This window comes from Kitasatospora sp. NPDC001225 (assembly GCF_053597855.1).
This window is the reverse complement of the sequence record NZ_JBSFJC010000016.1, coordinates 1-92,091: the sequence shown is the minus strand read 5'-3', so window position 1 is coordinate 92,091 and position 92,091 is coordinate 1. Positions and strand designations below refer to the sequence as shown.

The window sequence follows — 92,091 nt, the reverse complement described above, 5'->3', positions numbered from 1 at the left end:
CACCCTCTCTCTAACCCCTCTTCCCCCCCCCCCCCCTCCGCGCACCTCGCCGCCCGGGGGGCGCCCGCCGGCCGGGGGGGGGGGGGGCCCGGGGGGGGGGGGGGGCCCCCCCCCCCCCCCGGCCGGGGGCAGGACGCCTGGCGGGAGTTCGGCGCCCGGCTGCGGCACTGGCGGCGCCGGGCGGGCCTCACCCAGGCGCAGCTCGGCGCCGGGATCGGCTACGACCACACCGCGGTCAGCAAGATCGAGCACGGCGCCCGCCGGGTCACCCCCAGGGTCGCCGACCGGATCGACGACCTCCTCGGCGCCGCAGGGGAGTTGAGCGCCGCCTGTCAGCGCGCCGAGAACGCCGAACTGTGCGACCCGGACGCCATCTCGCCCGCCCTGCTTCGGCCCCCGCTGCCGGGCGGCGCGCCGGCCGGCCCGCCCGCCCCGACCCCGGCGTCCGCTCCACCGCGACTGCCGGACTACGGGCTGCTCTGCCCGCTGCACGGCGCCGAGGGCTGCGCCGTCCCCGAGCCCGGGGAACTCGCGGCCCTGCACGCCGAGTTCTGCTCCGCCGAGGCGCTCGCCGACCCGGCCGCCGCCCGCCCGCTGGACGCCGTCACCGCACACGCCCTGACCGGGCTGCTCGCAGCCCGCCTGCGCTCCGGCGAGACCGGCGACCGCCCGGTCCTGGTCGCCGCCGTCGAGCGCACCCTGCGCGCGGTGCTCGCCAGGCTCGCCACCGCCCCCGCCGGGCAGCGCGGCCCGCTGGTCCGGCTGGCCGCCGAGCACGCCCACGCGGCCGGCGCGCTGCGGATGCAGGACGGCCGCAACGCCACCGCGATGGCCTGCTACGACCGCGCCCTCACCTGGGCCGGGCTGGCCGCGGACCGGGCCACCCAGGTCGGCACGCTCAGCGACATGAGCATCCTGGCCCGGCTGGACGGCGACCCGGTCGCCGCCCTCGGCTACGCCCGCGAGATCGAACGGGCCGCCCCGGACCGGCACTGGGCCGGTGCGATGGGCCGGATCAGCCGGGCCCGGGCGCACGCGCTCACCGGCGACGTGCGGGCGACCGTCCGGCAGATCGACCTGGCCCGGTCGCACCTGGACCACATCGGCGCGGAGGACGAGGTCGACGTGCCCTGGCTCTCCATCGCCTCGATGCGGATGCGGGTCGAGTCCGCCGCGGCCGCCGCGCTGCGCGACCTCGCCGCCGCCACCGACGACCCCCGGCTGGCCCGCCGGGCGCTGGACGCCACCGAGACCGCCCTCGGCCTGCTCGGCCCGGACCAACTGCCCTCCAGCCGTCTGCTCTTCATCGTCCGCGCGGCCGACTGCCACGTCTGCGCGCACGACCCGGCCACGGCCGTCGACCTGCTCGGCCCCGCCCTGGAGGCGACCGGCGCGACCGCGCTGCCCGCGCTGGTCGAGTACGAGCTGCGCGGTCTGCGCGACCGTCTCGCGGCGCACGCGCCCCGTGCCGCACACCGATGGGCGGAGCCGGCCCGCTCCTGACCCGGGGGCGCTCCTGGAGTCGCGGCGCCGGCCGTGGGATATGGCCGGATCGATAGCCGCGCGCGGCGGCGCAGAAGGGGCGCACATCAGCGCTCGAAGATCTGCACGACTGTTGTCGCACACCGTCAAGTCCCGCTTCTTCTCGACAATGCGCCCCCTTCGCGCCGCACAGACGTCAACTTCGTGCGCGTATAGTCCGCCGATCGGGTCATTCATGGAGTTAACACGTCGAATGACTGTCACGGCGCGCGTCGCCCGCTAGAGTCTCTGACGTTTCCAGTCGTTAGTCCGCGAAGAACGGGGGGCGCGTGCTGTCAGCCATTGCCCGCCGGCTCGCCCACCCGCTGCTGCTCCTGGGTGTGCTGTGCACGGCCGTCGCGACCCTGCACTTCCGCTGGGGGCCGGACCGGGTCTCCCCGCTCTTCCTGATCGCCGTCCTCGTCTACCTGGCGGTCCTGGAGCGGGTGATCCCGTACCGGACCGACTGGCATCCGAGCCGACGTGAACTCGGCTGGTACAGCGTCTACTTCGCGCTGAGCATGGTCGGCGGCGCACTGGCCCAGGGGCTGGTGGCGACGCTGGTGCAGGTGCTCGGCCCGGCCCACCCGGCGCTGCCGTTCGCGGTGGAGATCCCACTCGCGCTGCTGGTCGGCTCGCTCGGCGACTACCTCGTGCACCGCTGGTCCCACCGCAACAGGTGGCTCTGGCGGCTGCACGGGGTGCACCACGTCCCGGACAAGGTGAACGTCGCGAACAACGGCGTGAATCATTTCCTGGACGTGTTCGTCGCGCAGTCCGTGGTGCAACTGTCGCTGGCGCTGATCGGATTCTCGGCGGATTCAGTGTTCGTGGTCGGAATATTCGTCCTGGCTCAGGGGTATTTCGTCCACGCCAACATCGAAGTCCGCATCGGTCCGCTCGGCCACGTCCTGGCCGGGCCGGAACTCCACCGCCTGCACCACAGCACCGACCTCGCCGAAGCCGGCCACTACGCCTCCGACCTCTCGCTCTGGGACCACGTGTTCGGGAGCTTCACCTGGCGGCCCGGCCGAGTGCCGAAGGCCGTCGGCCTCACCGACCCGGCCGCGTTCCCCGCCACCGGCGAACTCGGCGCCACCCTGCTGCACCCCTGGCGCCGGGCGAAGACCACCGAGCAGTCCGTCTGACACCCGGCCCGAGCGGCCGCTCCCACCTGCCCGTGTCCCCGGCGCCACGCCATCACCACCCCGGATTGGATCATGACCTCCTCGCCCTTCGCCGTGCCCCGCGAACGCATCGCGATCACCGGTATCGGCTGCCGCCTGCCGGGACACGCCAACGACCACCGGTCCTACTGGCGCAACCTGATCGAGGGCCGGGACTGTCTCACCGAGACGCCCGCCGACCGCTACGACACCGGCACCCTGGGCAGCAGGGACCGGGCCAAGCCGGGGCGGCTGATCGGCGGCCGGGGCGGCTACATCGACGGCTTCGACACCTTCGACCCGGACTTCTTCGGGATCAGCCCGCGCGAGGCCGAACACATGGACCCGCAGCAGCGCAAGCTCCTGGAGGTCAGCTGGGAGGCCCTGGAGGACGGCGGCCTGCGCCCCGGCGAGCTGGCCGGCCGGGAGGTCGGCGTCTACATGGGCGCCTTCACCCTCGACTGGAAGATCCTCCAGTTCGCCGACCTCGACTTCGCCACCATCGCGGCGCACACCGCCACCGGCACCATGATGACGATGGTGTCCAACCGGATCTCGCACTGCTTCGACTTCCGCGGGCCGAGCGTCTCGATCGACACCGCGTGCAGCTCCTCGCTGGTCGCGGTCCACCTCGCCTGCCAGAGCCTGCTCCGCGGCGAGACCGAACTCGCCCTGGCTGGCGGCGCGTTGCTGCACATGGCGCCGCAGTACACGATCGCCGAGACCAAGGGCGGCTTCCTCTCCGCGGACGGCCGCTCGCGCGCCTTCGACGCCTCCGCGGACGGCTACGTCCGGGCCGAGGGCGTCGGCGTGGTCGTGCTCAAGCGGCTCTCCGACGCGCTGCGGGACGGGGACCCGGTGCACGCCGTCATCCTCGGCACCGGCGTCAACCAGGACGGCCGCACCAACGGCATCACCGTCCCCAGTGCGGACGCCCAGGTCACCCTGATCGAGCGGGTCTGCGCCGAGGCCGGGGTGCTGCCCGGCAGCCTCCAGTACGTCGAGGCGCACGGCACCTCCACCCCGGTCGGCGACCCGATCGAGGCCGCCGCCCTCGGCCGGGTGCTCGGCGTCGGCCGCCGCGCCGGGGACCGCTGCTACGTCGGCTCGGTCAAGACCAACATCGGGCACACCGAGGCGGCGGCCGGCGTCGCCGGGCTGATCAAGACCGCGCTCGCGATCAAGCACCGCCGCATCCCGCCGCACCTCAACCTGGAGCGGCCCAACCCCGGCATCGACCTCGACGCGCTGCCGTTCGAGATCCCGACCGCCCCGGTGGACTGGCCCGAGCACCGGGGCCCGGCCCGGGCCGGCGTCAACTCCTTCGGCTTCGGCGGCACCAACGCCCACGTCCTGCTGGAGGAGCCGCCGCGGCCCGGGCCCGCCGTACCGGTGGCCGAGCCGGCCCGCACGGTGCTGCCGCTGAGCACCAAGGACGCCGCCGGGCTGCCCGAACTGGCCGCCGCCGTACGGCAGGAGCTCGCCGGCGGGACGCCCCTCGCCGACCTCGGCCACACCCTGGCGCACCGCCGCCAGCACCTGCCCGAGCGGCTCGGGGTGGTCTACTCCAGCCGGGAGGACCTGGACGAGGCGCTGGCCGCGTACGAGCGCGGCGAGGAGCACCCGCGGGTGGTCCAGGGCCACGCCCGGGAACGCCGGCAGCGCCGGCTGGCCTGGGTGTTCACCGGCATGGGCCCGCAGTGGTGGGGCATGGGCCGGGGGCTGTACGAGCACGAGCCGGTCTACCGGGAGGCCGTGCGGGCCGTCGACCGGGAGATCCGCGCGCAGGCCGGCTGGTCGCTGCTGACCGAGCTGGACCGCGACGAGGCGGACTCCCGGATGGCCGAGACCTGGCTGGCCCAGCCCGCCAACTTCGCCGTCCAGGTGGGGCTTTCGGCGCTCTGGCGGAGCCACGGCCTGCGCCCCGACGCGGTGGTCGGCCACAGCACCGGCGAGGTCGCCGCCTTCCACGAGGCCGGGGTCTACGACCTGGCCGACGCCGTCCGGGTGGTGCTCGCCCGCAGCCGGCTCCAGCAGCGCCTGGCCGGCACCGGCACCATGCTCGCGGTCGGCCTGCCGGAGGCCGAGGCGGAGCGCCGGATCCGCCCGTACCGCTCCCAGATCTCGCTCGGTGCGGTCAACAGCCCCTCCGCGGTGACCCTGGCCGGGGACGCCGAGGCCCTCGGCGAACTGGCCGAGGAGCTGCGCCAACAGGGCGTCTTCGCCCGCCTGCTGGACGTCGAAGTCCCGTACCACAGCGTGCGGATGGACCCGATCCGCGGCGAGCTGGTGGCCGCGCTCGCCGCCATCAAGCCCCAGGCGGCCCGGCTGCCGCTCTACCTCACCGCCCGCGAGGGGCTGGCCCGAGGGCCGGAGCTGGACGGCGAGTACTGGTGGCAGAACGTCCGCAACCCGGTGCGCTTCCGGGCCGCCGTCGAGCGGATGGCCGAGGACGGGCACGGGCTGTTCCTGGAGCTCGGCCCGCACCCGGTGCTCGGCCACGCGATCCGCGAGTGCGCGGAGCAGGCGCACACCCTGCCGTCGATCCGCCGGCAGCAGGACGAGCCCGAGCGCCTCGCCCGCAGCCTCGCCGAACTGCACACCCTCGGCGTCGAGTTGAGCTGGGACGCGCTGCACCCGGCCGGCCGCCCGGTGCCGCTGCCGGCCTACCCGTGGCGGCGCGACCGGTACTGGGTGGAGCCCAAGCCGGTCGAGCAGGTCCGGCTCGGGCGGCTCGACCACCCGCTGCTCGGCCGCCGCACCGCGAGCGCCCAGCCCGGCTGGACCGGCACCCTCGACCCCGAGCGGCTGCCCTACCTGACCGACCACCGGATCGAGGGCCAGGTGGTCTTCCCGGCCGCCGGGTACCTGGAGATGGCCGCCCAGGCCGTCCGCACCCTGACCGGCGGCACCGAGGTGACGCTGGCCGAGATCGAGCTGAACCGGGCGCTGTTCCTCTCCGAGACCGAGCCCGTCCCCGTCCAGCTCGGCTACGCGCCGGAGGACGCCCGCTTCACCATCGCCTCCACCCCGGCCGGCGGCGAGCCGACCGTGCACGCGGGCGGCCGGGTCCGCACCGGCCAGCGCCGCTCCTACGGCCCCGCACCGGACCTGGACGCCCTGCGCGCCCGGGGGCGGCACCTGGACGGCCCGGACTGCTACCGGCAGCTGGCCGAACGCGGCTACGACTACGGCCCCGCCTTCCAGGCCATCGCCGAGGTGTGGGCGGGCCCCGGCGAGGCGCTGGCCCGGATCCGGCCGACCACCCAGCTCGGCCCGGACGCGGCCGACCACCACCTCCACCCGGTGCTGCTGGACGGCTGCTTCCAGACCCTGCTCACCACCCGGCTGGCGGTGCCCGAGGGCGGCAGCGTTCGGCTCCCCGTCTCTATCGCGGAGGTCCGGCTCGACGCGATCGGCGACCGCCCGCTCTGGGTGCACGCCACCGTCACCCGGGACAGCGGCGAGGAGCTCGTCGGCGACCTCGCGCTCTACACCGAGGACGGCACCCCGGTCGGCCGGGTCACCGGCTTCCGGGTCGCCGACGTCGCCCAGGCCCCGGCCTCCGTCGGGCTGTCCACCATCGACGGCTGGCTCACCGAGGTCGACTGGGTGGCCGCCGCCGAGGCGCCCCTCGACGAGACCCCCGGCGACCTGCTGCTCTTCGCCGACGAGGGCGGCCTCGGCGACCGCCTGGCGGCCCTGGCCGCCGGGCGCGGCACCCGCTGCCACCTGGTCCGGCCCGGAGACGAGTACCGGCACGGCGAGGGGCACTCGACCGTCCGGCCCGACTCCGCCGAGGACGTCCGGCGGCTGCTCGCCGACCTCGACCCAGCCTTCGGCACCGTCGTCCACCTCTGGAACCTCGACCAGCCCGCGCTGGCCGCCACCGCCGCCGACCGGCTCGGCCCGCTCGCGACCCTCGGCGCCTACTCCCTGATCACCCTCGCCCAGGCCCTGCCCGCCGCCCGCCCGGACGGCCGGCTGCACATCGTCACCCGGGGCACCCAGCCCGCCGCCCCCGGCGACCGGGTCGAACCGCTCGGCGCCCCCGCCTGGGGCATCGGCCGGGTGCTGTGGCAGCAGGAGCTGGTCGCCCAGCGCGGCACCCTGATCGACCTCGACCCGGCCGTCGACGCCGCCGAGCAGGCCGAGGCGCTGCTCGCCGAACTCGCGGCCCGGGACGAGCAGGAGATCGCGCTGCGGGCCGGCGGCCGGCTCACCAGCCGGCTGCGGCAGGCCGAGGGCCTCACCCGCCCGCTGCCGCCGGTCCTCCGCCCCGACGGCAGCTACCTGGTCACCGGCGCCTTCGGCGCGCTCGGCCGACTGCTCTGCCGCACCCTCGTACGGCGCGGCGCCCGGCGGCTGATCCTGGTCGGCCGCACCGCCCTGCCGGAGCGCTCGGAGTGGGCGTACACCGACCCGGACACCCCCGTCGGCGAGCGGATCGCCTTCCTGCGCGAACTCCAGGCGCTCGGCGCCGAACCGCTGCTCGCCCCGGTCGACGTCACCGACGAGGCCGCCCTCGTGGGCTGGCTCGCCGACTACCGGCAGCGCCAACTCCCGCCGATCCGGGGCGTGTTCCACCTCGCCGGGCAGGTCAAGGACACCCTGCTGGCCCAGATGGACCGTCCGGCCTTCGACGCCGGCTACGGCCCCAAGGTGGTCGGCGGCCACCTGCTGCACCGGCTGCTGAGCGACGAACCGCTCGACCACTTCGTGCTGTTCGCCTCCGTCGCCTCGCTGCTCACCACCGCCGGACAGACCAACTACGCGGCCGGCAACGCCTTCCTGGACGCCCTGGCCCACCACCGCAGGGCCGAGGGGCTGCCCGGGCTCAGCCTGGACTGGGGCCCGTGGGCCACCGGCATGATCGAGGAGCTGGGCCTGGTCGCCCACTACCGCGACGCCCGCGGCATGAGCTCGCTGCCGCCGGACGCCGGAACGGCCGTCCTGGAGCGCGTCCTCGGCCAGGACCGCGCCCAGCTGCTGGTCGCCACCGTGGTCGACTGGCCGACCTTCCTCGCCTGGTACCCGGCGCCGCCGCCGCTGGTCGCCGACCTCGCGGCGAGCGCCGCCGAGCAGGCCCCGGCCGAGACCGGCGGCTTCCTGGACGCCTACCGCGCGGCCGACCCGCAGGCCCGCCGGGAGCTGGTGGCAGACCGGCTGACCGCCGCCGCCGCGGCCGTGCTGCGGATCGCCGCCGAACGGATCGACGCCGACACGAGACTCGGCGCGCACGGCCTGGACTCGCTGCTCGCCATGGAGCTGCGCGCCCGGGTGCACGGCGAACTGGGCGTCGCCCTGCCGGTGGTGGCCCTGCTCAGCAACGGCAGCCTCGGCGACCTGGTCGACCTGCTCACCGAGGGCCTGGCCGAGCGGCTCGCCGCCGCCGGCGGCCCGGCCGAGGCCGAGGTGGAGCTGTACGCCGACGAGTCCCGCTTCCCGCTCACCCACAACCAGCAGGCGCTCTGGTTCCTGCGCCTGCTGCACCCGGACGGCTTCGCGTACAACATCGGCGGCGCCGTGGAGGTCCGCGCGGAGCTCGACCCGGAGCTGATGTTCGGGGCCTTCCGGTTCCTGGTCGCCCGGCACCCCGAGCTGCGCGCCGCCTTCACCGCCGAGGAGGGCCGCCCGGTCCAGCGCATCCGGGAGGAGGTCGAGGCCGACACCGGGCTGTTCGACGTCGAGGGCCGGCCGTGGGAGGAGATCCACGACCTGATCGTCCGCGAGTACCGGCGGCCGTACGACCTCGCCGAGGACCCGCTGGTCCGGCTGCGGCTGTTCCGGCGCGGGCCGGACCGCTGGGTGCTGATGAAGGCCGTCCACCACATCGTCTCGGACGCGATCTCCACCTTCACCTTCATCGAGGAGCTGTTCGAGGTCTACGAGGCGCTGCGCCAGGGCCGTACCCCGGAGCTGCCCCCGGTGCCCGCCCGCTACCTGGACTTCCTCAACCGCCAGAACCGCTTCCTGGCCGGCCCCGAGGCCCGGCGGATGCTCGACTACTGGCGCGGCCACCTGCCGGCCGAGATGCCGGTGCTGGCGCTGCCCACCGACAAGCCGCGCCCGGCCGTGCAGACCCACAACGGCGCCTCCGAGTTCTTCCAGCTGGATTCCGAACTCACCGCCCGGGTACACGAGTTGGCCCGCGCCAACGGCGCCACCCCGTTCATGGTGCTGCTCAGTGCCTACTACCTGCTGCTGCACCGCTGGTCCGGGCAGCCGGACATCGTGGTCGGCAGCCCGGTCACCGGCCGCACCCAGGAGGAGTTCGCCTCGGTCTACGGCTACTTCGTCAACCCGCTGCCGCTGCACGTGAGCCTGGCCGGGGAGCCGACCGTGGCCGACCTGCTGGCCCGGGTGCGGGAGAGCGTGCTCGGCGGGCTGGACAACCAGGAGTACCCCTTCCCGCTGCTGGTCGAGCAGTTGGGGCTCCAGCACGACCCGAGCCGCTCCGCGGTGTTCCAGGCGATGTTCATCCTGCTCACCCACAAGGTCGCCGTGGAGCGCTTCGGCTACCGCCTGGAGTACATCGAACTCCCGGAGGAGGAAGGCCAGTTCGACCTCACGCTGTCCGCTTACGAGGACCGCGCGGACGGCTGCTTCCACTGCGTCTTCAAGTACAACTCCGACCTCTTCGAGCCCGCCACCGTCCAGCGGCTGGCCGCGCACTACCGCAACCTGCTGGACGCCATGACCCGCGCCGCCGAGGGCGAGCCGGTCGGGCGGCTGCGGATGCTGGGCGAGGCCGAACGGCGGGAGATCCTCACCGGCTTCAGCGGCGCCGAGCGCCGGATCGAGCACGACACCCCGGTGCCGGAGCTGATCGCCAAGGCCGCCGCCGAGCGGCCGGAGGCGGTCGCGGTGGTCGCGCCCGGCCGGGACGGCGTCCGCCGGCTGACCTACGGCGAACTGGACCGGCAGTCCCAGCGCACCGCCGTACGGCTGCGCGAACTCGGCGTCGGCGAGGGCTCGGTGGTCGCGGTCTGCCTGGACAAGTCGCCCGAGCTGATCAGCACCCTGCTGGCGATCTGGCGGGCCGGCGCCGCCTACCTGCCGCTCGACCCCGGGCACCCGGCCGACCGGCTCGCCCACCAGGTCACGGACGCCGGAGCGGCGCTGGTGGTGGTCGACCAGCGGCGCCCGCTCCCGGCCGACCTGCCCGCCACACCGGTCACCCTGGAGGAGCTGGACCGGCCCGTGCTGGGGGGCGCCGTACCGCTGCCCGCCGCCGACCCGGACCGGGCCGCCTACCTGATCCACACCTCGGGCTCCACCGGCCGTCCGAAGGGGGTCCGGGTCGACCACCGCAACCTGGCCGCCGTCACCGCCGGCTGGCGCGCCGAGTACCGGCTGGACACCGAGGTCCGGGTGCACCTCCAGATGGCCGGCACCGCCTTCGACGTCTTCTCCGGCGACCTCGCCCGGGCGCTCAGCACCGGCGGCACCCTCGTCCTGGTCGACCGCGAGCTGCTCTTCGACACCGCCCGGCTGTACCGGGTGATGCGCGAGGAGGCCGTGGACGGCGGCGAGTTCGTGCCCGCCGTGGCCCGCGCGCTGCTGGCCCACTGCGAGCGCGAGGGCCTGCCGCTGGACTTCCTGCGGCTGCTGATCGTCGGCTCCGACTCCTGGAAGGCCGCCGAGCACCAGCGGGTGCGCGCCCTGTGCGGCCCGCGGACCCGGCTGGTCAACTCCTACGGGCTGACCGAGGCCAGCGTCGACAGCACCTACTACGAGGGCGCCACCGACCGGCTGGAACCCGGCCGGATGGTGCCGATCGGCCGCCCGTTCCCGAACAGCGCCGTGTACGTCCTGGACCCGTACGGGGAGCCCGTCCCGGTCGGCGTGCCCGGCGAACTGTGGATCGGCGGCGCGGGCGTCGCGGCCGGCTACCCCAACGACCCGGAGCAGACCGCCCGGCGCTTCGTCACCCTGGACCTCGACGGCACGCCCGCGCGGCTCTACCGCACCGGCGACCTCGGCCACTGGGACGCCGCGGGCACGGTGCACCTGCTCGGCCGGATCGACAACCAGGTCAAGGTCCGCGGCCACCGGATCGAGCTGGGCGAGATCGAGGCCCACCTCACCGCCCGCCCGGAACTCGCCCAGGCCTGCGTGGCCGTCCGCCAGGACGCCCGGGGCGAGGCCGTCCTCGCCGCCTACGTGGTGCCCGCCGAGGGCACCGTGCTGGACCGCCGCGAACTGCGCCGCCACCTGGCCGAGCACCTGCCCACCGTGATGATCCCCTCCTACCTCACCGAGCTGCCCGCCCTGCCGCTCACCCCGAACGGCAAGGTCGACCTCGCGGCCCTGCCCGAGCCCAAGGCCGACACCGCCGGGGCCCAGCACGAACCGCCCGTCACGCTCTACGAGACGAGCGTCGCCGAGCACTGGCGGAACCTGCTCGGCCTGGACGAAGTCGGCCTCCAGCACGACTTCTTCGAACTCGGCGGCAGCTCGATCCGGCTCATCGAGCTGATCCACCACCTCCAGAGCGAGTTCAACATCAGCATCCCGGTCGGCCTGCTGTTCAAGGTCACCACCCTGCACGGCATGGCCCGCACCGTCGAGCAGATCATCACCGGCGAGGTGGCCGGCGGCGAGCCCTACCTCTGGTTCAACGCCGGGGCGCCCGAGGAGCACACGGTCTTCTGCTTCCCGCCGGCCGGCGGCCACGGGCTGGTCTACCGGCAGCTCGCCGCGCACCTGGCGGAACACCGGATCGCCTCCTTCAACTACCTGACCGGCGACGACAAGACCGCCCGCTACGCGGACCTGGTCGAGGAGCTGCACGCCGCCGGGCCGTACGTCCTGCTCGGCTACTCGCTCGGCGGTAACCTCGCCTTCGAGGTGGCCAAGGAGCTGGAGCGGCGCGGACGCACGGTGGCCTCGGTGCTGATGGTGGACGCCTACCGGGTCACCGAGGCCTTCGACCTCGGCGAGGAGCACCTGGCCGTCTTCGAACGCGAACTCCACGAGCACCTGCACCGCCACACCGGCTCGCGGATCGTCGCCCAGGAGACCCTCGAACAGGCCAGGGACTACCTGGAGTTCAGCAGCCGGACGCCCAACACCGGAACGGTCAGGGCCCAGTTGGACGTGGTCTGCGAGCGCGACCGGCTCTCCGTGCACGTGGGCGGCGAACCGGGCTCCTGGCACGGCGCCTCCACCACGGGCACCGCGGTGTACGTCGGGCACGGCGCCCACGCCGAGATGCTCGACGGGGACTTCGCCGCCCGCAACGCCGAACTGGCGGGCGCCATCCTGGCCGGGGGCACCGCCGATGGCCGCGGCTGACCGCGGGCCGGACTGGTCCGGCAGGGAGCGGGCCGCCGGCGGCCCGCCCCGGGTGATCGTGATCGGGGCCGGCCTGGCCGGCCTCGCCACCGGCTGCTACGCGCAGATGAGCGGCCTGGAGACCCGGATCTTCGAGAAGCACGTGCTGCCCGGCGGCTGCTGCACCGCGTGGTCCCGGCACGGCTACCTGTTCGACTACTGCATCGACTGGCTGATCGGCACCGCCGAGGGCACCGGCGCGCACCAGGTCTGGAGCGAACTCGGCGCCCTGGACGGCAAGTCGGTGACCCGCTTCGACACCTTCAACCGGGTGGTCGACGAACACGGCCGGGCCGTCACCTTCTACGGCGACCCGGACCGGCTCGAGGCCCACCTGCTGGCCCTCGCACCCGGCGACGCCAAGCCGATCCGGGCCTTCTGCCGCGACCTGCGCCGCTACGCCGCGATGGAGCTGCCCTGGGAGCTCACCCCGCCGCCGCTGCGCACCACGGCGGAACGGCTGCGCACCCTGCGTGCCGTCCTGCCCGCGTTCCGGCTGTTCTGGCGCACCGCGACCACCCCGATGAGCGGCTTCGCCGAGCGCTTCCAGGACCCGCTGCTGCGGCGGGCCTTCCCCAACATGTTCCTCCAGGAGCCCGAGGGCTTCCCGCTGCTGCCGTACCTCTACACCCTGGCGGCCGCCCACAACGGCAACGCGGGCTTCCCGCAGGGCGGTTCGCTCGGGCTGGCGCGCTCGGTCGAGGAGCGCTACACCTCGCTCGGCGGGGTGATCGGCTACCGCTGCCGGGTGGAACGGGTCCTGATCGAGGACGGGCGCGCGATCGGGGTGGAACTCAAGGACGGCACCCGGCACTTCGCCGACCACGTGGTGGCCGCCTGCGACGGCCCGACGGTGCTCGAGCGGCTGCTGGAGGGCCGCTACTCCAGCCCCGCCACCGAGAAGCTGTACGGCGAACTGCTCGACAAGCCGGGCAACCTGTACCCGGCCGTGGTCTCCGCCTTCGTCGGCATCGACGGACCGCTGCCCGCGGGCGAGCCGCACAGCACCACCTACCTGCTGACGCCCGAGGACGGCGAGCGGCTGCCCGGCTCGCTCCAGCGCAGCCTGGTGGTGCAGCTGCGGTCCTCCTACGCGGACGGCTTCGCGCCGCCCGGCAAGTCGGTGCTGCACTGCACCTACTTCAGCGACTACCGCTCCTGGAAGGACCTGCGGACCGGCGACCGCCGGGCCTACCGGGCGCGCAAGCAGGAAGTCGCCTCGTTCGTCCGGGAGTTCCTGGAGCGGACGTACCCCGGGCTCGGCGGGCGGATCGAACTCGTGGACGTCGCCTCGCCGGTGACCACCGAGCGGTTCACCGGCAACACCTACGGCAGCATCCTCGCCTGGCAGGCCTTCTCCGAGGCCGAGGACGCCGCCAACCGGCTGGTCAACAAGGACCGGATGCGGCTGCCCGGGCTGAGCGGCTTCTCCATGGCGGGCCAGTGGACCGCGCTCGGCGGGCTGATCCGGGCCGCCACCAGCGGACGGTTCGCCGCGCAGTACCTCTGCCGGGAGCTCGGCCGGCCGTTCCGGGCTTGGCCCAGCGACAACCGGGAACCCTGGCACGCGGGCAAGTGGGGCCGTCTGCCGCAACTTGACCGCGCCACCGTGGGAGCGCCGGACGTGGGAGTGCCGGAGGCAGGAGTGGCGGAAGTGGGTGTGGCGGAGTGAGCGGGACGACCAGCGGCGGCCGGCAGAGCATGGTCATCATCGGCGGCGGGCTCGGCGGGCTCTCCACCGGCTGCTTCGCGCAGATGAACGGCTACCGCACCCGGATCCTGGAGATGCACGAGATCCCCGGCGGCTGCTGCACCGGCTGGGACCGGGGCGAGTTCACCTTCGACTGCTGCATCAGCTGGCTGCTGGGCAGCGGTCCGGGCAACGAGATGCACCAGATCTGGCTCGAACTCGGCGCGCTGCAGGGCAAGCGGATGCGCAACTTCGACGTCTTCAACGTGGTGCGCACCCGGGACGGCCGGGCGGTCTACTTCTACTCCGACCCGGACCGGCTGGAGGCCCACCTGCTGGAGCTGGCCCCGGAGGACGCCCGGCAGATCCGGCAGTTCTGCGCCGGGCTGCGCAAGTTCCGCCTGGCGCTGGCCCGTTACCCCTTCCTCAAGCCGGTCGGGCTGATGGGGCGGTGGGAGCGGACGCGGATGCTGGCCTCCTTCCTGCCGTACTTCAACGTGATCCGGCGCTCGATCACGGTGCTGATGAGCGACTACTCGGCGAAGTTCCGCAGCCCGCTGCTGCGCGAGGCGTTCAACTTCATCCTGTACGAGAAGCACCCCAACTTCCCGGTGCTGCCCAACTACTTCCAACTCGCCTGCCACGCCGGACAGTCGGCCGGGGTGCCGGAGGGCGGCTCGCTGGGGCTGGCCACCTCGATCGAGCAGCGCTACCGGCGGCTCGGCGGCGAGATCACGTACAACACCAAGGTGACCGGGATCCTGATCGAGGACGACCGGGCGGTGGGGGTGCGGCTGAGCGACGGCCAGGAGGTGCGGGCGGACATCGTGGTGGCCGCCTGCGACGGCCGGACGACCATGATGGACCTGCTCAAGGGCCGCTACCTGAGCGACACCTACCGTCGGCTGTACACCCAGACCATCACCGAGCCGGGCATGGTCTTCCCCGGCTACGTGACCGTCTTCCTCGGCCTGCGCCGGCCCTTCCCGGCCGGGGACCCGTGCACCACCTACCTGCTGGAGGACGAGGTCGCCGAGCGGCTCACCGGCATCCGGCACCCGAGCATCAACGTCCAGTTCCGCAGCCGCCACTACCCGGAGCTGTCGCCCGCCGACACCACCGTGGTGTACGCCAGCTACTTCTGCGACATCGCGCCCTGGCGGGAGCTGAGCACCGGGCCGGAGCAGGAGCCCCGGGTGCGGCGCGGCGAGGAGCTGCACACCCTGCCGGTCGGCCGGGGGCGGGAGTACCAGCGGGCGAAGCGCCGGGTGCGCGACACCATCGTCGAGTACCTGGACGGCCACCACCCCGGGCTGCGGGACGCGGTGGCGGTCAAGGACGTCTCCACCCCGCTCACCCAGGTCCGCTACACCGGCAACTACAACGGGACGGTGCTGGGCTGGCAGCCCTTCGTGGAGAGCGGCGAGACCCTGGAGGAGGAGGTCAAGCGCAACGGCCCGGGGCTGCCCGGCCTCGCGAACTTCTACCTCTCCGGGGTCTGGGCGACGACCGGCGGGCTGATCCGGGCGGCGGCGGCCGGCCGGCACGTCGTCCAGTTCATCTGCCGGGACGACGGCAGGCCCTTCAGGGCCGAGGTGGATGACAGCGCACCGCCGCCCACCCTGCTCATCGAACCGGTCGGCCCCGCCGACCGCCAGTTTGGAGTCACCTCGTGAGGATCGAGAAGTGGGTCGTGCGGGAGCACGTGGACGGCGTGCCGGACGTCGAGCGGATGTACCGGAAGGTCGTGGAGGAGGTGGACGTCCGGCTCGCGGCGGACGAGATGCTGCTGCGCACCCGGTACGTCTCGGTCGACCCGTACCTCCAGGGCATCGCGCTGGACACGCCGATCGGCGACCACATGGGCGCGGACTCGATCATGGAGGTGGTGGAGGCCGGGCCCGCCGCGCGCTTCGGCGTCGGCGACCTGGTGCAGGGCTTCGGCGGCTGGCGCAGCCACCTGGTCAGCACCGGCGCGCCGAGCTTCTGGCAGACCGGGACCTTCCCGATGGTCTTCCCGGCCTTCCGCCGGCTGGACCCCGCCGACTACGGTGATGACCTGCCGCTGACCACCGCGCTCGGCATCCTGGGCGGGCCCGGGATGACGGCCTGGGGGACGGTGGAGAAGTTCCTCGACGTGCGCCCCGGGTCGACGGTGCTGGTCAGCGGGGCCTCCGGGGCGGTCGGCTCGCTGGTCGGGCAGCTGGCCAGGCACCGGGGCGCCCGGGTGATCGGCACCACGGCCTCGCCGGAGAAGGCGGAGCGGCTGTGGGAGCTGGGCTTCGAGGGGGTGCTGCTGTACCGCGACGGCGACGCGCCGGAGCGGCTGCGGAAGGAGTTGGCCGAGCTGGCGCCGGAGGGCATCGACCGGTACTTCGACAGCCTCGGCGGGGCGCTCACCGACGTGGTCTTCGGGATGCTCGCGGTGGAGAGCCGGGTGGCCGTCTGCTGGCAGTGGGGGAGCCAGGTCGGCGGGGACTGGGCGGGGCCGCGGCTGCTGCCGATGATCATGTTCCCGCGCACCACGATCCGCGGCATCTTCTCGCTGGAGTGGTTCACCGAGGAGAACTGGGCCGCGCTGCGGCGGGACCTCGGCGCACTGGTCCGTAGCGGGGAGCTGGCGTACCAGGAGACGCTGCACCGGGGGTTCGACAGCATCCCGGCGGCCTACCGCGGCCTCTACCTGGACCGTTCGGCGAACCGGGGGAAGGTGCTGGTCGAGCTCTGAGCGGACGGATGTGCGGCAGGGCCCTTCGGCGGATGTGCCGAAGGGCCCTGGCGCGCGGTCAGCCCAGGGTGAACCAGGTGCTGCGGGACTTCTTCCACTCGGGGTGGGTGAGGTCCTTGGCGGCGGTGCCGTCGTTGTAGAGGTCGGCGGAGCCGTCGTCGGTGATCAGCTGGGCGCGGGCGCCGGGGGCGTCCAGGTCCGGGACGTCCGTGACGGCCTCCCAGGCGCCGTAGTCGCTGGTCGGCAGGTCGATCAGCTTGGTCGGCTTGGAACCGGGCTGCCCGTTCCAGCGGTAGAGCGCGTACGGGGCGGAGTTGTCCTCGGCGGACCAGGAGCCGGCCACGATCAGATACTGGCCGAGGTCGTTGCGGCGGATGTCGCGGACGGACAGCCCGCCGAGGTCCAGCTCGACCGGGTCGCCGAAGGTCGCGTGCGCGGCCGAACCGTTCACCAGGGACGGGAGGTTGGTGACCGGGACGAGCAGCGCCCGGCCGCCGGTGACGGCCGGGGTGAGCGGCGCGCGGAAGCCGATGTAGGCGGTGCTGGTGCTGCCGGGGGCGAACTCCAGGCCCTCGACGTTGAAGCCGTCGATCTGCTTGGGCGCCTGGCCGTCGGCGGCACCGGCCGCGAAGCCGTAGCGCTTGCCGTGGGCGTCGTCCCAGGAGATCAGGTCGTCGCGCAGGCCGTGGTACGAACCGGCCAGGGACAGCTGGGTGTCGGCGCCGGAACCGGTGACGGTGGTGGCGAAGACGGTGTGCCGGTCGGGCTTGACCACGCCGTCCTTGTTGTTGCCGAGCGAGCCGGTCCAGTAGATGGTGTTGCCGACCCGGGTGGCGGCCTCGATGTCGATCTCCTTGGAGACGCCGAGGGCCGAGCTGAAGTCCCAGGTGCGGACCGGCGCACCGGAGTTGTCGCGGTCGTACAGGCGCAGGGTGTTGGACTCGTCGTCGCCGACCACGATGAAGCCGCCGCCCGCGTCCACGGCCGCCGAGGCGTCGCTGGAGCCGGTCAGGTAGCGGCTGGTCGCCGAGGACTGGACGGCGGGGGAGGCGGCGTAGTGCAGGGTGCGGGTGGCGCTCTTGCCGCCGAGGCCGGTGACCTTGATGGTGAGGTCGGCGTAGCCGACGCCCTGGGCGGCGACCGCCAGGGTGCGGGCGCCGCCGGTGCCGCTCACCGTCACGTCGCCGGTGCGGGCGACGGCGCTGCGGGTGGTCGCCGAGGCGGCGACGGTCAGCGCCGAGGCCGCGGCGCCGGACTGGGCGACCGTCACCGTCACGGTCGGGTCGCCGGTGGCGCCGACGGCGCCGGACAGGTACCCGGCCGAGAAGGTGATCGTCGGGGTGCCGTACGAGGCGGCGCCCGCCGGGAGTGCGGGCAGGGCGAGCACGGGCACCGCCGCGACGGCGACGGCGAGCGGCAGCAGGCGGCGGAGGGAACGCGACACGGTGGCTACCCTTCGGCAGGAGGCGGGAGTTGACGGAGGGTGCAAGCCTGCTGGCGCTCGGCGAACACCGACCCTACGGCGACCTTACGAGCAGGGACGGGCAGGCGAACAGCACGCCTCGCGGCGGTGAAGCACCGTGCGTTCAGCCGGTGATGCCGGCCGCCCGCAGGCGGCGCTCGACCGCGTCCCAGTCGGGGGCGACCGGCTCGGTCCTGCGGGTGCCGACGCCCTTGTCCTTGAAGCCGCTGGAGGTCGACACGCAGACCACCGGGCCGTCGGAGAGGTCCGGCTCGCCGAGGCTGCGCAGCCCGGCCAGACCGGCCGCCGCGGACAGCTCCGTCCACAGCCCCGCCCGGGCCAGCTCCCGCTGGGCGTCGGCGAGTTGGCCGTCGTCCAGGGTCAGCGCCCGGCCGCCGCTGGAGCGGACCGCGAGCACGCCCCGGTAGCCGCTGACCGGGGAGGTGATCGAGTACGCGTCGCTCGGGCCGACCGTCACATGGGTGGCGGGCAGGCCGTCGGCGATCGCCCGGGCGAGCGGACCGGAGGCGGCCGTCTCGCAGGAGTGGATGCGCGGCACCCCGGCGGTCAGGCCCAGCCGGTGCAGCTCGACGAACCCCTTCCAGACGCCGAACAGCAGCTCGCCGTAGCCGGTCGGGACGAACACCGCGCTCGGCAGGCCGACGTCCTGGAAGATCTCGTACGCGACGGTCTTGTAGCCCTCGGGGCCGTACGCGTGCCCGGTGTGGGTGGTGGTCAGGTTGCTGACCGGGTGCAGGCCCAGCCGGTCCACCACCTGGCGCAGCAGCGGCCAGCGGGCCTCCCACGGCACCGGGAGGACCACCGCGCCGTAGGCGTTGAGGAAGGCGTCGACGTTCGGCGGCGTGTCCGGGCCGGTGAACACCACGCAGGGCAGCCCGGCGCGGGCGGCGTAGGCGGCGGCCGAGGCGCCGTGGTTGCCGGAGGAGGCGACCGCGAGGCCCGGCGCGCCGGCGCCCACGGCGGCGCTGGTGGTGCAGCGGTTCAGCCGGTCCTTGTGGCTCCAGGTGGGGTTGCGGGACTCGTCCTTGACGTACACCCCGGGCGAGACCTCCACCAGCGGGGTGGCGCCCTCGCCCAGGCCCGGCGCGAGCAGCGGCGGCAGCAGCGGGGCCCAGCGCTCCAGGCCGCCGCGCACCGGGGCGGGGGCGAACAGGCCCGCCGGGTCGGCCTTGTCGTAGGCGTAGTCGACCTCGACGGGGTAGGAGACGTCCTCGGTGCTGGTGCGCGGGCAGCCGGCGGTGAGCGGGGGCCAGAGCGGGTAGTCGAGGGCGGGGTCGCCGAGGGAGCGCTGGCCGGTCGCGAGGGAGTCTTCTGTTGGCATGCCAGGAGACTAGCCGGGCGGCCGCCCCGCGGTCCGGCGGTTCGGCGGGCCGCGGCGCGAACCCGTTCGTGGGGGACCGGTTCCGGCTGTTCCGGGCGTTCCGGGCCCGTTCCGGGCGGGGCGGGTCCGGATCAGGCGCTCTGGCGGACTGCGGAGATGTCGAACTCCAGGACGACCTTGTCGCCGACCAGGACGCCGCCGCCCTCCAGGGCCGCGTTCCAGGTGACGCCGTACTCCTTGCGGCTGATGGTGACGGAGCCCTCCAGGCCCACCCGGAGGTTGCCGTACGGGTCGACGGCGTTGCCGGTGTACTCGAAGTCGATGGTGACCGGGCGGGTGGTGTCTCCTTGATGGTGAGGTCGCCGGTGACCCGGAAGTCGCTGTCGGAGCGCGCCTCGACCGCGGTGGAGCGGAAGGTGATGTCGGGGAACGTGGGGGCGTCCAGGAAGTCGTTGGTGCGCAGGTGCTGGTCGCGCTGCTCCACGCCGGTGTCGATGCTCTCGGCCTTGATCACCACCTGGCCGGAGGAGCGGGACGGGTCGGCGCCGTCCAGGTGGGCGGTGCCCTCGAACTGGTGGAACGCGCCGCGGACCTTGGTCACCATGGCGTGGCGGGCGACGAAGCCGATCCGGGTGTGGGTGGGGTCGAGGACGTAGTCGCCGGTGAGCTCGGAGAGGTTGGCGGTCATGGTCGGCATGCCTCCTGGTGCGGGTCCCGGGTCTCGGCCCGGGGCTGGTCGGGCGGTCCCCGGACCACGCTAGGGGCAGATCCCGCGGGTCGCGCGTCGGGCTGGGCCTAAGTGGGGCACGGGGTGGGAAGGCTCGCGGGGTACGTCGGAGGAGCGGGGAGACGAGGGGGCCGGATTGGACAGCGGGATACGGGCGATGGTCGACGCGGTCGGCGAGGCGGAGCGGCAGGTGCGGGAGAACGCGCTGCCGAAGGCGCGGGACAGCGGCCGCGAGAGGGTGCCGGAGAAGGAGGAGGCGGCGCTGCTGGGTGCGCTCGCCGGGCTGGTGGAGAGCATCGGGGAGCTGGCGGGCGCGGTCGGCGGCCGGGTGACGAACCGGGGCACGGCCAGGACGTACACGGTCGCGGGCAGGCGGCTGCGGAGCGAGGCCGGCAACCTGCGGGGCGACGAGGACGAGACCGCGGCGCGGTCCAGGTGACCGGCCGCCGGTGCCCCCGGCCGGGGGCACCGGCGGTGTCGCTCAGCGGTGGCTCGGGAACTGCACCACCTGCTGGTAGGTCGGGCGGTTCTGCCAGGTGGTCTTGGCGTCCGTCACGCCGCCCAGCGGGCGCTGGATGATCGTGTCGGCGCACCACTGGTCGCCGGCCGCGCAGTCCGCGTCGCCCGGGTAGACCTGGGCCGGCGTCCGGGCGGCGGCCTGCTTCAGGGTGGTCAGCAGGACGGTCCGGCAGGCCGCGAGGTCGCCGCCGCCGCAGAACGGCCGGGCCAGCGGGCCGGCCACCCGGTCGCCGAGGACGGCGCGCAGGTCCTTGTCCAGGTAGCTCCACCAGCCGTACTGGAAGGCCGAACCCTTGTGCGGGATGGCCTCGTTGGCGCTCACCGGGCCGCCGCCGGGGCCGGTCTGCCCGCCCGAGGGGGACTCGTTGATCTGGAGGGCGCCGGTCAGCGCGCCGAACAGCGGGTCGCCGAGGCCCGGCCGCATGACGCCCTCGGCGACCAGCGGCCACCAGGCGTCCATCACCCGGATCGCGGTGGCGTCCGCGTAGCCGTGGCTGCCCGGTGAAGTCTCCTTCCGCTGGCCTCCGTTGGCGAGCCATGCCTCCAACTGCTGCAGGGCGGTGAGGGTGGCCTGGTCGGTGACGGGCGCGCTGCGCAGCACGCGGATCAGGTCGGGCAGCACGTCCTCGGCTCGCAGGTCGGCCAGGGCGGCGCCCTCCATGGCCTGGGTGAGCGAGACCCGGCTCACCTTGCCGCCGTTCCCGAGCAGGGACTTGACCCGGTCGTCCAGCAGGTTGCCGCGGTGCACCGAGCCGTTGCCGAAGCCGGCCGAGGTGTAGCCGTTCGCCTGCTTGTTGTTCCAGGAGATGTAGTAGTCCTGGTTGACGGACTGCGGGTGCTCGGCCGCCGGGGTGTACCGGGCGGTGTTGGCGACGGGGTCGAAGTCGGCCCACTCGTAGGCGGGTTGGGCCTTCACGGGGAGCCCGGGGTCGACGCCGGGGGCGCGGACCGGGTTGCTGCCGGAGTTGTAGTACGCGATGTCGCGCGAGTCGGCGTAGAACCAGTTGAAGGTGTAGTTGATGTCCTGCGCCGCCTGCTGGAACCCCGCCGCGTCGTGCACCGCGCCGGGGTCGTTCAACTCCTGGAAGCCGATGATGGATTCGGCCTCGTGCCGGTAGGTGGAGCGCAGCGAGGTGAAGGCGACGGGTGCGCCGCCGACCGTGCCGCGGGCGGTGACCAGGCCGTACCGGGAGCGGTTCATCACCAGGGTGTAGGACCCGGCCGGGGTGGAGTCGGCGGTGGTCGGGTTCCAGGCGTTCTTGCGTTCCAGCCGGTCGAAGGGCAGGCACTGGCCGTGCCAGATATAGGAGTTGGCGGAGGTGGTGACCGGGGAGCCGTCGGTGGTGCAGAGCGGGACGGCGTAGGTGTCGGTGATGTCCTGCCCGGCCGAGGTGGCGCTCCAGGCGTAGTCCTGGCCGCGGCCGAGCTGCACGTAGAAGCTCAGGCCGGCGAAGGCGGCGCCGCGCGCGCTGATCCCGGGGCCCTGGATCTCCTCCAGCATCAGCAGTTGCGGGGCGAAGTAGCCGGTCTGCGGGCCGAACACGGCCACCGGGTGGCCGTCGTCGGTGCGGGCGCCGGAGACCAGCAGGGCGTTGGACATGCCGTGCCGGGCGGTGAGCAGGTTGCCGGGCAGGACGCCGTTCGCCGCGGTGGTGGCGGAGTCGGCGGAGCCGGTGGCGTCGTACACGACCCGCTCGGGCACCACCGAGCCGGGGTCGGGCAGCGCCTCGCCCTGCGGGTGGTCGGGGACGGTGGCGTACGGGAAGCTCTGCCCGTCGTGCAGGGTCTGGACGGCCTCCGGGTCGTCCGCCTCGCGCAGCGACGCCCAGACCGCGTCCCCGGCGTCCTTGCCGTACCGGGCCTCGGCGGCCGACTTGACCTGGGCGGAGGCCAGTTCACCGCCGCCGCCGGAGCCGAACAGGGCGCCGACCACGGAGGCGAGGGCGACCAGGTCGGTCAGCTTGAACGGTTCGATCGAGCCGGCGTTGGTGATCGGGTCGATGTGCCCGGTGAGGTCGTACTCGCCCGGGAAGGTGCGGGCGTTGTAGGACTCCTTGGCGTACTGGTTGACGCCGTCGAGGTAGGCGTTGGCGTCGGCGAGGGCCTGGGTGGCCCGGCCGCCGCGGGCGGCGATGGTGTCGATCTGCTGCTGGAGCTCGGCCTCGGTGTACGGGGCGGCCTGCCAGAAGGTCTGCTCCAGCTGGCGGTTGGCGGCGGCGCCGCCCGCGAAGCCGGACAGCTGGCCGCGGCCGACGTGCCGGAAGAGGTCCATCACCCAGAGCCGGTCCTGGGCGGCGGCGTAGCCCGCGCCGAACTCGGTGCCGTAGCGGGTGGTGCCGGTGATGTGCGGGACGCCGGTGGCCTTGTCGCGCACGATGGCGACGTCCGGGCGCGGGCTGGTGGTGCTGGCCACCTGGTCGGCGGGGACGCCGAAGGAGGCGTCGTTGAAGAAGTCGCGCAGCTTGGCCTCGGTCAGGCCGGGGTAGCCGGAGGCGAGGGCGGCGTAGGGGCCGAGCTGGTCGTCGGTGTGCGCGGGGCGGGTGCCGAAGGCCCGGTTGAGCAGGATGTCGGCGAGGGTGGCGTTGCCGTTCTCGCCGGGCGGCAGGATGTCGGCGCAGTGGCCGCCGCAGTAGTCGTTGGCGGCGGCGGTCGCGGGGGCCGGCGCGGCGGCGGTGGGGGTGGTGGTGAGGGCGGCGGTGACGAGCAGGGCCGAGGCGAGGGCGGCGGCCGGGAGTCGGAGGGAGCGGGGGCGGGGGCGTTGGCGTTGGCGTGACCGCAAGGCGGACTCCTCCGTCGAAGTCTCACGGAAGAGTCGACGGTAGGGGTGCTACTGGCCGGTTGGCTAGTGGCGTGCATGCCATTTCCCGTACGGGGAAGCGGAGTTGGCCGTCCGCGGGTCGGTCGGGAAGCAGCGGCGCCGCACCTGCCGGGCTCAGTCCGGAGGTGCGGCGCCGGGTCGGTGGCGCGTCGGGTCAGGGCTTGAGCACCAGGCGGATCGGGTCGCCCTCCTTGTGCTCCAGCGCCTCGACCGCACGGGCCGCCTCGGCCAGCGGGAAGGTGCCGCTCACCGAGCGGGAGAACTCCAGCCGGCCGCCGCGGACCAGGTTGACCAGGTCGACGACGTCCTGGCCCTCGGAGCCGTAGTGGCCGCGGATCTGCTGGCGCAGGTAGCTGACCAGGGTGCCGTTGGTGACGGTCAGCGGCTTGTTGGTGAGGCCGACCAGCACCAGGCGGCCGTGCTCGCCGAGGGTGGCCATGGCCTGCTCGCGCACCGGGGCGACCCCGGCGAAGTCGAAGGCGACGGACAGCGGGCGGCCGCCGGTGGCCTCGCGCAGCAGCCCGGCGAAGCCCGGGTCGGCCGGGTCGAGGGCGGCGTCGGCGCCGAAGGCCAGGGCGCGCTCGCGGGCGGCCGGCAGCGGGTCGACGGCGACGATCGGGAAGGCGCCGATCGCCCGCAGCAGCTGCACGCCGTGGGCGCCGAGGCCGCCGACGCCCCAGACGCCGACCGCCTCGGCCGGGCGTACGGCGCCGGTGGCGGTGATCGCGGCCCAGGGGGTCGAGACCGCGTCGGGGATGAAGCAGGCCTGCTCGAAGGGGAGTTCGTCCGGTATCGGCACCAGGGTGGTGGCGGTGGCGAGCGCGTACTCGGCCCAGCCGCCGTCGTAGTCCACGCCGCGGGTGTGCACGACGCCGTCGCGGGTCTCGCCGGCCTGCAGCAGCACCCGGTCGCCGACGGCCGTACCGGTCACGCCCTCGCCGAGGGTGTGCACGGTGCCCGCGACCTCGTGGCCGAGGGTGACCTTGTCGCCCTTGAGGTAGAGCGGCTTGAGCATGCCCTCGATCAGGTGGACGTCGGAGAGGCAGACGCCGGCGGCCTCCACCTTGATCAGCACCTCGCCCGGGCCGGGGGCCGGGACGGGGACCTCCTCCACGGCGAAGGAGCCCTTCGCGACGTCGAGCCGGCCGGCGAGCATCGTGGCGGTCATCGGGACTTCCCTTCTCACGGGGGCGGCGGGTCGGGGGAGTGCCCGCCGCTCCGGAAGTTACTTGTTATTCAACAAGCAAGTTCACACTAGCATGGTGGCATGTCTACGCACGATGAGGACCGAACCGGTGGGGCCGGGGCGCTCCGGGAGGCGCCGGCGCGCCGCACCCAGGCCGAGCGGCGCGCCCGGGCCGAGTCCGCGCTGATCGCCGCCGCCGCCCGGCTGATCGCCGAGCACGGCAGCACCGGGGTCACGCTGGCCAGGGTGGGCGAGGAGGCGGGCTTCAGCCGGGGTCTGGCCACCCACTACTTCGGCTCCAAGGCCGCACTGCTGGCGCGGCTCCAGGAGGCTGCGCTGGCCGAGGCGATGGCGTCGGCCGCTCCGGCGCGCAGCGGGGCGGGGGCCGCCGAGGAGCTGTGCGGGTTCGCGCGCGGCTGCCTGGAGGGCGTCCGCAACCCGACCGACCTGGGCCGGGCCTTCGTGGTGCTGGGGGCCGAGGCGCTCGCCGGGGCCTCGGAGCTGACCGGCGCGGTGGCGGAGCTGGACGCCCGGACCCGGGCGTGGACGGCCGAGGTGGTCGGGCAGGGGCAGCGGGACGGGGAGGTGCGTCCCGGTGTGGACCCGGTGGCCTTCGCGCCGGCCTTCGTCGGGCTGCTCAAGGGGCTGGTGGTGCAGGCCGCGGCCGCGCCGGAGGCCTTCGACGTGGGGGCGGCGGTCGCGGAGTCCGAGCGCTGGATCCGGCTCGCGCTCACCGCGGGCTGAGGCTGCGGAACGCAGGCGGCCGGGCGGTCCGCGCCGCTGTCGGCCGCTCCGCGCGCAACCCCCGCTGACCTCGCCGATCGCCGCGCGGACCGGATCCGTACGGCCTGGATATCCTGATCCCATGAGCGACAACCTTCCCCCGTGTCCGCAGTGCTCCAGCGAGTACACCTATGAGATGAACGCCCTCATGGTCTGCCCCGAGTGCGGCCACGAGTGGGTGCCCGGCGGGGCCGACGAGGCCGGAGCGCCGGCCGGCGAGCGCGTGATCAAGGACGCCGTCGGCAACGTGCTGAGCGACGGCGACACCGTGACGGTGGTCAAGGCGCTCAAGGTCAAGGGCAGCGTCTCCGGCATCAAGGCCGGCACCAAGGTGCGCAACATCCGCCTGGTGGACGGCGTCGACGGGCACGACATCGACTGCCGCGTCGAGGGTTTCGGTGCGATGCAGCTCAAGTCCAGCGTGGTGAAGAAGGCCTGACCACGGGCCCGAACGGCCGCGCCCCGCCGGGAGGGACTGACGCTGTTGGTTAATTCGGGGTGGCGTTACTCGGCCCCGCTGAGCATCAGCTCGGCGGGGCCGAGTACTGCGAAGTGGCTGGTGCGGGTGCGGGCTCGTGGTGTTTCGGTGAGGTGGGCGCCGATGCGAGCGAGATTGATCGCAGCGCCGGTACGCTCACTTCCGGCCGCTGGGCCCGGGCGACGGCCGAACGTGCGGCGCAGCGGCTCGCCGCCGAGGAGGCGGTCGAGGAAGCCGAGCGGACGAAGGGGATGGTGGACGCCTGATGGAGCGCCTGGACAGCGGCGGGCACCCGGAGGGGAGCGGGAGCGAGGCCGGAGCGGCGGCCCGGGTCTGGCAGGGGATGAACGCCCTCGTGCTGGAACGCTACGACCGCCGCAAGAGCGTCGCCGAAGCCCTCGGCATGAGCTTCAGCCGGGTCAGGGCGCTGCGCCGGCTCGTCGCCGGCCCGATCACCCTGCGGGAGCTGGCCGAGCGGCTGGGCGCCGACCCGCCGTACACCAGCGTCATCGTGGACGACCTGGTGCGGCGCGGCCTCGCCGAGCGCATCACCAACCCGGTCGACCGGCGCTCCAAGCTGGTCCACCTCACCGAGGAGGGCGAGGCGAAGGCCGCGATCGCCACCGGGATCCTCAGCACCCCGCCGGACGCGCTGCTCGCGCTGCCGCCGGAGGACATCCGCGTGCTCGACCGGGTGGTGGCGAAGCTGCTGGGCTGAGCCGCCCCTGCCGACCCGTCGGACGGTGCCGAGCCCGCGGCGGAAGGGCCGTCACCGGATCCGCTCCGGTGACGGCCCTTCAGAACTCCGGGGGGGGGGGGGAATTCCCCGGCGGGCGCGGTTACTTCGCGCCGAAGGCCTTCTCGATGTCCTCGACGACCTTCTCCGCCGCGATCGGGCCGGAGCTGCTGCTCCACACCTGGCCGTCGACGCCCATGAGCTGGTTGGTGCCGACGGCCTTGAGGCGGGTGAAGGCCTCCTGCTTGCGGGCGGTCTCCAGGGCCTTCTCGCCCTCGGCGTTCAGGGTGGCGACGAACACCCGGTCGGCGTCGGCCTTGTTGAGGTTCTCCAGGGACAGCGGGTCCGAGTGGGGCTGGGCGCCCAGGCCGTCGGCGATCGGCATGGTGCCGGCGCCGGCCTTCTTCAGCAGGTCGCCGGGCATGTTGGTGGTGTTCATCACGATCGGCCCGTTGGGCATCCAGCGCATCACCACGGCGCTGCCGCTCTTGCCCTCGCCGGCCTTGGCGGCGCGCTTGTCCAGGGCGTCCAGCTTGGCGGCCAGGTCGTCCTTGTGGCCGAGCGCGTCGCCGTACACGGCGAGCACCTCGCGCCAGTCGCCGGCCTTGGGGGCGATGGTCGGGGCGACCGCCGAGAGCTTGTCGTACTGGGACTTCTCGATGCCGGAGGAGGCCAGGATGAGGTCCGGGGTGGCCTTCAGGATCGCCTCGAGGTTGGGCTCCTTGACCGTGGCGACCAGCGGGATGCTGTCGGCCTTCAGGTAGGCGGGGGCGGTGGTGCCGCCGCGGCTGGAGCTGGTGCCGACCGGGGTGACGCCGAGCGCGAGGGCGGTGTCCAGCGAGGTGTCGCCGAGGGCGATGACCCGCTTGGCCTCGGCCGGGACCTCCACGGCGCCGAAGGCGGTGTCGATGCTGCGCTTGCCGCCCTTCGCGGCGGCGGTGGACGAGGAGCCGGAGTCACCCGCGGACCCGCCGGACCCCGAGGAGCCGCACGCGGTCAGGCCCAGGGAGAGGGCGCCGACCACGGCCGCGCCGAGCAGGGTCTTGGTAAAGCGGGTGCCAAGCATGGGTGTTCTCCGAGAAATGGTAGTTTACGGGCGAACCGTTTTTCTGAGGTTAGCCTAACCATACGTAAGGCCCTGACGGGGAGGCCCGGTGTGACATTCCGATCACTCCTGCTGCGCGGACTGCTGCCCGCCGGCGCGATACTGCTGCTCGCCGTACTGGCGAGCCTGCTGCTCGGCGCGGGCGACGTGGGACCGTCACGGGCGCTCTCCACCCTGCTCGGTGACGGCGACTCCGACTCCCGGTTCACCGTGTTCCACCTGCGCGCCCCGCGCACCGCGGTGGCCCTCGCGGTGGGGCTCGCGCTCGGCGTGGCCGGCACCGTGCTCCAGGCAGCCGCCCGCAACCCGCTGGCCGAGCCCGGCCTGCTCGGGGTCAGCACCGGCGCCTCCTTCGCCGTCGTGATCGCGATCGTGCTCGGCGCCAGCGCCGCCAGCGTCGGCCCGTACGTCGCCGTACTGGGCGCCGGCGCCGGCTGCCTGCTGGCACTCGGCGCGGCCCGGCTGCGCGGCACCGGCGACGACCCCGTCCGGCTGGTGCTCGCCGGCGCGGCGCTGAGCGGGCTGATGAACGCCGGCTCCTCCGTGCTGCTGCTCTCCGACGCCCGGGCCGCCGACGAGATCCGGTTCTGGACCATCGGCTCGGTCGCCGGCCGCGGCACCGACCAACTGCTCGCGGTACTGCCGGTCCTGCTGCTCGGCCTGGTGCTGGCGCTGCTCTCCGGCCCGGCGCTGACCGCGCTCAGCCTCGGCGACGACGTCGCCACCGGCCTCGGCCACAAGCCCCGCCGGGCCCGCGCCCTCGCGGTGACCGCCGTCGCCCTGCTGGTCGGCGCCGCCACCGCGATCGCCGGACCGGTCTCCTTCGTCGGCCTGGTGGTGCCCTTCGCCGCCCGGGCCCTGGTCGGCCCGGACCTGCGCCGGCTGCTCGTCGTCTCCGCCCTGCTCGGGCCGGCCGTCGTGCTGCTCGCCGACGTGGCCTCCCGGCTGGTCGCCCGCCCGTACGAGATGCCGCTCGGCGTGATGACCGCCCTGTGCGGCGCCCCCGTGCTGGTCGCCGTCGTCCGCTCGCACCGAATGCCCGCGCTGTGAAGGCCCCCGTGAAGGCCCCTGTGAAGACCGCCGCAGAGAACGACGCAGAGAACGCCGTGGAACCCGACGGCCCCTCGGCCGCGACCCGGCGGCCGGCGCCGCCCGTGCCGCCCGGCACCCGGCTGCTCGCCCTGGGCGGCCGCTCGGTGCTCGTCCCGGTCCGGCCGCTGCTCGGCTGCACCGTCCTGCTGCTCGCCGTGGTCGCGGTGACCGCCGTCTGCCTGGCCGTCGGCGAGACGAACCTCGACCCGGTGACCGCCCTGCGCGCGGCCTTCGGCGACGGCACCGCGCGCGACGTGCTGCTGGTGGAGAAGCTGCGGCTGCCCCGCGTCGAGGCCGCACTGGCCGTCGGCGCCGCCCTCGGCGTCGCCGGCTGCCTGATGCAGACCCTCGCCCAGAACCGGCTGGCCACCCCGGACACCGTCGGCTTCAACGAGGGCGCCACCGCCTTCGCGGTCGCCTCCGTCACCGGCGTCGCCACCCAGCTGCTGCCCTCCGCCGCCGCCCTGGCGGGCGCCGCCACCGCCGCCTCGCTCGCCTTCGCCCTCGGCGGCGGGGCCGGCCGCAACGGCTACCGCTTCCTGGTCGTCGGCCTCGGCATCGGCGCGGTCTTCGGCGCGGTGACCAACCTGATGCTCTCCCGCGCCGCCATCGACTCCGCCAACGCCGCCTACGCCTGGACGGTCGGCACCCTCAACAGCCGGGACGCCGACGCCGTCGGCTACCTCGAACTCGGCCTGCTGGCCTGCCTGCCCGCCGCCGTGCTGCTCGGCCGCCGGCTGTCGCTGCTGCGCTTCTCCGACGCCGTCGCCACCGGGCTGGGCGTCCGGGTGCGCGGCCTGCGGGTCGGCGTCCTGCTGGTCTCCGTGGTCTGCGCGGGCCTGGCGGTGGCCGTCGCCGGACCGCTCGGCATGATCGCGCTCGCCGCGCCCGAGGCCGCCCGCCGGATCGCCGGACCGCGCTGCGTGCCGGTGCTCACCTCGGCCGTCGCCGGAGCCGCCTTCACCCTGCTCGCCGACCTGATCGGCCGCACCCTCCTGTCGCCGCTGGAGGTGCCGGCCGGCCTGGTCACCGCCGTCGTGGGCGGCCCGTACCTGCTCTGGCTGCTGCTCACCACCCGTCCCCGGAGGACCGCATGACCGCCCGCCCCGCGACCGCTGAATCCTCCGGGACCGTGACGGCCACGGTCGGAGCGCCCCGGCTGGCGACCAGCGCGCTCAGCCTCGGCCACGACCGCACCATCGTGGTGCGCGAGCTCGACCTCGAACTGCCGCAGCGGCAGGTCACCGTCATCGTCGGCCCGAACGGCTGCGGCAAGTCCACCCTGCTCGGCGGCCTCGCCCGGACCATCGCCCCGCGCTCCGGCGCCGTGCTGCTCGACGGCAAGCCGCTGACCTCGCTGTCCACCCGCGCCATCGCCCGGATCATCGGCCTGCTGCCGCAGTCCGCCACCGCCCCGGACGGGCTGACCGTCCGCGACCTGGTCCGCTACGGCCGCCAGCCGCACCAGGGCCTGCTGCGGCAGTGGTCCGCCGCCGACGCCGAGGCGGTCGAGCACGCGCTCGCCGCCGCCGACCTGCACGAGCTGGCCGACCGCCCGCTGGACACCCTCTCCGGCGGCCAGCGCCAGCGCGCCTGGATCGCCATGGCCGTCGCCCAGGACACCGACATCCTGATGCTGGACGAGCCGACCTCGGCGCTGGACATGGGCCACGCGCTGGAGGTGCTGGAGATGGTGCGCGGCCTGACGGCCGAGCGCGGCCGCACCGTGGTCCTCGTCCTGCACGACCTGACCACCGCCTGCCGCTACGCCGACCACATGGTGGCCATGCGCGACGGCCGGGTGGCCGCCCAGGGCGCGCCGCGCGACATCGTCACCCCGGAGCTGGTGCGCGAGCTGTACGGGGTGGAGAGCGTGATCCTCACCGACCCGGTGCACGGCACCCCGGTGGTCTGCCCGGTCGGCCTCGCCCCCCGGGTGCGCTGACGTCGGCGGGCCGGTCAGCCGGTCAGCCGGCCAGGCCCGGCAGCACCAGGGCGCCCGGCAGCTCCGCCAGGGCCCAGCCGGGCAGGATGAGCTTGCCCCGGCGCCGGCCGCTGCCGACCAGGACGTACGGGGCCGCGGCCACCGCCTCGTCGATCAGCAGCGGCCAACCGCCGGGCAGGCCGACGGGGGTGATGCCGCCGTACTCCATGCCGGTCAGCTCGACCGCGGTGTCCATCGGCGCGAAGGACGCCTTGCGCGCCCCCAGCTGGGTGCGCACCGCCTTGTTGACGTCCACCCGGGTGGTGGCCAGGGCCAGGCACCCGGCCAGGGTCACCTCCCCGGCGCGCTTGGCGGCGACCACCACGCAGTTCGCGGAGAGCTCCGGCGGCACGTCGTAGGCCGCGCAGAACACGGCGGTGTCCGCCTGCTCCGGGTCGCTGTCCACGTAGAGCACCGAGGCGGCCGCTCCGGGCGCGTCCCAGTTCTTCAGCGCGTCGGCGACGGGCGCGGCGAGCTCCGCGCCGAGCTCCAGGGCCGGTACGGCGGTGGCGAAGTTCCCGAACGGCGGGGCGGTGGACTCACTCATGGACCGGACTGTAGCGCGCCCGGCCACCCGGTCGGCCCTACCCGGCTGCCGTCGGCCGTACGGGAGGAGCGCGGTCAGCCGTACGGGACGACGGCGACCGGGCAGTGCACGTGGTGGATCGCGGCGTGCGCCACCGGGCCGAGGTGGTGGTGGCGCAGCGGCATCCGCCGGATGCGGCGGCCGACGACCAGCAGCCGGGCCGTCGCGGCGGCGTCCACCAGCTCGACGGCGGCCTTGCCGCGGATCAGGTCGGTGCTCACCGTCACCTCGGGGTGCCGGGCCTGCCAGGGCTCCAGGGCCCGGGCGAGGCCGTCGTGCTCGACGGCCGAGACCTCGCCCTCCAGCCCGCCGATCGCCCCGTAGGACATGTACTCGCTGCCGGCCGGCGGGGACCAGACGTGCACCACGCGCAGCGGCGCCGAACGGAGCGCGGCGGCCTCGAAGGCGAAGGCCAGCACCTCGTCCGCCGGGTGCGCCAGGTCGAGGCCGACCGTCACCGCGCCGTCCGGTTCGTCCCCGCCGGCCCGGATCAGCACCACCGGGCAGTCCGCCCGGCGCAGCACCTCCTGGCTCACCGAGCCGACCAGGAAGCCGCGCAGGGTGCCCAGCCCGCGCGAGCCGAGCACCAGCAGGGCGGCCCCGTGCGCGGCGGCCTCCAGCGCCTCGACGGGATCGCCGGCCACGGAGCCGGCGGTGACCTCGACCTCCGGCGCGAGGGCGCGCAACTCGCGCTCGCACTCGGCGAGTTGTGCCAGTGCGGAGTGGTCGCCGGGCCTGCTCCCGGGGGCGATCTGCTTCGGCCGGGGCCAGGCCTGGAGGACGTCCAGGCGCAGGCCGCGGCGCTGCGCCTCGTGGGCGGCCCAGGCGGCGGCGGCCAGGCTCTCGGGTGAGCCGTCGAATCCGACGACGACGGGTCCGGTCACGGCGTGCTCCTCGGTTCCGGTGCGGCCCCAGCCCCCGGAGGTCTCGGTGCGGCCAGTATCCGCGCCGGCCCGGACCGGCGCCTCCCGGAGCCGTCGCCGGTCGCCGTGGGTGACGGGAGGGGCCCGGTTCCGCCGTCCGGCTGGTCGGCCGGGCGGCGGCGCGGCACGCCCGGGCCGGGCGGGGGCGCCGGGCTAGGGTCGGCCGAACCGCCGTGTGCCGGTCGCGCCGTTCCGACCGCTCCGCCCCAGCCGGTCCTTCTCAGCCCGGGAGAACGATGCCGAGGGTCCCCACGTTCCGCTCGCGGTGGGCGGGCGCCGCCGCCGGACTGGCCGTGCTCGCCGCCGCCCTGGTGGGCTGCGGGGACGGTGGGAGCGGCGGCCCGGTCACCCTGAACTGGTACAACTTCCCGGACGACTCGGGCGCCCTCCAGCAGGCCGCCGACCGCTGCGGGCAGCAGTCCGGCGGCCGCTACACGATCCGCTACAACAAGCTGCCGCGCGGTGCCGACGGCCAGCGCCAGCAGCTGGTGCGCCGGATGGCGGCGCACGACACCGGCGTGGACGTCCTCGGCCTGGACGTCACCTGGCCCGCCGAGTTCGCCGAGGCCGGCTGGATCCGCGAGTGGACCGGGGCGATGCGCGAGCGGGCCACCGCCGACACCCTCGACGCGGCGGTGCGGACCGCGACCTGGCAGGACCGGCTGTACGCCGTGCCGTACAACTCCAACACCCAGCTGCTCTGGTACCGCGACGACCTGGTGCCGACCCCGCCCGCCACCTGGGCGGAGATGCTCTCCCAGGCCCGGGAGCTGGACCGCGAGGGCAAGCCGCACCTCGTGGAGATCCAGGGCGCCCAGTACGAGGGGCTGACGGTCTGGTTCAACACGCTGGTCACCAGCGCGGGCGGCTCGATCCTCACCCCCGACGCCCAGGGGCCCGCGCTCGGGGCGCCCGCCGTCACGGCCGCCGGGGTGATGCGCGACCTGGCGGCCTCGGTGGCCGCCGACCCCTCGCTGTCGAACCAGATGGAGGACCAGAACCGGCTCGCGATGGAGTCCGGCACGGCCGCCTTCGAACTCAACTACCCCTTCGTCTACCCCTCGATGAAGGCCAACCGGCCGGAGCTGTTCCCGCACTTCCGCTGGGCGCCGTACCCCGCGGTGAGCGCCGACCGCCCCGCCAGCGTCACCATCGGCGGGATCGACCTCGCGGTGGGCGCCTACAGCCGGCACCCCGACCTCGCCGCCGAGGCCGCCCTCTGCCTGCGCGACCGGGACAACCAGCTCACCAACGCGCTGAAGGGCGGCCTCCCGCCCTCGCTGCGGAGCCTGTACGAGACGGCCGAGCTGACCGCCAGCTACCCGTTCGCCGCCGACGTGCTGGCCGCCCTCGACTCCGCCAGCGTGCGGCCGCAGACCCCGGCCTACCAGAACGTCTCCATCGCGATCTCGCACACCCTCTCCCCGCCCGCCGGCATCCACCCGGAGAAGGACGTGGCCGACCTCCGCGGGCAGATCCGGGACGCCCTCGGTTCGAAGGGGCTGATTCCGTGACACCGCCCGTTCCCGGGCCACCGCCCGCTCCCGGGTCACCGTCCGTTCCCGGGCCACCGCCCGCCGAGGCCGCGGCCGGGGCCGCCGCCGGGCCGGGACCGGCCGGGCCCTCGCGCGGCGCCCGCCAGGAGAGCCGGCTGGGCCTGCTGCTGTGCGCCCCCGCCGTGATCGTGATGCTCGCCGTCACCGCCTACCCGATCGGCTACGCCGTCTACCTGTCCCTGCAGCGCTACGACCTGCGCTTCCCGGCCCAGGCGCACTGGGTCGGGCTCGCCAACTACGGCGCGGTGCTGACCTCGCCGTTCTGGTGGCAGGCGCTCGGTGTCACGGTGCTGATCACCGCGGTGTCGGTGGCCGTCGAGCTGGTGCTCGGCCTGGCGCTCGCCCTGGTGATGCACCGTACGGTCTTCGGGCGCGGGACGGTGCGCACCGCGGTGCTGGTGCCGTACGGGATCGTCACCGTCGTCGCGGCCTACTCCTGGCAGTACGCGTGGACCCCGGGCACCGGCTACCTGGCCGCCCTGCTGCCGGAGGGCAGCGCCCCGCTGACGGAGCAGTGGCCGGCCGTCGGTCTGATCATCCTCGCGGAGGTGTGGAAGACCACCCCGTTCATGGCGCTGCTGCTGCTCGCCGGCCTGGCCCTCGTCCCGGACGAGACGGTCCGGGCGGCGATGGTGGACGGCGCGAGCTCCGGGCAGCGGCTGCGGCTGGTGATCCTGCCGCTGATGAAGCCCGCGATCCTGGTCGCGCTGCTCTTCCGGACCCTGGACGCCTTCCGGATCTTCGACAACATCTACGTGCTGACCAGCGGCTCCAACGGCACCGGCTCGGTGTCGATCCTCGGCTACGACAACCTCTTCACCGCGCTCAACCTGGGCATCGGCTCGGCGATCTCGGTGCTGATCTTCGTCTGCGTGGCGCTCATCGCGCTGGTCTTCGTCAAGCTGTTCGGCGCGGCCACGCCTGGCGCGGAACCGGAGCGGCGATGAGCGGCCGGCCCGCCCGGGCCCTGACCGGCTGGGGCATCGCCAACCTGGTGGTCGTGCTCTACGCGCTCTTCCCGGTGTGGTGGATCGTGGCGCTGTCCTTCAAGGACCCGAGCACCCTCTCCGACGGCGCCTTCGTGCCCCGCCGGTGGACCCTGGCCAACTACCGCGGCATCTTCCAGACCTCGGAGTTCACCCGCGCCCTGGTCAACTCGATCGGCATCGCGCTGATCGCCACCACCGTCGCCGTCGCGCTCGGCACCATGGCCGCGTACGCGGTGGCCCGGCTGCGCTTCCCCGGCAAGCGGCTGCTGATCGGGGTGTCCCTGCTGATCGCGATGTTCCCGCCGATCTCGCTCGTCTCGCCGCTGTTCGGCATCGAGCGGGCGCTGGGCCTGTTCGACACCTGGCCCGGGCTGATCATCCCGTACATGACCTTCTCGCTGCCGCTGGCGATCTACACGCTCTCGGCGTTCTTCCGGGAGATCCCCTGGGACCTGGAGAAGGCGGCCAAGGTGGACGGCGCCACGCCGTGGCAGGCGTTCCGGCTGGTCATCGCGCCGCTGGCGGCGCCGGGGGTGTTCACCACCGGCATCCTGGTCTTCATCTTCTGCTGGAACGACTTCCTGTTCGCGATCTCGCTGACCTCCACCACCTCGGCCCGGACGGTCCCGGCCGCGATCGCCTTCTTCACCGGGAGCTCCCAGTTCGAGCAGCCGACCGGCTCGATCGCGGCGGCCGCGGTGATCATCACGATCCCGATCGTGGTCTTCGTGCTGCTGTTCCAGCGCCGCATCGTCGCCGGGCTCACTGCCGGCGCCGTCAAGGGCTGAGCCCGACATCGAGTTTTCCCAGGAGGGGTTTCCCAGGAAGAGCCCGCCCCACCCGGCGGGCCAGGAAGGCGGACCGTGGCCGAGATCGTCCTCGACGGCATCACCAAGCGCTACCCCGACGGCGCCCTCGCCGTCCGCCACGTCGACCTCACCATCGCCGACGGCGAGTTCGTGATCCTGGTCGGCCCCTCCGGCTGTGGCAAGTCCACCACGCTCAACATGATCGCCGGGCTGGAGGACATCACCGAGGGCACCCTGCGGATCGCCGGGGAAGTGGTCAACGACCGCGCGCCCAAGGACCGCGACATCGCCATGGTCTTCCAGAGCTACGCCCTCTACCCGCACATGAGCGTGCGCGACAACATGGGCTTCGCGCTGCGCCTGGCCAAGGTCGACAAGGCGACCATCGCCGCCAAGGTCGAGGAGGCCGCCCGCGTCCTCGACCTCACCCGGCACCTCGACCGCAAGCCCGCCCACCTCTCCGGCGGGCAGCGCCAGCGGGTCGCGATGGGCCGGGCGATCGTCCGCGACCCCAAGGTCTTCCTGATGGACGAGCCGCTGTCCAACCTGGACGCCAAGCTCCGGGTGCAGATGCGCACTCAGATCGCCGCCCTCCAGCGCCGCCTGGGCACCACCACCGTCTACGTCACCCACGACCAGGTCGAGGCGATGACGCTCGGCGACCGGGTGGTGGTGATGCGCTCCGGCGTCGTCCAGCAGGTCGGCTCGCCGCAGCAGCTGTACGACGAGCCGGTGAACCTCTTCGTCGCCGGGTTCATCGGCTCGCCCGGCATGAACTTCCTCGGCGCCGCGCTGGAGCACGGCGCCCTGCGCACCTCGCTGGGCGACCTGCCGCTGGACGACCGCACCCGGCGCGCTCTGGAGGGCGCGGACGCGCCGCGCGAACTGGTCGTCGGCATCCGCCCCGAGGACTTCGAGGACGCGGCCCTGGTCGAGGGGCACGCCGACGGGGTCACCGTCACCGTGACCGTCGAGGTCCGGGAGTCGGTCGGCTCGGACGTCTACGTCCACTTCGCGGAGGAGGGCGGCCCGGCGGCGGCCCGGGGCCCCGGCGGCCTCGCCGGACTGGCGGAACTCGCCGAACTGACCGAGCTGGCCGAACTCGCCGCCGACTCGGGCCGGGCCGACACCGGCATGCGGGAGCACCGGGTGGTCGCCCGGCTGAACCCCGCCACCCGGGCCGCCGAGGGCGGCCCGCTGGACCTGCGGGTGGACACGGCGCGCATCCACGTCTTCGACCCCCGCACCGGGGCCAACCTGACCCACCCGGAACGTTCGTAGCGTGGTACGGAAGGCCCAACCCCCGGCCGGCCCGCGGTGTGCCTGACCGTTGCCGTACCGGACCCGACTTACATTGCCCGGTTATGGGAGAAAATGTCGGAATCAGTCGCCGATCGGTGCTCAAGGCCGTCCCCGTAGCCGTCCTCGCGGCCGGCTCCGGCGGAATCCTCGCCCGGCCCGCGGCGGCGGCCGCCGCCTTCCCGCAGCCCGTCGTCCGGCGCGCCCGGTCGGCCTCCGGCGGGCCGGCGGCGGTGCTCGACCAGACACTCGACGTACGGTTCACGACGCTCTCCGTCCCGGGCTACGGGACGGTCACCACGCGCACCTACAACGGGACCATCCCCGGGCCGACCCTGCGGGCGCGCGCCGGGGACGTGCTGTGGCTGACCCAGGTCAACGGGCTGCCGCCGAACCCGGCCGAGCCGGCTGGCCCGGCTGGGATGCCCGGGATGCCAGGCCCGGCGCGCCACGGCGGCCACAACCGGCCGCACCGCGTGAACACCTTCAACCTGCACACCCACGGCCTGCACGTCTCGCCGTCCGGGCGTGCCGACAACATCCTGCGCGCGTTCCCGCCGCGCACCGCCGACGAGGCCGCGGCCGGCGCCCCGGAGCCGCGGTACCTGACCACCGTCCAGATCCCGGCCGACCATCCGGCCGGGACGTACTGGTACCACCCGCACGCGCACGGGGCCACCGCCGAACAGATCGCCGGAGGAATGGCCGGGGTCATCGTCATCGAGGGCGACGTCGACGAGGTGCCGCAGATCAAGGCCGCCGCAGACCTGGTCGTCTGCATCAACGAACTCCGGCTCAAGGGCGGCAGGGTCCCCGACTTCACCTCCGGCGACGCCCTGGCCGCCGTCCCGCCCACCTTCACCGTCAACGGCGAGGTCAACCCCGTCCTCGTGCTGCGCCCCGGCGAGGTCCAGCGCTGGCGCCTGGTCGCGGCGACCGCGTTCACCGCCCTCTTGCTCCAGGTCACTGATGGGGAACGGAAGTTGACGCTGCATCAGATCGCCATGGACGGCGTGACCTTCCCCGCGCCGGTCGCCACCGAGGTGGTCCCGCTGGGTGTGGGCAACCGCGCCGACGTGCTGGTCCGGGGCGGCGAGGCCGGGACGTACGAACTGCGGGCCAAGGGCGTGCCCGTCCCGCTGATGACGATCGAGGTGGCGGGGGAGGCCGTCCAGCCGCCCATGGAGCTGCCGACCTCGCTGCCGCAGGGCATGCCGTTCCTCGACGAGAAGGACATCGCCAACCCCGGCGGCGACCGCAGGGTGGTCTTCCACGTCGACCCGAAGGTCTTCGCCCAGCCGTTCCCCAACGCCTACCGCGTCCTCGGCAGCCACCCGACCCCCGCGGCCGACCCCGGCGGCGACCTCACCCGCGACCCCGCCTACGGCCTGTTCGACGCCGAGTACGTCAACCACACCCTGGAACTCGGCACCGTCGAACGGTGGACCATCCACACCGACGAGACCATGCCGATCTTCCACCACCCCTTCCACCTGCACACCAACCACGTCCTCGTCACCCACCGCAACGGGGAACGGCTCGACCCGCCGGTGTGGCAGGACACCGTCGACCTGACCGGCGGCAAGCCGGGCGACACCGTCACCCTCCTGGTCAAGTACGAGGACTTCACCGGCCGCACCGTCCTGCACTGCCACCAGCTGCAGCACGAGGACCTCGGGATGATGCAGCTGGTCGAGTACGTCCGGCCGCGACGGCCGGAGCCGGCCGGATGGCCGGGGTGGCCCCAGCAGCCCGGGTGGCCGGGGTGGCCTGGGCGGCCTGGGCGGCCTCGTCCGCTCGATCACTGAGCGCTGCCGGGCGCCGGCGGCGGCGGTGCAGGAAAGCTCCTGGAACGTGCGTTCGGAACCGGATCCCGGGGTAGAACCAGTCGTACAGCGGCCGTGCGATTCCGGCTGCTCCAGCACCTCGGGCGGTGCCGCCGGGGCCGGTGCCACCGGGGCCGCGCCCGCAGTGGCCGGGCACGGGTCCCGGGGGAGAAGTCCGTGACACGCCGCACGAGGTGCGGGCCGTACGTGGCGCCGGGCGCTCACCCCGGCGCCCAGGAGCGATCACGTGTCCGTCCACCTGGAAACAGCCGGCTGGGAAGCGGCCCCCTCGGGCCTGCCGCCCGACCTCCCGCGACGGCCCACGGCGGCCGAACTCCGCCGCATGGGGAAGTCCGAGGCGCGGGAGCTGAGCGACGCGCTGTTCGAGCGGCTGGCCGGGCTGGTCCGGGAGACCCGCGCCTACAGCTACGTCCGCGGCACGATCATCGAGCTCAACATGCCGCTGGTGCGCTTCATCGCCGCCCGCTTCCGCCACCGGGCCGAGGACATGGAGGACATCCTCCAGGTCGGCACGATCGGCCTGATCAAGGCCGTCGACGGCTACGACCCGCGGCGCGGCGTCGAGTTCGTCACCTACGCGATCCCCACCATCACCGGCGAGATCAAGCGGTTCTTCCGCGACACCTCCTGGCCGGTGCGCGTCCCGCGCAGCACGCAGGAGCTCTACCTCGCCGTCGCCCGCGACTCCGACCGCCTGGAGCAGGAGCTCGGCCGGCTGCCGCGGCCCGAGGAGATCGCCGAGGACCTGCACCTCACCGTCGAACAGGCCACCGAGGGGCTGCTGGCGGGCCGGGTCTACCGCCCCAACTCCCTGGACGCGCTGCGCGACCAGGACACCGACGAGACCGGCAGCGCCCTGCTCGACCGGCTCGGCGGCTGCGACCCCGGCATCGAACTCGCCGACTTCCGCACCGCCGTCCGCCCGCTGCTGGCCCGGTTGCCCGAGCGTGAGCAGACCGTCCTCAAGCTGCGGTTCTGGGACGGGTGCACCCAGTCCCGGATAGCGGACCGGATCGGCGTCTCCCAGATGCACGTCTCCCGGCTGCTCAGCGCCACCCTGGCCTGGCTGCGCGAGGAACTGGAGGACCGGGACGCGCCCGGGTGGGGCGGCGGGGAGCCCGAGGCCGTCGCTTCCGGGGGCGGGCTTGACGGCGGGCCCGGGAGCGGTTCCGGCGGCGGGCGCGAGGGCACCGGCTGAGGCGGTCGGGCGGGCCGACGTGCGGGGTGGGGACCCGGGGTGCGGTTTCGCTGCGTGATCGGCGCATACTTTCCGTAAACACACGGAGGTGCTCATGCCCATGGTGGATGTCGCTGCCCTCGGCCGACTGGTCGCGGAGTACGAGGCCCTGTCCCCGTCGAGCTCGCCGGAGGCCCGGCAGCGGTTGCGCGACGTCTGCTACACGATCGGCATCTACACGGGCGAGGCCGACGCCGTCCGCGCGGTCGCCCGGGCCCGCATGCTGCTGGCCCGTCAGGGCCCGGCCGACGGCGGCGGGGCGACGGCCGGAGCCCCGGCGACCGACCGGGCCAGGGCGGCGCTCCTCGCCGAACTCGGCGACCTCGCGGCCCGCGAGCGGGTACGGGCCGCGCCCCTGCCCAGCCTGCACGACGTGGTGCAGCTGACCAGGGTCACCGTCCCGGACTGCGTGGGCGCCGCCGTGAGCACCTGGCACGACGACGGCTCGGTCGAGACCTTCGCGGCGACCCCGTCCTACCTGTTGGCCCTCGAACGCGCCCAGAGCGGGGCGGACGCCGGCCCGCTGCCCCGGCTCCGCCGCCAGGGCGAGGGCCAGATCGTCGTCCGGCTCGACCCCGGCCGGCCGGACCGGTTCGCCGACCGCGCCCGGCGCTGCGGCGTACGGGCCGTGGCCGGAGCGCACCTGCGCACCCACCCGCACGGCTGCACCGTGTTCAGCGCCTACCTGCGTACCCCGGTCGACCCCGGCACACCGGCCCTCGGGCTGGTGGAGGTGCTCGCCCTCCAGGCGTCGGCCGCCCTCGACCGCTTCGCGCTGTCCCGGGCCGTGGCCGACCTGCTCGACCGCCGGCACGCCACCGGCCTGGCCATCGGCCTCACCGCCGAGCGGTTCGACGTCACCCCGCACGCCGCGCTGAGCCTGCTGGTCGGAGCCGCCCAGCGACTGGGCACCGACCTCGCCACGGTGGCCCGGCACCTCGCCGACGGCGACCGGCCGCGCACCGCGCCCGGCGAGCGGAACGGCTCGTAGCGCGGGCGCGGGACGGTTGCGCCGGTGCCGGACGGTTGCGCCGGTGCCGGACGGTTGCGCCGGTGCCGGACGGGCAGGCGTACAGGAAGGGGGCGGAAGGCGTGCAGACGGGCGCGCGCAGACAGGCGGGAAGGCCCCGGCCGCGCCGTACGAGGAGGTCGTCATGAGCATGGTGAAGGAATCCGTGGACGTGGCCGTCCCCCTGCACGCCGCCTACAACCAGTGGACGCTCGCCGAGGAGTTCCCGCGCTTCATGGAGGGCGTCGACTCGGTGAGCCGGCTCGACAGCCGCCACAACCACTGGCAGACCAGCATCGACGGCGTCACCCGCGAGTTCGACACCGAGATCGTCGACCAGGAACCGGAGGAGCTGATCGCCTGGCGGGGCATGGACGGCGAGGCCGAGCGGAAGGAGGTGGTGACCTTCCGGCGGCTCGACCCGGGCCACACCCGGGTCACCCTCGCCGTCGACCTCCGGCCCGCGGGCCCGGGGGAGAAGGCCGCCGACGTCCGGGGCGAGGTCGACCGGCGGGTGAAGGGGGACCTGAGGCGGTTCAAGGAGTACGTCGAGGAACGCGCGCGGGGGAGGGGCGGGGCGGGGTGAGCCGGCTCCGTCGGCCCGTGCGGCTTCCGTCGGCCCGCGGCGGCCCCGTCAGCCCGCGTCGGCCATCGCGTCGGTTCCCGCGTCGGCCCTCGCGTCGGCTCGGCGGAGGCCGCTCCAGTGCGCGAACGCGGCCACCGAGCCCAGTGCAGGCAGCGCCGCCGCCGCGAAGATCCCGAACAGGTACTCGCCCGACAGCGCGGTGAACGCCAGCAGCAGCACCTGCACCCCGGCCGCCGCCGCCAGGAGCCTCCAGCCGGGCCGCGGGCGCCAGACCCCGCGCACCGCCAACGCGTTGACCCCGGCCATCGCGAACCCGGCGGCCCCCATCACGTACGGCACCCACTGCGGCTTCGGCGCCACCTCGTCCTCGAACCCGATGCCGTTGTAGAACAACGGGACCGCGATGCAGAAGAACATCACCACCGCCACCGTCTCCAGGATCAGCAGCACGGTCGTCGCAGCCCGCGACAGCCAGGAGAGAGCGGTCATGGTGGGGAGCCTTCCGGGAGTTCGGTGTTCTGTACTGCGACGCCCGGGGAGCCCGGACCACAGCGGTCCATCGCTACTGGAGGCATGGCACGACCGCGCGACGGGCACGTCCCATGACGCCGCCCGACCCGGCGGCCTCGGCACCGCAGCATAGTCAAGAAATGGCAAAGGCTGTACTGCGGCGCAGGTCGGAGTGCGTCCTCCCCGCAGGCGCGGGGGCAGCCACTGAAGGGGACGGTTCGGCCGCCGATGCCGAAATCCGGTCAACTCGGCCGCCCAGGCGCAGGAGTTCGTCCGGATCGCGGGCGTGCGGGGACGGCTGCTCCTAGGCTCGTCCGGACACCGTGGCGTGAGGGGGAGTGCCGTGGCCCGTAGGCCTGTTCGGCGACGTCGGTCGACCGTCGCCCGCCGGTTGAAGCAGAACACGCCGCTGCTGGGGGCGGCCGCGCTGGTCGCGGTCGTGCTGGGCACGCTGGTGGTCCAGTGGCTGGCCCAACACCTGCTGCTGGTCGCCGCGTTCCTCATCGTCGGCGCGGGAGCGGGCGCCGCCGTGCTGCGCTCGCGGGCGCGAGCCCGGCAGCGGGAACTGGACGCGCGGACCGCCCGACTGCGGCACATCGGGCCGTTCCTGGCGATGACCCCGAAGGCCTTCGAGCACGCGCTGGCCGACCTGTGCCGCCGGGACGGCTGCACGAAGGTGAAGGTGGTCGGCGGGGCCGGCGACCTCGCGGCGGACGTCCTCGCCACCACCCCCGCCGGGCAGCGGATCCTCATCCAGGCCAAGCGGTACGGGCCGAGGACGTTCGTCGGCTCCCAGGACGTCCAGAAGGTCAACGGCACCTACCGCGACGTGCACCACTGCGACCTGGCCGCCGTGGTGACGACCAGCTCCTTCACCAAGGCCGCCGCCGCGTTCTGCGCCCAGGTCGGCATCCGCGCCGTCGACCAGCGGGCGCTCGCCCTGTGGGCGGACGGGCGGGGCGGGGCACCCTGGCTCTGAGTCACCGGGACTCGGGTAGTCCGTCCATGCCGCCCGCTCTCCCAAGGCGGTGGCTGTCGGAGGGTCCGCCTAACCTGACAGCGAGACGGATATCGGAGGCCGTCCAGATGGCGAAGAGCAGGACGGGTGCGGGGCATGAGTGTGGACTTCTTCTGGCGGCGGGTGGACGGAACGGTGCTGGACGAACTGTCGCCGACGGAGCTCCGCGCCCTGGTGCCCGGCTGGTCCGATGACGACTTCGGCCCTCTGTACGCGGCCGGTGCGGTGCTGGCCGTGGAGCGCAACGGATACCTGATGCACGTCGCCTTGATGAAGGCGGTCGGCGGTGCGGGCCCGGACTTGAGAGCGGCCCAACTGCCGGTGTTCGGTGGTGAGGAGCGGACGTCCGTCGAGGGGGATCCCGACTGCGACGCAGAGTTCGGCGAGATGGCGGTCTGGGTGCTTCGACCCGATGAGGTGCGGACGGCATCGGCTTTCCTGGACGCGGTGGGCGTCGACGAGTTGGTGGGGACCGTGGACGCCGTGCTGGCGGGCGAGGTCGCGTCGCTCGGGTTCGCGACTCCGTGGTCCGAGGCGTGGGCCGGTGACTTGAGCGCCGACCTGCGCGCGCTGAAGGACTACTTCGCCCAGGCGGCCGCTGCCGGCGACGCGATGGTCAAGGTCGAGGCCGCGTGACGAGGAGGATCACGCGGTGTTCCGGGCTCAGAGCTGCCAGCGGGTCCGGCTGATCCGGCGGAATGTCAGAGGGATGCTGTTGAGTGTGCGCCATGTCCGTTCACGAACTCATGGCCGTCCTTCCCGAACCCCAGGAACTGCGAGCCCGCTGCCGCGCGGTGGCGTTGCTGGACACGATCGTTTCTGCGCCCGGCGGCCCCAGCCACACGTTCGTGGCCGACTGGCGTCCGGGCGTCGACCTGGCCGGGATGGACAACGGGTCCGGTGACCAGTACGACATCGTCTTCGGTCCGGACGGGGTGTTCCTCTACGGCTTCGACCATGAAAGCGACGCCTCCCCGTGGCGGGAGGACGAACGCGCGCACTGGCCCGGTCTGCTGGACGGCCTGCCGGAATCGCTCGCGGAGTTCGCGCAGGCGCCCGAGTTCCAGTTCGACGGGTTCTTCGACGCGACCGTGTGTGCCTGGTACGAGGCCGGGTCCGGCGGATGGCGGTGCGGTCCGGTCGAACTCGCCGAGGGGGAGACGGACGGCGCTGATTGGCTGTTCGACATCCTCACCGGTTCCGATCCCGCGCAGGCGTTCATCGACTTCGCGGAGGAGTATCACGAACGGCCCGTCGACCGGGAGGCGGTGGAGGCCGTGCTGAAGGGTGCTCCGCTCGACCGCCGTATGGTCGCCGCGCTGTCGGCTACCGCGAGCTTCGACGCCGTCGCGGCGCGGGCCCATGCGGTGGGCTGGGCCGTGGCGGACGGCTGAGGGTGGTGCATGGCTCTCGTCAGAGCTGCGGCTGCCGACTGCCCCGTGCGTGTGGGGAGAAGCCTTGGCGATCTGGGGTGGCCGGAGGCTAAGGCATCGCTGTCCTCGATCACGCCAAGCGAGTTCCCCCGTTGAGTGGTCCTCAGTGTCGTCGGCGGGCTGGGGGCGGGGTGGGTCCAGCCCCACCCCCAGTCGGGGTGCAGGTGGATTCTGCCGTCGCGCCGCCGTCCCTAGCGTTGATCGCGTGCCGTCCGAGGTTGCGGGCGGGCGTGTGATGCGGGGAGGGCGAGGTGTACGGAACGGTGCGCGCGGGGCAGGGACTCCGGTGTTGCGGCTGTCGGGGTTGCGCAAGCGGTTCGGGGCGCGGTGGCGTTGGGAGGTCGGTCTTCGCGCCGGCCAATCGGGGCTGGTTCCTGGCCCGGTACCTGCCGGTGGCGGTCGGGTTCGTGCTGGGGGCGCGTCGGCTGACTCGCGGTCAGCGGGGGGTGGTGCCCGGGCGGACGTCCGAGCGGACGGCTGCGATCATGAACGGCCCGTACGACCGAATCCGACCGGAGGCCCCGTGAGCAGCCCGCAGACCCCAGCCGCCCGTGAGCCGGACACCGCCGAACCGGGTCGCGGCGCCGCGCGCGAGCTGCGCGGCGCCGTACGGGCGCTCGGGCGGCTCGCCGCCTTCACGCTGCTGATACCGGTCGGGGTGGGGCTGACGGCGGCCTTCCTGCTGTCGTTCGTGATCTGGGGCTGCCTCGGGATCTTCCCGTTCTTCCCGACCGCCACCCGGATGGTCCGCTCCGCCGCCGGAGCCGCCCGGTGGGCGGCCGGCCACTGGTCGCAGGTGCCCGTACCGCCGCCGTACCGGCCGCGCCCGGCCCTGGAACGCACCCTCCACGGCTGGTACTGGACCGGCCACGACTACCACCGGAACCGCTGGTTCGCCAGCATGTCCCTCGACGTCCGCTGGCTCTGGACCGACCCGGCGACCTGGCGCGACGTCCTCTGGGTGCTCGCCGACCCGCTGGTCGGCGGCGGCATCGCGGCCGCGCCCGTGCTGCTGGTCGGCGCCGGCCTGTACGGGATGGTCCAGGCGCCGTTGCCGTACGACCTGCCGTTCGGCGGCCCGGTCGCGCTGCTCCTCGGCCTCCTCGGCCCGGTGCCGATCGCCGCCGGACTCGCCCTCGCCCGGCCCGCGCTGCGCCTGCACGGCCGGTGGACCCGCGCCCTGCTCGGCCCCACCGAACGCTCCCGGCTCGCCCGGCGGGTCGAGCAGCTCACCGAGATCCGGCTGGACGCCACCGAGGCCCAGGCCGCCGAACTGCGCCGGATCGAACGGGACCTGCACGACGGCGCGCAGGCCCGACTGGTCGCGGTGAGCCTGCGCCTCGGCGCGGTCGCGGCACTGGTCGACCGCGACCCGGGCCAGGCGAAGCAGGTGGCGACGGACGCCCAGGAGAACGTCACCCAGGCGCTGCAGGAACTGCGCGACCTGGTCCGCGGCATCCACCCGCCGGTGCTCGCCGAACGCGGCCTCGTCGAAGGCGTACGGGCGCTGGCACTGGACGTCCCGCTGAAGGTCGAGGTCCGGGCCGAACTGCCCGGACGGGCCGAGGCGCCGGTGGAGTCGGCGGTCTACTTCGCCGTCAGCGAGGCGCTCACCAACGCCGTCAAGCACGGCGAAGCCCGGCACGCCACCGTGTACCTCACCCACGCCGCCGGACTGCTCCGCGCCGAAGTCACCGACGACGGCCGCGGCGGCGCCGACCCCGACGGGGGCAGCGGCCTGCGGGGCATCCGGCGCAGACTCGCCGCGTTCGACGGTACGCTCACGCTGACCAGCCCCCCGGGGGGTCCGACCAGGCTGATCATGGAGCTACCGTGCGTGTTGTCCTCGCCGAGGACCTCGTCCTGCTGAGGGACGGCCTCTCCCTGCTGCTCAGTGCCCACGGGCACGAGATCGTCGCAGCGGTGGAGAGCGGCCCCGAACTGGCCGCCGCCATCGCCGAACACCGCCCCGACATCGCGGTGGTCGACGTCCGCCTGCCCCCCACGTACACCGACGAGGGACTCCAGGTCGCGCTCGCCGCCCGCCGCGAACGGCCCGGCCTGCCGGTCCTCGTCCTCTCCCAGCACGTCGAACAGCTCTACGCCCGGGAGCTGATCGCCGACGGCACCGGTGGCGTCGGCTACCTCCTCAAGGACCGCGTCTCCAAGGCCGACCAGTTCGTCGACGCCGTCCACACCGTCGCCGCCGGCGGCACCGTCATGGACCCCCAGGTCATCTCCCGCCTCCTGGCCCGCAACGCCGACGACCAGCCCCTCGCCCTCCTCACCCCGCGCGAACGCGACGTCCTCGCCATGATGGCCGAAGGCCGCTCCAACGCCGCCATCGCCCAACGGCTGCACTTCAGCGAGGGCGCGGTCAGCAAGCACACCTCCAACATCTTCGCCAAGCTCAACCTCGGCGCCTCCGACGACGACAACCGCCGCGTCCTCGCCGTCCTCGCCTACCTCGACGGGACGCGCACGCCCTGAGGCGGCGTGCGACGCCCACGTGCCCGGAGTTTTTGTCGCGCAGGGGACCGATGTGCCCGCGATGGTGATCATTTAGGAGTACATGGCGAATGTACTGAACATTCTCCTGACTCCCCATCAGGTGTATGATGCGGCAACCATGGTTCCGCGCCGAGAGCAATATCAATGGGGGCAGGCATGGCTCGCCGATGGGAAGCCGATCCTTCCGCTTCATTGCAGAAACGCCTCGGGAAATCCGCCAAGGAACTGGGATCGTCCGACGGAAAGGACGAATGCCCGGACATCTGGCAGCTCTCGAACGGCGATGTCGCCGTCATCGGTCGCGATCTCACGGAGGACTACCGCGGGCGGCTTCCCGAAGGCGTCGTCCTGGGCCCGGGTGAGCGGCTCGTCGTCATCCCCGGCCTCATGGTGAGCACGGCGAAGGCGGACATCCCGGATGCCTGATCGGAACGCCCCCGAGCTGCGGCCCGAGTGGGGCGAGCTCCTCGCCCGGGACGACTACAAGCGTGACTTCCGCGAGCGGGACGCGCTGATCCGCGGCCGGGACTCGTGGAAGTTGGAGCGACGCCAGTACTTCGAGGAGCAGGGCAGTCCGAGCTGGGAGGCCGCCCGACGCGGCGACTGGGGCGAGGCGCTGCGACTCCTGGAGGACCGGCGCCCGGCGCTGCTCGCGATCGGGCGGGAGGACGCGGCGCGGCGGTCCTTCTTCCACCGGGTGCGGGTGGTCGAGCGGCCGTGGACGGACTACCTGCGCTGGCAGCTGCACTCGCTGCGGATCCGAGCCGAATGCGGGGAGCGCGTCCGTATGGTCGACGCCGTGGAACTGGCCGATTCCGAGGAATTCGGACAGCTGCCGGAAATCGTCGTTCTCGGCGGCCGTACGCTCTATCAGGTGCGGTATTCGGAGGCGGGAATTCCGGCCGGTGCGATCAGGTACACCGATCCCGATCTCGTCCTCCGGTGGGAGGGATATCTCGCGGATCTCCACCGGGTGGGCGAGGACGTTCTGGCGTATTTCGAACGTGAAGCCGTACACGGCCGCCGGTGGTTCGGGGGTCGGTGAGGGCCGGTGCGGGTCTGGTGGGCGAGCGCCTCGGCGGTGGCTCGGCCGTCAGGCGGCGAAGGCGGCGAGGAGCTTGTCGGTGAGGCGGTCGAGGTAGTCGGGGGCGGTCGCCGTGTGGACGACGGCGAGGCGCCAGTACAGCGGGCCGGCGAGGAGGTCGAGGGCGAGTTCGCGGTCGAGGTCGGCGGGGAGTTCGCCGCGGTCGACCGCTCGTTCCAGCAGGTCGGTGGCCTTGCTGCGGCGGGGGTCGCGGACGGCGGTCAGTAGCACCTGTGCGAGTTCGGGGGTGCGGACGGCTTCGGCGAGCAGGTCGGGGATGATCTTCGCCGGGAGCGGGTGGCGCAGCGCGTCCGCGGTCGCGGTGAGGAAGGCGAGGACGTCGCCGCGCAGGGTGCCGGTGTCCTTGATCTCGGAGGCGTCCACGGCCACGGCGCGGATCAGGGCGACGGTCATGTCGAGCTTGGACGGCCAGCGGCGGTAGATGGCGGCCTTGCCCGCACCGGCCCGCCTGGCGACCGTCTCCAGGGAGAGCCGGGCGTAGCCGACGGCCGCCAGTTCCTCGAAGAAGGCGGCCACGATCGCCTCGGTCACGGAGTCCTGGAGCACCGGCCCGCCGGGCGTCCGGCGTGCGGGGGGCGTGGCGGCGTCGGGGGCGGCGGAGGCCGGCCGGGGCGCGGGGGTGCTGGGCATGCACCGAACCTACATCAGGCGGAACGCTTGCGTCTCGACTGGGTGAGGGCTAGCGTCATAGACGAGACGGAACGGTTCCGTCTCGCCAAGAGCCCGGGAGTGCACCATGCGATTCCTCTTCGAGGACGAGTCGTTCTCCTTCGAGACGCTCAGGGCGGCCGGATTCGCCGACTACGGCGGCGCCGACCTGGGCGAGGTCGTGGCCACCGCCCGGAACATCGGCGAGGGCGACGAGGAGGCCTGGCTGCGCGAGTGGAAGGCCACCGCGGAGCGCGTCCACGGCATCGGCAGCCGTGCCCTGGCGGCCGGGCACCGGGTCAGCGCCCGCGAGGCCCTGCTGCGCGCGTCGAACTACTACCGCACCGCCGAGTTCTACCGCCGCGACGACCCCGCGAACGACCCCGAGGCCAAGGGCCTGTCCGCCCTCTCCCGGGAGACCTTCGCCGCCGCGGCGGCCCTGATGGACGCCCCCGTCGAGGCCGTGGCCATTCCCTACGAGGGCACGCACCTGCCCGGCTACCTGTTCCTCGTCGACGACTCCGGCGCCCGGCGCCCCACCGTCCTGTTCACCAGCGGCTTCGACTCGACGCTGGAGGAGGCGTACTTCGCCGTCGCCGCGGCCGCGCTGCGCCGGGGCTACAACGTCCTCGCCTACGACGGGCCGGGCCAGGGTGCGGTGCTGCGCGAGCAGCAGCTGGTCTTCCGGCCGGACTGGGAGGCCGTGGTGACCCCGGTGGTCGACTACGCGCTGACCCGCCCCGAGATCGCCGCCGACGGGCTGGTGCTGTTCGGGTACAGCCTCGGCGGCTACCTGGCCGCCCGCGCCGCCGCCCACGAACACCGCCTGGCCGCCCTGGTGTTGGACGACGGCCTCTACAACTACCGGGAGGCCCACGACCGGTTCCTGCCGCCGTTCCTGCGCGAGTGGATCGAGGCCGGCCGGGATGACCTCGTGGAGCCCGTCATGGGCCTGTTCATGCAGGTGAGCACCCAGGTGCGCTGGGCGCTGCGCAACGGGGTGTGGACGTTCGGTGCCGCGTCGGTGGCGGACTACATCCGCCGTACCGCCGACTACACCCTCGACGGCGTCGCCCGGCTCATCGACTGCCCCACCCTCGTCCTGGACGCCGAGAACGACCAGTTCTTCCGCGGCCAGCCCCAGCGGGTCCGGGCCGCGCTGACCTGCCCGCACACGCTGGTCACCCTGCCCGAGGCCGAGGGCGCGGGCGAGCATTGCCACATGGGCGCCATGTTCCGCTTCCACCAGGTGGCCTTCGACTGGCTGGACACCACCCTGGCCGGGGCCGCCCGGCCCGCGAGCTGACGGGGGTCGGGCCGGAGGGTGTCACCGCTGGTGGGCGCCCGGGGAGGGAAGGCGGGTGGCGGTGTGCCCGGTCGCCCACGAACCGCGCGGGCGGTAGCGTCACCCTTGGTCGCCAGGGCGTTACGGTGCGCGCCCGGTGGAGGGCGCAGGCCGGGCCCTGGGGCAGGCCCGCCGTCCCTTCCGTCGACCCGACAGGAGTCGCCCCCATGGCCGTCCCCACCGACTTCGACCAGCACGCCACCGGCTACAGCCTCCCGCACGCGTACTGGCTGGCCAAGGCCGCCGAACTCGCCTACCAGGACGAGGCCGCGATCGAGGAGCAGGCCCGCGCCTGGGGCTTCGACACCGTGCGCCACCACCAGACGCGCTTCACCCCGCCGTTCCCGCTGCAGGACACCCAGGCCTACACCATGGCCGGCGACAACATGATCGTCACCGCGTTCCGCGGCACCGAGCCCGCGCAGATCCGCGACTGGCTCACCGACTCCACCACCCCGCCCTGGCCGGGCCCCGCCCGGACGGGCTACGTCCACTACGGCTTCGCCGAGGCCCTCGAATCCGTCTACCCGGACGTCGCCAAGGCCGTCTCCGACCTGCGGACCGGCGACCAGACCGTGTGGTTCACCGGCCACAGCCTCGGCGGCGCCCTCGCCATGCTCGCCGCCGCCCGGCTCGACCTGGAGGAGCCGAGCCTGGCGGCCGACGGCGTCTACACCTACGGCCAGCCCCGGACCTGCGACCGGCTGCTCGCCGCCGCGTACGACAAGGGCCTGCGCGGGCGCACCTACCGCTTCGTGCACGGCAACGACATCGTCCCCGAGCTGCCCCCGGAGCCCGCCTTCACCCACGTCGAGGCGCTGCGCCACATCGACTCCGCGGGCCGCGTCCAGGAGAAGGTCGCGCTGGTCTCCGCGCTGACCGACCGGGCCAAGGGCCTGGGCGCCGCGGCGTTCTCCCCGGACGGCGAGGGCATCCGCGACCACCTGATGCGCAGTTACCTCGCCGCGCTGGAGAAGGCCCTGGCCTGACCGGCGCGGGCTGGAGGGCTCGCGCCGGGGCGGGGGCGCACGGGACGGGCGCGGGCCCGGTGATCTTGGACGGATAGGCTGCCGTGAACTCAGGTCCTCGCGGTGAGGACGGAACTGATGAGGATCGGTGGTGTACGGACATGATGGGACCGGCGCATTCGCTGTCGGGTGCGGCCGCTTGGCTGGGGGTGGGCGCGGCGGCGGCCGGGATGGGGGAGCCGATGCCCTGGCCGGTCCTGCTCGCGGGGGCGCTGATCTGTGCGGGCGCGGCCCTGGCGCCCGACCTGGACCACAAGGCGGCGACGATATCCAGGGCGTTCGGGCCGGTGTCCCGGGCGCTCTGCGAGGTGATCGACAACCTCTCGTACGCGGTGTACAAGGCCACCCGCGGCAAGGGCGACCCGCGGCGCTCGGGCGGCCACCGGACGCTGACGCACACCTGGCTCTGGGCGGTGCTGTGCGGGGCGGGCGCGGCGGCGGTGGCCGTGTACGGCGGCCGCTGGGGCGTGCTGGTGGTGCTGTTCGTGCACATGGTGCTGGCGATCGAGGGGCTGCTGTGGCGGCACGCCCGGGTCTCCAGCGACGTCCTGGTGTGGCTGCTGGGGGCGACCAGCGCGTGGATGCTCGCGGAGGTCCTCGACAAGCCCGGCAACGGCTCGCAGTGGCTGTTCGAGGAGCCCGGGCAGCAGTACCTCTGGATCGGCCTGCCGATCGCGCTCGGCGCGCTGGTGCACTGCCTGGGCGACGCGCTGACCGTCTCGGGCTGCCCGGTGCTGTGGCCGATCCCGATCGGGCGCCGGCGCTGGTACCCGATCGGGCCGCCGAAGGGCATGCGGTTCCGGGCCGGCAGCTGGGTGGAGATCAAGGTGCTGACCCCGGTGTTCATGGGGGTCGGCGGGGTGTGCGGGGCGGGGGCGCTCGGCTTCTTCGGCAACGGCTGAGGTCGATGGCCGGGGTCGACTGCCGAGGTCAACGGCTGGTGTCGACGGCTGAGGTCGGAGGTCGTCCGGCCGGGTGAGAGTCGGGGTGCCCTCGGCTGGGTAGGCATGGCCGGTGCGGGAGGCTGGGCCTCCGGCGCCGGGGGCGTGTCCGGTACTTCTCGCAGCCGTGGGAGCGTGGCAGATGACGTCCGTACCGGGTGAGGTGGCGATCGTCACCGGTGCCGCGAGCGGGATCGGCCGGGCGGCGGCGCTGCGGCTGGCCCGGGCGGGCTGGGCGGTCGCGGCGGTCGACGTCGACGCGGCCGGTCTGGACGCGTTGGTGGAGCAGGTCCCGGGGGTGCGCCCGTACGTCTGCGACGTCACGGACTACGCGGCGGTCTCCGCCGTGGTCCGTGACGTCGGCCGCGAACTGGGCCCGCCCCGTCGGCTGGTGCACTGCGCGGCCGTCGGCGTGATGGGCCGGCTGCTCGATCGGGACCCGGCGGACACCCTGCGCCTGACGGACGTCGTGTACGGCGGCACGCTCCGTACGGTCCGGGCGGTGGTGCCGGTGATGGCGGCGCGGGGCGGGGGCCAGGTCGTGCTCTTCGGGTCCATCGCCGGCTGGGTCCCGGCGCCGATGGGCGGGGCGTACGGTGCGGCCAAGGCGGCGGTCCACTTCCTCGCCGAGACCGTCGCGGCCGAGCACCGGAAGGACCGGATCCAGGTCGTGTGCGTCTGCCCGCCCGCGGTGGAGACCCCGATGCTGGCGCGCCTTCGGACGGATACCCCCGAACTGATCGGTCAGCGCCGGGGGTTGAGCCCGGAGGAGGTGCTGGACTCGATGGACCGCGCCCTCGCGCGGGGGCGACTGTGGGCCTTCCCCGGGCGTGGCACCCACGCGATCTGGACCGCCCGGCGGCTGGCGCCCCGCGTGGTCAGCGGCATCCTGGGCCGGGTCCTGGTCGGGAAGTAGCCGGGGCGCTGGTCAGGGGGTGACCGGGTAGCGGCCGCTCAGCGGGCCGCGAGCAGGCCGTCCACCAGGGCGTCGAGGCCGTCCCGGTAGGTGTCCTGGGCGGTGAGCGGCGCCCAGCGGTCCGCGAGCCCGGCCAGGCGGGGGAGTTGCTCCGGGTCGAGGTCGGCGAAGACCTGCTGACGGTGGGTCGGGCGGTCGTCGGCGGGCCGGCGGCGGGCCGTCGACGTGCGGACCATGATCTCGCCGGCCGTGTAGTACCAGATGGCGCGGTAGCCCTGGACGGCCCGTTCCGGCGACAGGCCGCAGGCCACCAGGCCGTCGACGATCTGCTCGACGAACCAGAGCGAGTGGGCGGACATCAGGCTGTCCCCGGTCAGCACCTCCACGATCCACGGGCAGGCGGCGAGCGCCTCGTGGATGGCGGCCGCCGCGGCGACGACCCGTGCGCGCGGCTCGGCCGGGAGCGCGGTCGGTCGCAGTGTCCGCGCGGCGTAGTCGTCCAGCAGCAGGACGAGCAGCTCCTCCTTGTCGCGGACGTGGTGGTAGAGCGCCATCGGCGTGCTGCCGACCTCGGCGGCCAGACGGCGCATGGTCAGCCGCTCGACGCCCTCCTCGTCCACGATCCGGCGGGCCGCCGTGACGACCTCCTCCCGGGAGATCCGGGGAGGCCGACCGGTGGCCTTGCGCCGCGCGGCGGGCTGCGCCGCGGCGGGCCGCGCTCCGGCCGGCTTGGGGGTGGCGGGCGGCGGGGTGGAGGGCTGCTGCATGCCCCCATCATCACCCGGGACTCGACAGTGGGGATCGCCCGGGGTTACTTTCTATACATGTACAAAAACTCACGGGGACGCCCCGGCCGGGTGCTGGCGGCGGTGGCCGTCGCCCAGTTCGTCTTCGCCCTGGACATGTCGGTGGTCAACGTCGCCCTGCCCGCGATCCGGACCGACCTGGGATTCGCCCCGCTCGACCTCTCCTGGGTCGTGCACGTCTATGCGCTCACCTTCGGCGGGCTCCTGCTGCTCGGCGGCCGCGCGAGCGACCTGTACGGACGGCGCCGGCTGCTCCTGCTCGGCCTGGCCGTCTTCGGCCTCTGCTCGCTCGGCGGCGGGCTGGCCCAGGAGCCCTGGCAGCTGGTCGCCGCCCGCGCGGGGCAGGGCGTGGGCGCCGCGGCGGCCGCCCCGGCCGCGCTCGCGATGCTCACCACCACGTTCACCGAAGGGCCCGGGCGGGTGCGCGCGCTCGGCGTGTGGAGCGCGACGAACGCCGCCGGTGGCGCCCTGGGGGTGCTGGCGGGCGGGCTGCTGACCGAGTATGCGAGCTGGCGCTGGGTCATGCTGGTCAACCTGCCCGTCGTGGCGACGGCGCTCGCCCTGCTGCCCGCCGACGGCCCCGCCGAGGCGCGGCCCGTACGGCCCGTACGGCGGGAGCGGCCGGACGTGCTCGGCGCCGTCCTCGCGACCGCCGGGATCGGGCTGCTGGTGTTCGGCGTGGTCCGCACCGATGTCCGGGGGTGGGGCTCCCCGGCCACCCTGGGGACGCTCGCCGCCGCCGGCGCCCTGCTGGCCGCCTTCGCCGTCACCGAGGCCAGGACCGCCGCGCCGCTGCTCCGCCTCGGCCTGCTGCGCAGCCGCTGGGTGGCCGGTGCCAACGTGCTGGTGTTCCTGGCCGCCGCCGGGCAGTTCACCGCCTTCTACTTCGTCTCGCTCTACCTCCAGCAGGTCCTGGGCCTGGGCGCCGCCGCCACCGGCCTCGCCTTCCTGCCCTTCTCGGCCGGACTGGTCGCGGGCACCGTGTTCGCCACGCGCGTCGTCGCGCGCCGCACTCCGCGGGCCGCCCTGGTGCCCGGGGCCGTGCTGGCCGCCGCGGGCCTGGCCTGGTTCGCGCTGATCAGCCCGGACGGCGGCTTCCTCACCGACGTCCTCGGCCCGTCGCTGGTCACCAGCGTCGGCACCGGACTGGTCCTGGCCCCGGTCGCCGCCGCCGGGACCACCGGTGTGGCCGCCCGCGAGGCCGGGATGGCCTCCGGCCTGCTCAACAGCTCGCGCCAACTCGGCGGCTGCGTCGGCCTGGCGGCCCTGGCCACCATCGCCGCGCACCGCACCGGCGGCGCCACCGACCCCGTCGCCCTCAACGACGGCTACGCCACCGGACTGGCCGTCACCGCCGGGCTCTTCGTCCTCGCCGCGGTGGTGGCGGTCGCCGTGCTGCCCCGGCGGCGGCCGGAGGCGCCGGGCCTCCCCGACCCGCTCACCCCCGGAGCGGAGAGCCCCGCAGAAAGCTCCGCGCGGAACCGCGCGGAGAACCGACTGGAAGGAACCCGCTCATGACGACCACGCCGATCGAGGCCGTGGACCTGTTCTCCTCGGCCCTGCACATCCACCCCGACGGCGACGTCCGGGCCACCGGGCGGCGGATGACCGGCGGCGACGCCGGGGCCTGGCAGATCGCGACCTTCCACGTGGAGAGCGACGCCGAGGTCCACGCCGACCACTGGGAGATGCACCCCGAGGCCGAGGAGGCGGTCTGCTGCCTGGCCGGCGGCGTCCGGCTCTTCCTCCGCCCGGTCGAGCCCGGTGAGCCCGGCGAGGCCGGCGAGGCCGAGTCGGTGGTACGGCTGACGGCGGGCACCGCCGCGATCGTGCCCCGGGGCCGCTGGCACCGGTTGGAACTCGACGCCCCCAGCGACCTGATGTCGATCACCCTCCGGACGGGTACCCGGCTGGAGCCGCGCACCGAGGCGGGCTGACCGGCGTGGGCCGTGGCGGGGTGGTCCGGCACGAGCCGGACCACCCTGGCGTGTCCGCCAACACCCCTTGTCAACAAGGGGATTGACGTCAGGCCGAGGGTGCGGCGGAGCCGGCGATCCGCGCCAGCAGGGCGGCGAGCTCCCCGGGCATGGACAGGAACGGGGAGTGGCTGCTGGGCAGCCGGTGGACGGTGTCGGCGCGGGCGGCGAGCCGGTGCTGCTGAGACAGGTCGAGGGCCTGGTCCTGGTCGCAGACGACGTAGCTGGAGGGCACCGTGCGCCAGCCCGCCGTGGTCACCGGCTCGGTGAAGGACCGGACGCTCTGCGGGCTCAGCCGGGCCACCGCGCGGTCGGCGACGTCGGCGGGCACGTCGGCGTAGTACTCCTGGCGGGCGTGGGCGGCGTCCGGCGGGGTGTGGCCCGTGTCGTCCTCCGGTGAGGGAATCCCCAGGAAGGAGAACGTGCTCTCGCCCACGTCCAGTTGGAAGGCGGAGACGTACACCGCCCGCACCACGTTGGCGGCGCCCGCGACGGCCTCGGTGGCGGGGGCGCCGCCGTAGGAGTGGGCGACCGTCACCACCGGGCCGTCGATCCGCCGCAGGTGGTCGCGGATCACGGCGGCGTCCTCCAGCAGGCCCGCCGACCGGGCGCCGTCGGGGTGGGCGGCGGAGCTCGGCAGGTCCACGGCGTGGGAGCGCCAGCCGTCGGCGGCGAGGGCGGCGCGCAGGGGGTCCCAGCACCAGGCGCCGTGCCAGGCGCCGTGGACCAGCAGGAAGGTGGGGCGGTCGGTGGCGGCGGTCACGGGCGGGTCCTCCGTCGTACGGGGCGCGGGCGGTGGGCCCGTCCGAGTATCCGTGGTGAACGTGACGGCGGTGTGACGCCGGGCGTGTCGCCGTCGTGCCCGGGCCGGCCGTCAGCGGCCTCCGGTGGCGACGGCGGCGGCCGCTGCCGTCCCGGTGAGGCCGTGACGCTCCGCCAGCACACCCGCCTGGAAGCGGCTGTCCGCGCCCAGGGAGCTGTAGAGGCCGGCGATGTGCCGTCGGCAGTTGCGCAGCGAGAGCCCGAGCCGGCGGGCGATGACCTCGTCCTTCAGGCCGTCGGCGAGCAGCCGCAGGATCGTCGTCCGGAGCTCGTCCGAGACGGCGCGGGCGGCGGCCGGGCCGCTGCGGAAGGCCTCGCCCTGGTGCCAGAGCGTCTCGAAGGAGTCGGCCAGGTGGGCCACCACCGACGGCTGGTCCACCAGGACGAGCCCGTCGGTCCGTCCCCGCTCCGGCAGGAAGGCGCTCTCCCGGTCGACGACCAGCAGCGGGCCGCAGCTCTCCCCGGTGGTCCGCACCTCGGCGCCGGCCCGTTCCGCGGCCCGGGCCTGGCGCTGGGTGGGCAGGTGGAAGCGCGCGGGGTGCTGGTGGACGATCCGGACCCGCAGTGCGGGGTCGGTGCGCGGCAGTTCGGCCACGACCAGGTCGGCCAGCGCCGCCGCCGTCGGGTCGCCGCCGGGGCAGCAGAGGACGACCTCCCGGCGGGCCCGCAGCAGCCGGTCGCCGACGATCGCGTGTACGGCGCCGTGGTCCGGCGGCACCTCCTCCGGCCGTACGGCGGGTGCGCCGGTCTCAGGCCGCCCGTGGACCGCCTGCGCGGCCGTCCACGACTGCTCGGCCCGCCACGACTGCCCTGCCGCGGGCCGGATCGGTGCGGGCCGGTCCTGGCGGACGGCCCAGGCGTAGAAGGCGACGGTGCCGTCGCCCGGCCCGGCGGTGGGGGTGGTGGGGGCCGGGACGGAGCCCAGTGGGGCTCCTGGTGCGTGTGGGGTGAACGCGAGGTGGACGGTTCCACGTTCTCTCATGACAGCCCTCTTGACAGCTGGTGGCGGCCGACGGTCGACGGTCGCGTCCGGCGGTCGGTCGGCCCCGGAAGCGGTTGTTCGATCGTCGTCAACGGTCGCGGCGGCCGCCAGGGGGCGAGGGGGCCAGGAAGTTGTTGGCCGACTGAGGAGGGGTGGATGAATCCGGTGAAAACGGACGCGGTCCGGTCGTCGGGGCGGGAGGCCCTGCTCGATCGCGAGACGCGGCTGGTCTACGAGTGGGCGGTGCGGCACCGGCGGGTCGAGCCCGCCGACCTGGCGCGGATCTCCGCCGACCTCGGGCTCGGCGAGGCGCGCTGCCGGGCGGCCGTCGACCGGCTGGCGGCGCTGTGCCTGCTGGTGCGGCGGCCGGGAGCCGGGCCGGGCTGCTTCGCGGCGGTCGGCCCGGAGGCGGCCGCCGCGCGGCTGACCGGACGGGAGGAGGCGCGGCTGCGCATCGCGGAGGCCGAGCTGGGCCGCCGTCAGGCCGCGCTGGCGGGGCTGCGCGCCGAGGTGGCCTCGCTGGAGCCGGTGTACCGGGCGCAGGGCGGCGGCGTGGACGGCTCGGTCCGCCTGCTGGAGGACGCCCACGCGGCCGGTTCGGCGCTCGGCTCCGTGGTGGGCGCCGCCAAGGAGGAGGTGCTGACCGTCCAGCCGGGCGGCGGGCACCCGCAGGCGGACCTGGCGGAGGCGCTGCCCCGGGACCTGGCCGCGCTGGGGCGGGGCGTCCGGCTGCGGAGCCTGTACCAGCACCCGGCCCGGTTCGACCCGCCCACCCGTTCCTACGCGGAGCTGGTCATCGCCGCGGGGGCGGAGGTCCGGACCCGCGCCGAGGTGCCGGCCCGGCTGGTCGTGGTGGACCGGACGACGGCCTTCGTGCCGGCCAGGCTCGCCACCGGAGCGGCGCTGCTGGTCCGGGAGCCGTCCCTGGTGGCGTACTTCGTCGGGCTCTTCGAGCACGAGTGGAGCCAGGCGGTCCCGTACGACACCGCGCCGAGGGCCGCCCGTACGGTGTCCCGCGAGGTCGAGGAGGTGATCGCGGTGCTGCTCGCCGCCGGGGAGAAGGACGACACGATCGCCCGGCGGCTGGGCATGTCGACCCGCACCTGCCGGCGCCACATCGCCGAGCTGCTGGCGCGTCTGGGCGCGCAGAGCCGGTTCCAGGCCGGGGCGTTGGCCGAGCGGGCCGGGCTCACCGTCCCGGCGGACGCCACCGGGCCCTGCTGAGGCCGGCCCCAACCCGGCGGGCTCGGCGGACAAGGGCCCCGGTACGACGGACGGAGGCCCGCCGGGTGGTCCCGGCGGGCCTGCGCGTCGTCGGTCGGAGGATTACTCCGCAGCCTCGACCGGGGCGCCGAACGGCAGGTGCAGGTCGGTGCTCCAGTGGCTGAACGGGACGGCCGCGTCGTCCTGGGCGGCCTCGAGCGCCTGGAGGGAGAGGATCGTCGACATCAGAGACCGGCCTCCTCGGCGACGGGCGCCTCGGCGCGGTAGTGGGCGAAGCTGCTCCAGTGGCTGTTGGGCTCGACGGCACCGGTGCCGGTCTCGCTCTGGAGGCCCTGGAGGGCCAGGATCTGGGTCATGGTCGTTCCTTTCCGTGGTGGTGCCGGCCACCGGATGGTGGCCGTGGTGGTCCCCCCGGGTCCCAGGGGCCTCGAAGCCTCAGGGCCGCGAGGCCTCAGGACCGGGGAAGTCGGTGATGCCGGGCAGCGGCACCGGGCCGAGGACGGCCTCGTGCAGCGCGACCAGGACTCCGGCGGCGCCGGTGGCCAGGTCCGCCGACAGGCGCATCGAGCGCCGGCCCGGGAAGGCGAGGTGGCCGCGATGGTTCATCACGTGCCACTCCAGCAGCCGCAGGTGGCGGTCGGCCTCGGCCCCGCGTCCGCCGCGCAGCAGGTGCAGTACCAGGCCGGCCCGGCCCTCGAACAGGCCGGCCGCCGCGATCAGGTCGGGGAGGCAGGCGCGGTCGGCGGCGGCGGTCGCCTGGGCGAACCGGCCGGGCAGCCGGCCCGCGCCGTCGGGTCGGTCCGCCCCGCTGTGCCGCGCCAGCTCGGAGATCAGCCGGGCGGTGCCGACGCCGCCCGCGGCCAGGTACGGGAGCTTGCGGCGGTGGCGGTCCTCGACCAGGAAGAGCATCCCGTCGGTGACGTCCGCCTCGTCCAGTTCGCGGCCGAGCGCCGCCTCGGCCGCCGTCAGCCAGTGCCGCTCGCCGGTGTGCCCGTACAGCCGCAGGAACAGTGCGGCCTGCCCGCTCCAGCCGTCCAGCAGGCCGCGCAGCCGGGGTGCGGGTTCGTCCCGGGCCAGCTCGTGGCCGAGGGCCAGGGCCCGGTCGGCGAGCCGCTCGCGACCGAGCACGTCGGCCAGGTCGAGCAGGCCGAGCGCGATGCCGGCCCGTCCGGAGCCGAGCCCCGGATCGGCCGGGGCCTCGGTGGCGAGCAGCCGCTCGACCAGCGCGTCGGCCTCCCGGGTCGCCCCGAGCCGGGCCAGCGTCCAGGCGATGCCGGTCAGCCCGTCGTAGAGGCCGGGCGGCAGGTCGGCCGCGGCGTTCGCGCGGGCCACCAGCCAGTCGGTGTGCTCGGGCGGGGCGGGGCGGCCGCAGGCCCGGAGCGCGTACAGGACGCCGGCCGCGCCGTAGGACAGTCCCAGGCCGCCGTGGCCCGGGCCGAACTGTTCGACGTCGCCGGGGAAGAGGCGGTCCGTCCGGTCCGGGGTGGCCATCGCCAGGATGCCCGCGGCCAGCGAGTCCAGCACCGGGCGCCAGGCCGCGGTGTCCGCCGAGGGCTCCTGGGGCCAGGCCGGACGAGCCGGCCCCGCGGCGCCGTCGGCGGACACCGGAGCGCGTTCGGTGGCGCCCGCCGGCAGTTTCCCGCCGGCCGCCCGGTGCAGCGCCTCGGCCACCTCGGCCCCGAATCCGGCGGGCACCGGGTAGCGGCGGGAGATCTCCCGGCCGGCCAGCTCGGCCTTGCCCGAGTCCAGCCCGAGCTGGATGTTCAGCGGGAGGAAGAGGTAGAGCCGCAGCGCGGCCAGCGCGTACGCGTCCACGGCGGTTCCGCGCCGGGCCTTCGGCGAGACGAAGCCGGGCGCGCCCAGCGGGGGAGCGGCGGGGTCGTCGGCGGGGAAGGCGATCTCGAAGTCGACCAGCGCGCAGCGCCCGTCCGGTCGGACCATCACGTTGTTGGGGTGCAGGTCGCCGAAGACCAGCCCGCGCTCGTGCAGCGCCGCCAGCATGCCGCCGACCTGGTCGAGCACGTCGAGCGCCCAGTCGGTGTACGCGGCCAGCTCGGCCTCGTCCGGGTCGGGGTGGGTGAGCGGGCAGGTGCGGGTGAAGACGTCCTCCAGCCGCTCGCCCTCGATGTACTCCTCGACCAGGTAGTGGTGCTCCCAGACCTGCCGGTACTCGTACAGGGCGGGCACGAAGTCCACCCCGGCCAGCGCCTCCAGCACCCGGCGCTCGCTCAGCAGCCGCTGCACCGCGTCCCGGCCGGCGTAGTCGAGCCCGGCGTGCGGGCGGGCCTCGCGCAGCACCACCTGTCGGCCGTCGCGCCGGTCGGTGGCCAGGTAGATCCCGCCGCCGTTGGAGAAGTGCAGCGCCTTGACGACCTCGAACGGGAAGTCGGCCGGGGCCTCGGCCTCACGCGCGGCGTCGGCGGCGAGCTGGGCGGAGACCAGCTCCGGCACCGGTGCCCAGTCCGGCACGGTGAAGACGGTGCCCCGGGTGTCGGGCACCAGTGCGCCGTCCGGGCCGCGCATCGCCGGGACGCGCCGGCCCCGCTCGTCGGTGCAGTGGCGTTCGACGAAGGAGCCGTAGCGCAGGTAGAGCGGGCCCTCCTGGTAGCGCAGGTCGCTCAGGACGTAGGGGCCGGGGACGCCCTTCAGCAGGGTGGACAGGTCGTCCAGCACCCGGGCCAGCCGGGTGTCGTCCTCCGGGTAGAGCGTGATCAGCTTGCCGCTGGCGCGGCGGTCGGCGTACTTGCTGTTCAGGGCGAGCACGGTGGCCCGGCCGCGCAGGAACTTCCAGGTCAGCCCGTGCTCCAGGCAGTACGCCAGGACCTGCTCGACGACCTGCTCCGCCTCGTCCGGGGTGGCCGAGACGTGCACCTTCCAGCCCTGCTCGGGGAGTCGGGCGTGCGGCGGCCGCAGGCTGATCCAGGGGCCGTGCTCGTGGCGCTCCCAGCCCGGCGGCAGCGGGGCGGTGGCGGCGGCGAAGCGGTCGTCGGCGTGCTCGGCGCGGGCGGGGTCGTCGTAGAACAGCGGGTCGGCGAAGCAGTGGCGCTCGTAGCGGTCGTCCATGGTGCCCGCCTCAGCCCGCGGTCCGCGGCCGGCACCCGGACGCGCCCGCTCCGGTGGCCGGCCGGCCGTCGGATGTCGTCGTCATGGGAGCCCCCCGGGTGCGGTCGATCCCGCCGGTTGCGGGCTGCTTCCGACCCTGCCAGCCGGGGTGGGCGGGGTCGACGGGTCCGACCCGCCACCTTCGTGCCTGGCAGTTTGCGGGCGGGTCCTGGAGGCGGCGGCTGTCCGCCCTCGCTCAGCGGTGTCCGCCGACGCCGGTGGCGGCGGCCGCGACCGGTGTGCGGTCGGGCTCCGGGCGCTGTTCGGTGTGCTGTTCGGTGCGCGGCTCGGGGGCGAGGTAGCGGCTGCGGACGGCGGCGACGATCTCGGCGCTCGCCCGCCCGTCGCCGTAGGGCGAGGGGAGCTGCGCCAGCCGTTCGCCGACGGCCTCGTCGGCGAGCAACTCCCGCAGCGCGCAGGCGAGTTCGTGGCCCGGGCGGGCGAGCCGGGCGAAGCCGGCCCGGACGGCCTCGGGGCGCTCGGTGGAGTTGCGCACCACCACGAGCGGGCGCTTGAGCACCGTGCACTCCTCCTGGACCCCGCCGGAGTCCGACACCAGCAGCCGGCAGTGCCGGGCCAGGGCGAGGAAGCCGGCGTGGTCCAGCGGTTCGATCCGGCGCAGCCGTGCGACCGGGCCGCGCAGGCCGAAGGCCTCGACGGCGGCCCTGGTCCGGGGGTGCAGCGGCAGCAGGACCGGCAGGTCCAGGGCGGCGAGCTGGTCGAGGATCTGGGCGAGCCGCGCGGCGTCGTCGGTGTTCTCGGGGCGGTGGATGGTGGCGAGCACGTAGCCGCCGGGGGTGACGGCGTGTTCGGCGACGATGCGGTGGGCCTCGGCCTCGGCGGGCAGGGTCGCCAGGGTCGCCTCGACGACGGTGTTGCCGGTGATCACCACCCGGTCGGCTTCGATCCCCTCGCGCAGCAGGTGCGCCGCCGCCGTCGCGGTGGGCGCGCAGTGCAGGTCGGCGAGCGGGGCGATCAGGCGGCGGTTGGCCTCCTCGGGCATGCCGGGGTCGAAGGAGCGCAGTCCGGCCTCGACGTGGACGACGGGTATGCCCGCGCAGTGCGCCGCGAGGGCGCCGGCGGCGGCGGTGTTGGTGTCGCCCTGGACGAGGACGGCGGCCGGCGGGCGGGCCGCGAGGTGGTCGCTCAACGCGCTGACCATCCGGCCTATTTGGCGTCCGCGCGGTTCGCCGCCGACGCCCTTCAGCAGGTGGTGCGGGCGGGGGAGGCCGTACTGGGCGAAGAACGTGGTGGTGAGGGCCGGGTCCCAGTGCTGGCCGCTCCAGACGATGCGGGCCCGCGGGCCGAGGAGGCGGGCCACTCCGGCGAGTTTGACGATCTCCGGTCGGGTTCCGAGGACCAGGGCGACGTCGGTCGAGGACATGGCGCTCCGAAGGGGGCGAGGGGGTGGGGTGGTGAAGTATCAGCAGACGATATGGGGGGATTCGTCAGAAAGATCCATAGGTGGGAACAATGTCACCCACTTGGCCGACAGGAGGCCGTCCGGGGTCCGTCCGAGGCCGCCTCGGGAGCGGAACGGGCCCGGCGGTGGTTCGTGTGCCGGTGCATCAAGACCCGCCGTACCGGGCCCACTTGGCGGCCGGTCTCGCCCACGGATACCGGTTCGCCGATGCCCCCGCGCGGCCGGTTGCGGCAAACGGGTGATTTCCACCCGAATGGGCGCGGCGCACCTATCCGATCATCCGATCGGCCCAGCAACATACGGCTCCAGATCGCAAAGATCGGGATGACTCGGACATCACGACCCGACCTCACGACCGGACCTCACGAGAGGAACCACCATGTACGGACCCATAGGCGGCGGACTCCCCCCGACGGCGGCCGGCGGCGGCGTACTGGCCTCGACCGGCTCGCCCGGCCTCGGCTTCGCGGCCGCGGCCGGCACCGCCCTGGTGCTGGTGGGAGTCGCACTGCTGCGGCGCAGCCGGCTGGCCGCCGACCGGGCCGATCGGACTGACCGGACCGACCGGAAGCGCGACGGCCGCTAGCCCGCCGGACCGCACCGCGCCGCCCGCCGCCAACCCGCCTTCCTCCCGAGGGGTGTCCCCGTGACCGCAGACGTGTACCCGCAACCCGCCCGGCCACCGGGGCCGGCCCGCCCGCCGCTGTCGCGGCCCGGCCGCGCCCCGCTGTCGGGCCGGGTGCTCGCCGGGGTGGCCGGACCGCTGCTGCTGGGCCTGGGCGGGGCCCTGGTCGCCGGTGAACGCGCCTACCGGTTCCAGGAGTTGGCCGGTGCGCGGTGGGTGGTCTCGCACGGGCTCGGCCTGCGGACCCTGCTGCTCGCCGCCCCCGACGCGCCGGTGCTGTACGCCGGCGACGCGAGCGGGTTCGGGCGCGGGATCGCCCTCACCAGCGGGTGCAGCAGCGCGCTGCTGATCGCCCCGCTGGCCCTGCTGGCCGGAGTCCTGCTGCTGTTCGGCACCCGCGGGCCGGCCCGGGTCCTGCTGGGTTTCGTCCTGGCGGCCGCGCTGGTCCTCGCCGCCAACCTGGGCCGGCTGACGCTGATCGTCGCCATGCAGTACCGGTACGGCGACGAGGGGTTCGGCTGGACGCACGTCCTGTTCGGCTCGGTGCTGATGATGGCCGCCGGCCTGATCGCGCTGCTGCTCTTCCTCCTCCTGATCACCCGAACGTCCACCCGCGACGCGGAGGCCGGTGCGCCGTGACCCTGCTCGACCTGTCCGTCTCCCTTTCCTTCGTGCTGGGGATCGGCTTCCTCGCCTACGTCACGGTGATCGTGCGCAACTTCCTGCGGGTCCGCCCGGACGCCCCGGGCGACCCGGACCGGTTCGACTGGCACTTCCTCATACCCTGCCGGGACGAGGAGGCCGTGATCGGCACCACCCTGGACTACCTCGCCGAGCACTTCCCCCGGGCACGGGTCTGGGTCGTCGACGACCACTGCGAGGACCGGACCGCCGAGGCGGTACGGGCCCGGGCCGCCGAGGGGCGGCCCGTCCACCTGGTCGACCGGCGGCTGCCGCGGGCGCGTACCGGCAAGGGCGACGCCCTGAACGCCGCCTACCGGGCGCTCGAAGCCCGGCTGCCGGAGGGCGCCGACGCCGACCGGGTCGTCCTGATCGTCCTGGACGCCGACGGACGGCCCTCCCCGGGCATGCTGGACACCTTCGCCGGAGCCTCCTGCTTCGGCGACCCGGCCATCGGCGCCGTCCAGGTCGAGGTCCGGATGTCCAACCGCGACGTGGCCGTGCCGCTGCCCCACCGGGGGCGCCTGGCCAACCGCTTCGCCCGGCTGCTGGCCCGGCTCCAGGACATCGAGTTCCGCGGGCCGATCTCCGCCATCCAGATCACCCGCCGGCTCACCCGGACCGTCAACGTGGGCGGCAACGGCCAGGCCAACCGGCTCAGCGCGCTGCGCTCGATCGACCGGGGCGGCAGCGGCGGGCCGTGGGGCCGGGCGCTGCTGGAGGACTTCGAGCTCGGGCTGCGGATGATGCTGGCCGGCTGGCGCAACGGCTACACCACGACCGCCTGGGTGGACCAGGAAGCCCTGTGGAACGTACGGCAGTTGATCACCCAGCGGGTCCGCTGGGCGCAGGGCTCGATGCAGTGCGCGCCGTACCTGCGCCGGGTCTGGAGCTCCCGGGAGTTCACCACGGCGGGCTTCCTGGAAGTCCTCTACTTCATGGTCCAGCCCTGGCTCCAGGTCGTCGGCCTGGTGGTCTACGCGGTGCCGATCGCCGCCTTCGGCTACAACGCGGTCTTCTACCCCGAGTTCGTGCTCGCCTTCCTCCGCCAGGGCGGCGCCGTGCTGATCGCGCTCTACCTGGTCGTCGGGGTCGCCGAGTTCGCCCTCTGGGGCCCGCTGTACCGGCGCCGCGGCGAACCGGGGATCAGCCGCCGGGCCGCGCTCGGCTACGGCCTGGCGCTCGCGGTCTACGCCGCCACCACCTACCTCGTCGCGGTCCGCGCCTTCTGGCGGATCGTGCGGGGCAAGGGCTCCTGGCAGAAGACGACCCGTACGGCCGAGCCGCCGCCGGGTCAGGCCCCCGCGCCCGCCGCCCAGGAGATCGCCACCGTCTGAGCGGCCGAGACTTCTCCCCGGCCGGTCGGCGGAGTCGACGCACCACCCCCTTCCTGCCCCCTCCGTACGGCGGACACCTCCGTCCGCCGTGCCCCCGTCCGAAAGGCCCACCCGTGCGCACTCGTACCCGCAACCGTGTCCTCGCCGGAACCGCCCTCGCCGTCGGCGCCCTGTCCGTGGCGTCCCCGGCGTACGCCGCGCTGCCCGCCCCGGCGGCCGACGCCTACGTCGTCTCCACGGAGGCGTTGGGCGGGATGGTCGCCGTCGCGCCGTCGCCGGAGTCGACGTACCCGTCCGGCGGCACCCGGACCCTGGTCGGCCTCACCGTCGGGCCGGTCGCCACCACCTCCGTGCTCACCGCGAACACCGCCGGGAACCCGGTCGACGGCACCGCCTCGGCCTCCGCGACGGTCGACAAGCTCGGGCTCGACCTCGGTGTCGCCTCGGTCTCCCTGACCGGCGTCGACTCGACCTGCGCCGCCACCCCCACCGGGGCCACCGGCAGCGGCCTGATCGCGGGCGGGTCGATCAGCGTCGCCGGCATCCCGACCAACCTCCAGGCCAACGCCCCCGCCAACACCAGGGTCAGCATCCCGCTGGTCGGCTCGATCGTCCTCAACGAGCAGACCACCGACGCCAACGGCGTCCTCACCGTCAACGCCGTCCACCTCACCCTGCTGCCGTCGCTGAACGGCGCCAACCTGGTCATCGGGCACGCCCGGTGCGGCGGCGCCGAGCCCGCCGCCGCCGTGCCGATGATCAACCCGTCCGTCGCGGGGACGAGCGGCGGGGCGGTGCTCGCCGGCGTCCTGGCCACCGTCTACGTCCGCCGCCGCAACGCCCGGTCCGCCGTGTCGGCCGTCTGACGGGAGGCAGGGCGGCCGGCCCGGAGCAGGGGCCGGCCGCCCGCCGCCCACCGCGGTCAACCCGGCTTCCGGCACCTCGCCCTGACGTGTGAGCCGCTGCCGCCGGGTGACGGGAAGGCCCGTCCCACCACCACCGGACCGCTCAGGCCGGTCCGCCCCGGCCCTTCCGTACCCGGCACCGCGGGGTGCCTGGGGCCGGAGCCGTCGGACCCGGTCCGACCGCTCGCCTACCCTACGAACCGACCGGCCGTACCGGCCGTGGCCGCTCTAGGAGGAGTCCCGTGTCGTCCTGCGACCCCAAGTACGCTCCCGTCGGCGATGTGAGCGCGGCGCTCATGGTGATCGACTCCCGGCTCAAGTCCATCTACGACGGCAAGTCCGGGACGGACCCCGAGCACCAGCGGCTGGTCGACCAGCTCACCGCGTCCTTCGGCCCCGGCGAGGCCGAGGCGCTGGTGGAAGGCGCCTGCACGCTCGTCTACATGTACATGAACTGGCTGCGCACGGCCTTCGAGAAGCAGGAGGAGGACGTGATCGAGCACGCGGTCCCCAGCCTGGTGGCCACCATGCGGATGATGCCGAGGACCTTCAGCCCCGAGGTCATCCCCATCATGGCCGGCCTGCTCATCGCCGCCGGTACGGGCCTGAGCCCCAACCTCTGGCGCGCCCAGTACGGACCGTGGACGAAGGAGGAGATGAACCCGTTGGAGGCCATGGTGGTCCTGCTCGCGGAGTACATCAACCGGATCTCGGGCAACGGCGAGGACTTCGCCACCAGGCTGATCACCGACGTGCTGTCCCAGTTGGACTAGGAGTACCGGCCCCGAACGCGCCAGTGGCGCCGCCCTCGGTGGGGCGGCGCCACTGGTGTCCTGCTGGTGTCAGGCGGGGGTCCGAGCGGGCGTCAGCTGTGGCGGCCCGGTCGGCGGTAGGCGACGAAGCAGAGGACGCCGCCGCCGAGGAGGGCGATGGCTCCGAGCGCCGCGACCAGGGTGTCGGAGGAGGAGCCGCCGGTGTGCGGCAGCTCGCCGCTCTCCGACGCGCTCGGGGTGTGGGAGTGGGTGGGGGTCGCGGTGGCCGTCGCGCTCGGCGAGGACGTCGGTGACGGCGACGGGGACGGGGACGGGGAGTTGGACGGGGACGGCGACGGGCTCGGGCTCGGCGACGGGGAGGGGGACGGCGACGGGCTCGGCGAGGGCGAGGGCGACGGCGACGGGGAGCTGGTCTGGAGGATCACGCCCAGGTCGAGGTCGAGGTCGCGCTGCCCGCCGCTGAGGGTGACGGTCTGGGTGATGCCGGTGGTCGGGTCGCCGTCCGAGTCCTTGCTCGGGTCGGTGCCGGCGTGCTGCTTGGTGACGGTGGCGCCCTTGGGCAGGGTGGTCAGGTCGAACCGCACCGCGTAGCTGCCGTCCGGCAGGTTGTCGAACAGGTAGTGCCCGGTGGCGTCGGTCACCGTGGTGACCGGCTTGCCGTCCTTGTCCCGTACGGGCTGCCCGTTGCCGTCCAGCAGGTGCACGGTGACCCCGGGGATGCCCTCGTCACCGGGCTTCTGGATCCCGGAGCCGTCCCGGTCGTGCCAGACGAAGTCGCCCAGCGCGTTGTTGGAGGGGGCGACGCGCTTGACCGCGACGCCGACCTTGGCGGGCTCGGCCGGCAGCAGCTGGCGGCCGGAGGCGTCGGTGGCGGTGTACGCGAAGCTGTTCCAGGCGTACTCGCCCTCCGGCGCGTCGTAGGAGGCGACCATCGGCCAGGTCAGGGTGAAGGACTCGCCGGAGGCCAGGGCGCCGGGGCGGCTGAGGCGGAACCAGGTGGCCGTTCCCGGCCCGGGGAAGGTGGTGCTCCAGACCGCGGCGCTGTTGCAGCCGGTGCGGTCGACCAGCAGCGGGTTCACGCAGGGGTTGGGGTCGGTGGCGTACTCGATCACCACGGTCGGGTCGTTGCTGGTGATCGGCTGGCTGAGCGACGGGGTCCAGGCGCTGCCGCGCGGGGCGTCCTGGGTGAGCACGTAGTTGTCGCCGGGGGTGGGGAGCTTGTCGTAGGCGATGAAGTCGGTGACCGGGTCCGGGGAGTCGTTGCGGACGGTCATCCGCCAGGACGTCTGGCCGCCGGGGGTGGCGGTGCCGATGGTCATGTAGTCGGCGTCGAGGTCCCCCTTGACCTCCTTGTACGAGCGCAGCACCGCCGGCACGTCGACCTGGATCTGCGAGGAGGCGTGGCACATCAGCTCGGTGGTGTCGCCGTTGCCGTTGAGGTCGAGCACGTCGGGGGTGCTGCCGCTGTCGGAGCCGGAGTACATGCAGGCGACCGGGTGGGTGGGCTGGTCGACGGTGACGTAGACGTCGTTGGTCAGCGTGCCGGAGCGGATGCTGTCGGCGACCTGGACGTCGAAGAGCATCCGGTAGGCCATGGCGTCGTGCAGGTACGTCGAGTCGGGGGCGCCGGCCGGCCATTCCATCTTGACGAGCTGGCGCCCGTCCGGGCCCGGGGTCACGGTGATCGACGAGGGGGCCTTGGCATCGGGGTAGTCGGGGTCGGGCCGGGCCGAGCCGTCGATGTAGACCACGCCGGCGGGCAGCAGGTCGTACAGGACGAGCGGGCGGTCCAGGTCGTGGGCGCTGCGGTTGTACGGGATGACCTGGAAGGTGGCCTTGCCGCCGGGGGCGGACAGCTCGCCGGCCACGGTGGTCTTGGCGGCGCCGAGGTTGGTGGCCTGGGTGATGGTGGTCCGGGCGCAGGCGTTGGCGTTGGCGGTGGTGGTGCCGTCGGTGGCGCTGGTGTCCACGCAGTTGGTCAGCGGCTCGGGGGCGGGGCGCCCGTCGTGGCCGGGGGTGGCGACCTGGGTGACCAGCTGCACCGCGTTGCCGGGGCTCCAGCCGGTGGGGATCGGGCCGTTCCAGGTGAGCTTGAGCCCGTCCAGCCACTGCCCGGCGGGGATGCCGAGCACGTCGTTGGCCGGGTCGCCCGCGCCCTGGGCGAAGGTGAGCCGCCGTGCGGTGGAGCCGTTGAACGGCGTGCCCGGGGTGAAGGTGTGCCAGGTGGGGTCGCCGTTGAGGCGGTACTGCAGGGTCAGTTGGATGCTGGTGGGGTTCCACGGCTCCAGCTGGAGGGACTGCGGGAAGATCCAGTTGTAGACGCCGTCGGTGCTGCCGGCCCCGGGGTCGGTGATGGTGAGGCTGGTGGCCGGGCCCGCGGTGTTGGTGGCGGACAGGCTGAAGGAGTTGAGGTCGCCGTTGGTGGTGGTGTCGCGCCAGACCTTGCTGGCGGTCACCACCACGCCGGTCACCGGGGGTTGGAACGTGTTGGTGGTGACGGACGAGGTGTCCAGCTGCCGTTCGGCCTCGGTGAGCGGCGCGCCGAGCAGGTCGACGGTGTTCTCGGAGGTGGTCCCGTCCGGGAAGGAGGCCGCCGGGTAGTTGACCACCAGGACGCCCGGGTTGCGGCAGCCGCCGCGCCCGTTGCCGGACACGAACGGGCCGATGTCGTAGCCCCAGGTGTTCGGGCCGGGCGGCACCTGCGTCCAGCCCGGCGAGCGGCCGGTGTCCACCACCGCGCCGGGCGGCAGGGTGTCCAGCAGCCGGCTGGTGTCCAGGTCGACGTTGGGCACGTTGTCGGTGGCGCAGGGGGTGAACTGGTAGGTGACGGTGCGGTTGTCGCTGCTGGAGGTCTGGATGCCCTTGGTCACCGTGTACTGCGGCTGCACCTGGGCCGTGGTGTTCGCGGTGGCGGTCTGCGAGGTCTCGCCGGTGGCCGACATGGTGGCCGAGTTGGTCGAGGTGGCGCCGTTCGGGGTGGTGAAGTTCGGGTACTTCATCGTCACCGTGATGGTGGCGGTGGTGCCCGGACTGAGGTCCTTCAGCCTGATGTCCATCGTGCCGCCCGTCGCGCCCGCGGCGGGCACGGTGGAGGCGGCCACGTCGACCGAGGACGGGTCCGGCGTCCAGCCGAGGAACTGCATGTTCGACGGCAGGGTGTCGAGGATGTTCCCGCCCGTGCACTCGGTGATGGAGCAGGTGTAGCGCAGCGTGTAGGTGACGTTCTCCCCCGGGGAGACGGTCGCCTTGTCGACGCTCTTGGTGAAGGAGATCGCGGCCTGGGCCGGTGGGGCCAGCACGCTGCTGCTCAGCAGCGAGCCGGCCACCAGCGCCAGGACCGAGGCGATCCGCCCGGTCCGGAATGGAAGTCGCATAGCGGGCAGTCCAGCCGATCGCCCCGGCGCACCGGTCGGCGACACGAGGGCCGGTCGCGGCGGTTCACCTGCTCGGCGGTCACCCGCCCGGCGGCAGCGCGGCCCGGGGCGGTACGGCGTTCCGGGACGGTACGGCGTTCCGTGGGGCTTTGTGGCCGCCGGGCCGGGCCGCCCCCGCCGAGCTCCCCCCGGCGGGCGGCGCAACCGGAGCGCCGGGCGGGGCGACCCGGGTGGCTCAGCCGAACATCACACCGGTCTCCCGGGCCAGGGTATCCAGCCGGTACTGGGTGACGTGCTCGACGTTCGCCGGGTCGATCGTGCGCACGCCCTCGGCGGCGAGCCGCTCGTTGATCTCCTCCAGGTGCTCCCGGACGACCTGCTTCTCCGCCTCGGTGGTGCGGCCCTGGTGCGGCCGTCCGGCGTGCTCCAGGCCGGCGTGGTCGACCCGCTCCCGGCCGGCGGCGGGCGCCGCCCCGCGCACGGTGGTGGGCGCGGCCTCGCGCACGGGGGTGGGCGCCGTCTCGCGCGCGGCCGTCCGGGCGGCCGGGCGGGCGCCGCGCAGCACCTCGGCCATCGGCGCGGCCGAGGCCAGCCGGTCGAAGGTCGCCGCCTCCATCACCACCGTCTGCGGCTCCGCCTGGTCCGGGTGGTGCAGCTCGACGGTGACCAGGTCGAGCGCCAGCTCCCGCACGCCGCCCAACTCCCCGGCCAGCGCGTCGATCTCGACCGGACCGTCCGTCAGGTCGGGGTGCCGGAGCACCACCACCCGCACCAGGTCCGCGTCGCTCTCCGCGTGCTTGCCGGTCAGGTCCGAGAACCGGATGATCTTCTGGCCCATGTCTCCCTCTCCTGTGCCCCTGTGATCAGCCGAGAGCCTACGCCGGGATGATCATCGGCGCGCGCAAGCGGCCGGGCCCGGGGGAGCACCCCCGGGCCCGGCCTCACCTGTCGTGCATCCTGCCTTGCGTCAGTGGAGCGTCAGCGTGGTGCCGTCCCCCCCTCTCGGGTGCCGTCCCCCTCTCAGTAGCGCGGGTCCACCCGGTAGGTCGGGTAGTCCGGCACGTACCAGTGGCTGGAGTGCCAGATGCCGAAGGTGAACCGGACCCCGTGGCTGCCCCGCTTGTTGGCGGCCTTGAGGAACTTCTTGCCGATGCTCTTCATCAGGTAGGACAGCGCCCACAGGACCCAGCCGGCGGCCCGGGCGGCGATGTGCGGGAGCTTCTTCAGGATCCCGGAGATGCCCTTGGAGATCTTGCTGGAGACGACCAGCAGACCGCCGATGGTGTTGCCCTCGGCCCGGCTGAAGTTGGCGACCCACTTCTTCTTCCAGGACATGCCCGTCAGGTCGTCCATGGTGATCGGGTCGACCGGGTAGCCGTAGGCGTTCGGCGAGCCCTCCAGGACCGGGTCGGTCTGCAGGAATCGGCCGGTGGTCGGGTCGTACAGGCGCACGCCCATCAGGGTGAGGCCGGAGACGCTGTCGGCCTCGCGCTGCGCCCCGCCGAGCCAGCCGTACGCGGCCGAGCCGGTGGCGTCGACGACGTTGCCGTACTCGTCGTAGTGGTAGACCGCGAGGTCCTCGGTGCCGTCGGGGGACATCTGGACGGACACGTCGCCGTGCAGGTTGGTCAGCAGCAGGACCGCGCCGCCGTCGGTGCCGGTGGCGGCCGTGAGCCGGCCGGTCAGGTCCAGGACGTTGCGGGTCAGCTTGCCGGCCGCGTCCTTGGACCAGGTCGGGCTGTCGGTGCCGCCGTCGAAGTGCCTGGTGTCCTGCGCGGTGACGGTCCAGGTGCCGTCGGTGCCCTTGGTCTCCGTGGTGGAGAGCGCCAGGCGGCCGGCGGCGTCCAGGTCCCAGGTCTTGCGGGTGTCGCCGAGGGTCTCGGTGCGGACCAGGTCGTTGGTGTGGTAGCCGACCTGGGTGCCCTTGGGCAGGGCGGTGGTGCGGCCGAAGGCGTCGTACACGTAGCCGGCGTCGGTGAGGCGGTCGGCGGTGTCGTAGCCGTGGGTCTCGGCCTGGGTGACGGTGTCCGCCGTGGCCGGGTCGCAGTCGTCGGTGACGCTGGTGCGGTTGGTCCGGTTGCTGCTCCTGTCGAACGCGTAGGTCCGGGTGGAGCAGGCCAGGCCGGTGCTGTCGGCGGCCTTGGTGAGGCGGCCGGTGGCGTCGTAGGTGTAGCCGCTGGTGGTGCTGTTGCCGTCGCTCTGGGTGCGGCCGGCCTGCTGTCCGTGGACGGTGAAGTCGGCGGTGTCGGCCAGCAGGACGGTGCCCGCCTGGTTGGTGTAGGTCTTGCCGGTCTGGACGCCCTGGCTGTCGTAGCTGCTGGTCAGGGTGTTGCCGCCGGGCATGGTCTGGGAGACCAGCCGGCCCTCGACGTCGTAGGAGGCGGTGAAGGTGCCGGCCACCGAGTCGGTCAGGGAGGTGGGCAGGCCGCGCGGGTCCTTGGCGGTGTCGTAGCCGTAGGTCACGGTGGACGGCACCGAGTCGGACTTCTTCACCGGGCGGTCGAGCTTGTCGTACTCGGTGGTGGTGACGTTGCCGGCGCCGTCGTCGTAGGAGACCTGGCGGCCGAGCCGGTCATAGCCCTGGGTGACGGTGGCCTTGCCGTTGCTGGTGGTGGCCAGCTCGCCGTTGGCGGGGTCGTAGCCGAACACCGTGTCGGCGACCGCGGTGCCGGTGCCGCCGCTGATCGAGGTCTTCACGGCGCGCCCGGCCGTGTCGTAGCCGCGGGTGGTGGTGCGGGTGACGCCGTTGGCGGTCTCGGTCTGGACCGTGACGTTGCCCCAGCGGTCGTACTGGAAGGTCTTCGTCGGCAGCTGCAGCGGGTTGGCGCCGCCGCCGGCGATCTGCGCGGCCGGGGCGATCGAGCAGACCAGGTCGGCCCACTCGGGGTGGCCGGCGCAGGCGCCGGTCCCGGTGCCGGTGTAGTAGGTGGTGACGGTGGTGGCCGCGTCGGAGCCGGTGGAGTTCGGGCGGCTCTGCGAGGTCACCCGGCCGCTGGCGTCGTAGCCGGTGCTGGTGGTGATCTTCAGGCCGGCCGGGTCCTGGACGGCCGAGGTGGGCAGGCCCTGGGCCCAGTCGTAGCCGGTGGCGGTGGTCCGCGTGTCGGCGTCGGCGGCGTAGCCGTCGATCCGGGCGCCGACCGTCACCGAGGTGGTCATGTCGCTGACCGCGGCGTTCGCCGGGCGGCCCTCGTCGTAGCCGTTGACGGTGTGGGCGCGGGCCGGGACCTCGTCGCCGGCGGCGAGCGCCGGGGAGCTGCCGGAGGCGGCCACGCCGTGCTCCAGGGTGACCAGCTGCAGCGGGTCGTACTGCTCCAGCAGGCGCTTGCCGTCGGCCGAGTGGACCGAGGTCGAGGAGAGCACCTGGGCGCGGTCGGCCGTCGAGCGGCCGGCGATGCCGAGGGCGCGCAGCTTGTTCAGGTCGTTGCCGGTGGTGGCCAGGGCGAGGACGCGGTTCTCCGCGGAGAGGGTCCGCACCGGGCTGCCGTAGGCGTTGTACTCGGTGGTGGTGATGCCGCCGCCGGGGGTGGCGGTGTTGACCTCGCGGCCGGAGGCGTTGGTGTACGTCACCGAGGCGCGGTTGTAGCCGGCGGTGCCGAGCGCCTTGCCGTCGTGGGTGGCCGGGACGGCGTCGGGCGGCAGGACGGCGGTGGCGTCGGTCGGGGCGTCGCTCTGGCCCCAGGCCGCGACGTCGGACGGCGCCAGCGGGTACGGCGCGTTGGCGCCGCTCAGCGGGACGTCGTAGACGACCGAGGTGGTCGCGGTGCCGTCGGTGACGTCCTTGCTGCCCTGCTTGAGGGTGGGCCGGGAGGCGGCGAGCAGCATGCCGTCGCCGGCGGTGGCGGCGTTGCCGGCCTTGCCGTACTCCAGGGTCCACGGCAGCTCGCCGGGCTCGATCACGGTGGTGACCCGGCCGGCCGCGTCGTAGCCGTACGCGGTCTTCAGCGCGGGGCTGATCCGCGGGTCCCAGACCTCGCGCAGCCGGCCCTGGGCGTCGTACGCGTACTGCGCGACGGCGACGGGGGTGGCGGTGGCGGCGCCGGGGTCGGTGGACCACAGGCGGATCTGCTTCACCTGGCCGGCCGTGTCGCCCAGGGCGGACGCGGTGGCGGTGGTGGTGTCGGCGTAGACGTACTCCAGCACCCGGCAGCCGGCCGTGGACGGCACGGCGGCGCAGTTGGCGGAGGCGGTCGCCGAGGACGGCGCGACCACGTACTTCGGGCGGGCCAGGGTCTTGCCGCCGGAGACGACCTTCTCCGAGACCACCGAGGTGGTGGAGTTGTCGCTGGGCAGCGAGGAGCCGGAGGCCTGCCAGGTGGTGGCGGCCGGGTCGACCTTGGCGAAGGTGACCGTGATGCCGTCGGTGTCCTTCAGCGTGAAGCCAGCGGTGAGCACACCGGTCAGGGTGAGGTTCTCGGCGCCGGGCTCGGGCTTCCAGCCGCCGGCGCCGGTGGCGGTGAAGCCGGTCTCGGAGCCGTCCGCGGAGACCACCGAGAGGGAGGTCGCCGAGGTCTGGCGGACGTAGGAGTAGGCGGCGTCGGTGAGTTCGGCGGTGGTGCCGGAGCTCCACTGCGGGCCGAAGATCGCCGCCTGGCCCTCCTGGGCCGAGCCGTTGGCGGGCCGGCGGGAGGAGAAGGAGCGCTCGGCGTGCAGGCCGAAGGCCTCGGCGTCGCTCTCGGAGAGGGTGAGGTCACCGGTGAGGGTGTTCACCTCGCCCGGGCCGACCTTGGTCTCCGGCGCGGTGCCCGCGTTGCGGTCCACCGTGACGGTGTTCGGCTCGGTGGCGTCGGTGGCGGTGCCGTCGGTGAACACCGCGCGGACGTCGACCGGGCCGTTCTCGGCCAGGGTGTCGGTGATGTTCCAGGTCAGCGCGGCCGGCTTGCCGCCGGGGGCGGTGAACGGCCAGGCCGTCACCGGCTTGCCGTCGGTGGTGGCGACGTTGGCGACCGGGACGTCCTTCCAGGCGTCCGTCTCACCGCGCCGGTACTGGTAGCGCACCCCGGTGTAGGTGCTGTTGCCCTCGGCCTGCAGCGAGGTGCGGCGGGCCGGGCGCTCGCCCGCGCCCGGCGCGACCAGGGCGGAGCCCTTGCCGGCGTAGAAGGCGTACGTCCTGTCGGCGGAGACGTTGCCCGCGGCGTCCCGGGTGTGCGCGGCGACGGTGTGGGAGCCCGCCTTGAAGGTGAGCTTGGCGCTGACCGGGGTGCCGGTGGTGGCCGCGGTGACCCAGGCCCCGCCGTCCAGCCGGTACTGGATGTCCTTCACGTCGCTGGTCGGCGGGGTGAAGGTGAAGGTGCCGCTGTAGCTGCCGTTGGCGTCCGGGGTGCCCGCCCACTGGCCGGCCGGGAAGTCCCCGGAGGAGACGGTGGTCGCGCCCGGCGCCGTGGTGTCCACGGTGAAGGAGCGGAAGCCCGACCAGGCGCTGTTGGCGGTGCCGTCCCAGGAGCGCGAGCGCCACTTGTAGGCGCCCGGCGCCAGCTTGGTGCCCGGGGCCCAGGTGAACGTCGAGCCGGAGGCCGCCATGGCGGTGCGCCCGGACTGCAGCGCGGCCGTGCCGTTGGACGCCCAGACCTCGAAGTCCAGGGCGATGTTGCCGCCGTCGGGGTCGGTCGCCTTGGCGGACAGCGTCGGAGTGGCGTCGTTGGTCAGCGCGGCGTCGGCCGGGGAGACCAGCGTGGAGACGCCCGGCGGGGTGTTGTACGTGACCGACAGGTACGGCGTGTTGGACGTCGCGTTGCCGGAGTTGAACTTCTTCCAGCCGTACGGGTCGGACTCGTCGGTGGCCCGGATGCCCAGGGTGTTGTTGGTGTTGCCGTTGGCGGCCCAGGCCTTGACCAGCGCGGTGATGTCCTGGTTCACCCAGCCGTCGTTGCAGGAGCTGGAGTAGCCCTTGGTCGCGGTGGACGTCGCCCACTTCTTGTTCCAGCCGGGCTGGGCCGTCCAGCGGGTGGCCGTGGTGGCCGTGCCGGTGTCCCAGACCTCCCAGCTCTTCGCGGTGCAGGACCAGCTGTGGAAGTTCCACAGGTTGAGCTTGCCGCCGGTGATCTGCTTCCCGCTGATCTTCGCCATCGGGAACTGCAGGAACGAACGCGCCACCTGGCCGGAGCCGTTGTTGCCCAGCTTCAGCTCGGTCTGCGAGGAGACGTCGGTGGCGTAGCCCTGCTGGACGAAGGTGTCGAAGCCGACGCCGATGTTGACCGCCGGGTCGATGGTCACCGGGTACTTCGTCTTCGGGTCGTTCAGGAACGCGGCGTCCGGGGTCAGCGTCAGGTCGATCGCGTTCCCGTTCTGGACGACCTTCAGCGCGACGGGAGCGGTGCGGGTGTGGTCGCCGCTGCGCTCGTCGACCTGCGCGTCCCACATCACCGGGGCGGGCAGCTGGCCCTTCTCCTCGCCGGTCTTCGGGTCGAGGAACGAGACCGAGTCGTCCGGGTTCTGCCGGGCCTGGAGGCCGGCCGTGTCCAGGGTGAGCGTCACGCTGCCGTTGGCGGCCACCGCCGAGCGGTCCTTGAGCTCCAGGAACTGCTCGAAGCCGGTCCGGGTGGACTCGATGACCAGGTCGGTGGCGGTGAGCGCGTCCGCGTACCGGGCCCTGGCGCCGTCCACGGTGGGAGCGGGCAGGGCGCCGCGCCAGGACAGCGACATCGCGGTGCCGTTGCCGTTGTCCAGCGAGACCAGCGGCGTGGCCGGGGCCTGCTGGGCGCCGGCCGGGGCACCGGCGGCCTTGAACGCCGACGCGGCGGCGGGCGGGGTGGCGCCGGCCAGCGAGAGGTTGAGCGGGTGCCCCTTGGCCTTGACACTGCCGTCCGACTGCCGCGCCAGGTCGACGTCGATCGGCTGGAGCCTGCCGGCCTTGTCCTTGTAGCGGACCGGGCCGGAGGCGAGGTCCAGCGTGGTGGTGCCGTCCGGGTTGATCCAGCTGGTGGTCGACTCGGTGCGCTCGTCCACCACCTCGATCCGGCGGTTCTCCAACCGGGCCTTGAGGTGGGCGGTCGCGATGTCCTTGGCCTCGGCCGGGCCCAGGGCCTTGGCGGGCTTCGGGGACTGCTCCGTGGTGACGGCGACGGCCTGACCGGTCGTCATGATGACGGCGGCGGCCTCGACCGAGAGCACCACCGCCAGGGCGACGGCGGTGTGGCGCAGTACGCCGTTGCCGCGGCGAGGTGCGGAGGGGGGCGGCGAGCCGGCTTCGGCCCGCTGCCGCGGTGATCCGCCCGTGGGGCGTGACATGGAACTCCTCGACTGGTCCGTACGGGAAGGAAAGGTGGTCGGAAAACGGGGGGACGGCCGACGTGCTGATGGTGCGTCAGCCATGGCGGGGTAAAGCGACAGCAAAGAACCGGCCAATCTCCCGGGCGGGAGGAACCGGTCGAAAGCCGTCTGGAAGGCCGGAAAGCCCCCGGGCGCGACGGCGGGTGGCCGACGCCCTCGGGTACGGCGCGGGCCGCAGCGGGGCCCGGTGCGTTTCAGCGCGTCCCGGCGCGCTCTTCAGCGGCGTCCCGACGGGAGCCGGACGGCCGCCGGCAGGGCCCTGGCCAGCAGGTTCCGCGCCCTCGACCGGGCCGCCGCCTCGTCGGCGGCGCGGACGTAGAGCACCAGGCCGACGCCCTCGGGCACGGCGCGGGCGCGTACGTGCTCCAGGCCGTCGTCCGGGGCGGCGCACGCCCACAGCGCGGCCTGGGCCTCCGCGGCCGCCGCCTCTCCCGAGGGGGCGGCGGCGCCGGCCGGCACGGTCAGCTGGACTGCGAACACCGCAGGTCAGGCCTGCGTGACGGCGTCGTCGGCGGGCGGGGCGTCCCAGCCGATCGACCGGGCGGAGGGGTTGTCCCAGCCGATCCCGCCACCCGGGCCCTGGGTGGCGGACGGGGCGTCGGTGGCGGTCGTACCGGCGGCGAAGGCCGGCGCGGCGGAGCCGGCGAGGGCGAGGGTCAGGAGGACGGCGGCGAGTGGACGGACGGCCACGGCGGATTCCTGTTCTGTGCGGGAACTTCGTTGGGGGATAACGCAGTTCTGGGTGTCCGGGAATTCGGGGAATGCGCGCACGGCGAATCCTCCCGTTCCGCGGGCCGCCACGGGAAGGGAATTCGGCGGGCAGGAACAGGACAGGCAGCATGCTGCAGAACCGCGAAGGGCGGCAGCGGCGGGGGCCGTTGACCGGATCATGCCCTTGTGAGGGGTTCCGGCCGGGGGAAGGATCGGCCCGGGCCGACCGGGCATACGGAATCGTCCACGGGGATCAGGGGTCGAGAAGTGCTGGAACTGCTGGGGTTGGACGCCACCACGGAAGCCGTCTACCGAGGAATGCTCGCCGACCCGGAAGGCGGGGTCGCGGAACTCTGCGACCGGCTCGGCCTCCCCGAGGCCGCCGTGCGCGCGGCCCTCGACCGGCTCGCCGACCTCACCCTGCTGCGGACCTCCCGCGAACGGCCCGGCACCCTGCGGCCGGTCAGTCCGGAGCGCGGCCTGGAGATCCTGCTGCGCCGCCAGGAGGAGGAACTCGCCCGTCGGCAGCAGGAGTTGGCCGCCTCCAAGGCCGCCGTCGCGCGGGCCCTGGGGGAGTACGCCAAGGTGCGGACCGACACCCCGGTGGGCGACCACGAACGGCTGCTCGGCCTCGACGCCATCCAGGACAAGCTGGAGGTGTTGACCGCCCGGCTGACCACCGAGGTCCTGGCGGTGATGCCCGGCGGCGCCCAGTCCGCGGCCAGCCTGGCCGCCTCCCGTCCGCTCGACGAGGACGCCCTGCGACGCGGCGTCAGCCTGCGCACCGTCTACCAGGAGAGCATCCACGACGCCCCGGAGACCCTCGACTACGCCCGCTGGATGTCCGGCCTCGGCGGCGAGGTGCGCACCGCACCGGTGCTGCCGCCGCGGATGCTGGTCTTCGACCGCAGCACCGCCGTGCTGCCGATCGACCCGGAGAACACCCGGGCCGGCGCCCTGTGCACCCGGGAGCCGGGCATCGTCGCCTCCCTGGTCGCCCTGTTCGAACAGACCTGGGAGACCGCCGTCCCGATCACCGACGACCCCGACGGCGCGCCGCCGCTGACCCTGACCACCGGCGAGCGCGAACTCCTGCGCCTGCTGTCCACCGGCCTCACGGACGACGCGGCGGCCAAACGCCTCGGCGTCTCGGTACGGACCGTCCGCCGCCAGATGGCCGTCCTGATGGAACGCCTCGACGCGGCCAGCCGCTTCGAAGCCGGCCTCAAGACCGCCCGCCGCGGCTGGCTCTAGCCGCCCGGCGGGGGGTCGGCTGCTGCGGCGGCCGCGGCGGCCAGGCGGTCCACCTCGACCCATTCGTCGAGGTGGAGGCCGTACAGGCGGGCCGGGTGGTCGGCGGCGGGGTGGGTGGGGAGGAAGGCGGGGGAGTGGCCGCGGTGGAGGTACCAGGAGCCGAGGCGGACCAGGGCGGCGCGGCGTTCGGCGGCGCTGGTCTCCACGGAGCAGCGTTCGGCGGCGTAGAGGCGCAGGAGGTCGTTGAGCCGGTAGTGGTCGCGGTCCTCGGGGGTGAGCAGGTGGGCGGCGGCCAGCCGGTCGAGGACGGGTCGGACGGCGGCGGGCGGGGCGCCGGCGAGGGCGGCGGCCGCGTCGGCGCCGATGCCGACGGCCGGGACGAGGGCGAGCAGTCGGAGCAGGTCGCGGGCCTCGCCGGGCAGTGAGCGGTAGGAGAGGTCGAAGGCGGCGCGGACCGCCGAGGTGTCGTCGCCCTCGATCTGGAGGGCGCTCAACCGGTGCTCCGTGTCGAGGAGTTCGGCGGCGTGGTCGGTGAGGCTGCGGTCCGGGCTGGCGGCCAGGCGGCTGGCGGTGACGGCCAGGGCGAGGGGCAGTCGGCCGCAGGCGTCGGCGAGTTCGGCGGCGGCGCGCGGCTCGGCGCGGGTGCGGTGCTCGCCGACCATGCGGGCCAGCAGTTCGAGGGCCTGGTGGGCGGGCAGGACGTCGAGCACCAGCGGCCGGGCGCCGTTGCGGACGGTCAGTCCGTCGAGCCGGGTGCGGCTGGTGACGACCGTGCGGCAGCCCGGGGCGCCGGGCAGCAGCGGGCGGACCTGCTCGGCGTCGCGGGCGTTGTCGAGGATCACGAGCAGCCGCCGGTCGGCCAGCCGGGAGCGGTAGAGCGCGGCCGCCTCGTCCGCCGCCGCGGGGATCCGGTCGCCGGGCACGCCGAGGGCGCGCAGGAAGCGGGCCAGGACGGTGCGCGGGGCGAGCGGCGCGTCGACGGAGTAGCCGTGCAGGTCGGCGTAGAGCTGGCCGTCCGGGAAGCGGTCGCGGACCCGGTGGGCCCAGTCGACGGCGAGGGTGGTCTTGCCGACCCCGGCCGGTCCGGAGACGGCGCAGACCGCGCACGCGGCGGCGGCCGGCCCGGCCTGCTGGTCCGCCGGGTCGGTGAGCAGCGCGTCCAGGGCCCGCAGTTCGGTGTCGCGTCCGACGAAGGTGGCCAGGGCGGGCGGGAGTTGGGCGGGCGACGCCTGCACCTGCACCTGCGCCTGCGCGGGTGGCGCCGGCGCGGGTGGTTCCTCGGCCCGGGCCGTGGCGGCGGGCACCGGTTCGGTGGCCAGCAGCTCCAGGTGCAGCGCCCGCAGCTCGGGCCCGGGGTCGAGCCCGAGCTCGTCGGCCAGCCGTTCCGCGAACCGGCGGTAGGCGGCGAGCCCCTCGGGGGTGCGTCCGGAGCCGTGCAGGGCGCGCATCAGCTGTCCGGTGAACCGTTCCCGCAGCGGGTGGTCGGCGACCAGCGCGGTGAGTTCGGGGACGGCCGTTCGGTGCCGGCCGAGCGCGAGTTCCAGGTCGAGGCACTCCTCCCAGGCGGTCAGCCGCAGTTCGTCCAGCGCGACGGCGCCCGGGGCGTCCGCGTCCACGGCGAGTCCGTCGAGGGCCGGTCCGCGCCACAGGGCGAGTGCGGAGCGGAGCCCGTCGACGGCCTCCGGGGCCCGCCCGGCGGCGGCTTCGGCGCGGGCGAGGGCGAGCCGGTCGGTGAAGTCGCGGGCGTCCAGGCGGTGGCCGGTGAGCGTGATGCGGTAGCCGCGGCCGTCGGTGAGCAGGACGGGCGGCGCGTCCGGGTCGGCCTCGGCGAAGCGGCGCCGCAGCACCCCGGCGAGGTTGCGGACCTGGCGGGTGGCGGTGGCCGGCGGCCGCTCGTCCCAGACGGTGTCCACCAGGCGGGCGACCGGTACGGAGGAGTCCGCGTTGAGCAGCAGGGCGGCGAGCAGCCGCTCCTGCCGGGAGCCTTCGGAGGGGATGCGTCGGCCGTCGCCGGTCCACACCTCCAGCGAGCCGAGGATCCTGAACTCCAACGTCCCTCCCTGGGGCCCGCGGGGCCGGGCCGGACCGGCCGCCGTGGAGGACGGGCGCGAGTCGTGACGAACTGATGATCAGATCATGCCAGTTGTGTGCGTTCGGTTGAGAAGTTTCTTGTGCACCGGCCGAAACGAGCCGGTCGCCCAGTGAGGACCCCGAACCCAGGAGCAGTCGATGAACCGTCTGAAGAAGGCCGTCGCCACCGCGACCGCCGTCGCCGCCGCCGCCCTGATCCCGCTCACCGCCGCCCCGGCCTCCGCCACCACCGGGCCGGCCACCCACCTCGGGATGACCTGGTCCGTCGTCTCCAACGGCCCCGACGGCACCGTCCAGGTCGGCGGCCCCGGCGGCAGCCCGAGCAACGCCTACAACGGCGACACCGCGCCGTCCGTCTCGCTGCCCGTGCTCTGCCTCAACGTCGACGGCAGCCCGGCCCCGTCCGGGATCAGCCTCGGCTTCTACAACGGCTGGGCGCAGGGCACCGTCGCCCTCAGCCAGCCGGTCAAGGGCTCCCGCCTGAACAGCCGGGCCGCGGCCGACAGCGTCTGCCAGGCCGGTTTCGGCGCCGGCTGGCGCGAGGCCGAGTTCCACGACGGCCACTACGGCACCGACCTGTCGCAGACCGGCGGCTGGACCTTCTGGGCCTACGGCAACATCCCCAGCAACACCCGTTTCTGGACGGCCATCAACGACCAGCCGGCCAACCCCTGGAACTGACCGGACGCACACCGCCGGTGCGCCCGCCCTCCTGGCGGGCGCGCCGCGGTGGCCGGGTTCCGGGATTCGCCGACGGTCCGTCCGGGTACGCCGTACGCTCGGGGCGCAGGCGGTCGGCCGCCGCCCGGGACCCGGAGGAGGACGGCGTGAACACGGCTGCCGCACGGCAGGACACGGCTGCGGAACGCACCTCCCGGGGCGGGCCCCGGATCGACCCGCTGCTCGCCGACCGCGTCACCGAGGCGCTCCTCCTGGCCGGCCTGCCCGTCGGGTACGGCGGACACGGCCCCGGCGTCCAGTTGCGCCCGGCCCGGCCGTTCGACGACTCCGACGACTGCGCCGGCCTGATCGCCCTGCACTGGGAGCCCGGCCCCCGGCTGGCCGCCGCGGCGGCCATGGAGGAGTTCCAGCAGCCGGCCGCCGCCGCCGGCCGGGTCGTCACCAGCAGCATGCAGAACGCCCTGGCGGAGTTCCTGCCGGCCTTCGGCATCGAGGTCGAGGCCGGCCGGCTCGACGGGGAGACCAGGGTCGGCCGTACCAGCGGCCCCGCCCCGGCCACCGGACAGGACGCCGGCCGGGACGCCGCCGCTCCGGCCGGGTCCCGCCCGCAGGACCTCGGCATCGGCGCGCACGTCGTCGACGCGGTGCGCCGCACCGCCGCACTGGCCGGACTGCCGGTCGCCGACCACCTGCACGCGCCCGGCATCACCCTCGCCCCGTGCCGGCCCGTCGACGACGGCGACGACACCACCGGCGTCGCCGACCTCCGCTGGAACCCCTCCCGCCGCCTGTCCGCGGCCGCCGACGGCGACACCCCCGCCGCCGAGCGGGCCGCACGGGCCCGCACCGCCGTCCAGGACGCGATGCGGCACGCCTTCGGCGCCGTCCTCGGCGCCTGCGGCCTCGACCTCCAGTGGTGCCGCCCGTCCGCGCTCCCGTACCAGCTGCGCGCCTACGGCGCCGCCGAGCAGCCGCCGGTACGCCACTGACGCCCGGCCCGCGCGCCCGGGGCGTCCGGGGCGTCGGCTACGGGGCCTCGGCTTCCTCCCGCAGCCCACGGACTGAGGGCCCGTGCGGTTGCGGCCGCGGTCGCCAGGGCGTGCGGAGGCGGTGGGCCAGGGCGCTGGCCGCCACGCAGAGGGCCAGCGCGCTCCAGAGCAGCGGGGGGTTCTGCAGGCCCAGGCCGATGACCGCCGGTCCGACCGCGTAGGACACCGTCCAGGTCAGCTGGAACAGGGACATGTACGGTCCCTCGTCGCCCTTGGGCGCCATGGCGACCGCCGTCGCGGCCGCGGTGGGCTTCGAGGCCAGTTCGGCCAGCGCCAGCACCACCGCCACGAGGACGGCGAGCGGGCCCTGGAGGGCGTGCGGGGCGGTGGAGACCGTCGCGGTGAGGGCGATGGCGCCGGCCGCCGCGCCGATCGACAGGCCCAGGACCCGCGAGCGGCTCCAGCCGGACACCAGCCGGCTGATCCGCATCTGCAGGGTGGTGGCGGTGGCGTAGCGCACGACGACCACGACGGTCGGCCAGTAGGCGGCCTGGTGGAGGCCCTCCACCAGGTAGAGGGGGAAGGCGACGGTCGGGATCAGCCAGGCCGCCGAGAGCAGCGTCTGGGACGCGACCAGGGACAGGAACGGCCGGTCGCCGAGCGCCGCCCGGGTGTTCGACCTCGCCGCCCGGAGCCCGGGCCGATCGGCGGCCGGCACGGTCACCCCCAGCAGGAGGGCGGCCGCGAGGAGGGAGCTCGCGCTGTTCAGGGCGAGCGCGACCTCCAGGCCGTGCCCGCCGGCGAGCGCCATCAGGGCGGTCGCCCCCAGGGTGCCGACGCCCAGGGAGGTGGTCTTGAGCACGGTGACCGCGGAGAACCACTCGGTGAGTTCCTCCGGCTTCGCGAACCGCGCGACCAGGGTGGGCCAGGCGGCGCCGTAGAGGCGGTCGGAGGCCGTCACGAGGAAGGTGGCGGCCGCCACGGTGACCAGGTTCCCGGCCGCGAAGAACAGCCCGTACCCGAGCGCGGTCAGGACGTTGCTGACGACCAGGCAGGACTTGGGCCCCACCGCCTGGACGGCCCGTCCGCAGAGCGGCACGACGGCGAAGGACGCGAGCGACCCGACCGTCACGGCGGTGCCCGCGGCGGCCGCCGGGAAGTGCCGGACGGTGACGAAGAACAGCAGCGACAGCGGCAGGAAGACGCCGGAGCCGAACGTGTCGATCGCCACCGAGAGGAACAGCCGCCGCTGCCGACGGAACCGCCCGGCCCCTGTCATGCCACCCCCACCTCGAACCCGCCCCCGACCGCCGCGCGGCTACCGCGTGTCGCGCAGCTTGAGAATGTACGTCGCGGTCAGCGCGACCGCACGGTCCTCGTCCCGCGCGAGCGCTTCGAGGGCGCGGGACGCCGTACCGCCCGGGACCTCCGCGAGCGCCTGGGTCAGCCGCCGGCGCGCGTCCGGGCCAATGTCCTCCTGGGCTAGGCGGTCGACCAGCCCGGCGGCGATCCGGTCCGCCAGCGCGGGCCCGTTCACCGGTGCCGGACTGCCCACCGGAGCGGAGCCGTTCGCCAGCGCGCCCAGCGCGTCCGCCGCGTCGGCGTCGTTCGTCGCCCCGACGATCATGTCGATGAGCGTCGGGACCGCGTCGGCCACGCCGCGGGCCCCGAGCGCCAGGGCCGCGCACCTGCGGACCACGGCGTCCGGGTGCCCGAGGGCGTCCCGCAGCAGTGCGGTCGCCGTCCCGTCCGGCAGCTCGGCGAGGGACCGGACGGCCCGTTCGCGCACCTCGGCCGCGGACGAGTCCAGCCCCTCCGCGAGCAGGGCCGTCCCGTCCCCGCCCGACTGCGCCAGCGCCCACCGGAGCGCCCCGGCGACGATCGGGTCCGACTCGCCCAGCACGGCCTCGACCAGCGCCTCCACCGGCACCGCCGCGTCCTCGCCCGCCGACAGGGCGGCGCGCTGCCGCGCCCCCGGGCTCTTCGACTCCAGGGCCTGGAGCAGCGCGACGACCCGGAGGACCTCCTCCCACCCGGCGGGCTCCGCGGCGTCGATCCGCCGCAGCCGGGTGAGCAGCTCCGTCTCCGCCGCGATGCGCTCGCGGGTCCGGCAGATGAGGTCCTCGACGAGCTCCGCGGGCGCGAAGCCGGGATCGTCCAGGGCCCGACCGACGTCGCGCAGCGAGAGGCCCAGCGACCGCAGGCTCTCGATGTGGAAGATCCGCCGGATGTCCTCGTCCGCGTACCGGCGGTAACCGGAGCCGGTGCGCCCCGTCGGACGCACCAGCCCGAGCGACTCGTAGTGCCTGAGCATGCGGGCGCTGACCCCCGACCGCCGGGCCACGTCGCCGATCAACACTGCCTACCGTCCCTCCTGGCGGCCCTCGCCGAAGACCGCCGTGCGCTTCGCCTCCTCGACGGCGAGCTCGAACCCGGCGTCCGGGTCGTGCCACAGCCGTTCGGTGGCGAGCGCGTGCGCGCGCACCCCGGGGTCGGGGTCCGTCGTCGCGGCGCCCAGCGTCGGCAGCACCGCCTCCCCGAGCGCGACCAGCGCCCGGCTGAGGCTCAGCCGCGTCTCGCGTCCGCCGCGCCCGAGCTGAGCCGCCAACACTACGGCCAGCGCGGGCACCCCGTCCTCGGGTACGAGCACGACCGCGGCCCGCCAGGCGCTGCGGGCCACCTCCTCGTCGGCGTCGGCCAGCAGCGCCGGCGTGATCGCCGGCCACGCCCGCCGGTCCCCGATCTTGGACAGCGTGTGCAGGGCCTGGCTCCGGGCCTGCGCCCGCTCCGCGCGGACCTCGCCGAGCAGCAGCGGGACGGTCACCGCCGCCTCGTGGCGGGTGAGCGCCCAGGTGAGCATCTCGCGGACGGAGAACTCGGGCTCGACCGCGCACCGCCCGACGAGCGGGCGGACGAACCCCCGGTCCGGGTTCGTGCCGACGGCCAGCGCCGCCCGCAGGCGCACCGACGGGTCGTCGTGCTCCAGCCCGCGGAGCGCCGCCGCCCGCATCGTGTCCCTGTCCTCTTCCGGCCTGGTCATCAGGACCACCTCCTGGGCCTCAGTGAAGGGCTTGTCACGGTGTCAAGGTCAAGCGGGTTCCGTGCGCGGTGCCCGCGACGGCCCGGGCGAGGGCGGGGCGGCGGCCGGGGCGGGCCGGTCGTCCGACGGCGGGATGGAGGGTCCGGTCTTACGGTGAATGTGGGGCTCTGCCGGTGCGGGTGCCCCGCTCCGGGTCGTCCGGAGCCCCTCCACCCGGCTGCTCGTCCCTCCGTCCCCGTCCCCGTCCCCGTCCCCCGTCCGCGAGGCGACCGCGATCGAAGGAGACCGTGTCATGGCCAGCAGTACGTCCGGAGTCGGCCCCACCGCCCGGGGCCGCGAGCAGTACCCCTACGCGTCAGGGTGGACCATCTTCGCCGGGGTCATGCTGATCACCGCCGGCCTCATGGCGATCTTCCAGGGCAGCGCCGCCATCACCCACGACAGCCTGCTCGTCGTCACCCGCAGCTACGTGTACGCGATGAACACCGAGGGCTGGGGCTGGATCCACCTCATCCTCGGCGTCTTCGTCGTCGTGGCGGGTGTGGCGGTCTTCAGCGGCGCCGCCTGGGCCCGCATCGTCGGTCTGGTCGTGGCAGGGCTGGGGATGATCGCCAACTTCCTCTGGCTGCCCTACTACCCCCTGTGGGCCATCGTCCTGATCGCGATCGACGCCCTCGTCATCTGGGCCCTGTGCGTCGGAACGATCAAGACGGACCCGATCTGACGGACGGCACGGCCGCCGCTCCACGGGCCGCCGCGGCCCCGGCGGGTCCCCCTCAGCGGCCCGGTGCGGCGCGGCGCCGCCGTCGAACCGTGTGCCGGACCGCCGTCGGTGCCAGCCCCACCCCCACGCTCACGGCGACCGCCGCCGCGGCCAGCAGAGTGGACCGCCAGGGCCAGGACGCGCCGGTCAGCTCCAGATGGGCCGAGGGGTACTCGGAGAACTTCGCGGTGGTCAGTGCCGTACGGCGGTCGCCGTGCTCGGCGAGGTCCCGCAGGACCGGATCGAAGCCGAACTCCCCGGACCGCCGCCCTCCGCCGGGCAGTTCGGCGGCGAGCCCGTTGCGCAGGGCCCAGTCGCCCAGCGCACCGTCGAGGCCGGAGGCGTCCCTGACACCGGGCACCACGAAGCGGTCCGCGCCGTGGGCGCCTCCCGTCGCGGGCCGGGTGACGAGGACCAGGCCGTGGCGGGTGGTGACGGTGTCGCCGGCGCCGATCACCAGCGTCCGGGTGGCGAAGGAGACTCCGCCGTACCCCTCGAAGGCGGCGGCCGCGTCGATCTCCTCGACGCCGTCGACCAGGCCGATGGCCGTGGTGGGGCGCAGCCACGGGAACGCGGCGTTGAGGGCGTACGGGAGGTCGCCGAGGGCGAGGTGGTTGGCCGGTATCGCGGTCGGCCCGTCCGGAGTCCAGCCGGGGTAGGCCAGGCCGGTGCCGATACGGGTCGACTCCGCCTCGCCGGCCAGTTCCCCGACCAGCCGCAGCGCGCCCACGGTGCCGGAGGTGACGCCCGCGGTGGTGGTCACCCGCCCGTCCTCGACGTAGCGCCGCCCGCGCTGCCAGTCGACCTTCGGGTAACCGCGCTCCAGGGAGCCGATGTTGGACCAGAACGACGTGGCCTGGCGGCCGTCGAGCAGACCGGAGGCGGCCAGCAGCTCGGAGCCCGCGCACACCCCGAGGATCCGGGCGCCCTTGCGGTGGCGTTCGACGATCCACTCGCGCAGGCGCTCCTCGCCCGCGCCGGCGGGGTCGGTCACGGCGGGCACGACCACCACGTCGGGTTCCGGCAGAGTGCCGTCCGCCACCTCGGCCAGCGTGTGGTCGGGCAGCAGATGGGCGCCGCCGGACAGCGGGGAGACACGGCGTTCGGCGGCCACCGTGTAGACGAACATCGTCGGCGACTCGGCGAACACCTGGTAGGGCGCGAGGACATCGGTGGCCACGGACCCCTCGTTGCTGACCGCGACCGCCACGGTGATCCTGCCCTCCGGCACCGGCCGGGCGGTCGGCCACTCCCGGGCACCGGATCCGCGCGGCGCAGGGGCGAAGCTGTCCGCCATCGACGCGCTCACCCCCGCGAAGGCGATCCCCGCGAAGGACGCGGCCGCCAGACCCGTGCCCAGCAGCACCCGGCCGGTACGGAGCAGCGCCCGGTGCCCCCTGCGTGGCCCGGAACTCATCGTGAACAAGACATACCTCGACAATCCGGGCACGTTCCGGCAGCACGGTGCCGTCGGCCCTCGTGGAAACGGGAAAGGGGGAAACCGGAGGAGATCGGGGGAAACCGGTCGCAGAAGAGGCTCTGCGCCGAGGAGGCCGGGCCCGTCAGGCGGTCGGCCGCAGTGGCGCCCGCAGCAGCGAGGGCGGGGCCCCGAAGGCGTCGGCGACCACCCGGCGCAGCTGCCGGGCGTCACGGAACCCGCACCGGAGCGCGACCGCCTCCACCGTCAGGTCGGTACCGGACAGCAGGGCGCGGGCCCGCTCCAGCCGCAGTTGCCGCTGGTAGGCGAACGGGGTGAGGCCGGCGGCCGCGGTGAAGGCCCGCGTCAGACCGCGTGGGGACAGCCCGGCGATGCCGGCGAGTTCACGCAGGGTGAAGGCGGCGTCCAGATGCTGCGCCAGATGGTCCTGCACCCGGTGCACCGCGGGCTGGACGTGGTCGCGGTGCCGCAGGAACGGACTGATCTGTGCCGCGTCCCCGTCCCGCCGCAGGTACAGCACCAGCTCACGCGCGACCCGCCCGGCCAGCTCCGGGCCGCGCTCCCGCTCGACCAGGGACAACGCGAGATCGATCCCCGACGAGATGCCCGCACTGGTGCTGATCCGCCCGTCGTGCACGTAGAGCGCGGCCTCACGCACCCGGGCCCGCGGGTACCGGTCGCGCATCGCCGAGGTGAGCGACCAGTGGGTCGTGCACGCCCTGCCGTCCAGCAGCCCCGCCTCCCCCAGGACGACCGCACCGCTGCACACGGACGCCACCCGGGCACCCGCGTCGTAGGCCTCACGCACCCAGCGCACGACGGCGGGTGCCACCAGCCGGTCGGATCCGGTCAGCCGGGGGCCCGGCACGAGCACCAGGTCACCGGCTGCCGCCCGGCTCGTGTCCAGCGGCGCCAGCCCCGCCAGCCGCAGGCCCTGGGCGGACCGCAGAGCGTCCGCCTCGGCGACGTACTCCAGCCGGTAACCGCCGCCGAGCTGCGCCGCGGCGTCGAACACCTGCACAGGACCGCCGAGGTCCAGCAGATTCACCTCGGGCAGCACCAGGACCAGCACCCGCCCGGTACACCCGTCCGTCTCCTCGCTCACCCCGCCACGGTAGGCCGCGAGGAACCGCCCGCACGAGGTCTCCCAGGGGCGGACGGCGGACGGATCTGGCACTGGACGCGGCGGACGCAGGCCCAGCGCACCGGCCTCAGCACCGGCCGGTCAGGACGGCCGCCCGCCGAACTGCCAGTCGTGCACCTCGATGTCGGCGTACCGCTCCCGGGTCAGGACGGCGCCCGCCGCATCCCGGTCCGACGCCCGGAGCAGCGCGGCCGTGCCCAGCCAGGCGGTGCCGTCGTCGGACAGCAGCGGACCGTAGGCGATCAGCCCGTCCCGGTCGGCCGGCACGGCGAGGTCGACGGCCGGCCCCGAGCCGAGGCCGAGCACCAGGTACCGGTTGCCGCCGGTCCGGCCGCCGGGGAAGTCCCACATGGTGCGCCCCAGCGTGTTACTCCACCGCCGCAGCAGCACGTCCCGGTAGACGCCCGCCTGGTAACCCGGCTCGGCGAAGGCGAACGCCCGGGCCGCGGCGGCATCGGGCAGGTCGATGATGTGCACGCTGCCGGTGGGGGCGTCGCGGTCCTCGGTGAGGGTCGGGCCCCGGGCGATCAACTCCTCCGCGTACCCGTCCATGTAGGACCAGTGCTGTTCCAGCAGTTCGCGGCGCAACGTCCCGGAGCCGGGCCGGTCTCGGTGGTAGCAGAAGAACTCCATGCCCGTAGGGTCCCCTGAAGGAGGCGGCCAGGTCCAGGGCCCGCGTCGACGGCGGATTCCGACCGCATGCCTCCGTGACGGCCGCACAGGGCGGTGGCCCGGGAGGACTTCCTCCCGGGCCACCGCCCTCGGCCCGTCAGGACCGGTCCGGCCTTGTCGGGCTCACTCGCTCACCCCGCCCACCCGGCGCCTGCGCGCCCGGACCAGGAGGGCCAGCACCGAACCGAGACCGGCCAGCGCCGCACCGGTCGCGGCGTAGGGCCGGACCGACGAGCCGGTGTCCGGCAGCGGCCCGCCCTCGTGGTGCTGCTGGTGCCCGCCCTGCGGGTGCTCGCCGGGACCGGTGCTGCCGTGCTCCGGCCCCTGGCCGTTGCCGTTGCCGTTCCCATTCCCGTTGCCGTGGCCACTGCCGTTCCCGTTGCCGTTCTCATGGCCGGGCTTGTGCTCGTGGCACTCCTCCTTCTCGCACGGCGGCGTGCACCGGGCGAGCGCGGAGGACGGCGGAGTGGTCACCGGCTCGGTCCCGGGCGGCGAGTTCGGCGGCACGTAGGAGGCCGTGACCGTGTTGACGGTGTCCTCACTGATCAGGCTGGAGCAGTAGAACTTCTTCGTCTGCCCGGCGGCCAGATCGAACGTCCCGGCCGCCACCGTGCAGGACACCTCCTGGCGGTCGTTCAGCGTGATCCCGGTCAGGTCCACCGTGCCGGTGTTGGTCACCGTGATCTGCCAGAACGCCTGGCACTTGTCCGGCGCACACGGCTCCTCGGACGCCCCGCCCTTGTGCAGCGTCACCTCCTTGCCCCACGGCCCGGCGCCGCCCTCACCGCAGTCGCCGGACTTGTCCGACTGGCAGACCTCCTTGTCGACGCTCAGCGACGGAACGTTGGTGCCGCTCACATCCACGCGCGCCTCGGACGGGGGTGTGGTGATCGGGGTGCCGCCGGGGCCGGGGAAGGAGGCCGTCACCGTGTTCGTCGTCGGCTGGGTGACGCCTGGCAGGTTGCAGAACACCTGCTTGGAGGCACCTGCCGCGAGGTCGAATGTCCCCGCAGTTGTCACGCAGGCCGGTGTGACGGAGT

74 protein-coding genes and 1 pseudogene are annotated in these 92,091 nt (G+C 74.3%); 45 read left to right on the top strand and 30 right to left on the bottom strand.

Going from position 1 to position 92,091, the window contains the following annotated elements:
- From ACWDCZ_RS08235 to ACWDCZ_RS08210, 6 genes are all read left to right on the top strand, one after another.
- A partial coding sequence (locus ACWDCZ_RS08235; protein WP_449815542.1) for a helix-turn-helix domain-containing protein occupies nucleotides 1-1,503 on the top strand: 1,503 nt, incomplete at its 5' end.
- A gap of 308 nt (nucleotides 1,504-1,811) precedes the next feature.
- Nucleotides 1,812-2,669: a sterol desaturase family protein gene (locus ACWDCZ_RS08230; protein ID WP_234348325.1), complete on the top strand. Its 858-nt coding sequence runs from the start codon at nucleotides 1,812-1,814 to the stop codon at nucleotides 2,667-2,669.
- Nucleotides 2,670-2,741: 72 nt separating this feature from the next.
- Nucleotides 2,742-11,987, top strand: coding sequence for a non-ribosomal peptide synthetase/type I polyketide synthase (locus ACWDCZ_RS08225; protein WP_449815541.1), 9,246 nt, complete (start codon nucleotides 2,742-2,744; stop codon nucleotides 11,985-11,987).
- A complete protein-coding gene (locus ACWDCZ_RS08220; RefSeq protein ID WP_449815540.1) occupies nucleotides 11,974-13,698 on the top strand; it encodes a phytoene desaturase family protein in 1,725 nt (574 codons plus the stop codon). The genes ACWDCZ_RS08225 and ACWDCZ_RS08220 overlap by 14 nt, the downstream gene beginning before the upstream one ends.
- Nucleotides 13,699-13,727: 29 nt before the next feature.
- A complete protein-coding gene (locus ACWDCZ_RS08215; RefSeq protein ID WP_074005989.1) occupies nucleotides 13,728-15,392 on the top strand; it encodes a phytoene desaturase family protein in 1,665 nt (554 codons plus the stop codon).
- The gene (locus tag ACWDCZ_RS08210; protein ID WP_074005954.1) at nucleotides 15,389-16,444 is read left to right on the top strand and encodes an MDR family NADP-dependent oxidoreductase; all 1,056 of its coding nucleotides are present in this window, start codon (nucleotides 15,389-15,391) and stop codon (nucleotides 16,442-16,444) included. The genes ACWDCZ_RS08215 and ACWDCZ_RS08210 overlap by 4 nt, the downstream gene beginning before the upstream one ends.
- 58 nt (nucleotides 16,445-16,502) lie before the next feature.
- Here the strand turns inward: ACWDCZ_RS08210 and ACWDCZ_RS08205 are convergent, their stop codons facing one another.
- The 3 genes and pseudogenes from ACWDCZ_RS08205 to ACWDCZ_RS08195 form a co-directional block, all read right to left on the bottom strand.
- The gene (locus tag ACWDCZ_RS08205; protein WP_387830272.1) at nucleotides 16,503-17,888 is read right to left on the bottom strand and encodes a hypothetical protein; all 1,386 of its coding nucleotides are present in this window, start codon (nucleotides 17,886-17,888) and stop codon (nucleotides 16,503-16,505) included.
- 142 nt (nucleotides 17,889-18,030) lie between these two features.
- On the bottom strand, nucleotides 18,031-19,248 hold the full coding sequence (locus ACWDCZ_RS08200) for a threonine synthase (RefSeq protein WP_074005953.1): 1,218 nt from the start codon (nucleotides 19,246-19,248) through the stop codon (nucleotides 18,031-18,033).
- Nucleotides 19,249-19,379: 131 nt separating this feature from the next.
- Nucleotides 19,380-19,936: pseudogene (locus ACWDCZ_RS08195) on the bottom strand (YceI family protein).
- Nucleotides 19,937-20,111: 175 nt separating this feature from the next.
- Here ACWDCZ_RS08195 and ACWDCZ_RS08190 point away from each other — a divergent pair.
- Nucleotides 20,112-20,414 carry a hypothetical protein gene (locus ACWDCZ_RS08190; RefSeq protein WP_416874708.1) on the top strand — a complete coding sequence of 101 codons (303 nt, stop codon included), beginning with the start codon at nucleotides 20,112-20,114 and terminating at the stop codon, nucleotides 20,412-20,414.
- Between the two features lie 42 nt (nucleotides 20,415-20,456).
- On the opposite strand, the gene ACWDCZ_RS08185 is transcribed toward ACWDCZ_RS08190, so the two are convergent.
- Both ACWDCZ_RS08185 and ACWDCZ_RS08180 read right to left on the bottom strand, forming a co-directional pair.
- Entirely contained in the window at nucleotides 20,457-23,273 is a 2,817-nt protein-coding gene (locus ACWDCZ_RS08185) for a penicillin acylase family protein (protein ID WP_449815539.1), read from the bottom strand.
- A gap of 193 nt (nucleotides 23,274-23,466) precedes the next feature.
- Nucleotides 23,467-24,480: a zinc-binding dehydrogenase gene (locus tag ACWDCZ_RS08180; protein ID WP_449815538.1), complete on the bottom strand. Its 1,014-nt coding sequence runs from the start codon at nucleotides 24,478-24,480 to the stop codon at nucleotides 23,467-23,469.
- A gap of 99 nt (nucleotides 24,481-24,579) precedes the next feature.
- On the opposite strand from ACWDCZ_RS08180, the gene ACWDCZ_RS08175 reads away from it, so the two are divergent.
- The 4 genes from ACWDCZ_RS08175 (at nucleotide 24,580) to ACWDCZ_RS08160 (ending at nucleotide 26,477) form a co-directional block, all read left to right on the top strand.
- The gene (locus ACWDCZ_RS08175) at nucleotides 24,580-25,242 is read left to right on the top strand and encodes a TetR/AcrR family transcriptional regulator (protein WP_380742461.1); all 663 of its coding nucleotides are present in this window, start codon (nucleotides 24,580-24,582) and stop codon (nucleotides 25,240-25,242) included.
- A gap of 121 nt (nucleotides 25,243-25,363) precedes the next feature.
- Nucleotides 25,364-25,720 (top strand): zinc ribbon domain-containing protein YjdM, encoded by a 357-nt coding sequence (locus ACWDCZ_RS08170; RefSeq protein WP_117486841.1) that lies wholly within the window; start codon nucleotides 25,364-25,366, stop codon nucleotides 25,718-25,720.
- Nucleotides 25,721-25,779: 59 nt separating this feature from the next.
- A complete protein-coding gene (locus tag ACWDCZ_RS08165; protein WP_449815537.1) occupies nucleotides 25,780-26,025 on the top strand; it encodes a hypothetical protein in 246 nt (81 codons plus the stop codon).
- Nucleotides 26,025-26,477: a MarR family winged helix-turn-helix transcriptional regulator gene (locus ACWDCZ_RS08160; protein ID WP_117486839.1), complete on the top strand. Its 453-nt coding sequence runs from the start codon at nucleotides 26,025-26,027 to the stop codon at nucleotides 26,475-26,477. Before ACWDCZ_RS08165 ends, ACWDCZ_RS08160 begins: the two co-directional genes overlap by 1 nt.
- A 121-nt stretch (nucleotides 26,478-26,598) precedes the next feature.
- Here ACWDCZ_RS08160 and ACWDCZ_RS08155 read toward each other — a convergent pair whose 3' ends face one another.
- The gene (locus ACWDCZ_RS08155; RefSeq protein ID WP_449815535.1) at nucleotides 26,599-27,561 is read right to left on the bottom strand and encodes an ABC transporter substrate-binding protein; all 963 of its coding nucleotides are present in this window, start codon (nucleotides 27,559-27,561) and stop codon (nucleotides 26,599-26,601) included.
- A 90-nt stretch (nucleotides 27,562-27,651) separates the two neighbouring features.
- Between ACWDCZ_RS08155 and ACWDCZ_RS08150 the strand changes: the two genes are divergently transcribed.
- The 3 genes from ACWDCZ_RS08150 to ACWDCZ_RS08140 are packed head-to-tail and all read left to right on the top strand — an operon-like array spanning nucleotide 27,652 to nucleotide 30,637.
- Nucleotides 27,652-28,650: a FecCD family ABC transporter permease gene (locus ACWDCZ_RS08150; protein ID WP_079272857.1), complete on the top strand. Its 999-nt coding sequence runs from the start codon at nucleotides 27,652-27,654 to the stop codon at nucleotides 28,648-28,650.
- An 8-nt stretch (nucleotides 28,651-28,658) separates the two neighbouring features.
- Complete coding sequence (locus tag ACWDCZ_RS08145) at nucleotides 28,659-29,789, top strand: FecCD family ABC transporter permease (RefSeq protein WP_449815534.1); 1,131 nt, start codon at nucleotides 28,659-28,661, stop codon at nucleotides 29,787-29,789.
- 35 nt (nucleotides 29,790-29,824) lie between these two features.
- Nucleotides 29,825-30,637: an ABC transporter ATP-binding protein gene (locus tag ACWDCZ_RS08140; RefSeq protein WP_449815533.1), complete on the top strand. Its 813-nt coding sequence runs from the start codon at nucleotides 29,825-29,827 to the stop codon at nucleotides 30,635-30,637.
- A gap of 22 nt (nucleotides 30,638-30,659) precedes the next feature.
- On the opposite strand, the gene ACWDCZ_RS08135 is transcribed toward ACWDCZ_RS08140, so the two are convergent.
- Together ACWDCZ_RS08135 and ACWDCZ_RS08130 are read right to left on the bottom strand one after the other, a co-directional pair.
- A complete protein-coding gene (locus ACWDCZ_RS08135; RefSeq protein WP_387830247.1) occupies nucleotides 30,660-31,223 on the bottom strand; it encodes a YbaK/EbsC family protein in 564 nt (187 codons plus the stop codon).
- 74 nt (nucleotides 31,224-31,297) lie between these two features.
- Nucleotides 31,298-32,146 carry a universal stress protein gene (locus ACWDCZ_RS08130; RefSeq protein ID WP_449815532.1) on the bottom strand — a complete coding sequence of 283 codons (849 nt, stop codon included), beginning with the start codon at nucleotides 32,144-32,146 and terminating at the stop codon, nucleotides 31,298-31,300.
- Nucleotides 32,147-32,421: 275 nt separating this feature from the next.
- Here ACWDCZ_RS08130 and ACWDCZ_RS08125 point away from each other — a divergent pair, with 275 nt between their 5' ends.
- The 8 genes from ACWDCZ_RS08125 (at nucleotide 32,422) to ACWDCZ_RS08090 (ending at nucleotide 41,517) form a co-directional block, all read left to right on the top strand.
- A complete protein-coding gene (locus tag ACWDCZ_RS08125) occupies nucleotides 32,422-33,699 on the top strand; it encodes an ABC transporter substrate-binding protein (RefSeq protein ID WP_449815531.1) in 1,278 nt (425 codons plus the stop codon).
- Nucleotides 33,700-33,836: 137 nt separating this feature from the next.
- A complete protein-coding gene (locus ACWDCZ_RS08120; RefSeq protein WP_380741040.1) occupies nucleotides 33,837-34,688 on the top strand; it encodes a carbohydrate ABC transporter permease in 852 nt (283 codons plus the stop codon).
- Nucleotides 34,685-35,518, top strand: coding sequence for a carbohydrate ABC transporter permease (locus ACWDCZ_RS08115; RefSeq protein WP_375875480.1), 834 nt, complete (start codon nucleotides 34,685-34,687; stop codon nucleotides 35,516-35,518). The genes ACWDCZ_RS08120 and ACWDCZ_RS08115 overlap by 4 nt, the downstream gene beginning before the upstream one ends.
- 75 nt (nucleotides 35,519-35,593) lie before the next feature.
- The gene (locus tag ACWDCZ_RS08110) at nucleotides 35,594-36,820 is read left to right on the top strand and encodes an ABC transporter ATP-binding protein (RefSeq protein WP_449815530.1); all 1,227 of its coding nucleotides are present in this window, start codon (nucleotides 35,594-35,596) and stop codon (nucleotides 36,818-36,820) included.
- An 83-nt stretch (nucleotides 36,821-36,903) separates the two neighbouring features.
- Nucleotides 36,904-38,646 carry a multicopper oxidase family protein gene (locus ACWDCZ_RS08105; protein ID WP_449815529.1) on the top strand — a complete coding sequence of 581 codons (1,743 nt, stop codon included), beginning with the start codon at nucleotides 36,904-36,906 and terminating at the stop codon, nucleotides 38,644-38,646.
- Between the two features lie 265 nt (nucleotides 38,647-38,911).
- The gene (locus ACWDCZ_RS08100; RefSeq protein ID WP_449815528.1) at nucleotides 38,912-39,883 is read left to right on the top strand and encodes a SigB/SigF/SigG family RNA polymerase sigma factor; all 972 of its coding nucleotides are present in this window, start codon (nucleotides 38,912-38,914) and stop codon (nucleotides 39,881-39,883) included.
- 100 nt (nucleotides 39,884-39,983) lie between these two features.
- Nucleotides 39,984-40,913 (top strand): DUF5133 domain-containing protein, encoded by a 930-nt coding sequence (locus ACWDCZ_RS08095; RefSeq protein WP_234348330.1) that lies wholly within the window; start codon nucleotides 39,984-39,986, stop codon nucleotides 40,911-40,913.
- Nucleotides 40,914-41,076: 163 nt separating this feature from the next.
- Nucleotides 41,077-41,517, top strand: coding sequence for an SRPBCC family protein (locus ACWDCZ_RS08090; RefSeq protein WP_049650946.1), 441 nt, complete (start codon nucleotides 41,077-41,079; stop codon nucleotides 41,515-41,517).
- 48 nt (nucleotides 41,518-41,565) lie between these two features.
- Here the strand turns inward: ACWDCZ_RS08090 and ACWDCZ_RS08085 are convergent, their stop codons facing one another.
- Nucleotides 41,566-42,006, bottom strand: coding sequence for a hypothetical protein (locus tag ACWDCZ_RS08085; RefSeq protein WP_074005941.1), 441 nt, complete (start codon nucleotides 42,004-42,006; stop codon nucleotides 41,566-41,568).
- Between the two features lie 412 nt (nucleotides 42,007-42,418).
- Here ACWDCZ_RS08085 and ACWDCZ_RS08080 point away from each other — a divergent pair, with 412 nt between their 5' ends.
- The 7 genes from ACWDCZ_RS08080 to ACWDCZ_RS08050 all read left to right on the top strand — a co-directional run bounded on the left by ACWDCZ_RS08080 (nucleotide 42,419) and on the right by ACWDCZ_RS08050 (nucleotide 48,034).
- Nucleotides 42,419-43,006 (top strand): restriction endonuclease, encoded by a 588-nt coding sequence (locus ACWDCZ_RS08080; RefSeq protein WP_449815527.1) that lies wholly within the window; start codon nucleotides 42,419-42,421, stop codon nucleotides 43,004-43,006.
- Between the two features lie 174 nt (nucleotides 43,007-43,180).
- Nucleotides 43,181-43,681, top strand: coding sequence for a hypothetical protein (locus tag ACWDCZ_RS08075; RefSeq protein WP_449815526.1), 501 nt, complete (start codon nucleotides 43,181-43,183; stop codon nucleotides 43,679-43,681).
- 92 nt (nucleotides 43,682-43,773) lie between these two features.
- Nucleotides 43,774-44,439 carry a hypothetical protein gene (locus ACWDCZ_RS08070; protein ID WP_449815525.1) on the top strand — a complete coding sequence of 222 codons (666 nt, stop codon included), beginning with the start codon at nucleotides 43,774-43,776 and terminating at the stop codon, nucleotides 44,437-44,439.
- A 562-nt stretch (nucleotides 44,440-45,001) separates the two neighbouring features.
- Complete coding sequence (locus tag ACWDCZ_RS08065; protein ID WP_449815524.1) at nucleotides 45,002-46,348, top strand: sensor histidine kinase; 1,347 nt, start codon at nucleotides 45,002-45,004, stop codon at nucleotides 46,346-46,348.
- Complete coding sequence (locus tag ACWDCZ_RS08060; RefSeq protein WP_049650944.1) at nucleotides 46,312-46,968, top strand: LuxR C-terminal-related transcriptional regulator; 657 nt, start codon at nucleotides 46,312-46,314, stop codon at nucleotides 46,966-46,968. Before ACWDCZ_RS08065 ends, ACWDCZ_RS08060 begins: the two co-directional genes overlap by 37 nt.
- Before the next feature lie 177 nt (nucleotides 46,969-47,145).
- Entirely contained in the window at nucleotides 47,146-47,415 is a 270-nt protein-coding gene (locus tag ACWDCZ_RS08055) for a hypothetical protein (RefSeq protein ID WP_049650950.1), read from the top strand.
- A complete protein-coding gene (locus tag ACWDCZ_RS08050; protein WP_449815523.1) occupies nucleotides 47,408-48,034 on the top strand; it encodes a DUF6879 family protein in 627 nt (208 codons plus the stop codon). Before ACWDCZ_RS08055 ends, ACWDCZ_RS08050 begins: the two co-directional genes overlap by 8 nt.
- 48 nt (nucleotides 48,035-48,082) lie before the next feature.
- Here the strand turns inward: ACWDCZ_RS08050 and ACWDCZ_RS08045 are convergent, their stop codons facing one another.
- Nucleotides 48,083-48,724: a TetR-like C-terminal domain-containing protein gene (locus ACWDCZ_RS08045; RefSeq protein WP_449815522.1), complete on the bottom strand. Its 642-nt coding sequence runs from the start codon at nucleotides 48,722-48,724 to the stop codon at nucleotides 48,083-48,085.
- A gap of 106 nt (nucleotides 48,725-48,830) precedes the next feature.
- Between ACWDCZ_RS08045 and ACWDCZ_RS08040 the strand changes: the two genes are divergently transcribed.
- The 4 genes from ACWDCZ_RS08040 (at nucleotide 48,831) to ACWDCZ_RS08025 (ending at nucleotide 52,972) form a co-directional block, all read left to right on the top strand.
- Entirely contained in the window at nucleotides 48,831-50,048 is a 1,218-nt protein-coding gene (locus tag ACWDCZ_RS08040; protein ID WP_449815521.1) for an alpha/beta hydrolase family protein, read from the top strand.
- Nucleotides 50,049-50,254: 206 nt separating this feature from the next.
- Nucleotides 50,255-51,076, top strand: a complete 822-nt coding sequence (locus ACWDCZ_RS08035; protein ID WP_449815520.1) for a lipase family protein — start codon at nucleotides 50,255-50,257, stop codon at nucleotides 51,074-51,076.
- A gap of 140 nt (nucleotides 51,077-51,216) precedes the next feature.
- Nucleotides 51,217-52,017, top strand: a complete 801-nt coding sequence (locus tag ACWDCZ_RS08030; protein ID WP_049650939.1) for a metal-dependent hydrolase — start codon at nucleotides 51,217-51,219, stop codon at nucleotides 52,015-52,017.
- A 181-nt stretch (nucleotides 52,018-52,198) separates the two neighbouring features.
- Nucleotides 52,199-52,972, top strand: a complete 774-nt coding sequence (locus tag ACWDCZ_RS08025) for an SDR family NAD(P)-dependent oxidoreductase (RefSeq protein ID WP_449815519.1) — start codon at nucleotides 52,199-52,201, stop codon at nucleotides 52,970-52,972.
- Between the two features lie 38 nt (nucleotides 52,973-53,010).
- On the opposite strand, the gene ACWDCZ_RS08020 is transcribed toward ACWDCZ_RS08025, so the two are convergent.
- Nucleotides 53,011-53,739 (bottom strand): TetR/AcrR family transcriptional regulator, encoded by a 729-nt coding sequence (locus tag ACWDCZ_RS08020; RefSeq protein WP_449815518.1) that lies wholly within the window; start codon nucleotides 53,737-53,739, stop codon nucleotides 53,011-53,013.
- Between the two features lie 57 nt (nucleotides 53,740-53,796).
- Between ACWDCZ_RS08020 and ACWDCZ_RS08015 the strand changes: the two genes are divergently transcribed.
- The gene (locus ACWDCZ_RS08015) at nucleotides 53,797-55,296 is read left to right on the top strand and encodes an MFS transporter (protein WP_449815517.1); all 1,500 of its coding nucleotides are present in this window, start codon (nucleotides 53,797-53,799) and stop codon (nucleotides 55,294-55,296) included.
- Nucleotides 55,293-55,715 (top strand): cupin, encoded by a 423-nt coding sequence (locus ACWDCZ_RS08010; protein ID WP_049659674.1) that lies wholly within the window; start codon nucleotides 55,293-55,295, stop codon nucleotides 55,713-55,715. The genes ACWDCZ_RS08015 and ACWDCZ_RS08010 overlap by 4 nt, the downstream gene beginning before the upstream one ends.
- A gap of 88 nt (nucleotides 55,716-55,803) precedes the next feature.
- On the opposite strand, the gene ACWDCZ_RS08005 is transcribed toward ACWDCZ_RS08010, so the two are convergent.
- Together ACWDCZ_RS08005 and ACWDCZ_RS08000 are read right to left on the bottom strand one after the other, a co-directional pair.
- Nucleotides 55,804-56,517: an alpha/beta fold hydrolase gene (locus ACWDCZ_RS08005; protein WP_449815516.1), complete on the bottom strand. Its 714-nt coding sequence runs from the start codon at nucleotides 56,515-56,517 to the stop codon at nucleotides 55,804-55,806.
- A 111-nt stretch (nucleotides 56,518-56,628) separates the two neighbouring features.
- Nucleotides 56,629-57,558, bottom strand: a complete 930-nt coding sequence (locus tag ACWDCZ_RS08000) for a response regulator transcription factor (protein WP_449815515.1) — start codon at nucleotides 57,556-57,558, stop codon at nucleotides 56,629-56,631.
- A gap of 156 nt (nucleotides 57,559-57,714) precedes the next feature.
- Between ACWDCZ_RS08000 and ACWDCZ_RS07995 the strand changes: the two genes are divergently transcribed.
- Nucleotides 57,715-58,782: a helix-turn-helix transcriptional regulator gene (locus ACWDCZ_RS07995; RefSeq protein ID WP_387830200.1), complete on the top strand. Its 1,068-nt coding sequence runs from the start codon at nucleotides 57,715-57,717 to the stop codon at nucleotides 58,780-58,782.
- A gap of 102 nt (nucleotides 58,783-58,884) precedes the next feature.
- Here the strand turns inward: ACWDCZ_RS07995 and ACWDCZ_RS07990 are convergent, their stop codons facing one another.
- The 4 genes from ACWDCZ_RS07990 to wecB form a co-directional block, all read right to left on the bottom strand.
- The gene (locus ACWDCZ_RS07990) at nucleotides 58,885-59,007 is read right to left on the bottom strand and encodes a hypothetical protein (protein ID WP_255357467.1); all 123 of its coding nucleotides are present in this window, start codon (nucleotides 59,005-59,007) and stop codon (nucleotides 58,885-58,887) included.
- On the bottom strand, nucleotides 59,007-59,138 hold the full coding sequence (locus ACWDCZ_RS07985; RefSeq protein ID WP_259316466.1) for a hypothetical protein: 132 nt from the start codon (nucleotides 59,136-59,138) through the stop codon (nucleotides 59,007-59,009). Before ACWDCZ_RS07985 ends, ACWDCZ_RS07990 begins: the two co-directional genes overlap by 1 nt.
- A gap of 79 nt (nucleotides 59,139-59,217) precedes the next feature.
- Entirely contained in the window at nucleotides 59,218-61,845 is a 2,628-nt protein-coding gene (lanKC, locus tag ACWDCZ_RS07980) for a class III lanthionine synthetase LanKC (RefSeq protein WP_449815514.1), read from the bottom strand.
- Between the two features lie 235 nt (nucleotides 61,846-62,080).
- Nucleotides 62,081-63,268 (bottom strand): non-hydrolyzing UDP-N-acetylglucosamine 2-epimerase, encoded by a 1,188-nt coding sequence (gene wecB, locus ACWDCZ_RS07975; RefSeq protein WP_449815513.1) that lies wholly within the window; start codon nucleotides 63,266-63,268, stop codon nucleotides 62,081-62,083.
- A 418-nt stretch (nucleotides 63,269-63,686) separates the two neighbouring features.
- Here wecB and ACWDCZ_RS07970 point away from each other — a divergent pair, with 418 nt between their 5' ends.
- The 5 genes from ACWDCZ_RS07970 (at nucleotide 63,687) to ACWDCZ_RS07950 (ending at nucleotide 67,628) form a co-directional block, all read left to right on the top strand.
- Nucleotides 63,687-63,893: a hypothetical protein gene (locus ACWDCZ_RS07970; protein WP_387972479.1), complete on the top strand. Its 207-nt coding sequence runs from the start codon at nucleotides 63,687-63,689 to the stop codon at nucleotides 63,891-63,893.
- 60 nt (nucleotides 63,894-63,953) lie between these two features.
- Nucleotides 63,954-64,571 (top strand): archaeosortase/exosortase family protein, encoded by a 618-nt coding sequence (locus ACWDCZ_RS07965; protein ID WP_387972476.1) that lies wholly within the window; start codon nucleotides 63,954-63,956, stop codon nucleotides 64,569-64,571.
- On the top strand, nucleotides 64,568-65,950 hold the full coding sequence (locus ACWDCZ_RS07960) for a glycosyltransferase (protein ID WP_449815512.1): 1,383 nt from the start codon (nucleotides 64,568-64,570) through the stop codon (nucleotides 65,948-65,950). The genes ACWDCZ_RS07965 and ACWDCZ_RS07960 overlap by 4 nt, the downstream gene beginning before the upstream one ends.
- Nucleotides 65,951-66,063: 113 nt before the next feature.
- Nucleotides 66,064-66,816: a choice-of-anchor P family protein gene (locus ACWDCZ_RS07955; protein ID WP_449815511.1), complete on the top strand. Its 753-nt coding sequence runs from the start codon at nucleotides 66,064-66,066 to the stop codon at nucleotides 66,814-66,816.
- 335 nt (nucleotides 66,817-67,151) lie between these two features.
- Nucleotides 67,152-67,628: a hypothetical protein gene (locus ACWDCZ_RS07950; RefSeq protein WP_117491456.1), complete on the top strand. Its 477-nt coding sequence runs from the start codon at nucleotides 67,152-67,154 to the stop codon at nucleotides 67,626-67,628.
- A 92-nt stretch (nucleotides 67,629-67,720) separates the two neighbouring features.
- Here ACWDCZ_RS07950 and ACWDCZ_RS07945 read toward each other — a convergent pair whose 3' ends face one another.
- The 5 genes from ACWDCZ_RS07945 to ACWDCZ_RS07925 all read right to left on the bottom strand — a co-directional run bounded on the left by ACWDCZ_RS07945 (nucleotide 67,721) and on the right by ACWDCZ_RS07925 (nucleotide 78,958).
- Entirely contained in the window at nucleotides 67,721-71,002 is a 3,282-nt protein-coding gene (locus ACWDCZ_RS07945; RefSeq protein WP_449815510.1) for an SdrD B-like domain-containing protein, read from the bottom strand.
- 235 nt (nucleotides 71,003-71,237) lie between these two features.
- Nucleotides 71,238-71,840: a hypothetical protein gene (locus ACWDCZ_RS07940; protein WP_449815509.1), complete on the bottom strand. Its 603-nt coding sequence runs from the start codon at nucleotides 71,838-71,840 to the stop codon at nucleotides 71,238-71,240.
- 182 nt (nucleotides 71,841-72,022) lie between these two features.
- Nucleotides 72,023-78,226 (bottom strand): DNRLRE domain-containing protein, encoded by a 6,204-nt coding sequence (locus tag ACWDCZ_RS07935; protein ID WP_449815508.1) that lies wholly within the window; start codon nucleotides 78,224-78,226, stop codon nucleotides 72,023-72,025.
- A gap of 258 nt (nucleotides 78,227-78,484) precedes the next feature.
- Complete coding sequence (locus tag ACWDCZ_RS07930) at nucleotides 78,485-78,748, bottom strand: hypothetical protein (protein ID WP_074005920.1); 264 nt, start codon at nucleotides 78,746-78,748, stop codon at nucleotides 78,485-78,487.
- A 6-nt stretch (nucleotides 78,749-78,754) separates the two neighbouring features.
- On the bottom strand, nucleotides 78,755-78,958 hold the full coding sequence (locus ACWDCZ_RS07925; protein ID WP_049660754.1) for a hypothetical protein: 204 nt from the start codon (nucleotides 78,956-78,958) through the stop codon (nucleotides 78,755-78,757).
- Nucleotides 78,959-79,246: 288 nt separating this feature from the next.
- On the opposite strand from ACWDCZ_RS07925, the gene ACWDCZ_RS07920 reads away from it, so the two are divergent.
- Nucleotides 79,247-80,233, top strand: coding sequence for a LuxR C-terminal-related transcriptional regulator (locus ACWDCZ_RS07920; RefSeq protein WP_074005918.1), 987 nt, complete (start codon nucleotides 79,247-79,249; stop codon nucleotides 80,231-80,233).
- Here the strand turns inward: ACWDCZ_RS07920 and ACWDCZ_RS07915 are convergent.
- A complete protein-coding gene (locus tag ACWDCZ_RS07915) occupies nucleotides 80,230-82,284 on the bottom strand; it encodes a BTAD domain-containing putative transcriptional regulator (protein ID WP_449815507.1) in 2,055 nt (684 codons plus the stop codon). The genes ACWDCZ_RS07920 and ACWDCZ_RS07915 overlap by 4 nt on opposite strands.
- Nucleotides 82,285-82,462: 178 nt before the next feature.
- Here ACWDCZ_RS07915 and ACWDCZ_RS07910 point away from each other — a divergent pair, with 178 nt between their 5' ends.
- Together ACWDCZ_RS07910 and ACWDCZ_RS07905 are read left to right on the top strand one after the other, a co-directional pair.
- Entirely contained in the window at nucleotides 82,463-83,005 is a 543-nt protein-coding gene (locus ACWDCZ_RS07910) for a hypothetical protein (RefSeq protein WP_380743608.1), read from the top strand.
- 146 nt (nucleotides 83,006-83,151) lie between these two features.
- Nucleotides 83,152-83,994, top strand: a complete 843-nt coding sequence (locus tag ACWDCZ_RS07905) for a hypothetical protein (RefSeq protein ID WP_449815506.1) — start codon at nucleotides 83,152-83,154, stop codon at nucleotides 83,992-83,994.
- Between the two features lie 37 nt (nucleotides 83,995-84,031).
- On the opposite strand, the gene ACWDCZ_RS07900 is transcribed toward ACWDCZ_RS07905, so the two are convergent.
- From ACWDCZ_RS07900 to ACWDCZ_RS07890, 3 genes are read right to left on the bottom strand one after another with little or no spacing between them, the layout of a single operon-like run.
- Complete coding sequence (locus tag ACWDCZ_RS07900) at nucleotides 84,032-85,273, bottom strand: MFS transporter (protein ID WP_449815505.1); 1,242 nt, start codon at nucleotides 85,271-85,273, stop codon at nucleotides 84,032-84,034.
- 39 nt (nucleotides 85,274-85,312) lie between these two features.
- On the bottom strand, nucleotides 85,313-86,353 hold the full coding sequence (locus ACWDCZ_RS07895; protein WP_449815504.1) for a HEAT repeat domain-containing protein: 1,041 nt from the start codon (nucleotides 86,351-86,353) through the stop codon (nucleotides 85,313-85,315).
- Nucleotides 86,354-86,356: 3 nt separating this feature from the next.
- Nucleotides 86,357-87,034: a HEAT repeat domain-containing protein gene (locus ACWDCZ_RS07890; RefSeq protein ID WP_449815503.1), complete on the bottom strand. Its 678-nt coding sequence runs from the start codon at nucleotides 87,032-87,034 to the stop codon at nucleotides 86,357-86,359.
- A 292-nt stretch (nucleotides 87,035-87,326) separates the two neighbouring features.
- Between ACWDCZ_RS07890 and ACWDCZ_RS07885 the strand changes: the two genes are divergently transcribed.
- The gene (locus tag ACWDCZ_RS07885) at nucleotides 87,327-87,758 is read left to right on the top strand and encodes a DUF7144 family membrane protein (RefSeq protein WP_049656746.1); all 432 of its coding nucleotides are present in this window, start codon (nucleotides 87,327-87,329) and stop codon (nucleotides 87,756-87,758) included.
- 52 nt (nucleotides 87,759-87,810) lie between these two features.
- Here ACWDCZ_RS07885 and ACWDCZ_RS07880 read toward each other — a convergent pair whose 3' ends face one another.
- The 4 genes from ACWDCZ_RS07880 to ACWDCZ_RS07865 form a co-directional block, all read right to left on the bottom strand.
- Complete coding sequence (locus ACWDCZ_RS07880) at nucleotides 87,811-89,214, bottom strand: DJ-1/PfpI family protein (RefSeq protein ID WP_449815502.1); 1,404 nt, start codon at nucleotides 89,212-89,214, stop codon at nucleotides 87,811-87,813.
- A gap of 145 nt (nucleotides 89,215-89,359) precedes the next feature.
- Entirely contained in the window at nucleotides 89,360-90,340 is a 981-nt protein-coding gene (locus ACWDCZ_RS07875; RefSeq protein WP_220450029.1) for a GlxA family transcriptional regulator, read from the bottom strand.
- Between the two features lie 120 nt (nucleotides 90,341-90,460).
- Nucleotides 90,461-91,012 (bottom strand): YciI family protein, encoded by a 552-nt coding sequence (locus ACWDCZ_RS07870; RefSeq protein WP_375875444.1) that lies wholly within the window; start codon nucleotides 91,010-91,012, stop codon nucleotides 90,461-90,463.
- 162 nt (nucleotides 91,013-91,174) lie between these two features.
- A partial coding sequence (locus tag ACWDCZ_RS07865; RefSeq protein WP_449815501.1) for a DUF7617 domain-containing protein occupies nucleotides 91,175-92,091 on the bottom strand: 917 nt, incomplete at its 5' end.

Bases quoted from the DNA above. Each gene is read 5' to 3' on its own strand.
- ACWDCZ_RS08225 (WP_449815541.1), top strand. From the start codon at position 2,742: ATGACCTCCTCGCCCTTCGCCGTGCCCCGCGAACGCATCGCGATCACC.
- ACWDCZ_RS08220 (WP_449815540.1), top strand. From the start codon at position 11,974: ATGGCCGCGGCTGACCGCGGGCCGGACTGGTCCGGCAGGGAGCGGGCC.
- ACWDCZ_RS08215 (WP_074005989.1), top strand. From the start codon at position 13,728: ATGGTCATCATCGGCGGCGGGCTCGGCGGGCTCTCCACCGGCTGCTTC.
- ACWDCZ_RS08200 (WP_074005953.1), bottom strand. From the start codon at position 19,248: ATGCCAACAGAAGACTCCCTCGCGACCGGCCAGCGCTCCCTCGGCGAC.
- ACWDCZ_RS08180 (WP_449815538.1), bottom strand. From the start codon at position 24,480: ATGACCGCCACGATGCTCGCCGGCCGGCTCGACGTCGCGAAGGGCTCC.
- ACWDCZ_RS08175 (WP_380742461.1), top strand. From the start codon at position 24,580: ATGTCTACGCACGATGAGGACCGAACCGGTGGGGCCGGGGCGCTCCGG.
- ACWDCZ_RS08170 (WP_117486841.1), top strand. From the start codon at position 25,364: ATGAGCGACAACCTTCCCCCGTGTCCGCAGTGCTCCAGCGAGTACACC.
- ACWDCZ_RS08160 (WP_117486839.1), top strand. From the start codon at position 26,025: ATGGAGCGCCTGGACAGCGGCGGGCACCCGGAGGGGAGCGGGAGCGAG.
- ACWDCZ_RS08155 (WP_449815535.1), bottom strand. From the start codon at position 27,561: ATGCTTGGCACCCGCTTTACCAAGACCCTGCTCGGCGCGGCCGTGGTC.
- ACWDCZ_RS08135 (WP_387830247.1), bottom strand. From the start codon at position 31,223: ATGAGTGAGTCCACCGCCCCGCCGTTCGGGAACTTCGCCACCGCCGTA.
- ACWDCZ_RS08125 (WP_449815531.1), top strand. From the start codon at position 32,422: ATGCCGAGGGTCCCCACGTTCCGCTCGCGGTGGGCGGGCGCCGCCGCC.
- ACWDCZ_RS08115 (WP_375875480.1), top strand. From the start codon at position 34,685: ATGAGCGGCCGGCCCGCCCGGGCCCTGACCGGCTGGGGCATCGCCAAC.
- ACWDCZ_RS08105 (WP_449815529.1), top strand. From the start codon at position 36,904: ATGGGAGAAAATGTCGGAATCAGTCGCCGATCGGTGCTCAAGGCCGTC.
- ACWDCZ_RS08095 (WP_234348330.1), top strand. From the start codon at position 39,984: ATGGTGGATGTCGCTGCCCTCGGCCGACTGGTCGCGGAGTACGAGGCC.
- ACWDCZ_RS08090 (WP_049650946.1), top strand. From the start codon at position 41,077: ATGAGCATGGTGAAGGAATCCGTGGACGTGGCCGTCCCCCTGCACGCC.
- ACWDCZ_RS08085 (WP_074005941.1), bottom strand. From the start codon at position 42,006: ATGACCGCTCTCTCCTGGCTGTCGCGGGCTGCGACGACCGTGCTGCTG.
- ACWDCZ_RS08070 (WP_449815525.1), top strand. From the start codon at position 43,774: ATGTCCGTTCACGAACTCATGGCCGTCCTTCCCGAACCCCAGGAACTG.
- ACWDCZ_RS08055 (WP_049650950.1), top strand. From the start codon at position 47,146: ATGGCTCGCCGATGGGAAGCCGATCCTTCCGCTTCATTGCAGAAACGC.
- ACWDCZ_RS08050 (WP_449815523.1), top strand. From the start codon at position 47,408: ATGCCTGATCGGAACGCCCCCGAGCTGCGGCCCGAGTGGGGCGAGCTC.
- ACWDCZ_RS08045 (WP_449815522.1), bottom strand. From the start codon at position 48,724: ATGCCCAGCACCCCCGCGCCCCGGCCGGCCTCCGCCGCCCCCGACGCC.
- ACWDCZ_RS08040 (WP_449815521.1), top strand. From the start codon at position 48,831: ATGCGATTCCTCTTCGAGGACGAGTCGTTCTCCTTCGAGACGCTCAGG.
- ACWDCZ_RS08035 (WP_449815520.1), top strand. From the start codon at position 50,255: ATGGCCGTCCCCACCGACTTCGACCAGCACGCCACCGGCTACAGCCTC.
- ACWDCZ_RS08030 (WP_049650939.1), top strand. From the start codon at position 51,217: ATGATGGGACCGGCGCATTCGCTGTCGGGTGCGGCCGCTTGGCTGGGG.
- ACWDCZ_RS08025 (WP_449815519.1), top strand. From the start codon at position 52,199: ATGACGTCCGTACCGGGTGAGGTGGCGATCGTCACCGGTGCCGCGAGC.
- ACWDCZ_RS08020 (WP_449815518.1), bottom strand. From the start codon at position 53,739: ATGCAGCAGCCCTCCACCCCGCCGCCCGCCACCCCCAAGCCGGCCGGA.
- ACWDCZ_RS08015 (WP_449815517.1), top strand. From the start codon at position 53,797: ATGTACAAAAACTCACGGGGACGCCCCGGCCGGGTGCTGGCGGCGGTG.
- ACWDCZ_RS08010 (WP_049659674.1), top strand. From the start codon at position 55,293: ATGACGACCACGCCGATCGAGGCCGTGGACCTGTTCTCCTCGGCCCTG.
- ACWDCZ_RS08000 (WP_449815515.1), bottom strand. From the start codon at position 57,558: ATGAGAGAACGTGGAACCGTCCACCTCGCGTTCACCCCACACGCACCA.
- ACWDCZ_RS07995 (WP_387830200.1), top strand. From the start codon at position 57,715: ATGAATCCGGTGAAAACGGACGCGGTCCGGTCGTCGGGGCGGGAGGCC.
- ACWDCZ_RS07990 (WP_255357467.1), bottom strand. From the start codon at position 59,007: ATGTCGACGATCCTCTCCCTCCAGGCGCTCGAGGCCGCCCAGGACGAC.
- ACWDCZ_RS07985 (WP_259316466.1), bottom strand. From the start codon at position 59,138: ATGACCCAGATCCTGGCCCTCCAGGGCCTCCAGAGCGAGACCGGCACC.
- lanKC (WP_449815514.1), bottom strand. From the start codon at position 61,845: ATGGACGACCGCTACGAGCGCCACTGCTTCGCCGACCCGCTGTTCTAC.
- wecB (WP_449815513.1), bottom strand. From the start codon at position 63,268: ATGTCCTCGACCGACGTCGCCCTGGTCCTCGGAACCCGACCGGAGATC.
- ACWDCZ_RS07970 (WP_387972479.1), top strand. From the start codon at position 63,687: ATGTACGGACCCATAGGCGGCGGACTCCCCCCGACGGCGGCCGGCGGC.
- ACWDCZ_RS07950 (WP_117491456.1), top strand. From the start codon at position 67,152: ATGGTGATCGACTCCCGGCTCAAGTCCATCTACGACGGCAAGTCCGGG.
- ACWDCZ_RS07945 (WP_449815510.1), bottom strand. From the start codon at position 71,002: ATGCGACTTCCATTCCGGACCGGGCGGATCGCCTCGGTCCTGGCGCTG.
- ACWDCZ_RS07940 (WP_449815509.1), bottom strand. From the start codon at position 71,840: ATGGGCCAGAAGATCATCCGGTTCTCGGACCTGACCGGCAAGCACGCG.
- ACWDCZ_RS07935 (WP_449815508.1), bottom strand. From the start codon at position 78,226: ATGTCACGCCCCACGGGCGGATCACCGCGGCAGCGGGCCGAAGCCGGC.
- ACWDCZ_RS07910 (WP_380743608.1), top strand. From the start codon at position 82,463: ATGAACCGTCTGAAGAAGGCCGTCGCCACCGCGACCGCCGTCGCCGCC.
- ACWDCZ_RS07900 (WP_449815505.1), bottom strand. From the start codon at position 85,273: ATGACAGGGGCCGGGCGGTTCCGTCGGCAGCGGCGGCTGTTCCTCTCG.
- ACWDCZ_RS07890 (WP_449815503.1), bottom strand. From the start codon at position 87,034: ATGACCAGGCCGGAAGAGGACAGGGACACGATGCGGGCGGCGGCGCTC.
- ACWDCZ_RS07885 (WP_049656746.1), top strand. From the start codon at position 87,327: ATGGCCAGCAGTACGTCCGGAGTCGGCCCCACCGCCCGGGGCCGCGAG.
- ACWDCZ_RS07880 (WP_449815502.1), bottom strand. From the start codon at position 89,214: ATGAGTTCCGGGCCACGCAGGGGGCACCGGGCGCTGCTCCGTACCGGC.
- ACWDCZ_RS07870 (WP_375875444.1), bottom strand. From the start codon at position 91,012: ATGGAGTTCTTCTGCTACCACCGAGACCGGCCCGGCTCCGGGACGTTG.